We start from the raw sequence: 113,048 nt of genomic DNA, 5'->3' as shown, positions 1-113,048 counted from the left end.
CATATGAAAGAAACACTCCACATGTGAAGTGCCCCCCTTAAGTTGGACTAAAGAGTCCACTTAGGGGGTTTTTAGTTTGGTTAAGTTCTCAAGTGAATATAGAAAAAAGGTTGTAATGGATTATTTGAATGGAGGAGGAGGGAAAGATATAAGTGATGTAAAAGCAAAATCGAAGCAAATGGAAGAAGAGAGGGGGATATGAGCAACGCAAAAGCGGAAATCGAAGCAAATAGAAGAAGAGAGTAAGATATGAGCAACGCAAAAGTAGAAATCGTAGCAAATAGAAGAAGAAAGGGAGATATGAGCAATGCAAAAGTAGAAATCGAAGCAAATGGAAGAAGAGAGTAAGATATGAGCAACGCAAAAGCGGAAATCGAAGCAAATAGAAGAAGAGGGGAAGATATAAGCAACGCAAAAGCAGAAATCGAAGCAAATAAAAGAAGAGAGTAAGATATGAGCAACGCAAAAGCAGAAATCGAAGCAAATAGAAGAAGAGAGGGAGATATAAGCAACGCAAAAGCGTAAATCGAAGCAAATAGAAGAAGAGAGTAGGATATGAGCAACGCAAAAGTAGAAATCGAAGCAAATAGAAGAAGAGAGTAAGATATGAGCAACGCAAAAGTAGAAATCGAAGCAAATAGAAGGAGAGAGGAGGATATGAGCAACGCAAAAGCGTAAATCGAAGCAAATAGAAGAAGAGAGGAGGATATGAGCAACGCAAAAGTAGAAATCGAAGCAAATAGAAGAAGAGAGGGGGATATGAGCAACGCAAAAGCGTAAATCGAAGCAAATAGAAGGAGAGAAGAGGATATGAGCAACGCAAAAGTAGAAATCGAAGCAAATAGAAGAAGAGAGGGGGATATGAGCAAAGCAAAAAAGCGTAAATCGAAGCAAATAGAAGAAGAGAGTAAGATATGAGCAACGCAAAAGCAGAAATCGAAGCAAATAGAAGAAGAGAGTAAGATATGAGCAACGCAAAAGCGTAAATCGAAGCAAATAGAAGGAGAGGGTAAGATATGAGCAACGCAAAAGCGTAAATCGAAGCAAATAGAAGAAGAGAGTAAGATATAAGCAACGCAAAAGCGGAAAACAAAGCAAATAGAAGGAGAGGGTAAGATATGAGCAACGCAAAAGCGGAAAACAAAGCAAATAGAAGAAGAGAGTAAGATATGAGCAACGCAAAAGCGTAAATCGAAGCAAATAGAAGAAGAGAGGGAGATATGAGCAACGCAAAAGTAGAAAACAAAGCAAATAGAAGAAGGAAAGAAAATATAAGCAACGCAAGACCAGAAAACAAAGCAAATAAAAGAAGAGAAGAAGTTATAAGCAACGCAAAAAAACATAGATAAATAGTGGTCCCTTTGATAAGAACTACTAAATTTATTAAAATCTAGTTGATTAGCCGAACTAGAAAAAAACTCAAAGGTTTCTTAGGTCACTCTTGAGCCCGAGACGTTGTAAAAAGTGATTTCTCTGAAGAAAGAAAAGGAATCGAGCAAAGAACATCGCAAAAAAAATCGCCAGTCTCAAAAAAATCCCCAGCTCAGAAAACCGCAAAAGAAAAAATAACCAGCCTCAACCAAAGTACACGATCTGATACAGTCGTAAAGGTAAGAACCCCATCCCTCGAGTAAAACCCCTACCCAGCCCATTATAACAAAAATTAAAACCACACCCTGAGACCCTCACAAAACCAAACTCCGCAAACGAACGTCCACCCATCTCTATCCCGTTCCACAAAAAAGCGAGCACCGCCCCAAGCCCACGAAAGAAAAAGATTTCCCCTTAAACCTCTCTAAACTTAATGCATTTTTTTTTACTTTCATATAGAATGGTAACAGAACATATAGTAGAGAAAAAAGAGAAGGAGTTACTCTATTTATGAAAACGGCCGTAGTAACGGATAGTACATCTTATATCCCACAAGAATTGAGAGAAAAGCTGAATATACACATGATCCCGCTGAGTGTGATATTTGGCAATGAATCATATAAAGAAGAAATTGAAATCACAGCAGAAAGTTTTTATGAAGAAGTCAAACATAAGGATTTGCCGAAAACATCGCAGCCATCTGTAGGTGATTTTGTTACATTGTTTGAAACGTTAAAACAAGACTATGATGCCATCATCTCCATCCACTTATCAAGCGGGATTAGTGGCACCTATCAAGGGGCAGTCTCTGCCGGTAATATGGTTGAAGGCATTACCGTATACCCTTTTGACTCAGAGATTAGCGCACGAGTACAAGGTTTCTATGTCGTCAAAGCAGCTGAAATGGCAGCTGATGGGAAGTCACCAGCAGAAATTATGGACAAACTGAATGAAATGAAACAATCCATTCGTGCATATTTCATGGTTGATGATCTGTCACATCTACAAAGAGGTGGCCGCTTATCAAGTGCACAAGCAATTTTAGGTAGCCTTCTCCAAGTGAAGCCATTGCTTCATTTTGAAAATAAGCTCATCGTGCCATTCGAAAAAATCCGTACCCGTAAAAAAGCAATGAAACGGATCGTTGACTTGCTAGCGGAAGATGCGGCGGATGGAGAAGCTTATGAAGCCTCTATTATTCATGCAAACCGTTATGAAGAAGCGCAGAAATGGAAGGAAGAATTAGAAGCACAATTCCCGAATGTCACCTTTGGTATTAGCTATTTTGGGGCAGTTATTGGTACACATCTCGGCGAAGGCTCCATGGGTCTTGGCTGGGTAAAAAAATAATACATCTACTAAGGAGTTATTATCGCAGACAAAACCAAACCCTGCTGAAATAACTCCTTTTTGTAGCAAAGAAAGGAGTCCATATGCGAATACTCATGAAAGGTCACCTACTCACCCCCGCATTTCACCACGACTCAGCTTCTCACACGATTACAGAACTTCCGAACATTCCTCATCACAATCCCAACCCTACATTCCCTTTTAATCCACAAATCCAGACATTCCTATTCGGCAAACAATTACTGCTAGATGAAATCCCTCACCCTGTAGAAGAATTATTCACCCATGTGAACGCAGGTTATATTACGCTTCGACGACCCTTTATAAAAGACGGCAGAAAAATCAAATGTGCTCGCTGTGGCAGTAGTGATCATCTAGCCACATATCCTTGTGCTCGTTGTGGAAATGAGCAGTGCCATTATTGTCGCAACTGCTTGATGATGGGAAGAGTGTCTGCTTGTACACCACTTTTTCATTGGAGTGGACCAAGCCCGAGCACTCTAATAGTCGAACAACCGTTAAAATGGGATGGGACGCTTTCTACTGGACAGCAACAAGCATCCACAGCAGTAGTCGAAGCCATCAAAAACAAAAAGGAGTACCTTGTTTGGGCGGTATGAATAGCCCGTAATGAATACTAAAAAAATAATTTAATTAAAAACGCCAATCTATACTGACGTCATTTTCATTAACAGTAATGTTTTCTATCAAAGAGTTAACTATAGCTTGTTTATCGGAAAAGCTCATTTCGTCAAAATTAATAACCAGTTTATTAATTTTATCAAGCACTTTATTAGGTTCATTCTCTTTTGCTTGCTTCAACTTCTTTTCAAGTAATTTTTCTTTTTCTAGATTTATTTTTTCAACTTGTTTTTCTAAGATATCAGGACTTATGTTTGTATTAGTTGAATATAACTCTAAAATCCTTTCAAGTTTTAGATCAACTTCTTTTATTAGTTTATCGTAATTTATTTTATTAACTGGACCTTTATCATTATTTTTATTAACAATGATTTTTTTCATTTCGTTTAAAACCATTTGCTCTAGCTTTTGTCTATTCCAATTTTTATTGGCGCATTTTTCTTCGTACTCACTTGGGAAACGCCTAGCTCTACAAGTGTAATAATAATAAATTCTCCCATAACTTCGAGTTGCTCTTGAACTTGTAGAATACGATACATAATTTTCACCGCACTTATCACAAGTAATGAGACCCACAAGTAATGCTTTCTTTGCTTTATGTGCGTTATGACCTTTATGCCGTTCTAAAAGGTCTTGGACTCTATAAAATTGCTCTTCTTCTATAAAAGGAGTATGTTGTCCTTTGTAATGTTTTCCAGCGAAACTTACATATCCAATGTATAGTTTATTAGCTAATATATCTCGGTACCTTCTAAACCTCCATACTTTATATCCTTCTTCTTTTAACCGTTCTTGAATTTTCGTTATAGAATGATATTGTTCGTAAAGGTCAAAGGCTCTTTTAACATGTTTAGCTTCTTCTTCATTTACATGTAAAGCTCCATCTTTTCTAAAATAACCAGCTGGGTCATAATCGCCACCCATGCCCCTCAATCCATTTTCTGCTCTCTTTATATGCCCCATTCTCATACGCTCTGCGATTGTCTCTCTTTCTAGTTGAGCAAATACAGATAATATCCCAATCATTGCTTTACCAAAAGGAGTTGATGTGTCTAAAGTTTCTGTTATGGAGATGAAGTCGACTTTGTTCTTAAGAAAATATTCTTCAATTAATTCTAAAGTATCTTTTTGTGATCTAGATAAACGGTCAAGTTTGTAAACAATAACTGTATCTATTTCTTTAATGTCATTAAGCATACTTTTCAAAGCGGGTCTATTTAATGTTGCACCTGAGAAACCACCATCTATGTAGGTGTTATAAACATTTAGCCCTTTTGCTTTACAAAACGCTTCTAAGCGTTCTTTCTGTACTTCAATACTATAATTCTCTACTTGTTCTTGGGTACTGACTCTTATATATATCGCTGCATTTTTCAAAGTTCATCACCTTCTAGAGTTTTATATTTAAAGGAGCCATGTACCAAACAAGCCTTCCTTTAATATAAATAGGACTATGTTCTTGTTCTTCGGAACTATAGAACTGAGTAGTATTTTCAGGATTATAACTCTCAGGTTCCAATGCTATACCATCTTGGAACTTATAGAACCTTTTCAATGTTGCGTCATAACCGTTAACACTAACGGCAGCAATCTCACCATTCTTTACTTCAATTGTAGGGTCTATTAAAGCTAGTGCGCCTGAAGGAACGACCTTATTCATACTATCTCCAGTGACTTGTAACAAAAAAGCTTCAGGATATTGATCTGTTATTTCAATAGGGACATTAATCATTTCTTGAACTGGTATCATTTCAATTGGCAAACCAGCAGAAATCCTTCCTAAAAGAGGAACCTGTCTGCACCCATCAGAAATTTTATTTTTAGTAGTGTAAGGATATACCTTCTCATTGACAAATTTCCCTTTTATTTGTGGTCCTTCGATAATATCACTTTTTAAAATACCAAAATGGTCTGCGATTTTTTGAATAGCCCCCATACGAGGTTCTTTGGTTTCTTTTTCCCAACTAGATACAGCTTTATCAGAAACGCCTGCTATTTCGCCAAGTTCTCTTTGAGATAGGTCATGCTTCTCTCTTAATTTTTTTATATTCCTACCGATTGACATTTTTATCACCCGTTCACAAGATTTTATTAAATATATAATAAACTAAAAGTAGATTCTTTTCAATGTTTTGTCGAAAAATATCTACTTTGAGAGCGAAAATACTACTTTTAAGTACAATTTCCTATATGAACAGTTATTGACATTCTACTTTGAGTAGATTATTATATGCGTACAGGATAAAAAAAGTGAGGTGATGTAGATGAATTTAACATTAAGACAAGCTAGATTAATAAAAGGATTTACTCAAAAGGACATCGCTAAACGATTAGGTGTTCACGTGCACACTTATATGAAAATGGAAAAAGACCCTGAGGTGGTTACAATCAGAGATGCAAAAAAAATATGTAATATCCTAGAGTTAAGTTATGATTATATTTTTTTTAACCATGACTCTACTTTAAGTAGATATAGTGAAGAAGTTGTGAGACCTAATGACTAATTTTGAGATACTAAACCTTGAATTAGATGGACACAAGATTAATGTTTCACCACCTATAGCTGAATTATTCAATAGTATAGGCTCATGGGATATTGTGCAAAATGTCATTTCTGACGAGGGGTATGAAAGAAAAGTAATAAAAAGAAGTAATGGAAAGCTTAGAACACAGTTAACTTATATTGATAAAAATTGAGTGTAACTGTTTCCTTTTTATCTATCATGCAAAATTTGATGAACGAAATGAGTTCTAACTTAAAAGAGGTGAGCATAGTGAGTTTGGAAAATCAAAATTACCTAGTAAATATCAATCCCCAATCAGGAATGTTTAGCAAAGTAAGCTGCTTTGAGACTTTGGATGAAGCACAAGAATTTATTAAAGAACAAGTAAGCATTGGAGTTAAAGAAATTATTTTATCACAAATTATTCCATTGAAAGTGAAAATCGAAGTTGAATTTTAAGGAGGTGAGTATATGAAAATCAGTACTAAAGCATGGAATGAAATGAATCACGCGGACCGTTACATGGCAATCCATAGAGCATTTGTTAGAAATCAAAATAAAAGACCCGTTGCGCCAACAACAGGTCAAAAATAAGTTTAATAGTCATCTTCAGTTTATAAAAGGTTATTCAAAAAAGCAACTGGAGGTTTAGTAAATGCCTTACTTTGATTCAAAAAGTCGTACTGTTTTCAGTCCACAGGTTGATAAATTAGAGCCGTTTTATAAAATTCTTGAGCAATATCATCAAGCAATTGGCGGCAGCAATCTCTTTGATGACCTCGTGGAGACATATGAATATTTAGATTATGTATTTAGAGATAAGGAGGAAATGAATAATGAACCAATTACAACAAATCGAAATGATGGAAGTGGAAGAAATCCAATCACAAGAAACACCTTTTGAAATCAGTGATTTAAATAGCCTTAACTGGGCATTCCGTAAACTTGCAGCTCTTAAATCTAAGGAAAAGGAAATCAAGCAATTAGCAAATGTTGAACGTGATCGTATTGCACTATGGGAGCGCGGGGAGCTATCCACAATTGAAGGAAGTGTTGAGTTTTTCGAAAATATGATATCTGTTTATCATGCTAAGCAATTAGAAAGTGATCCTAAGGCAAAAACAATTACTACACCTTATGGGAAATCTAAGACTAGGAAGTCTAAGGAAGCTCCTGAGAAGGCTAATGAAGAAGAAATCCTGCAACATGTTATTGAAAATAACATGGACGATTATATCAAAAATAGCGTGAAATGGGCGGACCTCAAAAAGAACTTAAAGATTGTTGAAATCTCTGGGGAGAAAACAGTGGTTGATGAAAATGGACAACTTATTCCTGGAGTGACGGTTAAGCCTGAATCTATCTCGTATAGTGTGGAGGTCTAAAGATGGGCGCATACGATGAACCAACCAAAGAATGCCCTTATTGTAAGACGGAAATGGAAGCTGATTTTGTAGATGTAGGTGTAGGTATGGTGCAATGTGGTCCTTATCATTGTTATGAATGTGGAGCTAGTGAAATAGGTCCTGAACTAAATGATTGGTATTACAAGGATAGAGAAGGTAACGATATCTATCTTCAAGGTAAACGTATATATTGTAGCTGGGCGAAACGTGGTAAAGGAGCAAAACTGCAATTTAAAGATTTCCCAGTTTTAAGATATGATGCTCCTTTTTCAAAAACTGAATTGGAAACAGGTTTTTATGACCCATCTAAAAAGAAAATATCACCTTATGCAAATACTGTTGGGGGTCATTTAGTAGATCATAGAACAGCAAAAAAAGCATATAACATTGGATTATTGGATGAAAAGAAAGGTGTGAGCTAATTGGAAGTCACAAACGGTGCTCAAATTACCAAAAGCAAAAAGGCAAAAATCATTGTTTACTCAAAGCCAGGTGATGGCAAAACAACTGTAGCTGGTAAATTACCAGGCAAGACATTAGTACTAGATATCGATGGTACCAGCCAAGTGTTAGAAGGTTACGCAAATGTTGATGTTGCAAAAATCGATGTAGATGATCCGCATCAAAGCATTTTAAAATTTTTCGCATTAGCAAAAGCAAATATATCAAACTATGACAATATCTTTGTGGACAATCTTACACATTATCAAAAACTTTGGTTGATGAACAAAGGAGAAGACACAAAAAGTGGAATGCCGGAATTAAAGCACTACGCTTTATTCGATAACCATTTACTTAAAGTTGTTGAAACTTTCAATGGATTAGATGCAAATGTCATCTACACTGCTTGGGAAACTAGCAGAAGTATCACTCATGACGATGGACAACAATACAATCAATTCATACCAGATATTCGAGATAAAATAGTTAATCATGTAATGGGGATAGTCCATGTGGTTGCTCGACTAGTGAGAAAAGCAGATGGTGCGAGAGGATTTATTCTCGAAGGTAATCAAAGTATCTTTGCAAAAAATCATTTAGATCAGCGCAAAGGCTGCCTACAAGAGGAATTAATCGTTTTATCCACAAATCAAACAACAGGGGGAAATAAATAATGTCATTTTTTAAATTCGATGAAGAAAACGCAAGTGCAGGATTTGAGTTAGTTGCAGAAGGTAAATATGAAGCTGTTATTCAAAATGCTGAGGCAGGTACTACACAAGGTGGCAAACCTAAATTGCAAATAGATTTTGAGATTCGTAGTGATGTGCCGCAAAACCACCAAGGAGCAAAAATTTTATATAACACGTTTACATTTGAACATGAAGTTGCCGTTCGAATTGTCAATTCACTATTAAAAGCTTGTGGTTTTCCTAATGGGCATCCATTTAAATCAGCAGACGATATGGCGAATCAGTTGATCAATAAGAATTTAAAAATCACTGTGAAGCATGAAGAATATGAAAAAGTGGTTGATGGAGAAAAACAGAAACGTACAGCAGCTAAAGCGAAATATTATGACGTATCAGATGTAACTCCAGTAATGAGCCCAGGTGCTTTTACTATCAGCGATGAGGATATCCCGTTCTAATAAAATTTAATAGAGAGGTTGGTTTTACCGACTTCTCTTTTTTATACCCTAAAAAGCTAAATAGGAGGGCAAAATGAAAGAAAATCCATACAATTTCAATGAAATACCAGCTGAATTAAAAGCCCTTCCTCAATGGATTTTGTGGAAATCAGAAAAGAAAAACGGAAGATACACAAAGGTGCCTTGCCAAGTTAATGGTGAAATGGCCCAAGCCAATAATAGACGTACCTGGTCCACCTTTGCAACGGCAGTGAAGTTTTATCTCGAAGGCGACTATGATGGGATCGGTTTTGTTTTTAGCAGGCAAGACAACTACATAGGAATTGATATTGATAAATGTGTAGTTGATGGTAAGACGAATACCTTCTCTACAGAAATTATTGACACCTTAGATAGTTACACCGAATTTTCTCCATCTGGTAACGGAATCCACATCATTATCAAAGGTGGTCTTCCACAATCTGTTATGGGGACAGGGAGAAAGAATACAAAGCATGGTTTAGAAATTTACTCATATGGTCGTTACTTTACTTTTACCGGGAACCGAGAAAACTCAAATGATATATATGATCGTACAGACGAACTAGCTGAAGTATTCGAGAAATACTTTGACGATAGCGATATTCAAGGGCGAGTTAACTTAGCTGAATTTGAAAAAGATGAAATCAAAATTTCAAATGATGCTCTTTGGGAGAGGATTTTCCGAAGCAAAAATGGTGATGAGATACGCTCGTTATACAATGGCCAATTAATTAATGATGATCATTCAGCAAGTGACTTGGCACTTTGTAACCATCTAGCATTCTGGACTGGTAACTCTTCAACTCGAATGGATACGATGTTTCGCGAAACGGGTCTTATGCGAGATAAATGGGATGTCATCCACTATAGAGATACTAATGAAACATACGGTGAGCGCACTATTGCAACCGCAATTTCTTCCACTGCAACAACCATACTGGATAACAAAGAGCAATTCGCAGAGTTCTCTTTCGACTTCCTAGGAAAAGATAACGCAGCAGTAGATGAAGAGGAGAAACCAAAAAAGAAATTTCGCCTAACCGAGCTAGGGAATGCTGAAAGAATCGCCTATGAGTATGGCCATGTAATCAAATATGTTTCAGATATGGGTTGGCTTATATGGGATGGAAAGCGGTGGAAGATTGATACAAAGAAAGAGATTGAGAGAATTACAGCTAAAGTACTTAGGAGTCTTTACCAGTCAGAAGAAGAATCAGAAACAAAGTGGGCAAGAATGTGTGAACGAAGAAATATCCGTATGAATAGCATCAAGGATTTAATGCCCTTAGTTCCAGCAGAACGAGAGGATTTTAATCAACACAAATACTTATTCAATGTTGAAAATGGTGTTTTAGATCTTAAAACAGGAAACTTACAGCAACATGATCGCGAATTGAAAATCACAATGTTAGCCAATGTCGAGTTTGATCCCAAAGCTGAATGTCCTACGTGGCTAAAATTTCTTGAACAGATATTTCAAAAGGATAATGAATTAATCGATTTTATGCAACGGCTTGTAGGTTATTCCCTAACTGGAGATATCTCAGAGCAATCAATGTACTTTTTAGTTGGGGGAGGTTCAAATGGAAAATCAACCTTCGTCAACACAATTAAGAAGCTCATGTCTGACTACGGTTCACAGACTAAATCAGATACATTTATCAAGAAGAAGGATACGGGAGCAAATAACGATATTGCTCGTTTAGTAAATGCAAGATTTGTATCTGCTGTTGAATCGGAAGAAGGAGAGAAATTACAGGAATCACTTGTTAAAACAATTACAGGTGGAGAACCAATATTAGCCCGTTTCTTACGACAGGAATATTTCGAATTTATTCCAGAATTTAAAGTGTTCTTTACCACCAATCATAAACCGATTATCGGTGGTGTAGATGATGGGATATGGAGAAGGGTAAAAATCATTCCTTTCACCTTGAATTTAAAACCTCATGAGCGCGATAAGAAATTGGAAGAGAAGTTATCGTTTGAAATGCCAGGAATTTTAAACTGGGCGCTAGAAGGGTGTTTGAAATGGCAGCAGTCAGGGTTGCATGAACCCAAGGTTGTGAAAGATGCAACAGGGAATTACAAAGAGGAAATGGATATATTAGCTCCATTCCTCGGTGAAATTTGTTACATTGATGAACCCAAAAATGAAGCTATCAAAATTGAAGCAAAGGAATTATATAACGTATATGACAATTGGTGCTTTAAATCAGGTGAACGTTCTTTAGGAAACCGATCGTTTTATCGAATGTTAGAAACAAAAGGATTTGGAAAAATGAAGGGTGCTGGAAATAAGACGTATTTGACCGGAATCACCTTAAAAGAGCGTCGACCAGTTACTAAAAGGGTTACTGAAAATGAGGAAAATAGCTTTTTTAAGGTGGTTCAATAACTATTTTCCTTCTTCAATAACTTTTAATAACTTTTTAAAAATCCAGTAGTACCAAGGGTTTAAGTTAACTTTTATGGTTATTTAGTTACTTTAGTTATTGGGGTTTTATATAAATAAAAAAATAAAAAAAATATATAAGTATATTAGGAGCGGTAATACCCAAACCCCGATAATTTTAATAACTTTAGTCCTGAATCCGTTGGCGCTCTAAGGATAAGAGAGTTTTTCTTTAATAACTTTTGATGTTTTTAAAATAACTTCGTCGTTTTTTAATAACTCAAAGGGAGGAATTCCAGTAAATGCAAGTATTAATGATACTTAGTCAAATTTGGAAATCAGGTGCAGATATTTATTTAGATGCAAAAGATGATCGAATAGCTATAAAAAATCAAAAATTAATACCTAAACCAGTTATGGAAGCAGCTGAACAACATGGACAAGTCATTGATCAATGGTTTAAATCTTGGAAAAATGCAAATGGCGAAAAAGTCACTCTCATGAAAATGGTCCATCAAATGTGCGGATGGCAGCATAATCAAAAATTAAATGATTGGTTATGCAATGAAAAAGAATCTCTAACATTGTTTGATGATTGGATGGTTCTCCTTGCAAAGAATGGATGGACAGATATTTATGAAGACTTTCGCCAATACGAAAACAATCAATCTAATAAATTATCTCATGAATTATACAAACGTGCTGTTGCATACGCGAAGAAGGTGAATAAATGATTTCTTATCACTATACAGATAGTGAGTTAAATAAAATTCTCAAGACACTCACGGTTGTGATTGATACTCGTGAAAATGTAAATGGTCATATTCTTGATTACTTACGTCAAAAAGAAATACCACTTAAGAACAAAAAATTAGACACTGGCGACTACGGTTGTATGATTCCTAAAAATGAAGAGTTGGGAATTGCCCGGGATATCTACTTAGATAGTCGAGTAGAGCGAAAAGCACACATTGATGAGATCACAGGTAATCTTCAAAAAGATACACAAACGGCTTTTGAAAATGAATTGATTCGCTCAAAAGACATCCCATTTACTTTAATTGTGGAAGACCTCCATGGATATGAAAAAATACTAAGAGGTGATTACCGGTCAAAATATAGTCCCCTTGCATTGTTGGGTAGGTTGAATACTTTTAAAGCAAAATACAATTTTGAAATTGTCTATGTTGATCAAAAATTTAGTGGTAACTGGATTTATCACCACTTTTACTATCAAGCAAAGCATTTCTTAAAAACAGGTGCTTTTTAAAGGTAGGTGAGAATATTGGACAAAATGACAGAAATAAAAAGCAATGTGAAAAACGGCCGTATTAGATTACAAGATATGTGTTGGCTGTTTGATGAAATAGATCGTTTGCAACATGAAAATAAGTCATTAAAAGAGAGTAATAGATTTAAAAAATTCATGAAGATATCTGAAGAAAATCTGATTCTAGAAGAAAGCCTAAAACAGGTTCGTCAGCAAAGAGATTTTTATAAGAAAAAACGTTCCGAAGATAGTTTATTGAAACAAGCCCAATAAGGAGTGGAAATATGAGACGAGCTGGCATTGTTAGTAAAAGTAATGTTCCTAAGCACTTGAGAAAACAAATCTTATTAGAAGAATTGAAAGGGTACGGTGTTACTGAATCTCAAGAAGGCGCTCCTCTAGAAACACTATCTTATGACGACATAAAGCACGAAATTGTATTAGCAACTTTTCGCAGAAGAGATGTAGAAGCTGATGGAAATAGGTGGTTTTAATGAATATCAATTTTGAAGATTTACCCAAACACGAAGTCTCAATTAGATCTTTGAAAAACTTAGAAAAAGTTATGTTTGCTCAGGATGAATACGGCATTAAGAAATACAATAATCCCTTAAATTACACACAAAAATATGACTGGCTGGCAATGTTCACTGAGGAAATGGCTGATGCATTGAAATATATCCAATGTGAGATTGATCGTAAAGAAGAAGTAATCCAATTACTCAATGCGTCATTAAGAGTGAGTAATCCAAAAGATTATGTTGAAGCTGCACTGAATCTCTTAAATGTGGAGGGAACAGGCAAATGAGTGCAATAGATGAACTTAAAGAGATTATCCAGAATCAAAAATCCATTTCAACCAAGAAACTGGAATCCATAATTACGGAATTTGAAAGAATGTACATTGCCCAAGGTAAAAAGATTAGATCACAAAAGAACAATCTCTCAGTAATGAATACGAAGTATCAACGTGAAAGGGATAAAGCAAAAAAGCGTGAAGAGATGGCCAAACAATTAGAAGCCCTTAAATTACATCATCACAACCTGACAAGAGAGTTTAACTATTTGCTAGAAAAATATAAAAGGATGGCTAAAAAATGAATATGGAAAAATTGTTTGCTCAGCAACAGATTCTGAAAGATCGCATTGGCTATAACGGTGAAGATAGATTTGAAAAGTTAGTTCTAGCTTTATTGGTTGAATTAGGTGAATGCGCGAATGAGTGGAGAGGTTTTAAGTTTTGGAGTAAGAACCAGGAGCCTAGAAATCGAACCCTAGAGGAATATGTGGATGGTCTACATTTTGTATTAGAAATAGGGTTGGAACACGAATTTGATCCTGATGGGTTGGCAATTGAAGAATTAAAGTATCCCACTATTACACGACAATTCACTGCTTTATTTAAAACAGACTGGGAGATTTACGAAGAAGGTTGTGGTGGATATTTTCACGAGGGTTTGGAATTGTATATAGGTTTAGGAGGAATGCTCGGCTTTACCTGGGAACAAATCGAACAAGCCTATATGGATAAAAACGCAGTAAATCACGAACGTCAAAATAACGGATATTAATTAGGGGGAATTAACAATGGCAAAAGTACAACTTAATCAAAAGGAACAACATTACGCAGATACTCGTGAGGAAGCAGAAGAAATTGTAACAACAGCTAAAGAAAATGAAAATCTTCAAATGCACAAAATTACGGAGAAGTTTAATAAGTATGGTCAGTACTTTCTAATTGATCTAACTTACGCATATCAAACTCCTAAAGAAGTAATGGAGAGCAGACCACAGAATGATGGCCTTCCAGAAGGACAAATGAGTATTGATGATGCAGAAGAGGACGATTCACAGTTGAAAAGGGTTAAATAATGGCAAAGCATAAACGTCAAAGAAAATGGATGCTTCTCTTTCGAAAGGAAGAGGGGCAACCCGTTTACTTATATGAGCCGTTGCAAAAGCATGATTTGAATAGACGACTAAAAGATGGGTGGAGAATATGGGAATGAAATTAGTTAGTTGCAGCAATTGTTTTAATATTTTTCCCCTTAAGCAAACGGTAATTGTGGAGAAAAAACGTATTTGTGGGGAATGCCGAAGTAAATCGAAAGAATATGAGTTTATCGTCAATTGATCAACTGATTTTGTATTAAGTTTATTAAAAATAATCTCTAAGTATTATGGTTCCCCAATAAAGAAAGTTCATTATTACAAAGACACTCACAAAAGTAAGTAAGGGCTTAGGTAGTTTATTTTTTGTAGCGATTAAAATCAGTCCAATAAAAATATGAATCAGTACAAACATAAATAATGACATTGAATTACTTCCTTTTTTATTTAAATTGTATATGGGATATTTGGGAAATTCAAGAATTATTAAGTTAATTAATAATAAAAAATCCCTTCATTTAAAAGAAGAGATTAATTTTTATCCTTTTCAAGTAATTCAATAACTTTATCAAGTTTCTGTTCGATCCTATTATTTTCATTACTTTTTTTCTTGGAAAAAAGTGATTTAGAAGCACCAACAATGATAGAAATTATTCCTATAAGGAATAAGAACATTAATACTTGAAAGATAAAATCCCCCAGATTAAACATAGTTAACAATCCTTTTTTAAAATTATTATAACATTTGGAAGAACTTTATTGTAATTAACTTTACACAAGAGTAAAAACGTTAATTAGGGGTGAATTTATAAAATGGAAAATTTAGAAGAAATGAAAATGAAGTTCACAGTAATTAAAAATGACGATTTAGATACTTTGTATCTTACACAACCACAGGTTCATAGGGATTTTGAAAGAGGTTTAGAGTACGTTTCTAAAATAAGACAACAGGAAGGTAAGGATGATAATAAATATTTAGTTATTAATGCAGATGAACCATACGCAGGGGAAGTCATCGAGATATTAAAGCGCCACAATCATTGGGGTTAATTAACTGGATAAGCAATATGTAAATTAAGGAGGAAAGCAGATGAAACAACCAAACATTAAGATTTATGGCGTAGTCCATAAAGTGAAAGATATTAGGTTTAATGATAATGGGGAAATCGAGAAAATTTGTTACCAAATATCAGATGGTTCTTATCGTACAGTTTTTAAAGGTGATGAAATAATCACGAAATCCTTAACATCAACAAGAAAAATACAAAAGCCAACAGAACATCCTTATCATGATTTTTCTTATGCACCTAGCTTGGAAGGCTTACTGTGTTAACGAAACAAAATGATAGATCAGTTGATTAAAAGAAAGGTGGAAAAATTAATGGATTTATATAGAGCTAGATTAAAAACGGCAGGAAAAACTCCCGAGCAAATCCTTGCTGATTATGAGGGACCTAATCAAATTGGCCCGAAGCCAGATGAAAAAGAAGTAACTTTGTGGATTCAAGTTTATAACAATTTACATGGTATAGATGTAATTGTTGTGAAAGATTTTGTTGGTGATGACTATGTTGTGACATCTTGGAAAGATGAAGATGATTACAAGATTATGGAATACTTTTATCTAGCTGAACAAGACCCATTATTCGGCACCTATTTTGAAGAACGTGAAGAATTTTTGAAGGATTGGAAAAGCAATGAATATTGCCCATCCGCCACAGTTATTTTTGCTAATAATGATGTTGAAATTATAGAAAAATTAGAGAAAGCAAAGAATTGATAGATCAATTGATTAATTATTGTCTTTCTTTTTAGTTTTATAGGCGAGGAAATTACCTACTAATACACCTATAAGAATGGCAACTAAAGATTGCCAGTCAAAGTTATTACCAGAAAAAATGTAATAAAGTAATGATCCAGTTAGTGCACCTAGCATTGAGAATGATAAATGTTTAAAAAATTCCATATGTAACACCACCAAGAAATATTTAACAATAACAATGCTAATATAAAATGGTTTTTTTGTAAACAAAAGGTAGGATTAGTTGTTTTAAATAGTAAAGGGGGCAAATCATGGCTATTCCATGGGATAAGCGAATTTATGCGCTCTATAAGGGAGAAGAAAACATAACAGATGGCACTATTATAGAAATTGCTGAGAGGACAGGAAAGACAGTTAAGTCATTAAGATGGATGACTTATGATGCCTATAAAGAGCGTTGTAAGAAGAGTAAAAACATAATTGAATTGGTGCCTATAGATGATTAGAAAACAAAATAAAAGAACAGGATTGCTCCTGCCCTAACCAACTATCATTTTATCACAGGAGGGATCCTAACGGTGGGAAAACAATTATCATTATTGCTTCCAGAAATAGACCGTGAAGCAACGCAATTAAATGTTGAGAAGGAAATAGCAAAATATCGAGTATATTGTTTCAGCATTCCAGAAGAGAGACTTCCCAAAGTGACGGCATCATATTCGCTTGTTCCTCCTTCTAATACAAACGAATTTCATTCATCAACTGAAGAAATAGCAATTGATCGTGTGGATGACCAAAGGCGAAAAGAAAAATTTATCGAGCATTTTAGAAAAGCAGTGAATCGGTTGCCCTATAAAGAAAGACGAGCATGCATCATGAAATACTTAGGTGAAGAAGAATTATTTGATTATGAAGTATATAACGAATTGGGCATGAGTGAAACGTATTATCATAAAACATTTAAACCACGTATATTCTACAATCTAGCCTTTGCCTTACGTGTAGAAGTATACAAAGATAAAAAGGAGGAAACAATCTAATGGGATATTCTAAAGCTGAACAAGAAACAGTTCTAGCCTATGACAACGACAATCAATTGTGGAAGGTATACTCAACTGTTCCCAAACATATTCGTAAACTCCTTTCTATTGGAGAAATGAAAATTATAGAATCAGAGAATGATAAACCAATATGCGTTCAAGGTGAATTATCTACTAAACAAGTATCAATGAAAAAAGAGCGTGTATTAACGGAAGAAACGAAAGAGAAACTCCGATTAAGGGGATTAGCCCTGTCGGAGAAATCAAACTGAATTTTATAAGCAATTTCTTAAGAAAAACAGAAATAAAACCGATAATGGACATAATCTAAACCGAAAGAAGAACGAGCATTTCTTCTAAGAGCTGTTATTATGGTATTAATGAAATATAAAGCAACACTCATTCCATGGGTGTTGTCTTTTTTTTGAAAGGAAAGTTATTTCTTGAATATAAGTGAGAATATATATTAAGTTCTAAAAGATAAAACAAGTACCAATTAATTAAGCTATTAAATAACTTTAGATATTTCATTTATAACCCTGAAAATTTATCCATTAATGACATTTATCCTATTACTTATGGTATTATCTAGAAGAAAAAGAATACTTTTGGGGGAAATGTAATGATATCTAATAAACCGTCATATATAGCTAACTTTAACCTTACATTTGGGAAAAATGATCAACCCATGCTTTCAGAATTCGAATCAATTATTTTACCAGCTTTTACACAAGAAAATCCCGAATCTAAAAATATTAAACTAAATAAGAATTCACCTACTTTTTTCTTTGAAGAAGTTAGAGTAACTAATGTTAAAGGAGAGTATGTACTTGCTGGATTAATTGTAAAAAGTACAAAATTAGAAGTGAAGTCGAGAATTATAGATGGTAAGTTAACAAGAACAAACTTAGAATATCCGACAGACCCATATTCATATTTTATTATTAATTTAAAGAATCATAGAATGGTTTTGGTAAAAAATCAAAATGGTAGTCCTACATTAAAGAATTTTGCTTCTACAGCAAGTTTGCTCCTTAAAAACTTTATTAGAACAGAAAATGAATATAGGAATGAAGACAATAAGCTTCCCTATTCTAACTTGAATGTTGTAGCAATTCCTTTTAAAGGTAAGATTTTTGATGAGCTAAAGAAAGCAAAAAAAATTAATCAAATACAATTAAAGTTTTATCCGTTGAATGGAGATATTATTGATAATGAAACTGTAGATGATCTTACCGAGTCACTAAATAAATTAGGTAGCAAGACAGGACATGTACAATTTAATTCACCTGATAACGATGAGAATGTAGGCACACTAATTGAAGATACAAAAGGTTTATTAAAACCGACTGTCAGAGTTACTTATGAAAATGGAAGTAAGGCTACCTTGAAAGATGACTCATTTACAGAAGTAGTTTATATTCCTGTCAGTGAATCTGAAAGCTTCTATGAGAACATTGATAATATCTCAGGCAAGGTTATAAATAAACCTGAATTTAGCGATACTAGTGAAGAGAATAAAAGTATTTATGAAAGAGCTTATTCTAAAATAGAAAATATTTACAATAGATTATTTAAAAATATTTAGGTGGGGTTTATTTGGAAAAAAATCAAAAGCTAATAGAAAATGCTCGTGGATTGTTAGCTTTAAAGAAGAAGAAATCCTTTTCCTTATTTAGAAGCAGTTTATATTTATTTAAATTATCTTGGACAAGATTAATAACAATAGGCATAGTAGGCTTAATCCTTTTTAATTTTATTTTATTTGTTTTATTTAAACAAATAAGTGCAGTAAATTTAATTCTAGAGATTACGAATAAACTAAATGCAATAATTATCCCAATTTTTACTGTCTTAATTACTGGATATGCTATATTTCAAGCTTTAGCAAATGGGAATACATTAATTAGAATGATTTCAGTAAAACATGTTGATACTGATAATCAAAAACTTGAAAATCTTAGTAAGTTCGGTGTCTATAATTTATATTTTTATGGACTTTCAATTTTTTATCTCTCTTTAATTATTTTAAATTACTTATTATCTGTATCGCTTGTAATGGTTAATGAGGATTGGAGTTTTTCTTCTTTTAGTGCAACTCAGAATGAAATTATTTGTAGCTTAGCGATAACTATATATCTTATGGTTGTGCTAAATTTTCTAATTGAAATAAAGAGTTTTATCTTTAACCTGTTTCAAATATTTATTACTAATGGAGTTAATGAAATCACTAAGTATTTGGAAGAAAAAGATTCCGAAAAATAGTTTTATTGCATTTAAAGAGTATATTGGGCAGTTAGCAGAAAGTAAACAGGGCATTTTAAAGGTGACGAGAAGTTAAAAGAGATACAAAATAGCTGAGCATCCTTTCGAGGGTGCTTTTTATTATGAAAAAACATCCTAAAATACATAAATATAACAAAAAACTATTTACACGTGTTTTAATACGTGTTATAATAAGTATATAGAAAGGAGGAAGAAATGAAATCATACTCTTCAAGAGAATTAATCAAAATGATAGAGGATGATGGGTGGTACATAGTAAAAGTAGTGGGAAGCCATCACCAATACAAACATCCTACTAAAACAGGGAAGGTCACAATCCCACATCCTAAAAAGGACTTTCCATTAAAAACACAAAAGAATATTCTTAAGCAGTCAGGGTTATTATAACCCTGATTGCAAGGAGGTTTATATATATGGATTTAAAGAATAGCTACGTTTTCCCAGCAATATTTGATTATGCAGATGATGGTATTAGTGTTGAATTTCCTGATTTGCCAGGGTGTCTTACCTTTGGTAATACAGATGAAGAAGCTCTTGAAATGGCGAAAGAAGCAATGGGACTGCACTTATACAGTATGGAGAAAGATGGGGATTTAATTCCTAATCCAACTGGATTCAGAGATATTAGAGTAGAATCTAATCAAGTTGTTGTATTAGTTGAAGTGTGGATGCCGTTATTAAGGGATCAAGTTGATAATCAAGCTATAAAGAAAACATTAACCATTCCTCAATGGTTAGATGAAGCAGCAAAAGAAAAAAAGGTGAATTTTTCAAGAGTTCTACAAGACGCTCTGAAGGATTTACTTGGCATTAAGAATAAATAATTATTTGAAGTCATCTCTTAACGAGGTGGCTTTTTATTATGCTTAAGGGGTGTGAGCTGATGAAATTAATAAACATCATATTCCTGACGTTCATCATAGCTTTATTCAACACACAACCAGGAATAGAGAACGATCCAATAAGAACAAGAGACTGGAAGTACATATCTTAGAAAGGAGAATAACATGAATATCCAATGTGACAAATGCAATAAAGAGTTCTCAATATCCTCTATCGACACAGAGGACGAACAACTATTATCTAATAACGTAACGCGTTATTATATCTCTTGCCCATCATGTGGTGAGCAATACACTTCCTATTTCTTAGATGATTCAATGAGTGAAATCCAGCAGGAAATCAGGCGCTTAAAAAACAAGCAAGAATTAACAACTAAACAAAAGAACAAACTCATGCGACTTACTCAATCAATCACATCCATGAACATGGAGTACATGAATACCTATAAGGATATCCTCCAAGATAATGCCTAAGAAACCACTAAGACCATGTGCAGAAATATCCTGTGGTAATCTCACAGAGAAAGCCTACTGTAAAACGCATGAGAAAATAGGTGAGGAAAACCGTAGAGATTTCACACGTAAGTATAATCGATACGGTCGCAATCCTGAGATCAATAGCTTCTATCAATCATCAGCATGGAAGCAACTCAGGTCAATGGCATACAACCGAGACAATGGCTTATGTCAACGTTGCCTAAAGCAAGGAGTTATCCAACTAGCACACATTGTCCATCATATTGTGGAGGTAAAGGAGGACTGGAACAGGCGATTAGACATAGACAATCTCGAGTCTGTCTGCCACGTCTGCCACAACCGAGAGCACAAGGGTACCCCCCGGGGCTGATAATTTATTTTTCCTTCTGCCCAGAAGCGACCCGCCCTCTCGCGTGTACAAAAATCCGTTTATTCTCATTTTTAGGAGGTGATATTTATGGCAGGTAGACCAAAACAGCCTTTATCGGTGATTCAAGGGAAAGGGAAGTCTAATCATTTAACCAAAAATGTTATAAAAGAGCGTGAAAAACAGGAAAATATGATCCGAGGAAATACGGATAATATTGAAGCACCTAGTTATCTTACAAAGAAGCAGCAGGAAGAATTTTATAAAATTGCAGAAGAGCTTTTGAGGTTGAAAATATTCAGCAATTTGGATGTAGATGGTCTTGCAAGGTATATAGACAGCCGAGAAATGTATATTAGTCTTTTGAAAGAAATCAAAAAGGTAAAGGCGACTGAGGTTATAGAAAATGAAAAAGGAATGAAGAGGGTTATTCATAATGAATCTTATAACAAACTTCTTCGTTCAAAGAATATTCTTTTCAATGAATGTAAGGCAGCAGCGGGTGATCTTGGCCTGTCCATTACTTCACGCCTAAAACTGGTGATACCGCAGGATGATAAGAAAGAAGAAAAGTCAGAGTTTGATAAGAAGTTCGGTGATGTTTAATGAGCTTAAGAGAAAGATTAATTGAATATAGCAATCAAATCGTAAGCGGTGATACTATCGCTTGTATAAAACATAAGTGGGCATGTCAGCGCTTTTTGTATGATATTGAAAGAGAAAATACAGATGACTTCCCCTACATTTTTGATGAAGAAAGAGGGGAGCGGTTTCTTGATTGGCTAAGATTGTTTAAGCACCGTAAAGGGGTATTAGCTGGTCAAAATATTAAACCTCATATTATTCAAGAATTTAATTTTGGTAATATCTATGGGTGGATTCATAGAGATACAGAATATAGACGTTTTACAAAAGGGTATTGGCAAGTAGGGCGAAAGAATGCTAAATCTCAGTCCTTGGGTGGTGTAGGTAGTTATGAAGGTTCTGCATTTGGGGAACCATTTGCAGAAATTTATTGTGCTGCTACTAAAAAGGAACAAGCTAAGATTGTTTGGGATGAAATAGAAGGAATGATTATGGGCCATGCCGATTTAAGAGATCGATTTAAAGTTGCTTATGGCACCATTACTCATATAAAGAGCGGTTCAATCATTCGCCCATTAAGCAAAGAGGACAAGAAAAGCGGTGATGGCTATAACCCACAATGCGGAATTATCGATGAGTATCACGCCCACGAAACAGATGAAATGTATGAAATTATTGAATCTGGAATGGGGGCACGTCCACAGCCATTAATGATGATCATAACTACTGCAGGATTTAATTTGAATAATCCCTGCTACCGTGTGGAGTACCAATATGTCTCTCAGATACTTAATCCTGATAGTCCGATAGAAAATGAGAATTATTTTGTAATGATCAATGAATTGGATAAAGGGGACGACATAAAAGATGAAAAAGTGTGGGTAAAAGCGAATCCTATTCTTTGCTCGTATGAAAATGGTATTGAATATCTGAGAAAAAGGTTGAAAGCTGCACTGGATGTACCAGAAAAAATGGCGAAATACTTAACCAAAAATATGAATATATGGGTTGATGCAAAAGAAAATGGCTATATGGATATGTCTAAATGGAGCAAGTGTAAATCTAAAGTAGATGAAATCAAAACGGATTTAAGACAATATCCTGCGTGGTTAGGTAGTGATCTATCTACAACAACAGACTTAACAAGTTTAGGGCTAGTTTTCTCTCTACCTGATAACAAATTTTTAATTAAACAGCATTCATTTATTCCTGAAGATAAGCTACAAGAGCGAATTAAAACCGATAGAATGCCTTTTGACCTTTGGGAGCGACAGGGCCATTTAACGACAACACCAGGTAGCATTGTGGATTACTCTTATGTTGAACAACAAGCTGTAGAATGGCGGGAATATGGCTATCAAATTCAAGAAGTTGATTATGATAAATGGAATGCTTCGCATTTCGCTCAAAACCTAGATTCAGTTGGCTTTACAACTGTAGAAATCCCTCAGATGCTAAGACATCTATCCTTGCCAACAAAAGATTTTCGTAAGTTGGTTTATAGTGGTCGGATTATTCATCTCGATGATCCATTATTAACTTGGGCTGTAGGTAATGCCGTCATAAAAATGGATGCTCAAGAAAACATCATGCTAGATAAGGCAAAGTCAAAAGATCGTATTGACCCAATTGCTGCAATCATTAATGCCTTTTCAAGAGCAATGACAGGACAGTCTAACGATATGAGCAGTCATTTTTTAAACAACTGGAGGATGTAAAATGGCAAAGACAATCAAAAATTTTATAGTTTCATTTGTAACTGCATTCTTCACCAAATGGTTGGAGGATTTTTTTATTTTTGTCGGTGTTGCAGTGATTGTAATAAATACTTATTTGATAACAACTGTGGATGTAAACATAATTGCTGGTAATTACTTATTAGGTTTAATTTTAATCATTCTAGGTGTAGTGTTGGCCAAGCAATAGAAAGGAGGTGATAAAGTGATTTTTAAAAATGCACTATCTCCTAGAGCTGAAACAACTGATTTGAAAAACCCCGCCTCATGGTTCTTGAAAGCTTTTGGGCATCAGGCATCTAGTGGGGAGACAGTCACTGTTAATTCTGCTTTAGGAGTGCCTGCTGTCTATGCTTGTGTAAATATATTGGCCAATAGTATTGCGACACTTCCTTTTCAAGTATATAGAAAAACCGCAACTGGAAGAGAGAGGGATAAAAAACATTCGGTTTCTAAACTTTTAGAGAAAAGACCGAATCCCTATCAGAGTCCGTTCAAATTTAAGCATTTAATTGAAACTCATCGCAATTTATGGGGAAATGCTTATATCAATATAGAATGGGGAGCCGATGGCAGACCAAAGGGATATTGGTTGTTGAATCCTGCTAATACAGAACCAATCTTGGATGTTGATACAAATCAATTATGGTATCACACTGTTCTTCCCGATGGAAAGCAAGTGAAATTAGGGCATGGTGATATTATTCATATTCGATCGCTTTCTACTGATGGGATAAAAGGGAAACCTCCTATTGGTATAGCTAGAGAGATTATAGGAAGTTCACAGGCATCACAAAAATTCAAAGCAAGTTTCTTCAAAAATGGAGTCTCTACAAATGGATTTTTAAAAATTCCTGGCATGTTAAATCCAGAAGCTAAAGCAGTGATCCGTGAAGAGTGGGAAAAAGCAAATACTGGTATTAATAATGCTCAACGTATTGCTATTTTAGATGCAGGTTTGGATTATCAATCTGTCTCTATGCCCTTAAAAGATGCTCAATTTGTTGAGAGTATGCAGTTTGATAAAAAAGAAATAGCTACCTTTTTCAACATTCCGTTGCATATGGTTAATGAACTTGAAAGAGCTACACATACGAATATCGAGCAGCAGGCAATTGATTTTATCCGAAATACACTAAGTCCAATCTTTACACAGTACCAAGAAGAATTTACTTATCAATCTTTTTCTGAAAGAGAGCTTGAGAGGTATTACATCAAAGCAAATATCGAATCATTGCTAAGAGCAGATAAGAAAACTCAAGCGGAATTTTATGCAATCATGCTCGATAAAGGTGTTTATAGCATAAATGAGGTACGTGACTTAGAAGAAAAAGACGGGATAGAAGGTGGAGACAAGCACCGCGTAGATCTTAATCATGTATCTATTGATATTGCTGATGATTACCAGCTCGCAAAATCAGGATTGAAAGGAGGTGAGGGAAATGGAAACGAATAGTCAGTATCCAGTATATATGAGTGCAATCGCACCTCAATTAGCTAATAAAAATCAATTGATGACGGTGAAGAACCTCACCTCACAATCTGCTGACTTATATATTTATGGTGAGATTGTGGACAACACCGATTGGAAATGGGATGAATCTGATGTTATGCCTGATGACGTACTAAATGCCTTGCAACAAATAGAAGGACTTGATTCAGTTAATATCTACATCAATAGCCCAGGTGGATCAGTTTTTGCAGGTTTGGCAATTTACAATATGCTTACTCGTAATAAAGCTAAGAAAAAAGTATATGTTGATGGTGTAGCTGCTTCTATCGCTTCAATAATTGCGATGGCAGGCGATGAAATTTATATTCCATCCAACGCTTTTCTAATGATTCATAACCCATGGACATTCGCAATGGGAAATGCAAAAGAATTGCGGAAAGTTGCCGATGATTTAGATCAGATTAGCAAAGGTGCGATGGCTGTCTACAAGGACAATCTTGTGGAAGGTGTAGAAGAATCTACAATTCAAACTATGTTAGATAATGAAACCTGGTTGAATGCAGAAGAAGCGGCAAAGTATTTCAATATTAATATTGTGGAAGCAAAAGATTACGCTGCATCAGCAAAAGAATACTTAACAAAATATCAAAAAACACCACGAGCATTATTAGACAAAGAAGAACCTAAAGAACCGCAAATAGAGGAACCCAAATTTAATAAAATACAATTTCAAAATGAGCTGGACCTACTAACACTGTAAGGTCTATTTTTTATGCTCAAAATTAGGAGGATATCAATGAAAACATTACTATTTACTAACGCGTTATTTTCTTTAATGGCGAACAAAAATGTACTGGCTGTAAAAATGGATGGTTCACAAGGAATGACAAAGCGTGAACAAGCACTTCGTCAATCTGTAGCTGATTTAAAAGATGCTGCAAAATCTTTAATGGATGAAGGTAAGCAAGAAGAAGCGCAAAACAAATTGAATGAAGCGAAGGCTGCTAAGAAAGATTTAGATAATTTCCTTGCTTTACAGAAGGACTTTGAAGGACTGAACGTATCTTCTCCGCAAAATAGTGGAGCAGGATTGCAGCCACCTTCAACAAAAGACGAAGAAAAACCAGAATACAAAGCATTATTCTTCAAAGCCTTAAAGGGACAAAGCTTAACTTCTGAAGAATCGGAAGTGATTGGTGAATATTATGCTCGTCTTACTGCTGGTACAGGGGAAGATGGAGGCTACATCATACCAGAAGATATTTCAACGCAAATCAACGAGTTGGTACAAACTACTGATGATTTACGTCAATATGTAACGGTTGAGCCAGTTTCAACTAATAAAGGTGCTAGAACACTTGAAAGACGTGCGGACCATACACCATTAGCGCCTTTATCAGAATATGGTGATCCGAATGCTATGGCAGAGATTGCATCTCCGAAATTCGACCGATTATCGTACAATATTGATGATTACGCAGGGTTCTTACCAGTTGCTAACACTGTGTTAGCAGATACAGACCAAGCTTTATCATCCTATTTGGTGAAATGGATTGCCAAAAAGTCACGTGCTACTGGAAATCATTTAATTCTACAAGTGTTAGACACATTTAATAAAGTGGATTTAGGAGATTACACTGGAATTAAAACTACTCTCAATGTGACATTAGATCCTGCTTTTGCTGAGGGGGCAATCATCATTACGAACCAAGATGGTTTTAATTATCTTGATCAGCTTTACGACAAAAATGGACGTCCACTTCTTCAGCCGGACCCACAAGATGCAACGAAAAAGCTATTATTCGGTCGTAGAATTGTTGTGTTATCCAATAAAACAATTGCTACATCTAGTGGAAAAGCTCCATTTATCATTGGTGATTTGAAGGAAGCAATTGTGTATTGGGATCGTCAACAAATGTTATTAGATATGACTAAAGAAGGCGGACAAGCTTGGAGAACTAACACGACGGAATTCCGTGTTATCGAGCGTGAGGACGTTACTAAGTGGGATGAAGAAGCAGTTGTATATGGTCAAATTGATATCACAGTACAACCGGAAGAAATCCCAGAAGGGTAAGGTGATATAAATGAAAGCTAAAGTAATAAAGAAATTCAGAGATAAATATTCAAAAGAAGTATATAAGGTTGGCCAAATTTATGTAGGTGAAAATAAAAGAATTAAGGAACTTGAAGGGTTTGGTTGGGTAGAAAAATCAAAAGTCAATAAAACACCAGTTGGAGAGGGCGAGTAATCGTCCTCATTTTTTTGAGGTGATGAAATGGAAATTGCCGAATTAAAAAGGTATTTGAGGATGGATTATCCTATGGAGCCTGAAGAAGAACAGGATCTCATGAAGTTCTATTCGCGTGCTAAGATATACATTAAAAATCAAGGTGTATATCTTGATGAGGATAATTCAGATATGGTTGAACAATATAATCAGTCATGTGCTATGCTCACCCAACACTGGTTTGATAATCGTGAATCTTTTCGTATTGGTAATCAATCATATGAAATTCCCTACTCCTTAGATAGCATTGTTAGACAATTAAAATATTGCTATGGCGGTGCTAAAGAATGAACCCAGGTAAGTTTGACCAAAAATTATTGTTCCAAACCTCAGATGGAATTGACGATGATGGATTTCCGACTGATTCGCCCTCCACATTTACAATAGCGTGGGCAGAGTTAAAGACATTAAGAGGAAAAACTTTTTATTCTGCTGCTCAATCAAATATGGCCCATAATCGTATGTTTACTATTAGATATCAAAAAAGATTAATGGATGGTTTCCGCCCACACAATTTAATCGTGGTTTGGAGAGGTATCCAGCATGACATAGTCTCTATTGAAAATGATGATGGACAAAATGCGACTATGACTGTTGTAGTAAAGGCGGTGTCATAATGGATTTTCAGATGGATGGTTTATCGGAAATGATGAATCGATTAGCATCACTAGAAAACATGGACGAAATTAAGAGTGAAGCATTAAAAGAAGGTGCAAAGACTCTTAAGGAAGAGACTGAGAGGACAGTTGTCAAACGAACTGGAAATCTTTCTAGAAATATCTTAGTCTCGGACATAACCAACGATGAAATTTTTGTTCATGTGGATAATCAGGGAAAAGCATATTATGGCCATATGTTGGAGTTTGGTACATCTAAAATGTCTGCTCAACCATTCATGGGTCCTGCTTTTAACAGAAGTAAAACCAGTATTAATAATGCAATGGCTGAGAAAATAAGGCAGCATTTAAGGTGATAAATAATGAATTTAAACTCATTAATAATTGAATCCCTAAGTGATTTAAATGTACCTGTCGCATTTTTAAATTACACAGGAGACAAGAAAACCTATATTCGTTTTTTTGAGTATGATCAGGGCGCTGAACTGTCTGCTGATAACGAAGAATTATACACAGGACATTATATTCAAGTAGATGTTTTTTCTCCTTCTAACTACTTTGAGATTGTGGGAGGCGTAAAGCGAAATTTAAAAAATGTAGGATTTAAAAAGAATTTTGAAACAGAATTATATGAAGATGACACGAAGCTCTATCACAAGGTGCTTCGTTTTTATTTTATATCCGAAACGGAGGAAGATTAAATGGCAACTATTGGTTTAAGAGATGTATATTTTGCACCTATTATTGAAGATACAGAATCAGAGACAACATATGAAATTCCATTTAGAGTGGGGAAAGCAATTACTGCAAATGTCCAACCTCAATATAACACTGGAGAATTGAGAGCTGATGATGGGGTTTCTGAGACAGCTGAATCAAGAGGGGTAACAAATGTTGCTCTAAATACTGACGATTTATCACCTACTGTCCAATCTAAATTGCTTGGAAAAAAAATTAATAGTGATGGAGTTTTAATGGATAGTGAGGATGATAGACCACCTTATGGAGCATTAATGTTTAGGTCTGAAAAAGCAAATGGAGCGTATCGATATACAGTTTTATATAAAGGGAAGTTTACACCACCAGAAACAAATTATGAAACAAAACAAGAAACACCGACATTCCAAACACCAACTGTTAATGGTCGTTTCTTACGTAGACAATCTGATAATCAAATTGGTGGACAGGTAGATGAAGATGGAGAAGGTGTATCTGCAACTATAATCGATAATTGGTTTAAGTCAGTGTATGAAGAAACACCGGAGGGATAAAATATGAAGTTAGTTTTGCAAAGAATTACTGAAGAAAATGGGAGTCTAAAAGTTTCCGAGAGCGTTTATACTATTCCGCACGCAACTGCCCAACATTACAGGCAATTAGTTAAATTTGACGAGGTTATCAATTACACAGAAATGAGTGTGGAGGAATACGACAAAGTTGTTGGTTTTGTTTGTGAGGTATTCCGAAATCAGTTTACTGTTGATGATTTTTATGAAGGTATTCCTTCTCACAAACTCATAGACACGATTGTAGATGTATTTTCCTTTGTTCGTACTGGAAAAACTCCAGAAGAAATCAAATCATTGGAGAATAATGAGGGAAAGATATAACTCCTGAGGAAGCTTACCTTTCTCAGGTTAGACACGCAAGAAAACAGATGAATATGATCAAAAAAATGTATAAAAATTTATTAAAAAATGGATGGACACTCAATCAAATTGATGAGATGGACATCCATTTTTACTTTTCTTTAGAAGGTGCCGATCAAGAAGAAACGTTTATTGATGAAATTAAATTATTCTAGGAGGTGGTAGCATGGCTGATGTCGGTACTTTAAGAACGAGAATATCCCTGGATTCTGCTCAGTTTGAGCGAGGAATGGCAGGGATAAATCGTCAATTAAAATCACTACAATATGAACAAAGAGCTGCCACCTCATCTGGAACTGGCTTTGCTCGTGGAATTACTGAATTACGTGCTAAATCAGAGATATTGCAGAGAACTTTTGATGTGCAACAGGCGAAAGTTAGGGAACTTGCTAGGCGATATGAAGAAGCTAAACGATCAACATCTGAGAATTCTAGAGAAACTCAAAATGCTCAGATTGCATATCAACGAGCAGTTGCAGAAATGCGTAGTACTGAAAATGCATTACGAGGTGTAACTCAAGAGATTGAGAGACAAACAAACCCTTGGAATGTATTAAGTCAGAATATGAATAATGTCGGATCTCGAATGCAAGAGGTTGGTCGTTCCATGGCGAGTGCTGGTCGTACAATGACTATGTCAGTCACACTCCCAATCCTTGGTGTTGGAGGTGCAGCACTTAAGGCAGGCATGGATTTTGAAGCGGGTATGTCAAAGGTTGAAGCACTTACACAAGCTAGTACATCCGATATGAAATTACTAGAAGATCAAGCGAAAGAATTGGGTGCAACAACAAAATTTAGCGCTACTCAAGCAGCTGAAGGCATGGCCTTTCTTGGAATGGCGGGATGGAAGACAAATGAAATTTTAGCTGGTATGCCTGGGTTGTTAAGTTTAGCAGCAGCAGAAAATATGGAGTTAGGTAGAGCGGCAGATATCACATCGAATATCATGTCTGCGTTTAGTATTGAAGCAGAAAAAGCTGGTCATGTAGCAGATGTTCTTGCAATGGCCGCAACAAACTCTAATACCAATGTTGAACAGTTAGGGCAAGCCATGACTTATGTAGCTCCAGTTGCGAATACACTCGGATGGAATATTGAAGAGACGGCTGCAGCAATTATGGCGATGTCAGATGCAGGGATACAGGGTGAAAAAGCAGGTGCAGCATTTGCTACATCACTTCAACGTTTGGCTAATCCAACAGCAGAAATGTCTAGGGTTATGGATGATCTCAATATCAAATTTTTTGATGCAGAAGGTACTATTAAGCCTATGCCGAAATTAATCGGAGAACTAGAAAAAGCAACAAATGGAATGACATCTGAACAAAAAGCTGCTGCTTTATCCACACTCTTTGGAGCAGAGGCATACAAAAACTGGGCTGTAGTGTTAGAAGCTGGCTCCAAAACACTTGGCTCTAATACAAAAATGCTTGAGGAATCAGAAGGTGCGGCCAATAAAATGGCTGAAACAATGAATGATAATACAAAAGGTGCCATTGTAGAGTTTAAATCTGCCTTAGAAGGTATTGGAATAGCTTTATCAGAACATCTTATCCCAGCCACAACGGATATTATAAATAAAGGTACTGAAATGGTCCGTCAATTTGGTGAGTTAGATGAGAGTACCCAAAAAAATATCATCAAAATGGGTTTATTTGCTGCTGCTATTGGTCCTGCTGCTCTTGTTGCTGGTAATCTTACCACCGCGATTGGAGGACTAGTCAAAGTTGGTGGTACATTAACAGGATTACTTGGTAGAGCAGGCGGTACTGGATTATTAGGAAGAATAGGAATGATGGGAGTAGCTGGTGGTCCAGTAGGGTTAGCTGTTGCTGGTGTTGCAGCTTTAGCAGTGGGTGTTGCTGTTTTTACTAAGCGAATGAAAGAATCTAAAGAAGTTAATTTAGATCATGCTGAATCGTTGGTAAAACAACAGACAGATTTACAGAATCTAACTAATGAATTTGAAAAGTTAAGAGAAAAAAATAAGCTAACAACAGATGAAATGTTGAGATATCGTGATATCCAATCTGAAATGAAATTCGCTGAATCGGCAGAGCAAATGAAGGCTTTAACTGATGAACAGGAAAGACTCCTTAAAAAATCTGGTTTGACTAATGAAGAAATGGATAGATATCTTTCTCTTAATGACGATTTGATAAAAAAAGTTCCTGATGTTGATCTAGCCTTATCTAACCATGGACAAGCAATCATAGACAACACTGGGGCATTATCTGATGCAAATGCAAAATTAAGTGAACATATCAATTTGGAGTTAGAAAATCAGAGGATAAAGAATGAAGCTAAATTAGATACACATATTCGAAATTATATACAAGCAATTGAAGATTTAAATATAGTGGAAGCAGAAAGAGACGAAGCAGTTAAAAAAAGGGATGAACTAGAGAAGAAGGCAAATGAATTAAGGATTAAGGCCCAAAAAGAATTAAATGAGGGTAAAGAGCTTGCCTATCAATTAACTATTGATGAAATAGGAAAAACAGAATTTGAATTAATGCAACAAAACTCAAAGATTGAGAAGCTTTCTGAACAACATCAAAAGAAACAAGAGGCAATACAATTAGCAGATGAAGAAATTCAGAAGTCCCAAGAACTATATAATAAAATGATTAACCTCCGTCTTGCTCAAGTAGGGATTAACGAAGAGGGAGATAAAGGACTAAAAAAATTAAATGAATCTATCGAAAAGACGCAAAAAAGAATTTCTGAATTAAACAATTTAAAGAATGAGCAGGGTGGTCTAAACCAAAAACAACAAGAGGAATTAGATAACTTACTTGCAGCACTTGGGCTCTACAGAGAAACAAAAGGAGAAATAGAAAATTTACAAGTGAAGCAACAAGGAGTAAATAATAAGATCAATGAGGGTACCGGTAAAGCCAAAGACCTGAACCGTGAACTTGGCAAAGATGTAAATAAAGATGTCGATGTTGATGACCATGGCAGTGCTAAAAAGATTACGAATGAAGCCAAGAAAAAAGTAAATAAATCAGTTAAAGCTACAGATGGTGGAACAGTAGCAAGAATTGATAGAGATGCGAAAAAGTCCGTTTCCAAACGCGTTACTTTAAATGCTGTCTGGTCTGGTGTGCAATCAGGTTTAAGCGTTGCTTTAAGAACTTTAATTCCTGGGTTCGCAAAAGGTACTGACTACCACAAGGGTGGTCCTTTCATTGCGGGTGAAGAAGGATTCGAGTTAGGAAGGTTAGGCAATAGATGGGAAATACTTGATTATGGATTACACTCTCGCCCAGCGGGGTATGAAGTTTTTACCCACAATGAATCTAAAAGAATACTTTCATCTATGAGTAAATTGCCCGCCTACGCTAACGGTGCAACTTCTTTAGGTACTGCTGAAAGAACAATCCAAAGAATGAATAATCAAGATACATCACTATCTTCAAGAGTTGTGGAGGACTTATTAGGTCAATTAATAGTAGCTGTAAAAGAAGGCCAAACAATAGTTGTGGATGGAAAAGCACTTGGTGTTACTGTAGAACCTCATGTTACTCAAAGGCAATTACTGAAGCAAGGGAGGAAAAAACGATATGGTTAAAAGTATGACTTTTAATGGTATAAGGATGCCAGAAATTATCCTATTGGAAGGTAGAAGTAAACCTCCCTTTGCTCAACGTAAACATGAGTTTAGAAAACAAGATTATGGATACCGATTAAAAAAAACAACTACCGAACCTTTACCTATTTCCCAACCTATAGGCTTTGTTGTAGATGATGATTATAACGCACTTGAACTAAGAGATGAATTAACAAATTGGTTAATAACTGATGAACCAGCACCTTTACAATTTGATGATGAACCTGGTCGTACCTATTATGCTTTGATTGAAAATAGTATTGATGATTTTAGTCGTTTTGCATATCTAAGACAAGGCACTCTCCAATTTACTTGTCCTGATCCATATGCACATGGAGATACAAAAAAATTAGATGTTGAAATTCTAGAAAAGACTTTTCTCATTGGTGGACAAACCATAACGCCGTGGACTGTTAATGTCACTTTTTTAGAAGGAACTAATAGATTCGAATTAATCGGTAGTAACGGACTTTATCTTCTCCTTAACTATACATTTGTCGCAGGAGACAGATTGCAGATTGATTATGTTGGCCGCAAGGTATTTTTAAACGGTAACGATCTAAGGTCAGCAGTCAGTATGTCGTCTAATTACGTATTACTAAAACCAGGTGAAATTACATTAAAAGCAAGTCATGATTGTGATTTGATTTATGATGAAAGATATTATTAGGAGGGATAATGATGAGTGAAACAAAGTATGAGCCAGTAAGGGCAAAAGGTTATTACAGTTTTGAAGATGAACAAGGTGAAACTTTTTATATAGTACCTTCAGATGTGGCAGGTTTTACAGTAAAAAAAGAAACTCAGTTAGATAGAATCGAACAGAAAATGGACAGAGTCCTTAATCAGTTAGTAAGTAAAAAAGAATTATACCTTAGACCTAGGATTGATGGGAGAGTTCGACTAAAAGAGCAGGAGTAGTAATCCTGCTCTTTTCATAAAATTAATCAAAAATAATTTCTACTGATGATAAACTTCTTCCATCTTTTTGTATTTCTGTACCTGGGTTTCCTAGATGTAATGTCCCGTTTTTATCTTTAACATTTTGAAGGTCATCGATAAATTTAAAATCATACCCTTCCAATAAAGTATTCATTTCGACATTTTGTCCATTATCAAACTTGAAGACCATTTTCGGTTTAAAAGACATGTAATTCCACCCCCTTCAATAGACCTAATTCGACAAGGGATGACAATTTCCTGCTAGAAAGGATGTGAAAATTTGACAGAGTTATTCATTTTTAACCAAGATGACCAACCATTGACCATTATCTCTGAGGATAGTGGTCTTATTAGTTCTCCTTACCGTATCGAAGTTAATAAGATACCAGAAACTCCTTTTACTTTTACTGTAGAAGCTGACAGTGAAAACGCTAAATATGTACTTGAGGAAAATAAAGTAGTTTTCCGTGATCATGAAGGCGATTTAAGGCTGTTTGTTATTAAAGAGTTAGATGACTCGGACGGTATGGATGGACCATTAACTACAGCTACCTGTGAACCAGAGTTTTTAGAACTTGCAGAGCATATTATCTTAGATAAACGATTTTCTGATAAGACTGCACAAGTAGCATTAGATGCAGCTGTTGAAGGTACTGGTTGGATAGGCGAAGTAGAAGTAGATTTAGGGCTTGCCTCCACAAACTTTTACCACATGCGGGCAGTCGATGCTATTTGGGAGATTATCAAAGTTTGGGGCGGTGAAATTAAAGATGTCGTTGAGTTTGACGAGGAAAATAATATCGTCGCTCGTAAGATTAAAATCATTCAACGACTTGGCAAAGATACAGGTCAACGCTTTGAAATAGACCACAATACGACTGAGATTGGCAGACAAGTCTTAAGCTATCCTGTAACTGCTATGTACGGTTGGGGTGCTTCACTAGAGATTGAAGATGAAGAAGGAAATCATACTGGTGGTTATTCTCGATATATTGATTTCGGTGATATCGAAAAGTCGATTGCTAATGGTGATCCATTTGATAAACCCAAAGGGCAAAAATGGGTAGGAGATCCAGAAGCTTTTGCAAGTTATCGCCGCATTCGTGATGGTGTAGCTTTACATCGTTTTGGTCAGTTTAGCAACCAAGACTATGAGGACCCCGAGGAACTATTGTGGGCAACGTGGGATAATCTCCAAAATAATAATAAGCCAGTAGTTAATTATCGATTATCTGTTGATTTATTTGACGATAAAGTTAGTTTGGGTGATACCGCCATTGCAATAGACCGTAAGTTTGCTAGACCAATAGAAATACAATCTCGTATCATCGCCATGGAATATGACCTTTTAGACATTGATGGGACGATGGTTGTTGAGATGGGTCAATTTCTAGAATTAGATGATAATCGGCTTGAAGAATTAGAAAAAGAAGTTGAAAAAATCCGTGACCGCCCACAACAAGTAACTGAAGGTAGTTTCCCAGACATCAAGCCCACTACTCCAATCAATGTTGAAGCGGTAGGCGGAATAGGAGCTATACAATTATATTGGGATTACGGCAGTTCGATATATGTAAAACACTACGAAGTATATGGCTCACAGTTAAAAGACTTTGTGCCAGACACACAGCACTTATTGTGGAGGGGAAATACTAGTGGTTTCCTCCATTCGGTTGGTACTGATCAAGTTTGGTATTACCGTATTCGGGCAGTAAATCAGCATGGAACACCGAGTGATTGGTCAGAACAGGTAATGGGAGCTACTCATCGAGTAATTAGCGATGATATTTTATTTGGCCCCGATATAGCTGCAGAATTGCGAGAGCTATCAAAAACTGCTGACATACTGGCTGATGGCACTATTTACGCTGATATGATTCGCCAAGATGTATATGATCAAATCCAAGCTGATTCAAAGCAGTATACTGATGCTGAGATAACAGCAACAGAGGTTAGCCTGATGTCTGAGCTTGCAAATAAAGCAGGCTTTGATTATGTGGATGGAAAAATATATCTGGTCAATGAGGAATTATTTAATAAGGTAGACAACGGCGTTTATCAGAATAAAATTCTCCAAATTGATAACAGCCTAGATGGGTTGTCTTTACGAGCACAGAATGTGGAAGCTAATGTTAGTGAATTAACTGGTGAGGTTGGTAATGCTCTAAGTCAAATTGCTGCGGTTGATATTAAGGCGAACGGAATTTCTACTAGTGTGAATGAGCTAAGGTCTGATTTTAATAATTTGGAGATTGGTGGTAGGAACTTATACTACAACTCTCTATTTGATAGACCAGTAGGGATTTGGGGTTCTGTAACCCTAACAAAAGTGGATGGTAATCCTAATTCAATAATTGCAAAACGTTCCAATACATCGAGTCAAAATTTCGGATTTACCAACCATCCCGATGATAGAAACATCAATTTCAAGCAGGGTCAAGTTTATACTTTAAGCTTTGAAGTGCGTGGAACTGTTACTACATTGGACTATATTTTTCGGATGAGACCAACTGAGAGTAATGCGGTTTTACCACCACAGGCAGTCAATTCATCAACCGAATTTCAAAAGGTATCCATTACTTTTACTTCGACATGGAGTAGTGATTCGGGATATATATTGATTGGCTCTACTCAACCCGAAATTGGTAAATGGTTTGAGATACGGAGGGTAATGTTAGTAGAAGGTGAAAAAGAAACGGGTTGGAATCCTGCACCAGAAGATATAGATAGTCGCATCTCATCAGCAGAAACAAAAATTGACCAAACAGCATATGACTTAACATTTAAAGCATCTACTCAAGAAGTCAATTCATTAACCGGTAGAATGACTTCGGCAGAATCATCCATCAGGCTCTTATCTGATGATATTGAGTTGAAAGTAGACCGTGATGGCATTATTGGTGCGATTAATGTTCAGCCAGGTAATGTTCAGATTGAAGCAAGACTGATTGATCTCAAGGGCGACGTATATATCACTGATGGTAGAACTGTAATTTCTGATTTAGCTGTAAAAAATGCTGCAATTGCTAATGCTGCAATCTCAAGGGCCAAATTACAAGATGCCATTATCGGTACAGCACAAATTGATAATTTAGCAGTTACAGCTGCGAAAATTGCAAGCGTGAACGCTGATACCATTAATGCTGGTGCTATTCGAGGTATTGATATTTACGGGTCTCAATTTCGCTCAAGCGATGGTCTTACAAGGATGGACATTACAGGTGGTCATATTCGCTTAAGAGAAAACGATGGAACCTATGTTCATGTTAATCCTGATGGTTTATTCGGCTACAATTCGAGTGGTTCATTGCGTTTTAAAGCAGATAGAACATTAGTAATATCTGCAGCGCTCGGCACATCTAACGCAAATGTATACTTAGCTGCAATGACGAATGGAGAAGCAAGGGTGGTCAATTATGATGACATCCCTGGCGATGGATTAATTGGTAGTTATCGCTACTTACCTTTAAGGGCTAGTGGGTTTTACGGTAACTTCTGGAACATAAACCCTGCCATTTCAGCAACTCATCTTTATGCTCGACCACTTAGTAATGGTGAATTGAGGGTTACACTTAACGGTACTACGGATATCTATCAACCTATTAGAGTTGAGAGTGTTAAAACAAACCTCGTAGAAGTAAATTCATTATCTAGCTCATCCTCTCATTTGTATATCAAGTCATTATCAGGTGGAGAAATTAGAGCAACAGTAAGTGGAACCATAGATAATTATGTTGCAGTTAGAGGTAGTGGATTTTACGGTAGTTTTATTGACAGAGGTACAGCAGCAGGAGTGCATTTATACGCTAGACCTGCAGGTGGAGGGGAACTACAAGTTACTGTACGTGGGACAACTGATACTTATAGACCAGTAAGAGCTCTTTCTCATTACGGTAATTTACTTGAAGTGAATACATCTACACATCTTTATTTAAGACCTTCTTCTACTGGTTTAGTAAGAGTAACTGCAGCAGGAACCACTGATTCATGGAGAGGTGTAGAAGCCTCAACCTTTGAAAACAGATCATTAGAAAAATACAAACAAGATATCAAACCATGGGACGAACCTGCAATAGAAATCGTAAGGAAAAGCAAGGTTTATGAGTACTTTTTAAAAGATGATATTGAACAAGGAGTTTACAAGAAAAAGTATGGTTTTGTCATTGGTGAAGGCTACAATACACCAAATGAAATATTATCATCAAGTGCTGAATCTGTGGACTTGTATGTACGAGGTAACGTTAATTGGAAGGCTACTCAAGAGTTAATTTCAATTACTGATTCACATCAAGATGATATCAACTGGCTCAAAATCGATAATCAACACCTAAAGCAAACTGTGGAAAAACAAGGAAAACGAATCGCACATTTAGAAGGATTACTAAATGTAGCTTAGGAGGCAAATTAAAAATGAAATTAAAAATTCAACATAAACACTTAAACAATGTAGCAGATTTCTTACAAAATCAAGTTAGTGCCAAAGGAAAGAAAAACATACATCGAATGCGCATCGTAAATGTAATTGCAACTAAAAACAAATTAGTAGGGGAAGAAGAACTAGCCCTTCTGAAAGAATACGGGAAAACCGATGATGATAATGAATTGGTTTTAAATGAACAAGGTGGCATTCAGATGGAGGATGCCAAAGAATTCAAGAAGCAGCAAGAGGCGTTATATGATGAGTATTTTATTGTGGAAGATTCAAATTTAGAATCTGCATTAAAGACAGTTGAAAAATTAGTAAATGAATATGACAAAGAGCTTTCGGGGAAATCTGCGGAAGCTCATTTTGTTTTATGTGAAGCATTTGAAAATGAAGAGGAAAAAGGAGATGAAGAATGATGGATATGTATATAAGACCATTAACAGGTGGAGAAGTAAGAGTCACTGTTCCTGGTAAGGAATCTGATTATAAACCAGTTAGAGCATCTGAAATAACAAATCTTAAAGGAGATGAAGAATAATGTTTGATATTCAAATTACAGGTACAAATATTCGCTATGCTGATGATGGTATTTCAGTTGTGCATGTTCAATTTAGAGCCAATGATTCAGAGTCAACAGTCACCCTAAATGGTTATATTCCAATATCCGCAGAGGATTATCAAGGAAATGAATCTATTCCAGCATTGAAAAATGTAGTAAGAACTAAATTGATTGAACGATTAACACCAGAAGCCGAATAAGGCTTTTTTATTTTGCATAAGGGGGAGAAATTTTGACTTTCATCGGATTAACATTACAGGAATGGGCGGCGTTGCTTGCCATACTTGGTACTCTCTTTGGGGGTATCTCTTTTATTTTTAAAGGGATTATTGTAAAGCCATTAAGTGATGCCATTGCCAATCTACAAAAATCTATAGATGAGTTTCGCGAGCAAATGAAAGAAAGTGATGATGATCGTAAAGCCATCCACATGAGAATTAACAGATTAGATAAAAGGGTGCATGGTCTTGAAATTCAATTGAAGGGAGGTGATAGGCATGAATAAAGATGTTGTTGCTCAAGTAGTTGGTTTTTTATCAGCCATCATGATGTTTCTAGGCACTCTTAATGTTAAGTTTGAGTGGCTAACTGCCGAGAGCATTGACGCATTTGGCATTGTCCTTACAGCAGGAATTGCTCTAGGAATCACTTTATTTACAATTTATAAGAATCATTTTGGATTTACCAAAAAAGCTAAACAACAAAAGGCTTGGCTAGAAAAAGAAGATAAATTATAAGGCTGTCCAATCGGGCAGTCTTTGTTCTTTATAAAATATTAAAAGGGAGTGTTATATTAAATGGTTAAAATTTATATTGATCCAGGTCATGGTGGTACTGATCCAGGTGCAGTAGGTAATGGTTTACAAGAAAAGGCTTTGACTCTTCAAATTTCAACAAGAATACGTGATTTGTTAGCTGGGTATAGCAATGCTGAAGTTAGAATGAGTCGTACTGGTGATCAGACTCGTTCTCTATCTCAAAGAACTACAGATGCAAATAATTGGGGAGCTGACTTCTTCCTTTCAGTCCACATTAACGCTGGGGGTGGTACTGGCTATGAGGATTATGTCTATCCCGGAGTAGGTGCTCCAACAACGACATATCAAAGTCGTATTCATGAAGAAATTTTGAAGGTAGTAGACTTTCGTGATCGTGGTAAAAAGCAAGCCAATTTCCATGTGCTGAGAGAAACAAGAATGCCGGCACTTCTTACCGAGAATGGATTTATTGATATTGTGCCAGATGCGAATAAATTGAAACAATCTTCATTCTTGCAATCTATTGCTCAAGGACACGTAAACGGCTTAGTTCGGGCATTTAATTTAAGGCCATCGGGTGGGGCAGTTTATCATACTGTGGTTTCTGGTGATACCGTTTATGCATTATCACGCAGATATGGCAGTACGATTCAACAAATTCGTAGTTGGAATGGTTTAGATGCAAACTATACAATTCGTATTGGACAAGTTTTAAGAGTTAAATGATTTTAAAAAGCCCTTCATCTGAGGGGCTTTTCAACTAAAGGGGTCTTTAGTTGAAGAAGAAATATATGTAACACATTGAAATTACCTCCAACCTTCAATATTTGAGAATGATTCAATATCACAACCCGTGATATATTCAAACTCTTTTCCAGTTCTTCTTGTATATGCTTCGGATGCTAAAGACAGTAATGGTTCAAATGAATTATCTTGTGACATATTTTGGGGATTTTTAATAGTTATTTCAAAAAATTCTTTTCCCTCAGTAATCACTGAACATCTAAAATACAAGAATAAATCGGGAGAAAAATAGTTTTGATTTTCTTCGTCATATGAATATTCACCTATGTTTTTGGCGTGTTCTTTTGTATCTAATAAATAGAGCTTGTACGCCAGGGCTTCTTCAAATTCTTTTATATCCTTTACACTCATTTTTGCCAATGTGTGAACAGCAGGTTCTAATATCTCTTCTTCGTCGTTTTCGTCATTAAAATTAAGCAGGGAAATAATTGTCCAAAAGGTTTCATCCTTCATCATTTTCTTAGGTTCTTGTGATTTCTTATATTCTACATTAATTCTTTTTTCTTCTTCTTGAATTTCTTTCTCAAAGTTTTCCCTATCATATTCCCATAGCCACTCTAAAAAAACTGCTATCCCAACAGATTTGTCCCATTTCCCACCGAATGAGCTGCAAATAATTTTACCCGATACAGGAATATTCCCAATGTAAACAACCTCATTAGGTTTCTTTCCTTCAACCCAAATCAATGCCTTATCATTATTGTAAAAAAAGCGATTCTGAAGAAGAATATCGCCTAAAAGTTCATTTTCAATAGAAGGTATTTCTGTTCCAAGATATGGAGTTGTGATAATAAGATAGGAATTGTCTATCTGGTCAGCAACTCTTATTGCCCCATATCTACCATCTGGTAAACTTACAGCAAAAACATCTCCAATTGATACTGGATTTTTGGACTTTCCTTTAGTCATTTTGAATCCCCCTATGGAATAGATACTAACTTAATTCTTAATTATAATGGTGGATTGTTCTTCTTCAACTAAACTGCCGCTTCGTAAAATACCTTTCTTAATAAAGATGGGCTTTCATTCCTTCAAAAGCTTTCTGTAAGGTTTCTTTTATTGTGCTACCTTCAACCTTTATCCCTCTATTGCCAAATGTCGCAACAACAGTTACTGTCTGACTTTGCGCAAAAATATAGTATTTATAACCTTTTTTATCAGTAACAGAAACATACATATCCTCGGGTTTCATGACATCAGTCCTTTTTATATAATAATTCTCTTTGTGGGTCAATAGTCCTTTTTTTCAAAATAAGAATTTAACAATTCTTCACACTTATTCCTAATCCTTGGATTAAAATAATTATGCTGCTCATCATATCCTTTGTAATGAAACTCATACATAGTAAACGACTCATCATGTCCAATCTGTTTTACTCTCATATTCCCTTTTCTCATCTTATCTTTAACTTCTTTCAGATCAAGTTGAACTTTTTTAATTGTATTCTCCATTAAAGTAATATAAGGCTGTTTAATCTTAAATGGGGACTTCTCAATGATTTTTAAATCTCTTTCAAGGATGATAATAATCATCGGTAAGTATATAGCTTGCTCTAGCACATCGCGATCAGCTTCATTAATCCTAGTCATGTTCTAAACCCTTTCGACAGATATCACTTCATCAATGTGAAATTTTAAGATTTTTAAATCGTTCGTTTCCAAGTGAATGTACATATTAATATGATCAATTTTATTCACTATGCCCTCATAGGTTTTCTTGAACCCATCAACCCAAATGGTCATTTTGATTGTAAGGGTGTAGTTTAATGATTCCATTGTTATTATCTGTATTTCTTGAAGTTCTTGCTCATCTAATTCTGGCTTTTTTACTTTTTCATATTCGGCTGGTATCTGCTTAAGTAATTCAGTATGTTCGCTCATAAAGAACCCTTGCCATTTCATTTTTCCGCGGTCTCGTATCATATAGAATCACTCCTTATGCACTAATTTTATACAAACACTTGTTCGAAAACAAGTTGAAATAGAACGAATGTTCTTGTAAAATTATGCTTAAAGGAGCTGATAAGAATGAACCACTTGTTTAAATACTCATTAAACGAGCGTAAACCAATTGAACTGATTTATTTAAATAATTCTGGAGAAATTTCTTATAGGTTGGTCATCATACGGAGAATTAAATTAGATAATGTGTTGGTTTATGACTTGCAAAAGCAACAGATGAGGACATTTAGCATTGATGGAATCTTATCAGTAGCAAAACCAAAAAGACAAAGAGGGGTCAATTATGCGTAAACTAACAACTAGACAAAGAGAAGTGTTAGAAACATTAGAGGGGTATGTTGCAACTAATCACTATCCACCTACATATAGGGAATTAAGCGAAATAACGGGAATACCTTCTTCCTCCACAATAAGCAAGATATTGCACAGTTTAAGGGATTACGGATATGTTAGTTGGAATGAGGGGCAACCAAGAACGTTAAGAATAACAAAAACCGCCAGTTAATAGGCGGTTTTATTTGTGCTAAAACAAACTTAGTCTAACAATAACTGTGCGTTTTTATAGTTTTCATGGAAAAGTTCAAGAGAGTCTTCATCTGCAAATTCTTTGTCAGATATCATTGGATACATCATTACTAATTTATTTATAGTTAAGATAAGGCCGGCATTATTAGAATCTCTCTCTGATAATTTTTCCTCTTTTTCAGCATTCTCAACCCACTTATTAGCAAATTTCTCGAATTCTTTTAACTCCATTATTTCGTAATCTGTTAAATCTCTGTCCTCTTTATATGCTTCGTCCACAATATTAAATGCTTTCGCAGATTTTTCTTGCACATCTGAATCATATCCAAAGTAATAAGTCATAAATGTTGCAATTCCAATAAAAAGAATAACCCCAATAGCGATTGAGATTTTAATGTACTTATTCAATCCTTTTCCTCCTTAAGTTTGTAAAGATCATCTACTTTTACGTTTAATAATGAAGCAAGTTTCAAAATTTGTGGTATTGATGGATAAGTTTTTCCTGTTGACCAATTAGACAAGGTATTTTGAGATATCCCAAACATTTCACAAATCTGTTTTCGTGTGTAAGTAGATTGCTTTATATAAGCTCCTATTAGACAAATAACCATATTATATCACCCATTATATTCATTCGGTATTAATATCATAAATCCTTTCACAATTATTTTATGAAAATCACAATTATTTTGTGAAAATTATGTTCTATTTGTGTGATTCGCCCATACACTGTACTAGACACTGACGAAAGGGTGATGACGATGGAACCAGTTACATTTGGGTTAATAGCGATTGGAGTTGCTGGAGGTAGCTTGGTTGGAGTTTCAATCATGGAGGGATATGGCATTAAGATTAACCAGACAGCAATTAACTTGGCTTTAGAGGTGACTAAATACGGAGGAATGCTCTATCTATTGAAACATTTGTGGGCAATTTTCATTTGAACATCAACGAGAGAAACGAGGAAGAGGAAGAATACGATAAGTATTCTTAGTTGCTCTACCAATGAACTATTAAAAGTATCAATAAAGCCTGTTATGACGCAATAGGAACAGTTCACTGAATAGTTCAGCTGATGAACAAAACACTGATTATGGCACAGAATAGGAGAGTGAACAAAATGTTAGAGTGGTTTATACCGCCAGTACTGGTGACGGCAGCTGCACTGATTCCAAACAAAACTTTATCTAAATGGAATTATGATAAAAAGCATGTATATGAAAACTCATGGCTCGTACCAATAGGAAAAAAACGAAAAGTGATCTACCACCACTTCGACCATTATCCACATTTGCTAGTAGGTGGGGCAACTAGGATGGGAAAAACGATATTCCTCAAAGGCATTTTTTCGTCATTAATACTTGGGAATCCTGACAGAGTGAAAATAATTATATTGGATTTAAAAGGAGGATTAGAGTTTTACAAATACCGCAACCTTCCACAAGTTAAGACTGTGGCAACTAACTTAATTGATTCGTGTAAGGTACTGGATCATGTTTATAAACTTATCAAGATAGAGGAAGAACGCTATTTAAAGAATAACTGGACTAATGTCGCTGAGACACCAATTAAAGAACGTACATTTATTATTGTGGATGAATCAGCAGAACTTTCACCCAAATTAGTACCTAAAGAATTTAAAAAGCATGCCGAACTCGCGCAAATATATCTAAGTGAAATTGCTCGTATTGGTGGAGGATTAGGCTTTCGATTAATCTTGGCCACTCAATACCCTTCAAAGGAATCAGTCAGCATGAGCATAAAAATGAACATGATGGCACGAGTTGCGTTTCGGATGCCAGATATGGTAGGGAGTCGTGTAATTCTTGATGAAAAAGGAGCAGAAGAATTAGAACCGACACCAGGTAGAGCCATCTATAAATTAGCTCAATCACATGAGATTCAATGCCCTTATATCAATGACAAACAAATAGGAGGTTTTCTGCATGAACTTCAACAAGCAAGAAAAGATTTTGATGACAATTGATAAGTTAGGGGTAGTTACTGTTAAACAGTTGCATGAAATATTAAAATTAGGATCTTATCGATATACATGTAAAGTTATCCACGAACTAGAAGAGTTTCTGCATGTTGTACGATCTAATCAAAAGATTGTATATCTCAATAAAGATGGCCGTAATTTAATCGGATCAGATAAAGAAGTTAAAAAGTCTCTCTTGTTTGACCATATGCTATTGTGTAACCAAGCCTATGTATATTATAACTGTCCTTTAGATTGGAAAAGAGAATTTGCCATTGAGACATCACAGGAGCCCGAATATAGTTTTGGTATCCAAATAAAAGGTTTAACTGTGGTCAATAAAAAAACTCTTATTCCTGATGCTGTTTTTAGTCGTAATGGGTATGTTTACTTAATCGAGATTGATAACACTCGAGCTATGCCAGATAACCGCAAAAAGATAGCTAAGTATCGCGAAATGTGGCAAGAGATTGCTAAGTATTTCGGTATGATGCCTAAATTATGTATATTTACTCTTAGTGATCAACGTAAACGTGAATTTGAGCAATTATGTACTAAGATGCCAGTAGAGATATTGACCTTTAACGAGACATAAATGCATCATCAAAATAAAGCTTGTCCATAAGATTATTGACAATGCCATTAAAATAAGCAAATTCACCTTTAATGATTTTTGCACCAGACTTTATTTTCATTACAAATTCCTTAAATGCTTGAACACCAATTTCAAGCTCTTGATCTTCAGTAAAGGCTCTTAAACCGTTCATATGGTCTACTACTCTATTACATTGTTTAACTACTTTCCAAAATTCTTCAATAGCTTTTGCTTCAGAATAAAAGTACCTTGTTAACTCAGCGAAGCTTTTTGGTACCCAATGAGCAATATAATTTGCAGATGACAATTTAACGCTATTATTACGTTTATTTAATCTTTTAATATTTTGTTTTAAAGAACTAGAAGTTGTTTTAATGGTAGGACACTTCATGGACTTTTTAACAGATTGCTTGTTGGTCACTTCTTCTTTAACGGGCAAAATGATAACTGCATTAGCAGTTTGTAACATGTTCTTTTTACGCTTCATTTCCACCTGGCGGATCATGCGCAGGTCAACCAACTTCTTCATTAATCTTTGAACAGTTTTATAAGAAACTTCCAACTTAGCTGCAATAGTATTTTTACACATATAGCTCACGCCAATTTGCTTGCAGCTATGACGCTTTAGAATCTCTAATAATGCAATTAATCTCTTCTGTACGTCAGCTCGCTTAATAGACGCAGTTATGACGTCTCTGTATTTACGTACAGTCTTGTTCATTAGTTCGATATCATCAAATGAAGATAGGTTACTATATGATTCTTCTTGTGCAATTACATCAATACGGTTTTTCATTTCCCTGGCTCCTTTGAATACAAAAAAGCAACGGCTATCATCAGACAAACCGTTGCTATGGAACCTGTGATGTAATACAATACATCTAAAGGTACAGCAAATGTTTGCCTATCGTGAGTAGGCGGACGGTGTAAAAGTGTTGCGAGCACTTCTTACACACGCTGTGCTTTTTTTGTTTTTACGTATTCATTACCAGTAGCTTGTGGCGCAGGTAAAACCGAGGTGCTTTTTGCAGGAATCGCTCATGCACTAAAGCAGGGTCAGCGTGTTTGCCTTGCTACTCCAAGAACAGATGTTGTCTTAGAACTCGCACCCCGTCTAAAAAAAGTGTTTCCCCATACCACGATTGCTGCATTGTATGGTGGAAGTGAAGACCGGCAACTTTTTGCCAATCTAGTCATCAGCACAACACATCAGTTGTTTCGCTTTTATCATGCCTTTGATACAGTCATTGTTGATGAAGTGGATGCCTTTCCTTACACGATGGATGCCACACTTCAGTATGCTGTCCAACAAGCGAAAAAGGCTACAGCTGCGACGATTTATTTAACAGCTACTCCTTCAAGAAAGTGGCAAAAAGAGTGTCGGCAAAATAAAAGAGCGTATATAACCATCCCGGCTCGCTTCCATCGCTTTCCTTTACCGATTCCCCAATTTAAATGGATTGGACAATGGACAATCCCCCTGAAAAAAGCCCGTCTCCCTTTCGTATTAAAAAAATGGTTGCAGTATCGTATTGAAAAAGAGAAACAGGTTTTGCTGTTTATCCCGAAAATTAAGCTAATAGATGATATTCTCCCCCTCGTGCAAAAACTTCATCCTAAAGTGGACGCAGTGCATGCGGAAGATCCTTTAAGAAAAGAAAAAGTCCAGAAAATGAGAAAGAAAGAAACGCTCATTTTATTGACAACAACGATTTTAGAAAGAGGGGTCACTTTTCCTCATATAGATGTCGCGGTATTAGGAGCAGAAGATCGTATTTTCACAGAAAGTGCCCTTGTTCAAATAGCTGGAAGGGTTGGGAGAAGTGTTGAGGCACCAACAGGAGATATTATTTTTTTCCATTATGGTAAAACAACTGCAATGGTAAGGGCTAAAAAACAAATACTGCAAATGAATAAAGAAGCAAAAATAAGGGGTTTTCTTTATGAATAGCTGTCTCTTTTGTCAGAAAGAAATGCAACTTCCTGGTGGATGGCAAGCATTGTTTCAAAAAGCTGCGCAGTCATTTTGGTGTGAAGACTGCCTATCGAAATGGGCATTCATCAAAGGTCCCACTTGCCCTACATGTCATCGAGGGATGGAAACGACTGAATTCTGTCTCGATTGTAAGAAGTGGCAAGCGGACTCAACATATAAAGGTAGTCTAGACGAGAATATTTCCGTGTTAGCATACAACTCATTCTGTCAGCAAGTGCTCGCTCAATATAAGTATCGTGGCGATTATATTCTCGCATATGCTATTGCAGATTTGCTAAAGTCGAAATTAAAACAGATAAGCTTTGACCTGATTACCCCGATTCCGCTGAGTGAAGAAAGATACTATGAAAGAGGATTCAATCAGTCAGAAGCATTAATCACAGCATTAGGAAAAAAGCCCACCATTCTCCTCACCCGTATGCATACAGAAAAACAATCGAAGAAAACAAGAAAGGAAAGATTAGAGACACCACAAGTTTTTCGTTTCACGGGACAACAAGAAATGAGCGGGAAGAAAGTGTTAATAGTCGACGATATATATACGACAGGTACAACTCTTTATCATGCAGCTAAAGTGCTAAAAGAGGCCGGAGCAAGTGAGGTTCGGTCATTGACGATAGCAAGAAGTTAAAAAAGTTAGTTGAACCTGACGATATATAGAATAGAAGCAATCAGTAGAGGTGAAAAGAATGACGGAGATCGCAAACTGCCCTAGATGTAATGCTTTATTTATGAAAAATCAAATCAACACCATTTGCCAAGCATGTTTTAAAAAAGAAGAAGAAGCGTACGAAGTCGTATATGCCTTTCTAAGAAAAAGAGAAAATCGTGCCGCTACAATGCAAAGAATAACAGAAGTAACAGGCGTAGAGGAGTGGCTCCTGTATAAGTTTGTTCGATCAGGTCGACTAAAGGTGGCGCAATTTCCCCAGCTAGGCTATCCTTGCGATCACTGTGGCTCATTTATTCAAGAAGGAAGAATTTGTGAGAATTGTCGCAAAGCATTTCAAAAAGAATTAGAGCAATTTGAACGAGAACAGGATCGGATAAAGGAAAGAGAGAGAACCTACTATTCTTTTAAAGGTAAACAGTCTTAAAGAAGGAAGTCTAAAGGACTAATGATTTCTTTCGGAACCATCGTATGTATGTAAATTTTACTAAAAGTGTAATATCACTTTAAACTCATTCTATTTATACCGATAATAGGAGTAATAAAAGACGAAGAAAGCGGGGGATTTATAATGAAGGTTAATCATTTTAACGCGGCAAATCAGGTTAATCCCTACCAACGCCAAGCGAATATGACAAAACAAGTAGAGCAAGCGAAAACGAATCAAGCAGATAAACTTGAAATTTCTTCAAAAGCATTAGAAATGCAAAAAACATCACAATCAGATCCTGCTCGCCAAGCAAAGGTGGAGCAATTAAAAATGCAAGTGGAAAATGGTACGTATCATGTTGATGCGAATGAATTGGCGAAAAGTCTCGTTCAACATTTTCAACAAAAACGCTCTTAAGGAGGATGGGATATGTCTGCTGAAGCACTTCTCACTGTGATGGAACGACTAATATCTTATCATCAAAGCCTTTATGAGCTTGCAGGCAAGAAGACAGATATGATTAAAAAGGGCGATATGGCAGCATTAGATCAGATGCTAAAAGATGAACAAACCCATGTCGCAACAATTAAGAAGCTTGAACAAGCGCGTATCCAGATCGCAGTAACTCTTGTACCTAGTATAGAAAAGCCAACGATAGCAGACTGTATTCAAGGACTGGAACAACATGACCAACAAGCATTACTTGAAAAACGAGAGCAGTTAGCATCCGTTATTGCCAAACTAAAAGAAAAAAATCAATTGAACCAACAACTGATTTATCACTCCTTGCAATATGTGAATTTATCTATGAATCTCGTCAATCCGAAAGCAGCTGCGCAAAATATGAATTATATTCATCCGCAAAAAGCGAAATCTCAGGCAGCAACAGGAATGTTCCAGTCTAAAGTGTAGGATAGAGAAAAGAGAGGAAACGTTATGAAATCTACTTTTATGGGGTTAGAAACGGCGAAGAGAGCCATACATACACAACAAAGTGCACTCTATACAACCGGGCATAATATCGCCAATGCGAATACTGTAGGCTATACGAGACAACGGGTGAACTTTACACAAACAAATGCTTTTCCGTCTGTTGGAATGAATGCGCCATACATGCCAGGGCAAATTGGAACGGGTGTTCAGGCAGGCTCGGTTCAACGCATACGCGAAGACTATTTGGATGTACAGTATCGTAATGAGTACAATAAATTCGGTTATTGGAATACGAGAAGCAGTGAGCTTTCACGAATTGAAAGTGTCATGAATGAGCCGTCAGATACTGGCCTTGCGAATACATTGGATCAGTTTTGGAATGCTTTGCAAGACTTATCAACTAACCCTGAAGATTCAGGTGCTCGTTCGGTTGTTCGCCAGCGTGGGGTTGCCGTCAGTGACACTTTTAATTATTTAGCTGGCCAACTGAGTGCTCAGAAAGCTGATGTCGGTGAGCAAATTGATATGAATGTGCAAACAATCAATTCAATCCTCACACAAATTAACCAGATCAATGAACAAATTTCCAGCATAGAACCACATGGCTATTTGCCGAATGATTTATATGATAAAAGGGACGTACTTGTTGACCAACTCTCCGGCTTAGTCAACATTAAAGTGAGTGCTACTCCTAGTGGTGGAAATGCTAGCAGTCAAGCTGCAGGGAAATATTCGATTGAATTAGTCGATGCGAATGGTAAAAGTGTCGGTACGTTACTCGATGGGAAAAATGATATCGTCCAATCATTGAGTGTGAAAAAAGACCCTGAAACACAAGCCATTGCTAGTTTGCAAATCGGTAATAAATCATTGACTGCATCTGATTTCACTTCGAAAGGGAGTTTGCTTGCGAATATAGATATGTACGGCAAAATAGATGCCACTGGGAAGGAAACAGGCGTTTATTCTGATATGCTTGCGAATCTGGACTTAATGGCTTTCCGCTTTGCCACGGCCTTTAATGCTGTCCATCAAAGTGGTTGGAGTTTATCTGAAATTGAGAGCGGCGTAAAGAACGGTGTGGACTTCTTTGAAATAGGCGATAATGCAGCCGGGGCTGCAGCCAATATAAAAGTGTCTGATTCAATTATGAATAATTTAAATCATATTGCCGCTTCCTCAAGTGGTGAGTTATTTACGGGTTCTATTACGAAACATGCGGACAACCCATCGACTGGTTACCCAACGATTCTAGGTGCGTTCAGTGGTATTCAAACATATGATACCCCGCCGATCACGATTAGTGAGGCAAAAATTGAGTTGACTTATGATAATGGTTCATGGAAATACTCCGCTTATGATTTAGACGGCAACCCAATAGCCGACCATCAAAATCAAGCAGTGAAAGAAAATATGAATCTCTTTGGCCTTAAAATAGATGCTAGTACAATCTCTAATTTACAATCTGGTTCTACTTGGTCATTTGAGTTAACAGGTATTGGACAAAATCCTTCAAGCGAAAGCTTTGTTGGTGACGGTTCTAATGCGGTTGCTCTCGCAAATGTAAAAGACATGATGCTCGATTTTAATGGATCAGATACAAATATGATGAGCTTTTACCAAGGGATGATTGGTGAATTAGGAGTCACGACACAAGAAGCAAATCGAATGACGGAAAATGCTGCTACGCTAGCCGACACGGTTCAATTTAATCGTTCTTCTGTTAGTTCGGTCTCTCTTGATGAAGAAATGTCCAATATGATTATGTTTCAGCATGCTTATAGTGCAGCGGCTAGACAAATTACTGCAATAGACGAAATGCTTGATACCATTATTAATGGTATGGGCAGAGTCGGAAGATAAGGAGGTAATGACTGATGCGCGTAACACAATCCATGCTTTCACAAAATTCACTAAAACATATTCAAAACAACTATCAAAAGCTTGGTAAATTAGAAGAACAACTATATACAGGCAAAAAAGTGAATCGTCCGTCTGATGATCCTGTAGCAGCGATGAAAGGGGTCAATTACCGTTCCCAAGTAACGGCTGTATCCCAATATCAACGCAATCTAGGCGAGGTATATAACTGGATGGATAATACGGAATCGGCACTAGATGAAACGAATAAAATTATCCAGCGTATCCGCGATCTTACGGTACAGGCTTCCAATGATTCATATGATGCGGGTCAACGTAAGAACGTGGCTAGTGAAATTGAGCAGCTGCGAAATCAATTAGAATCGATTGCCAATACAAAAGTGAATAATAAGTATATTTTTAACGGCTCAGATACAACGAATAAGCCAGTCGATTTAAAGAAGATTGATCAAAATGTCGATATCACTACAATTGATGCGAATAATGCCAAGAATTATGTACTTTTCGATGATAAAGGTAGTCAGCTTGTTTGGAATGAAGCTTCGAATGCATTTAAAGCTCAAGATGGCACTGAAATCGGATTCCCGTTACCAGATTCTTTCGTCGCGAAAGAAAAAGGTGCGGTTGCTAGTAATACTGAAGGCGTGAAAATTGAAGTTTCTGCAGGTATTCACCTCGATGTGAATAGTAAGCCGCAAAATGTCTTTTCATTAGATTTATTTAAAGATATTGGCAACTTAATTGATAAGTTAAAATCACCTGATACAACAGCGGCTGATTTATCTGGAGAGCTGGATATTATTGATCATCATCATAATAATGTGATCTCGGAAATGGCAGAAATCGGGGCTAAATCTAATCGGGTAGAAATGGTTGAAAGTCGTTTAGGCAATCAAGAGATACTTGCCAAAACCATGATGTCTAATAATGAAGATATCGATGCAGAGAAGGTCATTATTGAGTTAACATCCCAAGAAGCCCTCCACCGTGCTTCTTTAGCAGTTGGAGCAAGCATTATTCAACCAACCTTAATGGACTTTTTACGATAAAAAACGTTGACGACGGTTCATCTTTATAGATGGGCCGCTCGTTCTATAAAGAGTGGTGAACTCTATGCATACCCCTTATTTAGAAATAACAACAAAACAAGCGCATCTTGGTATAGATTATTTTCAACCTGTGATGAAAATCAAACAGTCGCAAGCCGATGTTTCGATGCATCAGCCACCAGCAAAGCTTACAATTAGTCATGAAGCATCCCAGCTTTTTATTGATCAATCAGAGGCACGAGCTGATCTGGATAATAAAGGGGCAGGCCGGCGAGTCGCGGAGGCGGCAGAACAAGCAAAGATGACGGCAATAACAGGGATCTCTAGACGAGTCCGTGAAGGTGATGCGATGATGAAAATTGAAAACGGAGCAGGTGCCATCTCACAAATTGCGAAACAAAATAGTGAGCCTAACCAAAAGACACCAGGGATCGGCTATTTACCGAAAACCCATTTCCGGGTACAAATCGATTATGATCCAGGGAGCGTCGATGTGAACGTAACCCCGCAAAAGCCAGTCATTGATGTAAGTATCAATCGCCCACAAATCGCTCATGAAAACTGGCAAGCACAAATTTATTTACAGCAAAAAGAAGCGATTAACTTTGAACTAAGAGATTTTCAAGTGGATCAGCTTATATAAGGAAGTGTTACGATGAAAATTGAGACAAAATATCAAGGGACAGTTGAAGTGTCAGCAGAGCAACAATTTCATTTTCCTGCAGGCTTGCCAGGATTTCCAGAAGAGCAACAATATGTGCTCCTTCCTTTTTTAGAAGAACTCCCTTATTTCATTTTACAATCAATCAATACAGTCGAGTTAGCGTTTGTCGTCGTCGATCCGTATGCCTTTTTTGCTGATTACGAATATCAGCTCAATGAAGCATCCCAACATGCGCTGCAAATTGAACAAGCGCAAGACGTAGCTACCTTCGTCATTCTTACATTGAAGGAACCATTTAAGTCTTCAACCGCGAATTTGCAAGGTCCTTTAGTGATGAATATGAAAAAAAGAATGGGGAAACAGCTCGTATTAAATGATGCCCGCTATAAAACAAAGCATCCATTATTCCAAGCGAAGGAGGAGGATGCCACATGCTCGTACTAACCCGTCGCAAAAACGAATCGATTATCATTAATGAAAACATCGAAATCACTATCGTCGCCGTTGAAGGAGACCAAATCAAGCTTGGCATCCAAGCACCAAAAGACATCGACATCTACAGAAAAGAAGTCTACCTACAGATTCAGACAGAAAACAACGAAGCTGCGCAAAACCCTGTGGACTTAATGACATTATTAAAAGATAACCCTCTGAAATAAGCCGGTTGGGAGACATCGGTTTATTTTTTTCTAAGTATAAGCATACGCAACAAGTGATTTTTAAAATTATTCATTTAATTTATAAAAAGTATTAAACAAACTTTAGAGCACTCCGATAATAAATAAGAAGAAAGCAACAAGCTTTACTTCACTCCACAAGGATGTGGAAAAATAAAACTCATGGAGGAATTCAAATGATTATCAACAATAATATTTCAGCATTAAATACTTATCGTCAGCTTGGTGTTAACAACGCTGCTGGTGCAAAAGCAATGGAAAAATTATCTTCTGGTCTTCGTATCAACCGTGCTGGTGACGATGCGGCAGGTCTAGCAATCTCTGAAAAAATGCGCGCTCAAGTTCGTGGTTTAGACCAAGCTAGCCGTAACTCTCAAGATGGTATCTCAATGATCCAAACGGCTGAAGGTGCCCTTCAAGAAACACAAAATATCCTACAACGTATGCGTGAGCTAGCTACACAAGCTGCCAATGATACTAATGTAGGCGTTGACCGTGGAGAAATCCAAAAAGAAATTAATGCTCTAACTTCTGAAATTAATAGAATTGGTAATACTACAGAATTTAACCAACAAAGTCTACTAAATGGTGGAGAAACTAAAGCAGATGATGGCACAATTACACCTGGAACTGGATTCTCAGCTGCATTCCAAATTGGTGCAAACCAAGGTCAATCTATGACAATAGATATTAATGATATGCGTTCAGCAGCTTTAGGTATTTCAGGTACTGCTGCATATGATGGAGACGTTGATGGAGCTGCCTTCACTGCAACTAATGTTGTAACTAATGGTAGTACTAATACTGCTGAAGAAATGGCACTTGATGTTTCTTCACATGAGTCTGCATCAGCTGCAATTAAAGTAATTAACAATGCTATTGAAACAGTTTCTGCAGAACGTTCAAACCTTGGTGCATATCAAAACCGCCTAGAGCACACAATCTCTAACTTAAACAACTCTTCCGAAAACCTTCAAGCAGCTGAATCACGTATCCGTGACGTTGATATGGCGAAAGAAGTAATGGAAATGACACGTACGAACATTCTTTCTCAAGCTTCTCAAGCAATGCTTGCACAAGCAAATCAAAAACCACAAGCGGTTCTACAATTATTAGGTTAATTCGCCGCTTACTGGTATTTTCATCTAAGAAGTCTCAGCTTTGTCTGGGGCTTCTTTTTGTTTTTTTTAGGTAAAAAGACCTACTTCATAAGAAAAAGGTCGTTGTTTTCTCTCTAACAAAAACCGAACTTTTGGTTGATAGAGAGCCTTATGGTTATTTCCGATATAAAGAGAAAATAGGTGATTCGGTAAGGGGCGAATAGGGATGAGAGTAGAGTCGAATAGGGGAATGATGGTGGACTCACCTTTTGTTATTCAGCAGAAAGAAAAAAGTCAATCTGAGAGAAATAGTATAATACAAGATAAAGAAAAGGTGTCGGCTTCTGAAGTACAAAAGGACTTCTTGCAATCAAAGGTGGAGCAGGCGAATAATCATTTGCAGACGCATTATACTTCGGTACAGTTTCAATTACATGAAAAGCTCGATCGCTATTATGTAGAAGTCGTCGATGCGGATACCAAAGAAGTCGTTCGTGAAATCCCACCGAAGGATTTCCTTGATATGATTGCTGAAATGACGGAATTTCAAGGACTTATGGTGGATCAAAAAGTCTAGAAGCTACTGGTTTATGCCAGTGGCTTCTTAACCGTAAATAGGGCAATTAGTCATATTTTTACTGTAAACGATAGGACTATAGTCGATATAATAAATAGATAGAGAGAAAAGGGGACGGATGGTCATGGCGAATTTTCGAATAGGTGGTTTAGCATCTGGTTTAGATACAGAATCCTTAATTAATGATTTAATGAGAGTACAAAGAGTACCGATTGATAAATTGTCACAAAAGAAACAAACGCTCGAATGGCAGCGCGATTCTTATAGAGATATTAATTTAAAACTAGCATCTTTCCGCGATATGACATTAAATATGCGCTTGCAATCTTCATTTTTATCAAAAGTCACAACTTCTTCTAATAGCAACAAAGTCACAGCAACGGCTGATTCCACAGCAGGGAGCGGGTCTTATACATTGTCTGCCGTGAGTCGATTGGCGACTTCTGCTACGAATGCGAGTACAGCGGGAATTTCCGCCAATGGACAAAAGGTTGATACAACGAAAAGTATTTATAGCCAAATCAGTCAATTTGTTGGGCTAGATGAGGAGGAAATATTTAAAGATACTGCAGATGGTATGAACGAAGAGATTTTAGTAAAGAAAGCAGGCAAAGAGTTCTCTTTACAAAAGCTAGGCAAGCATAGTTTAGAAAAAATGGGTAGTGTGACTGTTGGTGCAGATAATTATCAAGTGGTAACGAGCCTAGATGACTTAGATGCGAATCAAAAGCAAGTGTTTGTAGATGAGAAAACAGGAAAAATGACTTTCAGCCAACAAATTCCCGCGGACAGTAAAATTGGAGTGGAATATGAGATGGTGCAAAAAGATACGATCTCTGTTGGCTCTTCAACAAAAGAAGTGCAACTTTCACAAATAGGAATCACAGAATTTGAGGAAAGCATTACTTTTACATGGGACAAAAAGGATACAGATGGTAACGTCATAAAAGACGAGAATGGGGACCCAATAAAAGAAACGAAAACATTTACTGCTGGTACGGATGTGAATAATTTAGCAGAAAACCAATTTTATTTAGATAAAGAAACAGGCAAAATCACTTTCGGCTCTGACCTACAAGCAGGTGCAAAAGCGGAAGTGAGCTATGACCACCAATACTTTGAATTTAACATGTCTACATACAATGAAACGGGAGAAGTGAACCAAACATTTACTTTCGATGCCCGTGATTCTTTAACGACAGTTATTGATAAAGTGAATAAATCTTCATTAGGTGTCAATATGTTTTATGACCAACATTCTGATAAAGTAACGATTGCCCGAACGTCAACAGGTGATTTTAATCAAAGTGGTGATGGGAAAGAGATCTCATTTAATGGGAGTCCGTTTTTAACTAATGTTTTAAAACTTGATAGCAATAATGAAAAAGGTGGAGAAAATGCGAAATTTACCTTAAATGGTTTAGAAACGGAGAGAACTTCTAATACGTTTACAGTAAACGGTGTTTCTTTTACTTTGAAGGATACCTTTGATGCTGTGAATGGTGATTCACCTGTTACGATTTCAATCAATAATGATACCGATAAAGCTATAGAAAATATCAAAGAATTCGTAGAAAAATACAATGAATTAATAGATAATATACAAGGACAGTTATCTGAAGAGAAATACCGTGATTATGCGCCGTTAACTAAGGATCAACGGGCGGCGTTGTCTGAAAAGGATATTGAGCTCTGGGAGGAAAAAGCCAAGAGCGGTTTACTCCGTTCAGATCAACAATTGAGTAGTTTACTAAGTAATATGCGTATGAACTTTTATACACCGCTAGAAGGTGCTACGAGTGAATATAACCAGCTGTCAGCTATTGGTATTACCACAACGAAAAATTATTTAGAGGGTGGTAAGCTCGAAATCAATGAAGATAAGCTGAAGGAAGCATTGGAAAATGACGCAGAAGGTGTATTTAATTTGTTCGCAGCGGACGGCGATACACTTGGTGAGCAAGGAATTTCTAGACGATTGCGAGATACTGTTACACAATCAATCGATGCGATTACGTTAAAAGCTGGTAATGGCATGAAGACGAATAGTCAATTTTCTATTGGAAAAAATTTGGATGATATCAATAAACGTATAACTGAACTAGAATCGAAGTTAGCAGATAAAGAGCAAAGGTATTGGTCACAATTTGCAGCGATGGAGACACAAATGCAAAAAATGAATGAGCAAATGAATTATATGCTCACACAATTCGGCTATAGCTCGCAATAAGGAGTGAAAAGATGGCAACCAATCCGTACCAAAAATATCAACAAACTTCTATTAATACAGCAACACCGGCAGAACTAACAATGATGCTTTACAATGGTTGTTTGAAGTTTATCAGCATTGCCAAGCAAGCAATAGAGCAAGGTGAAGTTGCGAAGCGCAATGAAAATATGCAAAAGGCGCAAAATATCATTCAAGAATTTATGGTAACACTCAATCAAGAGGTCGAATTATCTAGTGATTTGCTACGAATCTATGATTATGTTTGGAGAACCTTAGTTGACGCTAATACACGCAATGATCTCACAGCCTTAAAAGAAGCGGAATCAATTATCATGGATCTTCGCAACACATGGAAAGAAATGATGTTAGAGCAGAAAAAACCGCAAATGGTTGGCAGTGAACAATCATGACAGCGACGACAACTGATTTGATCGTTTGTACGCGTGAGTTATTGCTTCATCTAAACCAAGGATTACCTGAAAATGATCGGGAAGCTTACATAAAGAAGACGGATGATCTGCTTGATCAACGCTTTACTTTAATGAGACAAGTAGATTTTCAATCGGTAGAAGCTCAGAAGATGAAAGACGTTTTGCTGAAGCAGGATCGCGCGATTAAACAATTATTAGCTCAGCACCAGCAAATCATTAAGGATGATATGAAAAGATTGAAGGTGCAGAAAGTAAAGAGTAAGCAATATGCGAATCCGTATGAAGCCGTTGGGATGAGCGATGGTGTTTTTTATGATAAACGAAATTAGGTGATGATGTTGAAGGAGGAACAGTATATTCTCCTCAGAGAGTATTGTTCTGTGTTAAATACACTAGAAGAAAGCTTTACCTATATTGTAGATAGCTTCACAGATTTAGATAAAGATGATGGCGATGAGCTCCTATTTGAGGTCATTGATTCTTTTCCACAAATAAAAGCAGTGAATGAGCAATTACTGCATTTGTTTAAGGAAAACAGTGAAATGGTTCATATTATGCATGTGTTTGAAAAGGTACAGGAACAAGCTGATCGACTGGAGCAAACCATCGGTAATGCCCCAGAAAAACAAGAAATATTACGTGAGCAATTTTTCCCTTTGTTTGCAGCTTGGCACCGAATGATAGACTATGAATTGCAACCTTATTTAATTTCTTAATTTCGTTAAAAAGGTTTTAGCAGGACTTTTTACGGGTAATATAGAAATATAGAGTATAGTCTTATTTAAGACTAGCTGATAAGGATTGAAGGACAGGCTTCATCCTTATGACTCTTATAAAGAGAAGGAGGAGTTCACTTATGAATTTTAACATTCGGGGTGAAAACATTGAGGTAACTCCAGCAATCAGAGACTACGTCGAAAAGAAAATTATGAAGTTGGAAAGATATTTTTCTGAAACTCCTAACGTAAATGTAAACGTAAACCTGAAAACCAATAATGATAAAACGTCAAAAGTTGAAGTAACGATTCCGATGACGAATCTTGTACTTCGAGCAGAAGAGGCTCATGCTGATATGTATGCTGCCATCGACTTAATCAACGACAAGTTGGAAAGACAGATTCGTAAACATAAAACAAAAGTCAATCGTAAATTCCGTGAAAAAGGCGGGATTAACGAATTATTCACTAGCTTTGAAGAGCCAGATGAACATCCAGAAGAAGACAATGACTTAGAGGTCGTTCGCCAAAAGCATTTTGACCTTAAGCCAATGGACAGTGAAGAGGCCATTTTACAAATGAACATGCTCGGCCATAGCTTCTTCGTCTTTACCAACGCAGCCACAAGCTTAACGAATGTCGTATACAAACGAAAAGATGGGCGCTACGGACTCATCGAAGCGCAATAATATAAAAGCAAGCAGGTAGGTGCTATGGCACCGCCTGCTTTTTTCATGTGCGATAAGTTGATGCTACAGGAGATAAATAGGAGCAGGGCATGAATATGTATGCCTTATATAGCTCCCATTATTAAGATGCGTTCTCTAATTTGTGCTCGCCATTCTTTTAATAGTTCTTTTGTTTGTTCGTACTCCTTTGCTTCAATGGATTGGTAAAGTGCTTCATTGTAATGAGCACCAGAGAAAATCCGTTTTTCTGGGTAAAGTAAGTAATTGGATACAGAACCGATGATGATTTTGTCCATATGCTGATCCATAATTTGAAGCATGATTTGGTTTTGGCCGGCAGCGATGATTTGTCTTATGAATTGTAGTGAGTGCGTCGCATAAGAGAAATAACGATCGTTTTCTTTATCTAGTAGTTGTTGCTCTAGATGTTCATTTAAAAGTGATAAGTTAAATGAATAAAGCGGATTTGTTTCTACTTTTTCAAGCGCATACATTTGGTGGGTGAAGATGACTTCGAACATATCTAGTATCTCTTTTGATGATACCTCTTTTACCATAACACCTCTATTCTTTAAGGAGATCACTAACCCTTCTAGTTCAAGTTTAGCAACCGCATTTGAGATAGGTGTGCGACTCATAGCTAATTCCTCTGATAATTTATATATGGATAGTAAGCTTCCCGGTAGGTATTCACAAGTAAGAATTTTCGTTCGAATGGTGTGATAAGCGGTATCTATTAAAGATTTTGTCATTGTTCTAATTCCTCTCTATCTAAATCCATTAATTAACATCCTATGATTATACAATTATAGCGATGATTTCCTAAGAAAACATCTTGTAACCTTCTTATTTACACTAAATTTAAAAATTTCATTAAACTCATAAAATGATTCATGTTAGATTAACATCTGATTAACATGCTAGTTGTATACTTCAGTTGTATTTAAAAAAAGGAGGGACAATGGGATGCATGTAATAGATCAAAAAAAGGTTGGCCCGCAACATTATTTTAAAGAGGATTTTTCTGAGAATGGTAAGAGACCTTGGTTTGGAAACATGTCCACTAACCTTGAAAATGATTTTTCGTTTGCAGTTGTTGGTGATCGCTGTGGGATTACAACACCAGGCATTTTTGAGAAAGGTTTGCAAGTAGTGAAAGGCCTTAATCCTGATTTTGTCCTTTCGGTTGGTGATTTTATTGAAGGTTATTGGGATCAAGAAGAAGCGGCCCATGGAGAGTGGGACTATATTGATCAGTTAATTAAAGATGTAGACATTCCATTTTATTTAACGGTCGGCAACCATGACTATGGAAATGACACAATGGTTAAAGTTTGGCGTGAGCGAAAAGGTTTTGAGTATTACGCTTTTCGATTAAATGATTATTTATTTTTAGTGATGAATACAGAGGAAAATCCGATAGGTATGCCTGAAGCATTTGTAAAGAGTTTTAGGGAGATTACCAATCAAGTAGTTGAAAATCCAACTAAAGCAAGAGGGTACATTGAAGAATTCTTCGGACAAATGACTGAAGGGGCTTCGGAGGAAGATATTGAGAAGGGCAACTTACCCCATATTTCAGATGAGCAATTACAGTTTTTTGCAGATGTATTACATGAGAATCATGATGTTCAACATACTTTTGTATTTATGCATAAGCCAGCATGGAAAACGAAGGACCTTAAGTTCAGCCAATTCGAGAATATGCTTGAATCAAGACCGTATACGATGTTTGCAGGACATCTTCATCAATTGGAAGTAACGAAGAAGAACAATAGAAATTATATTCAAATGGGGCGAACGGGTGCATGTTGGCACGGTGATAGTGTTGGTTCGATCGATCATATCCTTTTAGTAACAGTAAAAAATGGCGAAGTTGGTTTTCAAGTTATTGAACTAGATGGTGTCAGTGATTTGGAAAAGTATAAGGTGAATACATGACACCAAATGGACTTTACTCCCGAACCGTTCCGCTAAAAGGGGCCTTGAACTTTCGTGATATGGGTGGTCTCGTTACTGTAGATGGACGAACAGTACGAAAAGGCATCCTATATCGAGCAGGTGATTTAAGTGGATTAACGGATGATGATATTTCTCAACTAACAAAACAAAAAATCAAATATATATTTGACTATCGTAGAGATGATGAAGCAAATGAAAAACCTGATCCGCAAATTGGTAGTGCCAAACTTTTACGAGTACCGGTAATCGCTGAGGATAATATAGCTGAGCAAGTGTCAAAAGTAGCGGAAAAAGATGATGGATTCAAACACTATACTAAGGAAATGTTTATAACACTCTATTCCACTTTTCCGGTTCGAAATGCTTCTTACCAAGCTTTGATGAATTTATTAAAAGAACCAGAAAAAAACTTGCCGCTAATCCATCATTGTGCTGGAGGAAGAGATCGCACAGGTATAGGTGCCATGATTATATTACTTACACTCGGTGTGCCATTTTCAACTGTGATGGAAGATTACCTTTATTCTAACGTTGCTTTAGCCACATTTCATGAGCAAATGTTTCTGCAAGCAGAAGCAGCACTTGTGGAAGAGGAGGTATTGCAATTAAAATCAGCTTTTTTATTACAAGAAGAATATTTACTTGCAACTAAATCTGCCATAGAGGAAATATACGGCGATTTTGACACTTATTTGTTGTTAGAGTTTGGAATAACAAATGAAATAAGAAATAAAATAAAAGATTTCTGCTTGCAAGAGTAATCTTCTAAAAGGAGAAATGAACATGGAGAAATTAAGGTTTGCTCATTTATCTGATACACATATTTTAAGAGAATACAAAGGCAGTTTAATTGAAACATTAACAGGTGTTGACAATAATCCAACTGAAACATTGAAAAAAATATTACAGGCAATCACACAAGATGAGAAGGCGCTAGATTTCATTTTAATTAGTGGAGATCTTGTTCACGAAGGGACAGTTGAAGATTATGTTTTTTTAAATAAGTTATTAGAAGAGCATATCACAGATATTCCTTATTATTTAGCTTTAGGGAATCATGACGTGACAGAAGCTTACTGGGAAGGTCTGGGGAAAGTAGAAAAAAAGAAACAGGAATTATTTTACGAAACAATCATTCAAAACTATCGCCTAATCGTGCTAGATTCTAGCTATGATCATAGTGGAAAAGGTGTAGTGAGTGAAGAGCAATTACATTGGTTAAAGAAGACATTAGCTCAGCCAACTCCTAATGGGTCGATTGTTGTTGTCCATCATCCATTAGAAGCAGGACATGTAGTTGATGGTCATAGCTTATCAAACTCAGCAGAGGTGTTGGCAATCATAAAAAATACGGATGTCAAACTAGTTCTGAGTGGTCATACTCACCAGAATAAAGTAACTACCTATGAAAATATTCTATTATCTACTGCGGGAGGGACTTCGTTTAGTATGGAAATTGGCCAAGAGTTAGCTTCATTTAATAATCGTACGGGCTATAGCATATGTACGTTAGATGAAAATGGAGCGAGCGTAGAACATGTTAGGTACCCAGACAAGTTTGATACGTTTTTATCAGTAGATTTGAAGCAGATGCTTCAGCATTCTTAAGTGTGGGGGAGAGAAGATGGTTAAACTGAAAAGTAAGAGGCTCTCGATTATGTTCATTCTGTTGTTAGGTATGACTCTAGTGTTAAGTGCATGTAGTTCTTCTAATGCCACAACCGTCTCACAAGAAATGGGAGAATTAGACCCTGAGAACCCTACAAAGGTAACTTTTTATTCTTATAGTTTAGCTGCTCCAACAATGAAAGAGGGGATGGAACACCTAATTAATGAGTTCAATGACACAATTGGAAAAGAAAAAGGTGTCATTGTTGAAGGGGTTGCGGATGCCTCTTATCAACAGTTTAAGGCAGATATTGCGGCTGGAAAAGCGGTTGATATTGTCCAGCATACTTTTTCCACACTAGATAACTCAAGAGAAACGCTCGGCTTCCAAGCCTATGAAGATGTGTTTCCAGCAGAAGAGTTAAACAATCATCTCAATGGCATTTCAGACAATGCATTGAGTTTAGGAAAAATTGATGGAAAGACATATGGTTTAGCGTTTACATTTAGCACACCTATTGTTTTTATGAATGGACAATTATTCGAAGAAGCGGGTTTAGATCCAACCAAGCCACCACAGACATGGGAAGAAATTAAAGAATATTCACTCAAAATAAACGAAGCGACAGGCAAAGATGGCTTTGCGTTAGCACCGGATAATGGTTGGACAACTGAAGGTGTGATATTAAGTAATGGAGGCAAAGTACTTTCTGATGATCGTAAGGAAGCGCAATTTGCTAATCAAGAAAGTATTGAAGCGATTGAAATGTGGAAGGATCTCTATCAAAACGGTGCTCATGCAGTTGGGAGTGACACGGAATTACCCGAGCAATTCATGGCTGGTAATTTAGGAATGTACATTACTTCTACTGCAATGCATAGCGGATTTAAAAACGCATCCGAAGCGGGTGGCTGGGAACTTTATGGCGCTGGTTTACCCTCATTTGGAAACAATCCGTCTGTTCCAGTGAACTCGGGAAGTGTATTAGCTGTTAGACCAGATAATGATGTGAAAAAGGCAGCGATTTGGGAGTTTATTAAATATGTTACTGGTAATGAAGGTTATACAATCATCACTTCTGAGGTAGGTTATTTACCTCTCAGAACAGAGTTAGCTGATGATCCTAACTATTTAAAAGGATTTATTGAAGAAAATCCATTATATAAAATCAACTTGGAGCAATTGAACAACATCCAACCAGCAGTAATTTGGCCAGCGGAATATGCAACGGAGATGTCCGATATATTTAGAGATGCGATTGTTCAATCGGTTTCAACGGATGCAGATGTAGAAAAAACTTTACAAGCAGCTGAAGAAGAAATTAACCAATTAATCCAATAGGTGTTCATGAGAGAAGGGAATCTTATGAGTGAGGTAAAAAGAATAATCGTATCAGAGCAAGAAAAAAAAGTGACCGAGCAGAAAAGCAGACGTGCTGCTCGTTCACTTATTAAATGGAAACCTTATTTATTTTTACTACCGGCTATCCTTTTATTAGGTGTTTGGATGTATAAACCGTTATTATCTACTTTTGTTTTAGCCTTTCAAAAGTGGAGTATGGTCCCAGGGACAGAACCTATTACCGTGGGATTAGATAATTTTATTCGTTTGTTCCAAACTAAGGACTTCATTCATTCAATCGAAAATACAATTTTTTATACGATAGGTATACTGCCGTTCTCGATCATTATTCCAATGCTTTTAGCGGTGGCAACAAATGGATTAAATGGCAGAGTGAAAAATGTGTACCGGGCAATGTTTTTTATCCCAATGATATTGGCACCAGTAACTGTAGGGGCAATTTGGAGATGGCTCTTTCATCCTGCCAATGGATTAGTCAATCTTACATTACAAAAACTTGGAATCACCGATGGAAACATCTCTTTCTTTACTGATCCTGTATATGCGAAATGGCTGATTCTTTTTATGACAGGATGGGGACTGATTGGATTTAGTACGATTATTTTCTCTGCCGCATTGACCAATATTAATCGAGATTATTTTGAAGCAGCGGCTTTAGATGGTGCAACGAAATGGAAGCAATTACTAACGATCACTATTCCTTTATTGTCACCAACAATATTATTTATGCTCACAATGAGTATTCTATTTTCCAGTCAATTTACTTTCGCTTATATTGATATTTTAACGGCAGGTGGGCCGTTCGGTTCGTCAACGAATATTTATTATGAGATGTATAAATATGGATTCAATAACTTGAATGCAGGATTAAGTTCTGCAGCAGCGACGTTATTTTTTATTGTATTTGCGATCATTGCGATTGGTCTAAACTTATTAACGAAAAAATTTGCATTCTATGATAATTAAGGGAGTAAAAGTGATGAAACGGATAAAATCAATAACAGTCCTTCAGCATTTTTTATTAATAATGATGAGTATCATCGCTATTTTCCCACTTTATTGGATGATTATCTCTTCATTTAAAAATGAATCTGAAATCTTTACAAGTTCTTTTATACCACAGGCACCAACATGGCAAAATTATCTATATGCATTCGCAGAAATGCCTATTATACAAATGTTATTCAACTCATTTGTAGTGGCAACTTTAATGACAATTTTGCAGTTGGCAACCAGTTTATTAGCCGGTTATGCATTAGTGAGATGGAATTTTAAAGGGAAACTTTTAATTTTTACATTACTTAGCTTAACTTGGTTGATTCCTTTCCAAGCGGTAATGATTCCAAACTATGTATTGATTAATCAAATCGGCTTAAATGAAAATCCATTAGGCATTGTCTTACCATTCGCTGCATCGACCTTTGCCATTTTATCAATCTATCAAAGTTTTAAGTCCTTTCCTACTGCATTAATTGATGCGGCAAGGTTAGATGGCGAGTCTGATCTCGGTATTTTATTCAGAATTATCCTACCCAATATCCGTTCAACGGTAGTCTCATTGGGCATCATTCTGTTCATTAATGCTTGGAATGAGTATTTATGGCCAATGTTAGTAACGAAGGAAATGGAAAATGCACCTATTCAAATTGGCTTGAAGTCATTTGTCAATTCGGATGTAAATATGTGGGGATCACTAATGGCAGCTACAACTATCTCATGTATACCGATACTACTTATCTATTTATTTTTACAGAAACATATCGTTGACTCTTTTGTTCGATTTGGCATCAAATAAATAAGCTGGGGGCGTAAAATATGGGGAGTATCAAAGTTGAACAAATAAAGAAATCTTTCGGTCAAAAAGAGATACTAAAAGGAATCGATGTTGATATACCAGATGGCTCCTTTGCCATTTTACTAGGTCCATCAGGATGCGGAAAGTCAACGCTGTTGCGTATGATAGCAGGCTTAGAAGAACCGACAAGTGGGTCTATTTTTATTAATGACCAAGATATTACCTATAGCGAACCTAAAGATCGTGATATCGGCATGGTTTTTCAAAATTATGCATTGTACCCACATATGACAGTATTTAAGAACATTGAATACGGGTTGAAAATAAAGAAAATAGACAAAAGCAAACGGCTTAACATGGTAAATAAAGTGATTGAGATGGTGGAGTTAACAGAGCATGCCAATAAGCGTCCAGGTGAGTTATCAGGGGGGCAGAGGCAACGAGTGGCGTTGGCAAGGGCTATTGTTAAAAGGCCGCACGCGTTTCTAATGGATGAGCCTTTGTCCAACTTGGATGCAAAATTAAGAAATCAAATGAGACAAGAACTGATTGAATTACAAAAAGAATTACAAACTACCTTTCTTTATGTCACTCATGACCAAATTGAAGCGATGTCGATGGGATCATACATCATTATTATGAACAATGGCCATATCATGCAAAAAGGCACACCGAAGGAGATCTATACAAATCCAGCCAATCTATTCGTAGCGCAATTTATCGGTTCACCCCCAACAAATATATTGTCTTATGGTGATTATTCCATTGGTATCCGACCAGAAAATATGAGTATGAAAGAAGATGGCCATAATGTGAATGCTGATTATATATTAACAGGTGCCGTTGTTTCTACTGAACATTTAGGTGGAGAATCTATCTATTGTCTTACAACGGATTGGGGGAAAGTTTTTGTAAAAGGTGAATCCACATGGCAAACACCTAATAAAGAGTCACAGATCGCATTTTCAAAAAAAGATGTCTTGGTATTTGACAAGAAGGGGGAAAGAGTAAGAGATGTTGATTTGATAGAAAACCTGTTAGCAGAAATGCAGGTAAGTAATCATAGAAGAGAAGCAGTAGTTTTATAGCAGGTAAGCGCAATTCCAGTTAGGAGATTGCGCTTTTTTTAAGTTTGGTAGGGTCACCGGGAATCATTCATTTGCCGAGCCCTTGGAATCGATTTTTTCTGGTGCTTCTTTTATTTGTGCCCCACACAGTCTTATCTGAGCGGAGAAGCAAATAGAAAAATCATTAACAAAAGCCCCTTCTAAAGTAGAAGAAAGGGCTGATTTAAAACTTTCATTAATCTTGCGGAAGAGCTGAAACTTGCCACTCTACTCCATATTTATCAGTTACTTGTCCATATGATGGGCTCCAAAACGTTTCTTGTAGAGGCATTGTCACTTTCCCCTCTTTAGCCAATTTCTCAAATATTTGTTTTGATGAATCCACTGAATCGATTTGAATCGCAATGGTTACTTGATTTCCAATCGTATAAGGAGCCCCAGGAAAATTATCGGAAAGCATCATAGTGGTATTCCCTACTTTAAATTGAGCATTCAATACACGGTCCTGTGCTTCACTTGGAAGTGGGTGATCCGGATCCTCTGGCATCTCTCCAAATGTTTGCAACGAAATAAGCTCTGCGTTAAAAACATCAACGTAAAATTGCACTGCTTCTTTTCCATTTCCATTTGTTACTACATAAGGATTCACTGCTACAATCATTTTTAGCACCTCATCGTCTCATTTTTTGACCACAGAATATTTATTTGTATATCTTGTATAAACTTTATTTCTATATTTCTACTAAAACAGATTTACACCTTCTTATTTCGTCAAAAAAAGAGAAGCATTTAATAACTTCATTTTTTAGATAATCCGAAAATAGTGTTAATAAGTACCCTCTACCATAGCCTTAACCTGCCTGGGAAAAATCAACAGGCATACGTTTCTTTAGATTCCCCTTCATATCTGGTTTACAAACTGGGAGATTACGCAAGGAATATTCTTGGAAAGTCACCTTAGCCTTGAGTAAATAAAAATCATTGCTTCAATAGCTTCCAAAGAGTAACATAACCAACATTGATTCATTGTCTTAATTAAACGCAAAAAAAGCCCTCAACAAGAACAGAGGACCATCCACATATAACATTTATTTCTTCACGGGTTTCTGGTTGTCATCCAAGAGCTTCGAGTACTTCAGTTTCAACCGGTCTGGTGCATATTTCACCATGCTTTGTAGGATAAAGGTTGTGAAGAGGACATCATCTGTGATACCGATGATATATAGAAAATCAGGGATTAAATCAACAGGTATAAAGATATAGGCAATCGAAACACCTACAGGGAGTAGTTTCTTCCATAAAGGAATATCTCTAGCTGCTAAGTATTCAAAGAAAAAAGGAATGAATCTCCAGAATGTTAGGACGAAGCCAACACGTTTAAAGAATTTTTTCATCTTCCTCTTCCTTTCCGATTGTTGTCTGTTATTTCCCTCATCATACCTGTTAAGACGGTTATTGACAAACTAAAGGCTGTTTTTATTGTTTAGTCCCTCATTGTCTTTTACTCGACCAAAAGAATGAAACTGAATCATTGGATAGTTTCTAATTTTCTATTAAATGACCTTGGCCCTAGATTAATGTTAGTATAGAATAGCGATAATTTTGTAGGTTAGCCGGGGGCACTTATTGTGAGTCGGCTTTTAGTTGAGTTGGAATATCCGTGATCAACGAAAGTAGATAACTAATCGTATATAATAGAACAAGCTGTTCCTAGGTGATGAGAGGAGAATGAAATATGCAAACAGCTGTGAAAATTAATCGAAATGACCCTTGTCCTTGTGGCAGTGGTAAAAAATACAAGAAATGCTGTGCAAAAAAAGAAACAATTACCATTACAGAACTCATTGATAATGAAGTGAGCGAATTACAAAAAGAATTACGTATTTTTGCGTATCAAAGATATGGTAATGCCATTAGAAGTGAGTATCAACAATTAATGGACAAACTGGAAGATACCGATAAAGATGACGCAGAATTTTTCGAATTTATGATGCCTTTTTGGTATATTCCGTTTAAAACGGTTGAAGACGGTGAAACGATTCTACATAAGTTTATTGAACATAAAGAATCAGCTGTCTTAAGACCAAGATTACAAGAAATTCTACAATCTTGGAAAGTGGCGATCCCAGTAGCTGGGAAAGTGACTGGACTTGATGATAGAGACCTACATTTTGTAGATACACTGACAAATGAATCGTATACAGTCGTATTAGATGAAGCGATGAATGATTTTTCTGAAGGTTGGTTTGCTTTCGGTGTATTATTCCCATATGAGGACAAATATACGGCTTTCCCTTGCTTATTCGAAGTATCAGAAGGAAAAGCAGCCGATTATGAAGGTTATCTGAAAGATGATTTCGTAGCAATCGGAAATAATAATGCTATCCAATATCTTGAAGATCACTTCTTGGAGCTCATGCATCGCCTTCCAGAAGCAGCTGCAAGTGTAGATATGGATGCTTACGAATGGCCAACTGAAGGGGCTAAACAAGTGGCAGAGCAATTTGAAAAAGATATGAATGCAGCAGGCGAACCACAATGGGTCATTAACTTCGGTGTAGGTGTGTGGGTAGAATACATTAAACAAACGAATAAACGTATTCAAAAAGCAGAAAATTATATTGCTGCACTACGTTATTTTGTTTATGAACAGTCAAGTGTCGAATCAAGTATGACACAAAAAGAACTTGGCGAAAAATACGGGCTAACAGCTGGCCGAGTATCTACTTACTATAGAGATATTCAAAGCCAAGTAGCTGCATTTATTGACGATATTTTTAATAAAACAAAGCAAGAGGCTTAAATAGAGGTTGGAACATAAGTATTCTAACTAACAATTTATCCGAATGATTAGGCGTATCTATCTAATCATTCGGTTTTTTTTATGTGGTTTGAACCCTTATTATGTAAAGAAGAGTGAAATGGAGCAGAAGACACTAGACTCCTTCGGGAAATAGAGGGAAAGCGGAGACCCACAGGCGCTCAGCCCCTCCCCGCGGAAAGTGAGTGTACGTGAGCGCAATGGAACGAACTTTTTTTTGCAAATCATGTTCAGCCTCTTATTCTTTCGCAACCCTAAATGACAAAAAATATTCCTTCACACCTGACAAAAGTTGTCTCTACCCATGCGAAGTGGTATCATTAATACCATATATCATTGTTTCAGGAAGACTCTTAAAATAGACATCTCCAATAGATAAAGGAGCGTTTGTATGCTTGGGATTTTAAATAAGGTTTTTGATGTGAATAAACGTGAATTAAAACGCCTAACGAAAACGGCTGAACAAATAGAAGCATTAGCTTCGAAAATGGAAGCACTTAGTGATGAACAGTTAAAAGCGAAAACGGATGAGTTCAAAGAGCGTCATCAAAAAGGTGAATCCCTTGATGATTTATTAGTGGAAGCATTTGCTGTGGTTAGAGAAGCGTCAAGACGTGTATTTGGCTTATACCCTTATTCTGTACAGTTAATGGGTGGGGCAGCACTTCATGATGGTAATATATCTGAAATGAAAACCGGTGAAGGTAAAACTTTAACTTCCACGATGCCGGTTTATTTAAATGCGATTTCAGGAAAAGGTGTACATGTTGTAACAGTCAATGAATACTTAGTGACACGTGATGCTACTGAAATGGGACAACTATATGATTATCTTGGACTTACTGTTGGTTTGAACTTAAATGGTATGTCTAAAGAAGAAAAACAAGCAGCCTATGCAGCTGATATTACTTATAGCACAAACAATGAATTAGGATTTGATTATTTACGAGACAATATGGTGTTATACAAAGAGCAAAAAGTGCAACGCCCATTAAATTTTGCAGTCATTGATGAGGTTGACTCAATTTTAATTGATGAAGCGCGTACACCATTGATTATTTCAGGGTCCGCCCAAAAATCAACGAAACTTTATTTACAAGCGAATGCATTTGTTAGTCGCTTAAAGGTAGAGGAAGACTTCACTTACGATGAAAAAACAAAAGGTGTGCAATTAACGGAAGAAGGGATGACAAAGGCCGAGAAAGCTTTTGGTATTGAAAATTTATTTGATGTCTCTCATGTTTCGTTAAATCACCATATTACGCAAGCGTTAAAGGCACATACAAGTATGCATAAAGATGTGGACTATGTTGTACAAGAAGGCGAAATAGTGATTGTCGACCAATTCACTGGCCGCCTCATGAAGGGCCGTCGTTATAGTGATGGTCTTCATCAATCGATTGAAGCGAAGGAAGGTTTAGAAATTCAAAATGAAAGTATGACCCTTGCTTCCATTACATTCCAGAACTATTTCCGTATGTATGAAAAATTATCAGGTATGACAGGGACAGCTAAAACAGAAGAAGAGGAATTCCGCAATATTTACAATATGAATGTCATTGCGATTCCGACAAACCGTCCTGTTGCCCGTGATGATCGTTCGGATTTAATTTATGCAACGGTTGATGGAAAATATCGTGCTTTAGTGGAAGACATAGCAGAACGTCATAAAAATGGGCAACCAGTCCTTGTTGGTACAGTAGCCATTGAAACGTCTGAAATTATCTCAAAATATTTAACGAAAAAAGGAATTCCGCATAATGTCTTGAATGCGAAAAACCATGGCCGTGAAGCAGATATCATTTTAGATGCTGGTAAGTCTGGCGCCGTTACGATTGCCACTAATATGGCTGGTCGTGGTACTGATATCAAACTTGGTGAAGGTGTCAAAGAAGTCGGCGGCTTAGCTGTTATCGGTACAGAGCGACATGAAAGTCGTCGAATTGATAACCAGCTCCGTGGTCGTTCTGGTCGTCAAGGTGACCCTGGGGTGACACAGTTCTATTTATCAATGGAAGATGAATTAATGCGTCGCTTTGGTTCGGATAATATGAAAAACATGATGTCGAAGCTCGGCATGGATGATTCGCAACCGATTCAAAGTAAAATGGTTTCCCGTGCAGTTGAATCCGCACAAAAACGTGTAGAAGGAAATAACTTCGACGCGCGTAAACAGTTACTTTCTTATGATGATGTTTTGCGTCAGCAACGTGAGATCATTTATACACAAAGAAATGAAGTGCTTGATTCAGAGAACTTAAGAGAAATTGTTGAGCGTATGGTTCATAGTGTCTTAACACGGAACGTTCATGCTTTTTCTTCACAAACAGAAGAAGATGGTGACGATGAATGGAACTATGAAGGATTAGTTGATTACGTTAAGGGAAATCTTCTTCCAGAAGGAACGGTTACTGTGGACGATATTCGCAGAAAAGAAGCGGATGAAGTAATCGATCATATTTGGGATAAAATCATTGCCTTCTATAATGAAAAAGAAGAAAAAATGCAAACTGAACAAATGCGTGAATTCGAAAAAGTGATTATGCTTCGTGCCGTTGATACAAAATGGATTGATCATATTGATGCCATGGATCAGCTTCGCCAAGGGATTCACCTGCGTGCGTATGGACAAATTGATCCACTACGCGAATATCAAAAAGAAGGTTTCCACATGTTTGAAATGATGATTGCTGCTATTGAAGAAGATGTAGCGAAGTATGTGATGAAAGCAGAAATTCGTGACAATCTTCAACGTCAGGAAGTAGCAAAAGGCCAAGCTGTCAACCCGAAAGAAAGTGAAGGCGGCAAACAGAAGAAGAAAAAACCTGTTGTCAAACAAATGGATGTTGGGCGTAATGATCCATGTATTTGCGGCAGTGGGAAAAAATATAAAAACTGCTGTGGTACAAAAGGTTAACAGTATCTCAATAAGAGCCGGCAAAAACCTGTTTATAACGGTCGCTGCCGGCTTTTTACACGAAGTGTTTCACTTTGTCTGGAGAAGTTATATAATATAAAGGTTAAAAATATGTGTAGAGGTGACCAAGATGGAATTAGCAGAGATTCGTCATGAGTTAGAAAAAACAGCTAAGATTTTAGCGGACTTTAGGGGGTCTCTTTGACTTAGAAAACAAAGAGGCACGTATTGCAGAACTTGATAACGAGATGCTTCATCCTAGTTTTTGGGATGATCAACAAGCAGCACAAGTAGTAATTAATGAGTCCAATGCATTAAAAGAACAAGTCAATGAGTTCAATGATTTAAATGAGACGTTCGAGAATCTCGAATTAACATATGAATTAGTAAAAGAAGAAGCAGATGTTGAACTGCAAGAAGAGCTTGAAACGGAAATCATTGCTTTATCAAAGCGTTTAGCTGATTTTGAGTTGCAATTGCTTCTAAGTGAAGAATACGATAAAAACAACGCGATTTTAGAACTTCATCCAGGTGCTGGTGGTACAGAGTCTCAGGACTGGGGTTCCATGTTATTACGTATGTACACACGATGGGCAGAGAAAAAAGGATTTAAAGTAGAAACATTAGATTACCTCCCAGGTGACGAAGCGGGAATTAAAAGCGTAACATTGTCTATTAAAGGACATAATGCTTATGGCTATTTAAAAGCGGAAAAAGGCGTTCATCGACTTGTACGTATTTCACCATTTGATTCTTCTGGCCGTCGCCATACTTCCTTTGTATCTTGTGAAGTAATGCCAGAATTTAACGATGAGATTGAAATTGATATCCGTACCGAGGATTTAAAAATCGATACGTACCGGGCAAGTGGAGCAGGTGGACAGCATATCAATACAACTGATTCAGCGGTAAGGATTACGCATTTACCAACAAATGTCGTTGTTACATGCCAATCAGAACGTTCCCAAATTAAAAACCGCGAACAAGCAATGAAAATGCTGAAAGCGAAACTTTACCAAAAGAAAATCGAAGAACAAGAGCAAGAATTACTAGAAATTCGTGGAGAACAAAAAGAAATTGGTTGGGGAAGCCAAATTCGTTCATACGTCTTCCATCCATACTCTATGGTAAAAGACCACCGTACAAGCACCGAATCAGGCAATGTACAAGGCGTTATGGACGGGGACCTAGACATCTTCATCAATGCTTACCTTCGTTCTAAATTGAGCTTAGGTGAATAAGGAGTAAAGCAGCGCCCGCAATAGTGGGCGCTGTTATTTTATGAGCGACATTTGAATCTGAAAGTGAGGGTGAGCGTACAAAAGGGAATCGCAAGTCACTCAGAAGGAAACTCGCGATGTAAGCACAGCTAGCACGGAAATTCTCACATTGAAAGTTGAGCAAAAAACATCCTTGCCACAATAGAACAAACTGGTGAAACCAAGTAGCTACCCTCAAAATGGTCTTCTGCTTGCACCACTATGTGCAGCGCCCGATTTTTAAAAATGTAAAAGGGAGAACGGAGAGTCTCCTCGCATAATCCCACCCACCACAACTCATAATAAACTTTATATCTTTGTTTATTTACCCCTTTAACACAGTAGTTTAATGTCATTTACATAGGATAAAAGGCATGCTATACTCACTCTCGGAAAAGACAAAGGTGATGAATAGATTGAATTATGCGCATTGACTCTTAATTGAGACGATTTCTTATTGCCTCGTGTCTCTTAGCAAATAACTATCATTTTAGACTGGCACTAAGGAGGCATTTTACGTAAATGAATGGTCAAAAGGAAAATAAAAAGAAGCGAAAGACAGTAACAGAGAACTCAAAGTTAGTGGAATACTTATTTGTATTGATTGGATCGGCACTTGTCGCTATTAGTTTTAACTTATTTTTACTACCAAATGAGGTGGCCTCAGGGGGAGTAAGTGGGATTAGTACGATCTTGAAGGCAGTTACAGGGTGGGAACCAGCTTATGTGCAGTGGGCGCTAAATATTCCCTTATTTATTGCTGGTGTCATATTATTAGGTGGATCATTCGGTATTAAGACATTAGTTGGAACCATATTCCTACCTTTCGTTGTTTTCTTAACAAAAGACTTGGAGCCTTGGACGATGGATCCGCTACTTGCCTCTTTGTTCGGTTGTATCGGTGTTGGTTTGGGTCTAGGAATTACCTTCCGCGGAAAGGCATCTACAGGTGGGACGGATTTAGCAGCCCAGATTATTCATAAATATACCGGTTTATCTCTAGGTATATGTGTGGCACTTATTGATGGATTGATCGTAATCGCAGCGGCAGTTGTGTTTGATATTGAAAAAGGTTTATATGCATTAATCGGTCTGTATGTAACGAGTAAAACCATTGATATCGTTCAGGTTGGTCTTGGTAGAAAAAAAATGGCACTCATTATTACGAACCGTCAAGATGAAGTTCGTGATGGAATTTTGAATAAAATTGATAGAGGTGTGACAAAACTATCAGCATACGGTGGATATACAGATCATGAACGTCCTGTTTTAATGTGTGTGGTTGATCAGACAGAGTTCACGAAATTGAAACAACTTGTTCAATCAATTGACCCATCTGCTTTTATCATTGTTAGCGATGCTTCTGAGGTACTTGGAGAGGGTTTTAAACGGGCGTAAGATTGGTATAATTTCACTGTAATCTGTAAATTTTCCTATAAGGGGAGGTAATTGTAATGAAGAAAAAGCTTTTATCAATTCTTTTCGGCTCAGCTCTTGTTTTTTCACTCGCTGCATGTGGCGGTAATGATGAAGCAGGCGAAGACACAGCAACAGATGATAATACGAGTGGTGAAGAGTCAACAGCGGATGCAGGAGATGCACAAAAGCTTTATGACAATAACTGTATGAGTTGTCATGGAGGAGACCTTTCAGGGGGTGCTGGACCTGCGCTAGATAAAATCGGTTCTAATTACTCTGCTGAAGAAATTCACGATATTATTATCAATGGTAAAGGTGCTATGCCTGGTGGTCTCTTAAATGAAGAAGAAGCGAATACCGTTGCCGAATGGCTTGCTGCAAAGAAATAATTAAAGGAAACGCGCTCAGAGCGCGTTTTTTCTTTGAGAAAAATAAAGAAAAATCGACAAATATCACGTGATCTCGTCAGTAAACAATGACACTAGCCTATCCTTTCAAATATTGAGCTACTTACATGACTTTAAACGGAAAATTGCGACAAAAGAAAGGTCTAATTATCTAATATTGGAAAATAATACTATTATAATTCCTTAAAAATAGACATATTCACCTAAAATATTACCGTCTTGAAAAGAAAATGTAATAATTTTATTCGTTATTTTGACAATATATGATGTTATAATGAGTGAAGTAAACTTAAGAAATGTTGTTTGATCCCTCGAGTCAATGGTTTTTAGAAGAAGATGTCAGTTTTTGTCGATTAAATGCATCTTTATCATTCACACACCGCAATTGCCCCGCCTAAGTAAAAAGAAACCCACTTTAACTGATGATTATTTTATAAAAAAATAATTGGGGTTAGGCTTGCGCAATTTTTAACTAAAAATAAACTCCGGATATAAGGTGATCTACATGTTAGAAATGAAAAATGTATATAAAAAATATAAAAATGGTGTTACTGCAACAAATGGCATTGACGTAAAGATCGACCAAGGTGAGTTTGTCTATATCGTTGGTCCAAGTGGTGCAGGTAAATCTACATTTATAAAAATGATGTATCGAGAAGAAAAGCCAACAAGCGGTACAATCACGCTAAATGGAATAGATATGGGCTCATTAAAAAATAGCAAAGTGCCACTCATTAGGCGTAATATCGGGGTAGTCTTCCAGGACTTTAAGTTGCTACCGAAGTTGAATGTTTATGAAAATGTAGCTTATACACTTGAAGTTATTGAAGAGAATCCGAAAAATATAAAGAAGAAAGTAATGGATACACTAGATTTAGTTGGTTTAAAACATAAGGTACGTATGTTTCCTGATGAGCTTTCAGGAGGAGAACAGCAGCGTGTTTCTATAGCTCGCTCGATCGTCAATCAGCCAAAGTTGGTCATTGCCGATGAACCAACAGGAAACTTAGACCCTGATACATCTTGGGAAATCATGAATATCTTTGAAGAAATCAACACGAGAGGTACAACGGTTATCATGGCTACCCACAATAAAACGATCGTTAACACGATGAAGCATCGTGTCATTGCGATTGAAAGTGGCAGAATTGTCCGTGATGAGCAAAGAGGTGATTACGGATATGAAATCTAATACTTTTTTAAGACATGTGAGAGAAAGTTTTAAGAGCTTAGGTCGTAACGGATGGATGACATTTGCTTCTGCAAGTGCAGTGACAGTTACATTGATTCTTGTTGGTGTATTCTTTGCCATTATGATGAACCTCAACCATATGGCAAGCAGCATTGAAAGTGATGTTGAAATAAGAGTCTACATTGACCGTACTGCTTCAGAAGAAGATGCGACAGCATTAGAAGAGAAAATTGCTGCACTTCCAAAAGTTGATTCTGTTACATTCTCTGGGAAAGATGAAGAACTAGATAGCTTAATTAGTAGCTTAGGTGAAGAGGGAGAAGCTTTTAAGCTTTTCCAACAGGACAACCCTTTAAATGATGTTTACGTTGTGCAAGCAAAAACACCAAGTGATACAATTCCATTAGCTGAGGAAATCGATGAAATGGAATTTACTGCTAACGTGAATTATGGACAAGGAACGGTTGAGAATTTATTTTCTACCATTAATTTTGGCCGTAATATAGGGATTATTTTAATTGTGGGCTTATTATTTACTGCTATGTTCTTAATCTCAAACACGATTAAAATTACTATCGTTTCAAGACGTCGCGAAATTGAGATTATGAGATTAGTTGGGGCAACAAATTCCTTTATACGCTGGCCATTCTTCTTAGAAGGTCTATGGCTAGGGTTGCTCGGATCAGTTATTCCAGTCATATCTGTAGGTACAGCGTATTATTACTTTTATGATTACGTATCACCAAAACTTCAAGGTCATTTTATTCAATTGCTAGAGGTGACACCATTTATTTACCAAGTGGGCGCGATCCTTATTATATTAGGTGCAATTATTGGCGTTTGGGGAAGTTTAATGTCTGTTCGTAAGTTTTTGAAAATATAAGGATGCTTGAGCTGGGTTGGCATGACATGCTGACTTAGCTCTTTATACATATTTGCCACGGGGAGAAACATACGAGAGGGGAAATAAAATTGAAGAAAAAGATTGTTACATTATCTTTAGCCGCAATGATGAGTGTTGGAACGGTTACGGCAACAATGCCAACGAATGTTTTCGCCGATAAGCTTGGGGATTTAGAAAGTCAAAGTGAAGAGCTTAAGAAGGAGAAATCTAATATTGATTCGCAAATTAATAAGTCTCAAAAAGAGATTGAGAGATTAGTAGGCGAGCAAGAGGATGCTAAAGCAGCTGTTGAAAGATTAACGAAAGAAATCTCTGATGCAGAAGCGCAAATAGATGAGAAAAACAAAGAGATTGAAGCTAAGAAAGCAGAAATTAAAAAGCTAGAACAAGAAATTGAAGATTTAAAAGAACGTATTAAACAAAGAAACGAACTTTTAAAAGACCGAGCCCGTTCGATGCAAGAATCAGGTGGAACTGTTAATTACATAGACGTATTACTTGGCGCACAAAGTTTCAGTGATTTTATTGGACGAGTTGGAGCAGTTGCGACAATTGTTGAAGCTGACCAAGAGATTGTAAGACAGCAAGAAGAAGATAAGAAATCTTTAGAACAAAAACAAGCAAAAGTAAAAGAAGATTTAGCTTCGCTTGAAGGTATGCGTAAAGAATTAGAAAAAATGAAAGCAAATCTGGATAACCAGAAAAAAGAGAAGGCTAATCTTATTACAATCTTAAAAGAAGAAGAAGATCATCATCATGCTGAGAAAATAAGTGGTGAAGAAGAAAAAGAATTATTAGCCGCTCAAGAGAAAGCGATTGAAAAAGCGATACAAGCAGAGAAAGACCGCCAAGCTGAAGAAGCACGAAAAGCTGAAGAAGCGAAACAAGCTGAACTCGCAAGACAGGCAGAAGCGAAAAAAGCAGCTGAAGCGCCAGCCAAATCAGCAAAACAAGAAACTGGAGCGACTAATAGTTCAGGCAACAGTGGTTCCGATAGTTCTTCAGAATCAAGTGGTGGACAAGAACAAGTACAAACACCACCTCCGTCAAGTGGAGATTGGATTCGTCCTTCAGCAGGTGTATTAACTTCAGGTTTAGGACAACGATGGGGCTCTTACCATGCTGGAATTGATTTAGCAGCAGCAGGAACAGTACCTATTTATGCCGCGGCTGATGGTGTTGTCATTCAATCTTACCATTCATCAAGCTATGGTGAAGTCGTATTTATTGCACATTCTATTAATGGGCAAACGTATACAACGGTTTATGCACATATGAGAAGTGGCTCAAGATCTGTAAGTAATGGCCAAACAGTTTCACAAGGTCAACAAATTGGCCTAATGGGTAACACAGGACAATCAACAGGACAACATTTACACTTTGAACTGCATAAAGGTGGTTGGAACCAATCGAAATCTAATGCAATTAACCCGGTTGGCGTTGTACCATTGTAAGAGAGGAGCTTTTAAAGCTTCTCTTTTTTTTTACCCATTGTACGATATATAAAACAATTTTAACATAAAATGACTCTTTTGATACCTTTATCGAGGTAGAAAAGAGTCATTTTTCACTATTTTGGATATTTGAAGACTCTTGTTGCTTTTTTAAGAACAGGAAAGACCTTTGTAGTGAAACAATTTCCTAATCATAACTCGTCCTATTCATTCATATATTGGTTAAAGAGCCACAGTTACATAAAGAAGGGACGGCGGTTAAGTGGGCAAAAAGAAAGTAGTTATATTAATGGTCATATCATTACTTGTAGGCGTGATAGGTTCCTATGCAGGCTTTCAATTAAAGTTCAATATATCGCAAACAAAACAGTTAGAAGAAGAAGAAGGTAGTCAACAGCTAGCATCTGATTTGGAGAAAATGAACGCTGCCTATCAGCTCATTTACAAAAATTATGTTGAAGAAGTAGATGCACATAAGTTAACAGAAGGCGCGATTCAAGGGATGCTATCCACATTAAACGATGATTATTCCGTTTATATGGATGAAAGTACAGCAAAACAATTTAGTGAAACACTCGATTCCTCATTTGAAGGGATTGGGGCCGAAGTTAGTTTAGTAGATGGTAAGATCATTATTGTCTCTCCAGTCAAAAATTCACCAGCAGAGCAAGCTGGTTTAAAACCAAATGACCAAATCATCAAAATTGATGATGAAAGTGTTGAAGGGTTTAATTTATTGCAAGCGACATTAAAGATAAAAGGAAAAAAAGGCACAAAAGTCAAACTGACCATTAAGAGAGAAGGCATGCAAAACCCGTTAGAAATAGAAATTGTCCGTGCGGAAATACCTCATATTACAGTCAATTCAGAGCTGTTAACGCATGACAATGAAAAAGTTGGCTATGTTGAAATTACTTCTTTTGCTACGGATACAGCTAAGGAGTTTAAGATTGCTCTCAAGGATCTAGAAGAAAAGGAAATGGATAGTTTGTTAATTGATGTACGAAATAACCCTGGTGGACTACTAAAAGTAGTTGACGAAATATTGGAAGAGTTGGTTACGAAGGAGAAACCATATGTGCAGATAGAACAAAGAAATGGTGAAAGAATCATGAGTTTTTCTCCATTAGAAGAGAAGAAGTCGTATCCAATCGGCGTCCTTATTGATAAGGGCAGTGCTTCAGCATCAGAAATTTTAGCAGCAGGCCTGAAAGAAGCAGGCGATTATCCGCTAATTGGTACCCAAACATTTGGTAAAGGAACCGTTCAGCAACCTGTTCCAATGGGGGATGGAAGTAATATTAAATTGACCTTATATAAATGGCTTACACCTGATGGGAATTGGATTCATAAAAAAGGGGTGGAACCTACCTATGAAGTAAAACAATCTGAACTGTATGAGACTCACCCCATCCAAGTCGAGAAAACGTTAAAAACGGACATGAATAATGATCAAGTGAAGAATGCGCAATTTATTTTAAAAACCTTAGGTTATGAACCTGGCCGAGAGGATGGCTATTTTAGTGCCGCTACGGCAACAGCAGTTAGAGCGTTTCAACATGCAGCGGGCCTAAAAGCAAACGGACAAATTGATGAAAAAACAGCCGAATCTCTTGAAAAAGAAGTCATTAAGCAAAGAAATGATCAGGACAATGATATGCAATTACAAACAGGCTTGCGTATTATGGCAAACCAATAACGATTGGTTTGATTGAAATCAAAACCGGACAAACTCAATGTTTGTTCGGTTTTTAATATGAGGTTGTTGTTTCGAAATGTTCCGACGGGTAAAGGGAGGGTTGGGGAGAATGCAAAAAAAGCCATAAAGATATCTTCGCTTTCGAAAAACGGTTTTGCACGTCACAAGGGAAATTGATAATGAAGCTATGCAAAAATGGTTACACATCATTCAAATCACAACCCGGAAATAAACGCAGAACCAAATGCCAGGCGAGAAATCTTTCTCCTTGCCTTTAGAATTTCCCCCTACTTCAAAAAAATTAAATAGAAGCACTAGAGGTTTTCTCACTTGTATTTTGGAAATGGTTTGTTACAAAAAGGAAGAAGACAATGGGTTGGCTATGTTTTTAGAGGGATATTTGGTAGAATATAGTCAGATTAATAGATTAGATTAATGGTAGAGGTTGGTGGGAAGCTTGGCTGAGGCTTGGGCAATAGAGTTATTGAAGGGGTTAGGAAGGTTATTTCTAAACCCGGTCTTTTATTTAGTATTTCTAGCAGCTGCTTATTACGGTATACAACGAGTCAACAGGGAAAGACAGCATTTTTTAGTCCGTGCTGAAAATGCCTATTTTGAGCTGAAGCAATTATTGCCTTTAGGACTCATTCTCGGTGTTTCTCTTTCACTAATTATCGTAATAGCTGGTTTAACTGTTCCTGTTGAGTTACTTGTTTTTGCAACCGCTGCAACAATCATCTTGATGCTGACTCCAAAAGCAAGATGGGCTACACCTGCTTATACGGTAAGCATTGGTTTTATTCTGACTTTCTTTGCATTAGAACAGAACTGGCCGCTGCCTGCTTTCATCTCATCACAAGTGGAGGGCGCAGTGTATTTTTTGCCAGCTGTCGCAATAATCATTGCCTTACTTGTAGTTGCTGAAGGAATAATGATCACAATCAATGGTCCAAAAGGGACGTCACCAAGACTTATGAAGAGTCGCCGTGGTCAGATTGTGGGCATGCATGAAGCAAAAAGAATGTGGCTTTTACCACTGTTTTTATTAATACCTGGTGATGCCCTTAGTTTGGATGCAACATGGTGGCCATTATTTTCAATTGGAGATCAATCGTATGCTTTAGTAGCTGTTCCTTTCGCTATTGGTTTTCAACAACAAATCCAAAGCAAATTTCCAGCTATAGCCGTCGCGGCTTATGGGAAAAAAGTCATTTTCTTTGGTGCGTTGTTGCTCTTTATTGCCAGTGGTGCATTTGTTTATCCAATAGTAAGCTTAGCGATACCGGTACTAGCAATCGTAGGGAGAGAGTGGTTAAATTATCGCCAACGCTCTGTGGATGCAAAGGCAGCGTTTTACTTTGCTAAAAAGAATGAAGGCCTAATGATCATTGGTGTTGTTCCTCATTCTCCAGCAGACAAAATGGGATTAAAAGTAGGAGAGACCGTTCTTAAAGTGAATGGTTTGCAAGTGAATGATGAAAAGGGATTTTATCAAGCATTGCAAAAAAATGCAGCTCATTGCAAACTTGAAGTCATTGATATCAATAATGAAAATCGCTTTGTCCAAAGAGCACTTTATAAAACAGATCATCATGAATTAGGAATTCTCTTTATTAAAGACGAATTTAAGAAAAATCACCAAGCAGTTTAACATCTTTACCGGTTGTCTCTATGGGGCAATCGGTTTTTTAAGGTTGAGAAAAGCATATGTCCTTTATCATGAGTACGAGTGGGACTAATTTTGAATTACTGAACGGCAATATTGGGGCGCGATGAGTATGAAATAATTAGACCGTTTATAATTTTGAAGTGGATCCATTATTGCAGATATAGTTAATCATAGATGATAAAGCAAGCGTCTTGAGTATGATCGACCGGTAAAGGGAGAAAACAAAGCAAATAGGTTGAGCCTCGGAAAGGTGAGCAACGTAAAAGGAGAAAGCAAAGCAAACAGATCGAGCCTCGGAAGAATGAGCAACGCAAAAGGAGAAAGCAAAGCAAATAGAGCAAGTCTCGGAAAAATGAGCAACGCAAAAGGAGAAAGCAAAGCAAACAAAGCAAGCCTCGGAAAAATGAGCAACGTAAAAAGAGAAAGCAATGCAAACAGAGCAAGCCTTGGAAAAATGAGCAACGCAAAAGGAGAAAACAAAGCAAACATAGCAAGCCTCGTAAAGATGAGCAACGCAAAAGGAGAAAGCAAAGCAAATAGAGCAAGCCTTGGAAAAATGAGCAACGTAAAAAGAGAAAGCAATGCAAACAGATCGAGCCTCGTAAAGATGAGCAACGTAAAAGGAGAAAGCAAAGCAAACAGATCGAGCCTCGGAAAAATGAGCAACGTAAAAAGAGAAAGTAAAGCAAATAGAGCAAGTCTTAGAAAGATGAGCAACTTAACAAGAGAAAACAAAGCAAACAGAGCAAGCCTTGGAAAAATGAGCAACGGAAAAAGAGAAAACAAGGCAAATAGATCAAGTATCGGAAAGATTAGCAACGTAAAAGGAGAAAGCAAAGCAAACAGATCGAGCCTCGTAAAAATGAGCAACGTAAAAGAAGAAAGCAAAGCAAACAGAGCAAGCCTCGGGAAAATGAGCAACGTAAAAGAAGAAAGCAAAGCAAATAGATCGAGCCTCATAAAAATGAGCAATGCAAAAGAAGAAACCAAAGCAAATAGAGCAAGCCTCGTAAAGATGAGCAACGTAACAAAAGAACCGAAGCAAACAGAGCAAACATCCAAAAAATAAGCAACGTAAACGAAATAAACAATACAAATAAAGATAACAAGCCAAATATATGCAACACAAAGTGAGCTAAATAACTCCCACCATTAAATTAAATACACCCTCTATCTCTTCTAATTAAAAGGGTTACAATCTACTGAAGCCCCTGAACGTGATGAAAAACATGCGGCCCTTAAATGAACGAGAAAATAAAAAAGTTCAAAATAGGATTGACATTAGTTTGAATTCGAGATATTATTATCTCATATTCAAGATAATTAAATTAAAGATAAAAAGTGAGGCGATGAAAATGGTTCATAAGACGACATTAGATTCATTCGCTTGCTTAATGCAAACTAACAGATATATGCAAGATCAGATGAAAGACTGGTTAAACAAATATAAGCTCACCTTAACAGAGTATTCTGTACTTCAAGTCCTGCATCAAAAGGGGCGACAATCCGTACAGCAAATTAGTAAAAGAGTTTGGTTAACGAGCGGCAGTATGACTTATGTGATTGACCGCCTGCAAGAAAAGGGTTATTTATCTAGAAGTGATTGCAAAGAGGATCGACGGGTTGTTTTTGTAACGATAACAAATGCAGGTAAGGAATTAATGGATGTGATCAGTCCATTCTTAAAAGAAGAGATTTCAACCTTATTTCAACAAACAACCGAAGAAGAACAACAATTAGTAATTGATATTCTTCATAAAATAACACAAAATAAATTAACTCACACCTAATATCTCAATTTCGAGATACTTGAAGGTTAGAGACATGAAAGGATGTTCAAAATGGAAAAACAAACAATGGGGATTCATCACATTACAGCGATTGTCGGCCATCCACAGGAAAATGTAGATTTTTATGCTGGAATTTTAGGTTTACGTCTTGTTAAAAAAACAGTTAACTTTGATGACCCGGGAACGTATCACCTTTATTTCGGTGATGAGAGAGGTAAACCAGGTACAATTATTACTTTCTTCCCTTGGGCAGATGCTTATCCTAGCATCATTGGTGACGGGCAAGTGGGTATTACTGCTTATGCTGTTCCATCTGGCGCACTTCCTTTTTGGGAGGAACGTTTAACGAGTAGAGGGATTTCTTTTGAAAAACAAATGCGCTTTGGTGAACAAGTACTAAGCTTCGATGACCCACATGGCTTACATTTAGAGCTTGTTGAAAGAGAAGCTGGGGAAGAGAATACTTGGACATTTAATGGAATTTCTAAAGAAGTGGCGATTAAAGGTTTTGCCGGGGCCGTTCTTTATTCTAGCAATGGTGGGAAAACAGGTGAGCTACTTGAAACAATGGGTTTAACAAAAGTGGCTGAAGAAGGAGCATTCGTCAGATATCAATCAAAAAGCGATATTGGCAATATTGTTGATGTGAAGTTAACAAGCTCAGGAAAAGGAAGAATGGGTGTCGGAACAGTCCACCACATTGCATGGCGTGCAGCAGATGATGCTGACCAATTAGATTGGAAAAAATATATTGAAAGCTTTGGTTATGGTGTCACACCGGTGCAAGACAGAAATTACTTTAACGCGATTTACTTCAGAGAATATGGCGATATTCTTTTTGAAATTGCTACTGATCCGCCAGGCTTTGCTCATGATGAAAGTCAGGAAACGATGGGAACAGAATTAATGCTTCCAGAGCAATATGAAAAATACCGTGGACAATTACAGAGAAGATTAATCCCGATTGATGTGAGAGAAGTGTGATTGAAAAGGAGGATGAAAGCAATGGTAAGTATTGATCCGGCCACGCAAACCGAGAGGGAGAATTACAAGTTATTGATCGGAAGTATTATCCCGAGACCGATTGCCTTTGTCACTTCACAATCAACTGCTTCTGTAATGAATGGTGCACCGTTCAGTTTCTTTAATATCGTATCTTCTAATCCGCCGATGATTGCTGTTTCTGTAGCAAGAAGAGCAGGTGAGATGAAAGATACTGCTAAAAATGTAAGTGATACGAAGGAGTTTGTCGTCCATCTTGTTGATGAGTCGAATGTTACGCACATTAATGAAACAGCGGCTACTCTCTCACCAGATGTGGATGAATTAGAGCTAAATGGATTAGAGACAACTTCGAGTACAGTTGTTAATGTACCAGGAATCGTGAAAGCAAAAGTGAGGATGGAATGTCAGCTTGCTCATCATATAGAACTTGAAGGGAATGCTGACCTACTTATCGGTAAAGTTGTCTACTTCCATTTTAATGATGAAATTTATGAAGCAGGCAAAATCAACGCTGAAAAATTAGGGGCAATCAGTCGCTTGGCTGGAAACGATTATGCGAAAGTAGGAGAAGTATTTACAATTGTTCGACCGAAATAATGGAGGGGATATACATGAAACATATTTTTGAAAAGGGTAGTGACGCATCAAAACAAACCCTATTATTACTTCATGGAACAGGAGGAAATGAGCTTGACCTTCTCCCGTTAGCTAGCAAAATTGACGAGGGTGCATCCGTGCTAAGCGTCCGAGGTAATGTTCTTGAAAATGGGATGCCACGCTTTTTTAGAAGGTTAGCAGAAGGGGTTTTTGATGAGGAGGACTTAATCTTCCGTACGAAAGAGCTTTATCAATTTTTAGATGAAGCAGCTGAAAAATATGGTTTTGACCGTCAGAATATCGTTGCATTAGGATATTCAAATGGTGCTAATATTGCGGCCAGCATGATGTTCCATTATAAAGACGCTGTGAAAGCAGCAATCTTGCATCATCCAATGGTACCGAGAAGAGGGATAGAATTGCCTGATTTAACAGGCAAAAAAGTATTCATTGGCGCAGGGACGAATGATCCAATTTGTTCACCAGAAGAATCCGAAGAGTTAAAGCGTTTATTAGAAAATGCGGGAGCCGATGTCCACCTTCATTGGGAACATATGGGGCATCAGCTTTCATTCAAAGAAGTTGAAGAAGCAGCACAATGGTATAAAGCCAGCATCTAAGAAATGGGGAGAGGCAACATGAGCTTTTTAAATAAATTATTCAAGAAAAATAAACAACATCCTGAGGAGGAAATGAAAATGGAAAAATTAAATATCGGTATTATTTTAGGAAGCACAAGAGAAGGTCGCGTAAGCCCACAAGTAGGCCAATGGGTGAAAGAAATAGCTGATGCACGTGGGGATGCAAATTACGAAATTATTGATATTGCTGACTTTCAACTACCGTTCCTTGGTACAACAGATGGCACAGAGCCTGGTATTGCAGCATGGGGAGATAAGCTAGATAGTATGGATGGCTTTGTGTTTATTGTACAGGAATACAACCATAGTATTAGTGGTGCTTTAAAAAATGCGATCGACTTTGCTCGCGATCAATGGGCGAATAAAGCAGCGGGTATTGTTAGTTATGGATCTACTGGTGGTGCTCGTGCGGCGGAACATCTTCGTGGCATTTTAGGCGAGTTACAAGTCGCAGATGTGCGCACACATCCAACACTTTCACTTTTTACTGATTTCGTAAATGGTAATGAATTTAAGCCTCAGGACTTGCACCAAGCAAATATGAAAATGATGCTTGATCAAGTGCTAGCATGGAGCGGTGCATTAAAAACATTAAGATAAGTTTAATGCATAGTGTTGGAAGGAATAGAAACAATATAGATGTATATGAGATATCAAGGAGGATTCTATTCAGATGAGTATTAAATTAGCAGTGATTTATTATAGTTCAACAGGTACGAACTACCAAATGGCACAGTGGGCAGAACAAGGGGCAAAAGAAGCCGGCGCTGAAGTGAAATTGTTAAAGATTCCTGAAACAGCGCCTGAGGCAGCCATCGATTCTAATCCTGCATGGCGTGCCAATGCGGATGCTACGAAAGATGTACCAGAAGTTACACTTGCCGACCTTGAATGGGCAGACGCGATTGTTTTTAGTTTCCCAACTCGTTTTGGTAACATTGCTTCACAAGTGCAAGCTTTTATTGATACTGCTGGTGGACTTTGGGCACAAGGCAAACTTGCGAATAAAGTAGTGAGTGCAATGAGCTCTGCTTCTAATCCTCACGGTGGTCAAGAAGCAACCCTTCTTTCATTCTATACAACCATGTTCCATTGGGGAGCAATTGTTGCCGCACCAGGCTTCACTGACCCAAGCATTTTTGCTGGTGGAGGAAATCCTTACGGCGCAAGTTCAACCCAAGGACAAGATGGCAAGATCGTTGAAGATAATGAAGCAGCAGTTAAACATCAAGCTAAACGTACTGCAACTGTTGCTGAATGGATTCAAAAAGGTCAACAATAACCATGCTTTAAAAAGGTATTTTAGGGAGACTCCTAAAATGCCTTTTTTTAGATATTGAGCAAAATATCAATATAAGCAGAATACCAAGCGATTTTGCGTCTAACTCAGGAGTAGAGTGCTGGGGGAAACCTGCAAAATAGACTGAGCAAAAGTGGATTGTACATCACAGTAAAAAACGACAAAGATAGCGGAGCAAATTAAGTTTGCGCGTGCATCTCAAAGTTCTAAATACCCTAATTCTAAAATCACTCCAACTCCCCCGAAAAGAAGCCTTTGGGAAGAACCGTTACAACGATTGACTAATTAATCAGAAGAAAATAATCCCAGTAGGACGTGGATAATCCTATTTAATGCTGATGCGGTGGTCTGAATGGATAATGAGATTTCCTTAACACGTGGCTGATTATATAAGTGATTGATGTTGGTTAAAATAACCAAAAGGAAATATTTGTCGAAAAATATTCACGGAAAATATCCTTATGAGGCGACATTTTGTGGGGGATGCATTACAATAATACATACAAATAAAGTTCTAGTGGTTTTCCTTTTTGTGAAAAAGGGAACTACAAATGAAAGTGTAGTCTATAGAGAAAAATTTATTTTTGGGAAAAGGTGAGAATGTGAACAAGAAGAAATTCCAGTACTGGTCTCTTCAAATTCTAATTATTTTGTCCGTCATTTTAGTAGCTTCAAAAATCTCTTTTTTATTTGAACCGATTGGAATCTTTTTTTCCACGTTGTTCTTCCCTATTATTATCTCAGGGTTTTTATTCTTCATTTTAAATCCATTTGTGCATTTAATTCAAAAAGCAAAAATACCTAAGATATTATCGATCATCTTATTATTTGCAATCGTTGCTGGGTTGCTCGTACTTGTCTTTAGTATTTTTGTACCAAAAATTTCAGCCCAATTGGCTGGTTTATTAAATCAACTACCTACTTATGTTAAACAAACAGAGCAGTTCTTTAACAACTTCTCGCAATCTGAGGGTTTTCGCTGGTTAATGAATCAAGATTATGTAACACAAGAAGAAATAATGGGTTATTTAATTGATTACGCCAATCAACTTCCGCAAAGGATAACGAATGGCCTCAGCGATTTAGTCGGATTAGTAGCAAATATTGCCATAACGATTATTACCGTACCATTCCTATTGTTCTTTATGCTAAAAGACGGGGAGAAGTTCCCCCCTGCACTAGGGAAATTCGTTCCAAAAAGCTATCGTGCCGAAGCAATTGATACTTTAAAAGAAACAGGTAAAACACTTTCTTCTTATATCCAAGGTCAGATTACTGTCGCATTATTCGTCGGGACGGCCTCTTTTATCGGTTTCTTAATCATTGACCTACCATACGCAATTGTATTGGCATTAATTATTTCAGTAACGAATATTATTCCTTATGTTGGACCATTTATTGGTGGTGCACCGGCGGTTATTGTTGGACTATTTGAATCACCTACGATGGCGATTTTAGCATTATTAGTCATTGTCGCTGCTCAACAATTAGAAGGTAATTTAATTTCTCCTTTAATTTTAGGAAAAACATTAAATACCCATCCAGCAACAATCATTATTATCTTATTGGTAGCAGGAAACTTAGCTGGTATATTAGGTATGTTACTTGCTGTACCAACATATGCCGTAGGTAAAACCATTGTATTAAGCGGTGTCCAATTTATAAAAGCAAGGAAAATGGCGAAAGAGATGGAAGCTCAAAAGGGTCCGCATCCAGCAGACATATAAATAAGTAAAGTAAGTAGAACCCCATCAGCGTGTATTGGGGTTCTACTTACTTTTTAGGGCAAAGTGTTTAGTTTTATAAGAAGAAAGGTACATAAATTGATTGTTGAGGACGTTGTTGAATTAGTAGGAGGGTTTAAGAGGACAGACATGATTTGCTCTTATAACTTTTGAATAAGTACAGTTCGTTAAATTATATGTTCATATTTACTAAATACACCTTAATACGGACTTAAAACTAATATGATTGCTCGTTTATGTAGAAGAAAATCGCAGTTAGCTAACCCAAATTACAATACTAATTACACCAATGGGGAATAGAAAATAAATAGGGATAAGCCATTTTCGATATTTATAACTAAATGTATAATCTTCTTTGTTACGGTCAAAGGTGTTTTTAGAAAAGAGTATTCTGTAGGTGAAAAAGGCGTAAATGACAATCAATACTAGTAGAAATGTAGAGAGAAACAGCCACTTCATCTCAGCGAAGCCTAAGTTTGCAAGGCGAAGTATTTCTGCTATAACGAAAAGCCCTGATAGGCATACGGCTCCAACTATTTTAATGACGAAGTCTTTTTCATACGCTTTTTCCTCATCATTACTGTTTATATAATCTTTAATGGTTTTTAGGGCATAAATAAAAACGGTTAGCCATGCAAATATAAAAATAAAGCCAAACAAATAATCACCTCGTCAATTTCACCATATAACAAAAGACGATTATATATAGGGTAAAGTTTCAAAATAATGAAAGTTCTTTTTACCTTCGTACCCTTTTATTTTCATCCTAGCCATCTTTCAATCTCTTTGTCGAACGATAATCGAATATTTGTTCGCTTTTTTGTGGTTTAGATAAGAGAATTTGTGGTAGAATGAGGATATAGAAAATCGGAATGTAATAATGATTAAACATGCTTTACTTTTTACATAGAGGAGGTTTCTGATGTGGAACAAACATTTGAGTTAGTTTCAAAATATTCCCCACAGGGTGATCAACCTGCAGCGATTAAAGAGCTTGTAAATGGGATTCAAGAAGGGAAAAAGCATCAAACATTACTAGGTGCAACTGGAACTGGGAAAACGTTCACGGTTTCTAATGTCATTAAAGAAGTGAATAAGCCCACTTTAGTGATTGCTCATAATAAGACGTTAGCAGGACAATTATATAGTGAATTTAAAGAGTTCTTTCCTAATAATGCGGTGGAGTATTTTGTTAGTTACTATGACTATTATCAACCGGAAGCATATGTTCCATCCACTGATACATTTATTGAGAAAGATGCAAGTATTAATGATGAAATTGATAAGCTCCGCCATTCAGCTACCTCCTCATTATTTGAAAGAAACGATGTAATCATCATCGCTAGTGTTTCTTGTATCTATGGTTTAGGATCCCCGGAGGAATATAGAGAACTTGTTTTAAGCTTGAGAACGGGATTGGAAATTGAGCGCAATCAATTATTAAGGAAACTAGTCGACATACAATACGAGCGCAATGATATGAACTTTATACGTGGGACATTTCGTGTACGTGGTGATGTTGTAGAGATATTCCCTGCTTCGAAAGATGAGCATTGTTTACGTGTAGAGTTTTTTGGAGATGAAATTGATCGGATTCGTGAAGTCGATGCTTTGACCGGTGAAATTTTAGGTGACCGTGATCATGTAGCCATATTCCCGGCATCTCACTTCGTTACGCGAGAAGAAAAAATGCGTGTAGCCGTCGAAAATATTGAAAAAGAATTAGAAGAAAGACTGGCTAACTTACATGAAGAAGGACATTTATTACAAGCGCAACGTTTAGAACAAAGAACACGATATGATCTAGAAATGATGAGAGAGATGGGTTTTTGTTCAGGGATTGAAAACTACTCCCGCCATTTAACTCTTCGTCCGGCTGGTTCGACTCCCTATACTTTACTTGACTACTTTCCAAAGGACTTCTTACTTGTTATTGATGAATCTCATGTGACATTGCCGCAAATAAGAGGGATGTATAATGGTGACCAAGCTCGTAAGAATGTGTTAGTAGAACATGGTTTTCGTCTTCCTTCGGCAATGGATAACCGTCCTCTTACTTTTTCTGAGTTTGAAGATCATATTAACCAGATCGTATATGTATCTGCAACTCCAGGTCCATATGAATTAGAACACACGCCTGAAATGATTGAACAAATCATTAGACCTACAGGACTGTTAGATCCGATTATTGATGTCCGACCGATAGAGGGTCAAATTGATGATTTAATTGGTGAAATTAATGACAGAATTGAGAAAAATGAACGTGTACTCATAACAACTTTAACGAAAAAAATGTCTGAGGATTTAACGGATTATTTAAAGGAAATTGGTATGAAGGTTCAATACCTACATTCCGAAGTAAAAACCCTTGAGCGAATTGAGATTATTAGGGAGCTTCGTATGGGTACCTATGATGTGTTAATAGGTATTAATTTATTGCGAGAAGGGCTTGATATTCCGGAAGTATCACTCGTAGCGATACTTGATGCCGACAAAGAAGGATTTTTACGTTCAGAACGTTCACTGATTCAAACGATTGGGCGGGCTGCTCGTAATGCGAATGGTCAAGTAATCATGTATGCGGACCGAATGACAGACTCGATGACAAAGGCTATAAGCGAAACGGAACGCCGTCGTAGCATCCAAGAAGACTACAACACAAAACATGGTATCACGCCACAGACAATACAAAAAGAAATTCGTGATGTGATTAGAGCGACACAAGCTGCGGAAACGCCAGAAGAGTATAATAGTGCTGATAAATTAAGTCAATTAAATAAAAAAGAACGTCAAAAATTAATAGCGGATATGGAGAAAGAGATGAAGACTGCAGCGAAGGATTTAAATTTCGAACGTGCGGCAGAGCTTCGTGATCTAATTCTTGAACTGAAGGCGGAAGGATGATGAACGGAAATGGCAATGGAGAAATTGATTGTTAAAGGTGCGAGGGCACATAATTTAAAAAATATCGATGTTTCAATCCCAAGGGATAAACTTGTTGTTCTAACGGGGTTATCAGGATCGGGAAAATCATCCTTAGCTTTTGATACGATTTATGCAGAAGGACAGCGCCGTTATGTTGAATCCCTCTCTGCCTATGCAAGACAGTTCTTAGGACAAATGGATAAGCCCGATGTGGATACGATTGAAGGTTTATCCCCTGCGATTTCTATCGACCAAAAGACAACAAGTAAAAACCCACGATCAACGGTAGGAACTGTGACAGAAATCTATGATTATTTGCGTCTGTTATTTGCGAGAGTAGGACACCCAACCTGCCCTAACCATAATATTGAAATTTCTTCTCAAACCGTTGAACAAATGGTAGATCGTATTATGGAATATCCGGAAAGAACACGCTTGCAAGTACTCGGACCTGTTGTGTCTGGTAGAAAAGGAACACATGTAAAGGTATTGGAAGAGGTAAAGAAACAAGGGTTTGTTCGTGTTCGGGTTGATGGCGAAATGCTCGATTTAGGAGAAGAAATCGAGCTTGAGAAAAATAAAAAACATTCTATTGAAGTCGTCATTGACAGAATTGTAGTGAAGGAGGGCGTGGAAGCCAGATTAGCTGACTCGCTCGAAACAGCACTGAAAATGGGCGAAGGAAAAGTCATAGTTGATGTGATTGGGGAAGAGGAATTATTATTTAGCGAAAACCATGCTTGTCCTATTTGTGGTTTTTCAATTGGAGAACTTGAGCCGAGAATGTTTTCGTTTAATAGTCCTTTCGGTGCCTGTCCCGATTGTGACGGCTTAGGGGTAAAGCTAGAAGTAGATCCAGATTTAGTAATCCCTAATAAAGATCTCACGTTGAAGCAGCATGCGATTGCACCTTGGGAACCGAATAGCTCACAATACTACCCCCAACTTTTGGAAGCAGTATGTACGCACTATGGCATTGATATGGATATCTCCGTATCAGCTATTCCAGATGAACAACTAGATAAGATCCTTTATGGTTCGGGTAGAGAAAAAATTTATTTTAAATATGAAAATGATTATGGTCAAGTGCGTGAATCCCATATTGTCTTTGAAGGTGTTATGAATAATATCAAGAGAAGATATAAGGAGACGAGCTCTGATTATATCCGTGAACAGATGGAGAAGTACATGGGGGAACATAAATGTCCTACTTGTAAAGGCTACCGTCTTAAGAAAGAAAGCTTGGCAGTCTTGATTGATGGTCATCATGTGGGGAAACTTACAGATTTATCTATTGAGGAAGCTTATGACTTTTTTGGCCAATTGCACTTATCAGAAAAAGAAATGAAAATCGCTACTTTGATCATGAGAGAAATTAAAGAACGTCTTGGATTTCTTATTAATGTTGGCTTGGATTATTTAACGCTCAGTCGGGCTGCTGGTACTCTCTCAGGTGGGGAAGCTCAACGTATTCGTTTAGCCACCCAAATTGGTTCACGGCTGACTGGAGTGTTGTATATTCTTGATGAACCTTCTATCGGATTACATCAAAGGGATAATGACCGCTTAATCGAAACATTAAAGAACATGCGTGATATCGGTAATACGTTAATTGTGGTCGAGCATGATGAAGATACGATGCTTGCTGCGGATTATTTAATTGATGTGGGTCCAGGTGCAGGGGTGCACGGTGGTGAAATTGTTTCCAAAGGTACACCAGAAGAAGTTATGAAAGATGATTACTCTTTAACCGGTCAATATTTATCAGGGAAAAAATTTATCCCTCTGCCGATAGAAAGAAGAAAAGGTGACGGTCGTTTTATTGAGATCAAAGGAGCTAAAGAGAATAACTTGAAGAATGTGAACGTCAAGTTCCCTCTTGGTACATTCACGGCTGTAACCGGTGTCTCAGGCTCAGGGAAGAGTACGTTAATCAATGAGATTCTCCATAAAAGCTTAGCGCAAAAACTACATCGAGCGAAAAGTAAGCCTGGTGCACATAAGGAAGTGAAAGGAATTGATCAATTAGACAAAGTTATTGATATTGATCAATCACCTATTGGAAGAACGCCACGTTCTAATCCAGCTACCTATACAGGCGTATTCGATGACATTCGTGATGTGTATGCCTCTACAAATGAAGCGAAAGTAAGAGGCTATAAAAAAGGGCGCTTTAGTTTTAACGTCAAAGGTGGCCGATGTGAAGCCTGTCGTGGAGATGGAATCATTAAAATTGAAATGCATTTTCTTCCTGATGTATATGTGCCATGTGAAGTCTGCCATGGAAAACGATATAATCGCGAGACGTTAGAAGTAAAATATAAAGGGAAGAGCATTGCAGAGATCTTAGAAATGACCGTGGAAGATGCACTTACTTTCTTTGAAAATATCCCTAAAATTCGTCGTAAGTTGCAAACAATCTATGATGTCGGATTGAGTTATGTTAAATTGGGCCAACCAGCGACAACCTTATCAGGTGGGGAAGCGCAAAGGGTAAAGCTTGCTTCTGAGCTACATCGTCGTTCTAATGGGAAATCATTTTACATTTTAGACGAACCGACAACGGGCTTGCATGTCGATGATATTGCTCGTTTACTTAATGTGTTACAGCGTCTTGTTGAAAATGGAGATACTGTACTCGTGATTGAACATAATTTAGATGTAATTAAAGCTGCTGACCATTTAATTGATTTAGGTCCTGAAGGTGGACTTAAAGGGGGAACAATCCTAGCTACAGGTACCCCTGAAGTGATTGCAGAAACGGCCGAGTCTTATACAGGGAAATATTTAAAACCGATTCTTGAACGTGATCGCAAGAGAATGAAAGTGCAAATTGAGGATAAAGAAGCAAGTGTAACTAATGCCTAAAGTTTTAATAGGAAATACCACGGGTCTATCGGCTCGTGGTATTTTCTATTAAAAAAGATAAAGTTTTGTAACTCTATAGCAAAAGGGATGTAACTATCCTTCGTTATAATCATAGTATTATATGGGGAGAGGGTGACTATACAGTTATGGAAGATTATTTAGCTAAATCATTAGAGGAATGGAAAGAAGATATCTCTGAAGTGCTTAGTCAAATTAATGAGGAATATGATCAAATTAAGCTTGAGCTAAAACTTTACTCCTATAAATATGGAATTACTAAACAAGTCATTCAATCTACAGTCAATGATGAGATTATTGAAAGTATAAGAGAACGTTATCACCGTCCGTTTGAAGAGAAGTATAATGACTTAAAAGAACATGCAAAAGATTTAGAAGAAAAAAGAAAAGTATTTCAAATGTTTGTTAACAAGATTGATGAGGTTAAGCGTAAGGAATCTCCTCGCACAACTGACTTGGCGGCCTATCAATAAATCATTATAGTTACATAGGTTAAAGCAGGTCCTAGGTCATAAATAGACAGGACCTGTTTGGATTTCGCAAATTTGTTAGGAACGATGATCATACGGAGTTATTAACTTAACGGCTTCAACCCTTCATTTTACCGATACCTCAGGAAACGAACCTTCATATCTAGACCTCATGACATAAATCCCAGTCAGACTTGAGACTGGTTTTTTTATTTAAGTGAAACTTTTGCCCCTTCCTATCGTACAATTGATTATAGAAAAATCGAAGTATAAGCGTAATTTTCGCTGATTGGGGGTAAAAATGAAATATAACCAACTTTCATTTTTCAATACTAATCATGCTGGAGATTGTCCTAAGCATACTTATTAGATATTAATACTTATTTAGCCTAAGATAAAAAGGATAATAGGGCATAGACAAAATGAACCTTATGGAGGGAATAGAATGAAGGAAGAAAGAAAACGCATTTTAAAAATGGTGGAGGATGGAAAATTATCGGTTGAAGAAGCTTTAACTTTATTAGAGAAACTAGAAAAAGCCGAAGATACGGCCGAGCAAAAGCAAGAAGAAATTATTAAAGAATTATCTACAGCAGTCAAATTTGAAGAAGAGAAAAAAGAAGAACCCTTTAATTATAAATTTAATTCAGCAAAAGATAAGATCATTGATTTTGTCGACTCTGCATTTAAAAAGATTAAAGATGTCGATTTAGACTTTAACTTCGGACAGTCACATAGTTTATCACATATTTTCCATCAATCTGACGGTGCCTTTAATGAAATTGAAGTAGATATTGCTAACGGAGCCATCAAAGTTGTACCGTGGTCACAGACTGATGTAAGGGCAGAGTGTGAAGTAAAAGTGTATCGTGCAGAATCTCAAGATGAGGCTCGAAAAAAGTTCTTGGAGGATACTGTATTTACCATTTCAGATGATAAGCTGAAGTTCTCTACGCAACAAAAGTGGATAAAGTTAGATGCGGTACTATATGTACCTGAGAAGGAGTATAATAAATTAAAACTTCGTACCTTCAATGGACCGATTGAAAGTGAAAAGCTACATGCGAAAAACTTTAAGGCGAAAACGGCAAACGGTAAAATTACAGCAAAACAATTACATGGTAAGCATGCAGAGTTAGAAACCGTTCATGGGAAAATTCATGTTGAAAATGGTACGGTGGATATAATTGAAGCAGAGACGATAAACGGTGCTGTTCATGTAGATGGAGATTATGAGAGAGTGAATGCACACTCATTTAATGGGAATGTGGCTTGCGCTGTTGAGGGTTCACGTTGCGAATCGATTGAAGCAAAAGCAACAACAGGAAATGTAGAAGTAACGCTTCCACCATTAGAAGTAAGTGGAGAACTAAAAACGAATTTAGGAAGTTTTGATATTCATATTGAGGGAATTGAGATATTAGAGGAAAAAAGTGATGTGATTCAGAAGGTTCTTCGTTTCCGCTCAATCAAAGAGCCTCAAGGCGGTCTAAGATTAAATGCGGATACAAAAACAGGGTCTGTCACAGTAAAAAAATCTAGCTCAGTTTTGTAATGGAAAGGTGTCTTATGTATGAAATGGTTAATTGGTATTGTCATTAATGCTGTATTATTTATTGCTTTATCAGGCTTTATAGGAGATTCTTTTTATTTATCAGGTTTTGGATCTGCTTTATTAGCTAGTTTTATTCTATCCATTCTCAATATAATTGTTAGACCGATATTTATTTTACTGACATTGCCAATTACGGTCATTTCGTTAGGGTTATTCTTATTTGTTATCAATGCAGTAACCTTGATGATTACGAGTGGATTAATGGGAGATACATTTGAGATTGCCGGCTTTGGCACAGCTATTCTGGTGGCAATTATTATGTCTGTAGCAAATTTGATTATACAAAAGGTTCTCTGGGATTAAGCAAAAACACACCACCTTTTTAAATGGGAGGTGTGTTTTTACTTTTAGTTGCAATTGAAAACTCTTTAGCAAATGAATGTAATATTTGAATCAAGCGTAGACTCATGTCATCAGGGCTGACATCATAACCATTTTCAATCCAATTGACAATTAGTCCAGCCGTACCGTGAGCCATATAGAGTTTATGGACTGAGTAGTTAATATCTAGTTGATTAATTGCTGATAAGATAAAGCTCTCTTCCAATACTTCATAAATTGCTTTCGGTAGATCTCGGTGCAATCCAGGGATGGTATCGTTTTTTAATAAGAGATTGAAATAAGCTTGCTCTGAGTATATGAAGTGTGTTAGTTCAAATGATTTTGGGTCCATCTCGGTAATACTGATGGCTTTGCCTTTTTCATATTTATTCATGCTTTTTTCTTTTACTTGTTCGAACATTTCCCTTTGTAATTCTTGCGCTAGGCATTGCTTATCTTGAAAATGAAGATAAAACGTCGTGCGATTATAATCGGCGCGTTTAATAATGTCCGTCACTGTTACATGGCTATAACCTTTTTCATGGATAAGCTCAATGAAAGCTTTTTTGAAAGATAGTTTAGTGCGCTCACTTTGCTTAGAAATAATATTTTTATACTCAACCAATGTATTTTTCCTCCTAAAATAAACACATTATAGTAATGTGTAGATTCTATCGACAGATTCAAAAAAATTACTGATTGTTGCTAAATATGAATCCGTTTACACTAAAAGAGAAGTTGTGAAAATAGTACCACAACGCATGTGAAAGGGGTAGTTTTATATGAATCGTTTTGAAGATAAAGTCGTTATTATTACAGGTGGGGGATCTGGACTTGGTAGAGCGGCAGCAAAACAAGTAGCGGTAGAAGGCGGTAAACTTGTTTTAGTAGATCTAAATGCAAAAGGCTTAGAGGAAAGTAAACAAGAATTACTTACAGTAGCACCTCAAGCAGAAATAGAAACAATCGAAGCGAACGTAGCGAATGAAGAAGATGTAAAAAAATACGTGGCGTTTACTGTTGAGAAATTCGGTAAAATCGATGGCTTCTTTAATAATGCAGGTATTGAAGGGAAACAAAACTTAACAGAAGACTTCGGTATCGAAGAATTCCAACGTGTAGTTGATATTAACTTAAACGGTGTATTCTATGGTATGAAGCATGTGTTAAAAGTAATGAAAGAACAAGGTCAAGGTTCAATTGTTAATACCGCATCTGTTGGGGGAATCCGTGGAGTTGGTAATCAATCAGGATATGCTGCAAGTAAACATGGTGTAGTAGGCTTAACAAGAAACTCTGGAATCGAATATGGCCAATTTGGTGTTAGTATTAAAGCGATCGCTCCTGGTGCGATTTTGACGCCAATGGTTGAAGGATCATTAAAACAAATGGGCGGAGATAATTGGGAAGAAGCTGGAAAAGAATTTGTTAGCGTCAATCCAATGAAACGCTTTGGTAAACCAGAGGAAGTCGGATACCTTGTCGCATTCTTATTATCAAACCAAGCAGACTTCATTAATGCAACGGTTGTACCAATCGATGGTGGACAATCTTACAAATATTAATATTAATGGTGATTGGAGCAGGGAGATGAGACATCTTCCTGCTTTTTTGAGTTTTTAATGTCATCACACGATTGTGTTTCACGATCAGTTTAAGTGTAGCCGTTCAAATATCTCGTTAATTACAAAAGAGGTGCACAGCCTAGCTATTAAAGCGATAATATGGTTTGCGGAAACAGAATAGACTCTCTTAACTAAACATCCTTTCACCTTTACAAAAGGTGTCTATTACATTTAATTCCCTGTCTAAAATCACTAAATCAGCTTCTTTGCCACGATCGATACTACCAATACAATGAAAGTGTCCGATTTTTTTTGCTGGGTTGACGGTAGCCATGTGGATGGCTTCGTGCAAGGCGATACCAGTGAAATGTCTGATATTTTTAATCGCGTCATTCATCTTTAGTATACTTCCGGCAAGCGTTCCATCTACTAATGTTGCCACACCTGATTGCAAATGAACCGTTTGCCCACCTAATTCATAATCCCCATCTTCCATATGCTTTGCCCTCATACTGTCAGTGATTAATATCAGGTTTTGATAGCCTTTAACCTTTAACAGCAGTTGAATCATTTCTGGGCTAATATGTCGACCATCAGCAATGATTTCGGCAGTAAAGGAATCAAGCAAAAGTGCGGCACCTGCTGTCCCAATTTCACGGTGATGTATGCCAAGCATACCATTGAATAGGTGAGTCATATGAGAGACGCCGTAAGAATGAACGGTTTCGACTTGTTCATAAGTAGCTTCTGAATGCCCAATTGATGGAATGGCTCCATCAGCAATTATTTGATGTAATAACTTTTGGTTAGGATCCATCTCGGGTGCATACGTAACAAGCTTGATTCGATTTTGGGCGAGAGATTGCCAGTAGGAAAATAATTCGGGATTGGGCTCTTGTATATCTCCTTTTGGCTGTGCACCTGCCTGATGACGATTGATAAAAGGTCCTTCTAGATGAATGCCAAGTATTTTTGCCCCTTTATAGGAATGGAAATGGGCGATATTTTCAATGGCCTGACTTATTTTTTTGGTTGGGGAAGTAATGGTAGTTGCTAAAAAACTTGTTGTTCCTTCTTTAGGTAATATTTGTGACAGGGTCTTTAAGGCAGTTGCTGTACCATCCATCACATCCGCACTAGCCACACCGTGTATATGGAGATCAATAAAACCAGGACTAATATATCTCCTGTTTTTTAAATCATAGATTTTATCGTAGCAAGTAGTCGGTGGACATGAAGCCATTTCACCGAAATCTTCAATCAGGTGTCCAGTCGTTGTCAGATAACAGTTTGATAATACGCAATGTGGAAAAATAATATCAGCATTTATAAAAAGGGTCTTCTTATCCATTCGCTTCATCCCTTCTTTTGTTCATTGTATTGATTAGTCATTCTCTCCATTTATTTCGTTTCAGTGTATAATAAACAACGAGAGTCGACAATGGTATGGAACTGTTTATTTTCGTATACAAGGGCAGTTTCAATATAAAGGCGTTTGGTTCTCGTGTAAAAAGTGCTAAAATAAAGAGCGTATCAGATGAGAATGGATGAAAGAAGAATAGATAACTACAGGATAAGGAGGGGACAAGAGTGGCAAAGGTTCGCACAAAGGATGTTATCGAAAAATTCGGGTTAGAATTACTAAGCGGTGAAGAAGGTATTAACCGTCCGATTGTTACGAGTGATATTTCTCGACCAGGTCTAGAATTGGCTGGCTATTTTGATTATTTTCCGGCAGAACGTATACAATTATTAGGAAAGACAGAACTATCATTTGCTGAAAAACTAAATGATGAAGAGAGAGAAGCAAGACTGGAGATGTTATGTTCAGACATCACTCCAGCAATCATTATTACGAGAGAGCTAGAAGTACCAGAAGAATTACTTGAAGCGGCTGAAAGAGAAGCTGTGCCGATTTTAAGAACTAAGCAAAAAACAACGCGTTTTTCTAGTCTTTTGACGAATTTCCTAGAAAGTAAGTTAGCCCCTACGACGGCCATTCATGGGGTGTTAGTCGATATATATGGTGTGGGAGTCCTGATTACTGGAAAGAGTGGTGTCGGTAAGAGTGAGACGGCATTAGAACTTGTCAAAAGAGGGCATCGCTTAGTGGCGGATGATTGTGTAGAAATTAGACAAGAGGATGAGGACACATTAGTCGGTAGTGCGCCAGAACTCATTGAGCATTTATTAGAAATTCGCGGACTCGGTATTATTAATGTCATGACCTTGTTTGGGGCAGGTGCCATTCGCCGATTTAAAAAGATTTCCCTCGTAATGGACTTAGAAATATGGGATGCGCAAAAGCAGTATGATCGTTTAGGGTTAGAAGAAGAAAAGATGAAGATTATTGATACGGAGTTAAATAAAATGACCATTCCTGTTCGCCCAGGTCGAAACTTAGCGGTCATTATTGAGGTAGCAGCAATGAACTTTAGATTAAAACGTATGGGTGTAAATGCAGCAGAGCAATTTACCAATCGTTTAACGGATGTAATTGAAGATGGCGATCATGAAGATCGTTAAGTTTTATTAATACATAATTAAAGGAGATATGACTATGTTGTTAACAGTGGCGCCAATTGACCCGGTTGCCTTTAGTTTAGGGCCATTGTCTGTAAGATGGTATGGCCTGATCATCGGTATCGGCATTGCACTCGGTCTTATTTTGGCGATGAGAGAGTCAGACAAAAGAGGACTCGGTAAGGATTTATTTGCTGATTTATTGTTGTGGGCTATTCCTATTTCAATTATTTGTGCAAGGATTTATTATGTGATTTTTGAGTGGGATTACTATTCTCAGTATCCAGGCGAAATCATTAAAATTTGGAACGGGGGCATCGCCATTCACGGTGCATTAATCGGAGCAGTGATCACTGCGATTATTTTTGCGAAGAAGCGTGGTGTATCCTTTTGGCAATTAGCGGATATTGCTGCACCAAGTATCATCCTAGGCCAAGCAATTGGACGTTGGGGGAACTTCGTCAATCAAGAGGCACACGGTAGTGAAGTAAGTCGACAATTCTTAGAAAACATGCATCTACCAGAATTTATTATTAATGGGATGTACATTAACGGGGCTTATTATCATCCGACATTTTTATATGAATCACTTTGGAATTTCGCTGGATTTGCACTTCTACTCCTACTAAGACGTGCAAATTTAAAAAGAGGGGAACTATTCCTTAGCTACGTTATTTGGTACTCTATCGGTAGATACTTTATCGAGGGGATGAGAACTGATAGTTTAATGGTGACTGAAATGTTAAGAGCAGCGCAAATGCTTTCGATTATATTAATTGTTGGAGCTATCGCCATTATTATATATAGAAGAGTAAGTGGGACGGCAAAAGAGAGGTATTTAGATCCACCACAGAAAAAAGCGAAAGCAAAGTAAGGGTCAACAGAGGGGGAGTAGCAGGTGATACATTCTGTAAAGGCAGGATTAAAGGTTGGTTTTAAAACGACTTGGACATTGGGGAAAATTATCTTTCCTGTTACGTTAATTGTTGCATTATTGCAGCATACGCCAGTTTTACCGTGGGTGATTGAATTAATTGCACCAATTATGGGGATATTTGGTCTATCGGGGGATGCGGCCATTCCTTTAGTTTTAGGAAACTTCTTAAATGTTTATGCTGGTATTGGTGCGATTCTCACGTTGGATTTAACGGTAAAAGAAGTATTTATACTAGCGGTCATGCTCTCGTTTTCTCATAACTTACTGATTGAAACAAGTGTAGCCATGAAAGTAGGCGTTAAACTATGGATTGTGCTCGCTGTTCGACTCGGTTTAGCTTTTCTATCGGGGATTATTATTAATCTCGTTTGGAATGGCGGTTCAGAGATGGCAGAGTATGGTTTTGTTGGAGCAAGCGAAGAAACGATTGAAGGCATATGGCCAATTGTATGGAATGCAGTAGAAAAAGCAGGTCTCGGTATTTTTCAATTGGCGATCATTGTAATTCCATTAATGGTAATCGTACAGATTATGAAAGACCGTAAATGGCTTGCAGTATTTTCTAAATGGATGGCTCCATTAACAAGAAAGCTAGGGATGAGAGAAAATACATCGACAACTTTAGCATCAGGATTATTGTTTGGCTTAGCATTTGGAGCCGGTGTGATGATTCAAGCAGTAGAAGAGGATGGCGTTAGTCAAAAAGATGTCACTTTAGCGTTTATTTTCTTAGTAGCTTGTCATGCGGTTGTTGAGGATACTCTTATCTTTATACCTTTAGGAATACCTGTGTTACCCCTTCTTCTTATTCGCGTCGTAGTCGCTGTGATTTTAACAATGATTGTCGGGATGATTTGGAGGAAGCTTGAAGCAACACCGAGAAAGGAAGAGTATTATGGCTAAAATTGATACAATATTATTCGATTTAGATGGAACGTTAATAGATACGAATGAACTAATTATCTCTTCATTTTTGCATACATTAAATCATTATTATCCAGATAGCTATCAGCGTCAGGATGTACTACCTTTTATGGGTCCAACATTAGTCGAGACATTTACATCAATTGATAGTGACCGTGCGGATGAGATGGTTCATATGTATCGTACATTTAATAAAGAAAACCATGATGCATTAGTGAAAGAGTTTTCAGGCGTGTATGAGACGGTCCGCACACTAAAGGAATCGGGTTATAAATTGGGCATCGTAACAACAAAGATGCTAGACGTTGTTGAAAAGGGTTTACGCTTAACAAAGCTGGATGAATTTTTTGAAGTGATTGTTGCCCTTGATCATGTAGAAAAGCCGAAACCGGATGCTGAGCCTGTTTTAAAAGCATTATCACTATTGGACTCAGAACCACATGAAGCCATCATGATTGGTGATAATCATCATGATATTATAGGTGGCAGAAATGCGGGGACGGTGACAGCAGGTGTTGCTTGGTCAAGTAAAGGAAGGGATCATCTTCTTCAATTCGATCCTGACTATATGTTAGAGACAATGCCGGATTTATTAACAATCTTAGAGGAATTGAACAGATGAGGAGAACCGAACGCTATCCTGTTGAAGGAGCGAACTCCCTTTGGCATGTGTATAAAACGGTCCCTTTTTTGAAAGTAGTAAAGAACTTTGTTGTGATTCAGCTGGCACGCTATACCCCGTTCTTAGGGATGAAAAGCTGGCTTTATCGTACCTTTTTACGGATGAAAATCGGTGAACAGACGTCATTTGCGCTTATGGTAATGCTCGATGTCATGTTCCCAGAGAAAATCAGTGTGGGGCGCAATAGTGTGATTGGATACAATACTACTATTTTAGCCCATGAATATTTGATTAAAGAATATCGCCTGGGAACTGTAGAAATCGGTAACGAAGTCATGATTGGTGCCAACTGCACGATACTTCCAGGAATAGTAATCGGAGATGGTGCGATTGTTTCCGCTGGTACACTTGTACATAAAGACGTACCCGCTGGTGCTTTCGTCGGTGGTAACCCAATGCAAATCATATTTACAAAAGAAGAAATGGAACAACGGTCATAAGCATCTGCTAACTTCGCTTTCGAAAAGAAAGTGGATAGCGGATGTTTTTTTGTTACGGATGATGGTAACAAGAAAAAAAGACTACAGTACGTAAAAAGATTTTTACGGAGAGATTCAGCACCAAGGTGCCATCCATCACATGACATGAAGATTCACCAGTTTCGTGAGGTCGATCGAAGCTGAGAGCAACGCAAAAGGGAAATTCCTACTGACCGTTTAGATTATCGTAAATAAGGACCTGATTCTCTCGTCCCCTTTTTTAGCAATGAAACGAGCTTTTGCACTCCTCCTGTTTTATTTTCTCACACCTGCCCCTCTAAAGATAAGGACGTCGAACAAAAGTAGAACCAGAACCCTCCATTATCGTAAACGCCCTAAAGTTGTGATATGCCAACAGGCGGAATCTTTACATCCCCCATTAGAATATTTTATATTACATCCCTTTGTTGTGGATTTCTTTCATTTTTCTCAAAATTAAGTGTTTAGGGTTGACGTTTAAAGGTGAGAAGCGTACACTACTAAGTAACTTCAATTTATTAGCATGGTAGCGAACTAAAGTAAAAATGAGGTGAACGGGTTGAGTCGGTTATTTATGTTTGAAAAGCCTTTAGGCATGAGGGATACATTGCCTAATCTATATATGATGAAAGAAGAAGTACGGTTGACAATGGCCAATGAAATGAAACGCTGGGGCTATCAATTTATTGAAACTCCTACGTTGGAATATTACGAGACAGTTGGTACAGCTTCAGCTATTCTCGATACACAATTGTTTAAACTGCTGGATCATGAGGGACATACACTTGTACTAAGACCAGATATGACAGCCCCTATTGCTCGTGTGGCTGCGTCTAAGTTATTAAAGGAAAAGTTGCCACAGCGTTTAGCTTATTCAGCTAATGTGTTTCGGGCACAACAGCGAGAAGGTGGACGGCCGGCAGAATTTGAGCAAATCGGTGTCGAATGTATTGGTGATCCAACAGTTAGTGCGGATGGAGAGTGCTTAGGATTAATATCCTCCGCTCTAATGAAAACAGGATTGGAGCAGTTCCAGATTTCCGTTGGTCATATTGCCTTTGTAAGGAGTTTTTTCCAAGAGATACTCGGTACAGATGAAAGAGTGGAGCAATTGATGCGATTCCTCTATGAGAAAAATTATGTTGGTTATCGTGTACATGTAGATCAGCTATCATTGTCATCTATTGATAAACAAAGGTTAAAACAGTTTCTAAAATTAAGAGGCGGACCAGAAGTCATTAAGGAAGCAGAAGACTTATTAGAGTGCAACGCAGGCGTTGAAGCGTTAAATGAATTGAAAACCTTATGGGGAATTATAGCTGACTATCAACAGGATGCCCTCATAAAATTAGACCTAACATTAGTCAGTCATATGAGTTATTACACAGGTATTGTTTATGAAGTGTATGCAGGTAATGTTGGTTTTCCAATTGGCAGCGGTGGGCGGTATGATTTATTACTAGAAAAGTTTGGGAAAGCCAAAAGTGCAACTGGCTTTGCCATTCGATTAGATCATTTACTTGAATCGTTAGACAAACCATTTGAACAACCACCTCTTTCCTGTATTGTGTTTAGTTTAGAAAGAAGGAAAGAAGCTTTTATGTTAGCTGAACAGCAACGACTTGAAGGGAAGAAAGTCGTTTTGCAAGATATTAATGGCGTAGAAGATATTGATGCTTGTTCAGCACTTTATGAAGATATCACTTATTTAGTTGGTAAACAGAAGGAGGGATCGCGATGAAGGATTGGTTAACAGTTGCGATGCCAAAAGGAAGAATTTTTACTGAGGCAGTGGAGATGTTGAGAATGGCTGGCTTCGAGTTGCCTCCTGAATTCGATGATTCGCGGAAATTAATTATCGATGTACCTGAAGAGTGTTTCCGCTTTATTTTAGCTAAACCGATGGATGTGCCCACATATGTGGAATATGGTGTTGCCGATCTTGGAATAGCCGGGAAAGATGTCATGCTTGAAGAAGAACGTGATGTATATGAATTGCTTGATCTACAGATTAGTGCTTGCTATTTAGCAGTTGCTGGCTTGCCTCATACGCAAATGAATGATGTCGCACCGAAAATCGCTACGAAATACCCGAATGTAGCAGCAGCGTATTTCCGTGAACAAGGCGAGCAAGTCGAGATTATTAAATTGAACGGTTCGATTGAATTGGCACCGCTTATTGGTTTAGCTGATCGGATTGTTGACATTGTTTCTACAGGAAGAACCTTAAAAGAAAATGGATTAATAGAATATGAAGACATCGTCAATATTACATCAAGGCTCATCGTCAATCCGGTTAGTTACCGCATGAAAGACGCACGTATAAGTGATGTGGTTGAGAGACTGACAGAAGTGATCGAGCAGGAAAAGGTGGTTAAGTAAAGGTGGACATATTAAAAGTAACAAACGACCTTTCTATTAAGCGCTCCATAGACGGTGGTACAGAAGAACAAAGGCAAACAGTAAAGGAAATCATAGCAGCTGTACGTCAAGAAGGTGATCAAGCGGTCATTCGTTATACAGAAAAATTTGATGGGATTCTATTAGATGATTATCAAGTGAAAGCAGCAGAAATAGACCAAGCTTATAAAGAATTATCTAAAGAAACCATTTCAATTATAAAAGAAGCAGCAGAAAATATAAGAAACTATCATATGAAGCAATTGCAAAATTCATGGATGACGACTGAAGTCGATGGCACCTTGCTCGGACAAAAAATAACGCCGCTAGATTCTGTTGGTGTATACGTGCCTGGTGGGAAAGCTGCTTATCCATCTTCTGTGTTAATGAATGTTTTGCCGGCAAAAGTAGCAGGAGTAGAAAGAATTGTGATGGTTTCTCCTGTAGAGCGCAAAACAGGAAAAATACCAGCTGCTGTCCTTGTTGCAGCGAATATTGCCGGGGTAACAGATATATATAAAGTAGGTGGAGCTCAAGCGGTAGCTGCACTTGCCTATGGTACAGAGACAATCGCACCAGTGGATAAAATAACAGGCCCAGGTAATATTTACGTCGCATTGGCGAAGAGAGAAGTGTATGGTGAGGTCGATATCGATATGATTGCTGGACCAAGTGAAATTGCTATTCTTGCTGATGACTCAGCAATTCCAACTGAAGTAGCAGCAGACTTATTATCACAAGCAGAACATGATGAAATGGCTTGTAGCATCCTTGTTACGAATAGCGAACAACTCGCTAACGAAGTTGCCATCGAGGTGGAAGAACAGTTAGCTACTCTACCAAAATACGATATTGCCAGCCACTCGATTCAACAATTTGGTCGTATTTATGTGACAGAGACGATAGAAGAATCGATAGCAGTGATTAATACAATTGCTCCTGAACATTTGGAGGTTTTAACAGTCAATCCATTATCACTTTTAGGAGCTATCCGCCATGCAGGTGCAATATTCTTAGGTAGATATAGCCCTGAGCCTGTTGGTGATTATTTTGCTGGTCCTAATCATGTCTTACCAACTAACGGTACAGCACGATTTTCAAGCCCACTGAATGTAGATGATTTTCGCAAAAAATCGAGCATTATTTACTACAGTGAAAGTAGATTTACAGCAAATGCGGGAAAAATCGCTTCATTTGCGAGACTAGAAGGTTTAGAGGCTCATGCAAGAGCGATTGAAAAAAGACTCCAAAGTGAAAGGAAAGAAGGGAAATGACGAGAACGGCTGAGTTGCTAAGAAAGACAAATGAAACTGAAATTCAACTATCCCTCAATATTGATGGAGAAGGAACAAGTGATTTGGAGACAGGCGTTCCTTTTATGACACATATGCTTGATTTATTTGCTAAGCATGGGCAATTTGATTTAACGATCGATGCAAAAGGTGATGTCGAAATTGATGATCACCATACGACGGAGGATATAGGGATTTGTCTCGGACAGGCATTGCGAGAGGGTCTCGGTGACAAAAGAGGGATTAAAAGATACGGCAATGCCTTTGTTCCGATGGATGAAGCACTAGCGCAAGTGGTTGTCGACTTAAGTAATCGACCACATTTAGAAATGCGGGCTACTTTCCCTAATCAAAAGGTAGGTACATTTGATACCGAACTAGTGCATGAATTCTTATGGAAATTCGCACTCGAGGCGAGAATGAATCTTCATGTAATCGTTCACTATGGTCAGAATACCCATCATATGATTGAAGCAGTATTTAAAGCACTTGGTCGAGCCTTGGATGAAGCAACAACGGTTGATCCAAGAATAAAAGGTATTCCTTCCACGAAAGGGATGTTATAAATGATTGCGATCATTGATTATGGTATGGGTAATTTATTCAGTGTGAGTAAAGCACTGGAAAGGTTAGGCGAACCTTATTGTATTACAAATAATAAGAATGAGATCCTTTCAGCCGATGGTGTGATTGTCCCTGGAGTTGGAGCAATCAGTGATGCCATGCGACTTTTAAATGAAACGGGTATGGCAGATGTTCTCAAAGACTATGCGGCTAGTGGTAAACCAATATTAGGTATTTGTCTAGGGATGCAATTACTGTTTGAAGCAAGTGAAGAAAACGGTGGATGCCGTGGACTAGGATTGCTTCCTGGAACGGTTGTGAAAATTCCTGGTGTAACAATTCAAGGTGAAAAATATAAAGTCCCACATATGGGCTGGAACTTATTACAGTTACGACGACAATCACCGATTTTAAAGAATGTCGAAGAGGGGTTTGCTTATTTTGTTCATTCTTATTATGTAACAACAGAAAACGAAGAAATTATTTTGGCAGATAGCTTATATGATGTTAGTGTCCCAGCAGTTGTAGGAAGAAATAATGTATTTGGTACTCAATTTCATCCGGAGAAAAGCAGTATGACTGGCATGGAAATATTAAAAAACTTTACAGTGCTTGTATCAGAAAGGGTGAGTGTAAAATGAGTCTAACCATCTATCCTGCGATTGATATGCGGGGAGGGAAATGTGTCCGGTTATTACAAGGCGACTACGATAAGGAAACGGTATACGGAGACTCTCCTTTTGATATGGCAAAAACCTTTGTAGAAGATGGGGCTAGCTGGGTGCATATGGTGGACCTCGACGGGGCGAAATCCGGTAAGCCGGTGAACGATCGTTATGTCATTCAAGCAGCAAAGAAGTTAAATGCGCATATCCAAATTGGTGGCGGTATTCGAACCGAGGAAGATATACATTTCTATCTAGATGCTGGGGTATCTAGAGTAATTATCGGCAGTGTAGCCATTTCAAACCCTCAATTTGCGATTGAAATGATTAGGAAGTATAAAGAGCGTATTGTCATTGGTTTAGATGCTAAAGACGGTTTTGTGGCAACAAATGGCTGGTTGAATACATCACAAGCAACAGCTGTTGTGGTAAGTAAACAATTCGCTGACGTCGGTTGCGAAACGTTTATTTTTACAGATATTGCAACAGATGGTACGTTATCTGGCCCGAATATTGACGCAACTGTTCAATTAGCACAAGCAACAGGAAAAGAGGTCATTGCTTCAGGTGGAGTCAGTTCTCTTGCTGATTTACAATGCATTGATCAAGCGGGGATTCCTGGTGCTATTGTAGGTAAAGCCATATATGAGAGACGTTTTACCGTGAAGGAAGCATTGGAAGGGGTGTCTTTTCGTGCTTACTAAACGAATTATTCCTTGTCTCGATGTAAAAGAAGGAAGGGTCGTAAAAGGTATCCAATTTGTTCAATTAAGAGATGCAGGTGACCCAGTGGAATTAGCACGTTTTTATGACGAGCAAGGAGCAGATGAGCTTGTATTTCTTGATATTTCTGCTTCACATGAGGGAAGAAAAACAATGGTTGATGTTGTTCAAGCAGTAGCGGCGGAACTAGCCATTCCATTTACAGTGGGTGGTGGTATTCATACACTTGATGATATGAAAAAGATTCTTCGTGCCGGTGCAGATAAAGTCTCACTAAATACAGCAGCTGTCAATCGGCCAGAGTTGATTACTGAAGGTGCAGATTTCTTTGGGGCACAGTGTATGGTTGTAGCTGTAGATGCCAAGTACGATGAAGATTGCGCTACATGGGTAGTGTATACACATGGTGGAAGAGTAAAAACAGATTGGAAAGTACTTGATTGGGTAAAAGAAGCCGTGCGAAGAGGTGCGGGTGAAATTCTTCTCACAAGCATGGACTGTGATGGTGAAAAGAAAGGCTTTGATATTGCCTTAACGAAAGCTGTAAGTACGGCAGTAACCGTTCCTGTCATTGCTTCAGGTGGAGCAGGTGGAGCTAGTCATTTTTCTGATATATTCCTTGATGGTAAAGCAGATGCTGCCCTCGCTGCTTCTATTTTTCATTATAAAGAAACTTCTGTCGCAGAAGTGAAGGCATATATAAAAGATAAGGGAGTGTATGTAAGATGATTGATCAAGTGCAATTCAATGATCAAGGCCTTGTGCCAGCAATTATTCAAGATAGTGAAACGAAAGAAGTCTTAACACTTGCGTACATGAATAAAGAATCTTTAGCAAAGACGATTGAAACAGGGGAAACTTGGTTGTTCAGCCGTTCACGTAATGAACTTTGGCATAAAGGTGAAACCAGTGGTCACACGCAAAAGGTAGTAGAAATGAAGTGGGATTGTGATCAGGATGCCATTTTAGTGCAAGTATTACCAAACGGTGTAGCTTGTCATAAAGGCGAAGTTAGCTGTTTTCATGAAACGATTTATACCGAGGAAGAAAAAAGCATTGCTGCAGATTATCAAATTCTTAAAAGGTTGGAAGAGGTAATAGCTGAGCGTGAACACGCCCGTCCCGATGGAGCTTATACGACCTATTTATTCGATAGTGGCATCGACAAAATATTGAAGAAAGTGGGCGAGGAATCAGCAGAAGTAATCATTGCTGCTAAAAATCGTGATCGAGAAGAACTTAAATGGGAATCTGCTGATTTACTCTATCATTTAATGGTGCTTTTACGTGAACAAGAACTGCCTTTTGCAGAAGTATTAAATGTCTTGAAGAAAAGACATGAAGAGAAAAAGCCAGTTTCATAAACGGTTGAATGGGACGATTTCTGTGGAATAGAAATCGTCTTTTGGTGCGCCTGCATAAGGTTAGTAGAAACGACTAGATGTGAAAAAGGGAATAGGTGGGCAAGAGTGTAGGAAGTGTATCGGTAAAGTGAGCAAATAGGTAATGCCCCCACAAGAGTGTAGGAAGAGAGCAGTAAGAGTGGGCAAATGGGTAATGCCCCCATAAGAGTGTAGGAAGTGAACCGGAAGAGTGGGCAAATGGGAAATGCCCCCACAAGAGTGTAGGAAGAGAGCAGGAAGTGTAGGCAAATAGGTAATGCCCCCACAAGAGTGTAGGAAGAGAGCAGTAAGAGTGGGCAAATGGGTAATGCCCCCATAAGAG

General features: G+C 37.2%; 142 protein-coding genes and 1 pseudogene. 125 read left to right on the top strand and 18 right to left on the bottom strand.

The genetic code is table 11. From position 1 onward, the window contains the following. Positions 1-76 precede the first annotated feature (76 nt). The 4 genes from H9655_RS22670 (at position 77) to H9655_RS09065 (ending at position 3,341) form a co-directional block, all read left to right on the top strand. Positions 77-202, top strand: a complete 126-nt coding sequence (locus H9655_RS22670; RefSeq protein WP_263600744.1) for a hypothetical protein — start codon at positions 77-79, stop codon at positions 200-202. Positions 203-1,220: 1,018 nt separating this feature from the next. After that, positions 1,221-1,349 carry a hypothetical protein gene (locus tag H9655_RS22665; protein ID WP_263600743.1) on the top strand — a complete coding sequence of 43 codons (129 nt, stop codon included), beginning with the start codon at positions 1,221-1,223 and terminating at the stop codon, positions 1,347-1,349. Positions 1,350-1,881: 532 nt separating this feature from the next. Then, positions 1,882-2,721, top strand: a complete 840-nt coding sequence (locus H9655_RS09070) for a DegV family protein (RefSeq protein ID WP_191813163.1) — start codon at positions 1,882-1,884, stop codon at positions 2,719-2,721. 83 nt (positions 2,722-2,804) lie between these two features. Continuing rightward, positions 2,805-3,341 carry a hypothetical protein gene (locus H9655_RS09065; protein ID WP_191813162.1) on the top strand — a complete coding sequence of 179 codons (537 nt, stop codon included), beginning with the start codon at positions 2,805-2,807 and terminating at the stop codon, positions 3,339-3,341. Positions 3,342-3,375: 34 nt separating this feature from the next. Here H9655_RS09065 and H9655_RS09060 read toward each other — a convergent pair whose 3' ends face one another. Together H9655_RS09060 and H9655_RS09055 are read right to left on the bottom strand one after the other, a co-directional pair. Next, positions 3,376-4,740 carry a recombinase family protein gene (locus H9655_RS09060; protein WP_191813161.1) on the bottom strand — a complete coding sequence of 455 codons (1,365 nt, stop codon included), beginning with the start codon at positions 4,738-4,740 and terminating at the stop codon, positions 3,376-3,378. A 13-nt stretch (positions 4,741-4,753) separates the two neighbouring features. Continuing rightward, on the bottom strand, positions 4,754-5,428 hold the full coding sequence (locus H9655_RS09055) for a LexA family protein (protein ID WP_191813160.1): 675 nt from the start codon (positions 5,426-5,428) through the stop codon (positions 4,754-4,756). Between the two features lie 199 nt (positions 5,429-5,627). On the opposite strand from H9655_RS09055, the gene H9655_RS09050 reads away from it, so the two are divergent. The 19 genes from H9655_RS09050 to H9655_RS08965 all read left to right on the top strand — a co-directional run bounded on the left by H9655_RS09050 (position 5,628) and on the right by H9655_RS08965 (position 14,559). Next, complete coding sequence (locus H9655_RS09050) at positions 5,628-5,867, top strand: helix-turn-helix transcriptional regulator (protein WP_191813159.1); 240 nt, start codon at positions 5,628-5,630, stop codon at positions 5,865-5,867. After that, the gene (locus H9655_RS09045; protein WP_191813158.1) at positions 5,860-6,060 is read left to right on the top strand and encodes a hypothetical protein; all 201 of its coding nucleotides are present in this window, start codon (positions 5,860-5,862) and stop codon (positions 6,058-6,060) included. Before H9655_RS09050 ends, H9655_RS09045 begins: the two co-directional genes overlap by 8 nt. Positions 6,061-6,086: 26 nt before the next feature. After that, positions 6,087-6,326, top strand: a complete 240-nt coding sequence (locus H9655_RS09040) for a hypothetical protein (protein WP_225230521.1) — start codon at positions 6,087-6,089, stop codon at positions 6,324-6,326. Positions 6,327-6,338: 12 nt separating this feature from the next. Beyond that, positions 6,339-6,461, top strand: a complete 123-nt coding sequence (locus tag H9655_RS22660) for a hypothetical protein (protein ID WP_263600742.1) — start codon at positions 6,339-6,341, stop codon at positions 6,459-6,461. A gap of 61 nt (positions 6,462-6,522) precedes the next feature. After that, positions 6,523-6,771: a hypothetical protein gene (locus H9655_RS09035; protein ID WP_191813154.1), complete on the top strand. Its 249-nt coding sequence runs from the start codon at positions 6,523-6,525 to the stop codon at positions 6,769-6,771. Then, positions 6,704-7,252 carry a host-nuclease inhibitor Gam family protein gene (locus tag H9655_RS09030; RefSeq protein ID WP_191813152.1) on the top strand — a complete coding sequence of 183 codons (549 nt, stop codon included), beginning with the start codon at positions 6,704-6,706 and terminating at the stop codon, positions 7,250-7,252. The genes H9655_RS09035 and H9655_RS09030 overlap by 68 nt, the downstream gene beginning before the upstream one ends. A 2-nt stretch (positions 7,253-7,254) precedes the next feature. Beyond that, positions 7,255-7,695: a hypothetical protein gene (locus H9655_RS09025; RefSeq protein ID WP_191813150.1), complete on the top strand. Its 441-nt coding sequence runs from the start codon at positions 7,255-7,257 to the stop codon at positions 7,693-7,695. Continuing rightward, entirely contained in the window at positions 7,696-8,388 is a 693-nt protein-coding gene (locus tag H9655_RS09020; RefSeq protein WP_191813148.1) for an AAA family ATPase, read from the top strand. Continuing rightward, a complete protein-coding gene (locus H9655_RS09015) occupies positions 8,388-8,864 on the top strand; it encodes a DUF669 domain-containing protein (RefSeq protein WP_191813146.1) in 477 nt (158 codons plus the stop codon). The genes H9655_RS09020 and H9655_RS09015 overlap by 1 nt, the downstream gene beginning before the upstream one ends. Positions 8,865-8,937: 73 nt before the next feature. Then, the gene (locus H9655_RS09010; RefSeq protein ID WP_191813144.1) at positions 8,938-11,283 is read left to right on the top strand and encodes a phage/plasmid primase, P4 family; all 2,346 of its coding nucleotides are present in this window, start codon (positions 8,938-8,940) and stop codon (positions 11,281-11,283) included. A 299-nt stretch (positions 11,284-11,582) separates the two neighbouring features. Then, positions 11,583-12,014, top strand: coding sequence for a hypothetical protein (locus H9655_RS09005; RefSeq protein WP_191813142.1), 432 nt, complete (start codon positions 11,583-11,585; stop codon positions 12,012-12,014). Next, on the top strand, positions 12,011-12,550 hold the full coding sequence (locus H9655_RS09000) for an ERCC4 domain-containing protein (RefSeq protein ID WP_191813140.1): 540 nt from the start codon (positions 12,011-12,013) through the stop codon (positions 12,548-12,550). The genes H9655_RS09005 and H9655_RS09000 overlap by 4 nt, the downstream gene beginning before the upstream one ends. Before the next feature lie 15 nt (positions 12,551-12,565). Further along, positions 12,566-12,823 (top strand): hypothetical protein, encoded by a 258-nt coding sequence (locus H9655_RS08995; protein WP_191813138.1) that lies wholly within the window; start codon positions 12,566-12,568, stop codon positions 12,821-12,823. Between the two features lie 11 nt (positions 12,824-12,834). Beyond that, positions 12,835-13,044, top strand: coding sequence for a hypothetical protein (locus tag H9655_RS08990; RefSeq protein WP_191813136.1), 210 nt, complete (start codon positions 12,835-12,837; stop codon positions 13,042-13,044). After that, positions 13,044-13,358, top strand: a complete 315-nt coding sequence (locus H9655_RS08985; RefSeq protein ID WP_191813134.1) for a hypothetical protein — start codon at positions 13,044-13,046, stop codon at positions 13,356-13,358. Before H9655_RS08990 ends, H9655_RS08985 begins: the two co-directional genes overlap by 1 nt. Continuing rightward, positions 13,355-13,651: a hypothetical protein gene (locus H9655_RS08980; RefSeq protein ID WP_191813132.1), complete on the top strand. Its 297-nt coding sequence runs from the start codon at positions 13,355-13,357 to the stop codon at positions 13,649-13,651. The genes H9655_RS08985 and H9655_RS08980 overlap by 4 nt, the downstream gene beginning before the upstream one ends. Next, positions 13,648-14,121, top strand: a complete 474-nt coding sequence (locus H9655_RS08975; protein WP_191813130.1) for a dUTP diphosphatase — start codon at positions 13,648-13,650, stop codon at positions 14,119-14,121. Before H9655_RS08980 ends, H9655_RS08975 begins: the two co-directional genes overlap by 4 nt. A 16-nt stretch (positions 14,122-14,137) precedes the next feature. Continuing rightward, a complete protein-coding gene (locus tag H9655_RS08970) occupies positions 14,138-14,422 on the top strand; it encodes a hypothetical protein (protein WP_191813128.1) in 285 nt (94 codons plus the stop codon). Further along, positions 14,422-14,559, top strand: coding sequence for a hypothetical protein (locus tag H9655_RS08965; protein WP_191813125.1), 138 nt, complete (start codon positions 14,422-14,424; stop codon positions 14,557-14,559). The genes H9655_RS08970 and H9655_RS08965 overlap by 1 nt, the downstream gene beginning before the upstream one ends. Positions 14,560-14,971: 412 nt before the next feature. Here H9655_RS08965 and H9655_RS08960 read toward each other — a convergent pair whose 3' ends face one another. Continuing rightward, the gene (locus tag H9655_RS08960; protein ID WP_191813123.1) at positions 14,972-15,151 is read right to left on the bottom strand and encodes a DUF4083 family protein; all 180 of its coding nucleotides are present in this window, start codon (positions 15,149-15,151) and stop codon (positions 14,972-14,974) included. A 102-nt stretch (positions 15,152-15,253) separates the two neighbouring features. On the opposite strand from H9655_RS08960, the gene H9655_RS08955 reads away from it, so the two are divergent. From H9655_RS08955 to H9655_RS08945, 3 genes are read left to right on the top strand one after another with little or no spacing between them, the layout of a single operon-like run. Beyond that, positions 15,254-15,490, top strand: coding sequence for a hypothetical protein (locus tag H9655_RS08955; protein WP_191813121.1), 237 nt, complete (start codon positions 15,254-15,256; stop codon positions 15,488-15,490). Positions 15,491-15,530: 40 nt separating this feature from the next. Further along, complete coding sequence (locus H9655_RS08950) at positions 15,531-15,773, top strand: hypothetical protein (RefSeq protein ID WP_191813120.1); 243 nt, start codon at positions 15,531-15,533, stop codon at positions 15,771-15,773. A gap of 48 nt (positions 15,774-15,821) precedes the next feature. Further along, positions 15,822-16,220 (top strand): hypothetical protein, encoded by a 399-nt coding sequence (locus H9655_RS08945; RefSeq protein WP_191813117.1) that lies wholly within the window; start codon positions 15,822-15,824, stop codon positions 16,218-16,220. Positions 16,221-16,232: 12 nt separating this feature from the next. Here H9655_RS08945 and H9655_RS08940 read toward each other — a convergent pair whose 3' ends face one another. Continuing rightward, positions 16,233-16,418: a hypothetical protein gene (locus H9655_RS08940; protein WP_225230520.1), complete on the bottom strand. Its 186-nt coding sequence runs from the start codon at positions 16,416-16,418 to the stop codon at positions 16,233-16,235. A 95-nt stretch (positions 16,419-16,513) separates the two neighbouring features. Here H9655_RS08940 and H9655_RS08935 point away from each other — a divergent pair, with 95 nt between their 5' ends. The 26 genes from H9655_RS08935 (at position 16,514) to H9655_RS08810 (ending at position 34,085) form a co-directional block, all read left to right on the top strand. After that, complete coding sequence (locus H9655_RS08935) at positions 16,514-16,708, top strand: hypothetical protein (RefSeq protein ID WP_191813113.1); 195 nt, start codon at positions 16,514-16,516, stop codon at positions 16,706-16,708. A gap of 72 nt (positions 16,709-16,780) precedes the next feature. Continuing rightward, positions 16,781-17,242 (top strand): ArpU family phage packaging/lysis transcriptional regulator, encoded by a 462-nt coding sequence (locus H9655_RS08930; RefSeq protein WP_191813110.1) that lies wholly within the window; start codon positions 16,781-16,783, stop codon positions 17,240-17,242. Then, positions 17,242-17,514, top strand: coding sequence for a hypothetical protein (locus tag H9655_RS08925; RefSeq protein ID WP_191813108.1), 273 nt, complete (start codon positions 17,242-17,244; stop codon positions 17,512-17,514). The genes H9655_RS08930 and H9655_RS08925 overlap by 1 nt, the downstream gene beginning before the upstream one ends. Before the next feature lie 350 nt (positions 17,515-17,864). Beyond that, positions 17,865-18,830, top strand: coding sequence for a hypothetical protein (locus H9655_RS08920; RefSeq protein ID WP_191813106.1), 966 nt, complete (start codon positions 17,865-17,867; stop codon positions 18,828-18,830). Positions 18,831-18,841: 11 nt separating this feature from the next. Continuing rightward, the gene (locus H9655_RS08915; RefSeq protein WP_191813103.1) at positions 18,842-19,507 is read left to right on the top strand and encodes a hypothetical protein; all 666 of its coding nucleotides are present in this window, start codon (positions 18,842-18,844) and stop codon (positions 19,505-19,507) included. Between the two features lie 216 nt (positions 19,508-19,723). Next, positions 19,724-19,915, top strand: coding sequence for a type II toxin-antitoxin system HicA family toxin (locus H9655_RS08910; RefSeq protein ID WP_191813101.1), 192 nt, complete (start codon positions 19,724-19,726; stop codon positions 19,913-19,915). Positions 19,916-19,941: 26 nt separating this feature from the next. Then, positions 19,942-20,352 (top strand): type II toxin-antitoxin system HicB family antitoxin, encoded by a 411-nt coding sequence (locus tag H9655_RS08905; protein ID WP_191813099.1) that lies wholly within the window; start codon positions 19,942-19,944, stop codon positions 20,350-20,352. Between the two features lie 183 nt (positions 20,353-20,535). Then, positions 20,536-20,844: a CpXC domain-containing protein gene (locus H9655_RS08900; protein WP_191813097.1), complete on the top strand. Its 309-nt coding sequence runs from the start codon at positions 20,536-20,538 to the stop codon at positions 20,842-20,844. Next, on the top strand, positions 20,837-21,217 hold the full coding sequence (locus H9655_RS22825) for an HNH endonuclease signature motif containing protein (protein WP_191813095.1): 381 nt from the start codon (positions 20,837-20,839) through the stop codon (positions 21,215-21,217). The genes H9655_RS08900 and H9655_RS22825 overlap by 8 nt, the downstream gene beginning before the upstream one ends. An 87-nt stretch (positions 21,218-21,304) precedes the next feature. Next, positions 21,305-21,820 carry a phage terminase small subunit P27 family gene (locus tag H9655_RS08890; RefSeq protein WP_191813093.1) on the top strand — a complete coding sequence of 172 codons (516 nt, stop codon included), beginning with the start codon at positions 21,305-21,307 and terminating at the stop codon, positions 21,818-21,820. Further along, entirely contained in the window at positions 21,820-23,517 is a 1,698-nt protein-coding gene (locus H9655_RS08885; protein ID WP_191813091.1) for a terminase large subunit, read from the top strand. The genes H9655_RS08890 and H9655_RS08885 overlap by 1 nt, the downstream gene beginning before the upstream one ends. 1 nt (position 23,518) lies before the next feature. Beyond that, on the top strand, positions 23,519-23,725 hold the full coding sequence (locus H9655_RS08880; RefSeq protein WP_191813089.1) for a hypothetical protein: 207 nt from the start codon (positions 23,519-23,521) through the stop codon (positions 23,723-23,725). A 15-nt stretch (positions 23,726-23,740) separates the two neighbouring features. Continuing rightward, the gene (locus H9655_RS08875; RefSeq protein WP_191813087.1) at positions 23,741-24,991 is read left to right on the top strand and encodes a phage portal protein; all 1,251 of its coding nucleotides are present in this window, start codon (positions 23,741-23,743) and stop codon (positions 24,989-24,991) included. Positions 24,992-25,007: 16 nt separating this feature from the next. Further along, positions 25,008-25,748 carry a head maturation protease, ClpP-related gene (locus tag H9655_RS08870; RefSeq protein WP_191813470.1) on the top strand — a complete coding sequence of 247 codons (741 nt, stop codon included), beginning with the start codon at positions 25,008-25,010 and terminating at the stop codon, positions 25,746-25,748. A 123-nt stretch (positions 25,749-25,871) separates the two neighbouring features. Further along, positions 25,872-27,065: a phage major capsid protein gene (locus H9655_RS08865; RefSeq protein WP_191813468.1), complete on the top strand. Its 1,194-nt coding sequence runs from the start codon at positions 25,872-25,874 to the stop codon at positions 27,063-27,065. Between the two features lie 10 nt (positions 27,066-27,075). After that, complete coding sequence (locus H9655_RS08860) at positions 27,076-27,240, top strand: hypothetical protein (protein ID WP_191813085.1); 165 nt, start codon at positions 27,076-27,078, stop codon at positions 27,238-27,240. 27 nt (positions 27,241-27,267) lie between these two features. After that, positions 27,268-27,570 (top strand): head-tail connector protein, encoded by a 303-nt coding sequence (locus H9655_RS08855; RefSeq protein ID WP_191813083.1) that lies wholly within the window; start codon positions 27,268-27,270, stop codon positions 27,568-27,570. Beyond that, complete coding sequence (locus H9655_RS08850) at positions 27,567-27,896, top strand: phage head closure protein (protein ID WP_191813081.1); 330 nt, start codon at positions 27,567-27,569, stop codon at positions 27,894-27,896. Before H9655_RS08855 ends, H9655_RS08850 begins: the two co-directional genes overlap by 4 nt. Further along, a complete protein-coding gene (locus tag H9655_RS08845; RefSeq protein WP_191813079.1) occupies positions 27,896-28,252 on the top strand; it encodes an HK97-gp10 family putative phage morphogenesis protein in 357 nt (118 codons plus the stop codon). Before H9655_RS08850 ends, H9655_RS08845 begins: the two co-directional genes overlap by 1 nt. Before the next feature lie 6 nt (positions 28,253-28,258). After that, positions 28,259-28,597 carry a hypothetical protein gene (locus tag H9655_RS08840; protein WP_191813077.1) on the top strand — a complete coding sequence of 113 codons (339 nt, stop codon included), beginning with the start codon at positions 28,259-28,261 and terminating at the stop codon, positions 28,595-28,597. Then, positions 28,598-29,167 carry a major tail protein gene (locus H9655_RS08835; protein ID WP_191813075.1) on the top strand — a complete coding sequence of 190 codons (570 nt, stop codon included), beginning with the start codon at positions 28,598-28,600 and terminating at the stop codon, positions 29,165-29,167. A gap of 3 nt (positions 29,168-29,170) precedes the next feature. Further along, complete coding sequence (gpG, locus tag H9655_RS08830; RefSeq protein WP_191813073.1) at positions 29,171-29,506, top strand: phage tail assembly chaperone G; 336 nt, start codon at positions 29,171-29,173, stop codon at positions 29,504-29,506. Between the two features lie 47 nt (positions 29,507-29,553). Next, positions 29,554-29,700: a hypothetical protein gene (locus tag H9655_RS08825; protein ID WP_191813071.1), complete on the top strand. Its 147-nt coding sequence runs from the start codon at positions 29,554-29,556 to the stop codon at positions 29,698-29,700. Positions 29,701-29,711: 11 nt separating this feature from the next. Next, complete coding sequence (locus H9655_RS08820) at positions 29,712-33,125, top strand: phage tail tape measure protein (RefSeq protein ID WP_191813069.1); 3,414 nt, start codon at positions 29,712-29,714, stop codon at positions 33,123-33,125. Next, positions 33,118-33,834 (top strand): distal tail protein Dit, encoded by a 717-nt coding sequence (locus tag H9655_RS08815; protein ID WP_191813067.1) that lies wholly within the window; start codon positions 33,118-33,120, stop codon positions 33,832-33,834. Before H9655_RS08820 ends, H9655_RS08815 begins: the two co-directional genes overlap by 8 nt. Before the next feature lie 11 nt (positions 33,835-33,845). After that, the gene (locus tag H9655_RS08810) at positions 33,846-34,085 is read left to right on the top strand and encodes a hypothetical protein (RefSeq protein WP_191813066.1); all 240 of its coding nucleotides are present in this window, start codon (positions 33,846-33,848) and stop codon (positions 34,083-34,085) included. Positions 34,086-34,107: 22 nt separating this feature from the next. Here the strand turns inward: H9655_RS08810 and H9655_RS08805 are convergent, their stop codons facing one another. Continuing rightward, positions 34,108-34,314 carry a hypothetical protein gene (locus H9655_RS08805; protein WP_191813064.1) on the bottom strand — a complete coding sequence of 69 codons (207 nt, stop codon included), beginning with the start codon at positions 34,312-34,314 and terminating at the stop codon, positions 34,108-34,110. 72 nt (positions 34,315-34,386) lie between these two features. Here H9655_RS08805 and H9655_RS22380 point away from each other — a divergent pair, with 72 nt between their 5' ends. From H9655_RS22380 to H9655_RS08775, 7 genes are read left to right on the top strand one after another with little or no spacing between them, the layout of a single operon-like run. Next, complete coding sequence (locus tag H9655_RS22380; RefSeq protein ID WP_225230518.1) at positions 34,387-38,502, top strand: prophage endopeptidase tail family protein; 4,116 nt, start codon at positions 34,387-34,389, stop codon at positions 38,500-38,502. 14 nt (positions 38,503-38,516) lie between these two features. Then, positions 38,517-38,948 carry a hypothetical protein gene (locus H9655_RS08795; RefSeq protein ID WP_191813062.1) on the top strand — a complete coding sequence of 144 codons (432 nt, stop codon included), beginning with the start codon at positions 38,517-38,519 and terminating at the stop codon, positions 38,946-38,948. Beyond that, the gene (locus tag H9655_RS22655) at positions 38,948-39,070 is read left to right on the top strand and encodes a hypothetical protein (protein ID WP_263600741.1); all 123 of its coding nucleotides are present in this window, start codon (positions 38,948-38,950) and stop codon (positions 39,068-39,070) included. Before H9655_RS08795 ends, H9655_RS22655 begins: the two co-directional genes overlap by 1 nt. Beyond that, the gene (locus tag H9655_RS08790) at positions 39,070-39,291 is read left to right on the top strand and encodes a hypothetical protein (protein WP_191813060.1); all 222 of its coding nucleotides are present in this window, start codon (positions 39,070-39,072) and stop codon (positions 39,289-39,291) included. The genes H9655_RS22655 and H9655_RS08790 overlap by 1 nt, the downstream gene beginning before the upstream one ends. 32 nt (positions 39,292-39,323) lie before the next feature. Then, positions 39,324-39,596, top strand: a complete 273-nt coding sequence (locus H9655_RS08785) for a hypothetical protein (RefSeq protein WP_191813058.1) — start codon at positions 39,324-39,326, stop codon at positions 39,594-39,596. Further along, complete coding sequence (locus H9655_RS08780; protein ID WP_191813056.1) at positions 39,589-39,828, top strand: phage holin; 240 nt, start codon at positions 39,589-39,591, stop codon at positions 39,826-39,828. Before H9655_RS08785 ends, H9655_RS08780 begins: the two co-directional genes overlap by 8 nt. 60 nt (positions 39,829-39,888) lie before the next feature. Beyond that, positions 39,889-40,575: an N-acetylmuramoyl-L-alanine amidase gene (locus H9655_RS08775; protein WP_191813054.1), complete on the top strand. Its 687-nt coding sequence runs from the start codon at positions 39,889-39,891 to the stop codon at positions 40,573-40,575. Between the two features lie 81 nt (positions 40,576-40,656). Here H9655_RS08775 and H9655_RS08770 read toward each other — a convergent pair whose 3' ends face one another. From H9655_RS08770 to H9655_RS08755, 4 genes are all read right to left on the bottom strand, one after another. Beyond that, positions 40,657-41,562 carry a DUF4240 domain-containing protein gene (locus tag H9655_RS08770; RefSeq protein WP_191813052.1) on the bottom strand — a complete coding sequence of 302 codons (906 nt, stop codon included), beginning with the start codon at positions 41,560-41,562 and terminating at the stop codon, positions 40,657-40,659. Between the two features lie 97 nt (positions 41,563-41,659). Continuing rightward, a complete protein-coding gene (locus H9655_RS08765; protein WP_191813050.1) occupies positions 41,660-41,845 on the bottom strand; it encodes a hypothetical protein in 186 nt (61 codons plus the stop codon). Positions 41,846-41,883: 38 nt separating this feature from the next. Then, on the bottom strand, positions 41,884-42,243 hold the full coding sequence (locus H9655_RS08760) for a hypothetical protein (protein ID WP_191813047.1): 360 nt from the start codon (positions 42,241-42,243) through the stop codon (positions 41,884-41,886). Between the two features lie 3 nt (positions 42,244-42,246). Next, positions 42,247-42,576 (bottom strand): YolD-like family protein, encoded by a 330-nt coding sequence (locus H9655_RS08755; RefSeq protein WP_191813045.1) that lies wholly within the window; start codon positions 42,574-42,576, stop codon positions 42,247-42,249. A gap of 105 nt (positions 42,577-42,681) precedes the next feature. On the opposite strand from H9655_RS08755, the gene H9655_RS08750 reads away from it, so the two are divergent. Together H9655_RS08750 and H9655_RS08745 are read left to right on the top strand one after the other, a co-directional pair. After that, positions 42,682-42,906, top strand: a complete 225-nt coding sequence (locus H9655_RS08750; RefSeq protein WP_191813043.1) for a hypothetical protein — start codon at positions 42,682-42,684, stop codon at positions 42,904-42,906. Next, entirely contained in the window at positions 42,899-43,120 is a 222-nt protein-coding gene (locus H9655_RS08745; RefSeq protein WP_191813041.1) for a LexA family protein, read from the top strand. The genes H9655_RS08750 and H9655_RS08745 overlap by 8 nt, the downstream gene beginning before the upstream one ends. A gap of 29 nt (positions 43,121-43,149) precedes the next feature. Here H9655_RS08745 and H9655_RS08740 read toward each other — a convergent pair whose 3' ends face one another. Both H9655_RS08740 and H9655_RS08735 read right to left on the bottom strand, forming a co-directional pair. Then, positions 43,150-43,548: a hypothetical protein gene (locus tag H9655_RS08740; RefSeq protein ID WP_191813039.1), complete on the bottom strand. Its 399-nt coding sequence runs from the start codon at positions 43,546-43,548 to the stop codon at positions 43,150-43,152. Continuing rightward, complete coding sequence (locus tag H9655_RS08735) at positions 43,545-43,751, bottom strand: helix-turn-helix transcriptional regulator (RefSeq protein ID WP_191813036.1); 207 nt, start codon at positions 43,749-43,751, stop codon at positions 43,545-43,547. The genes H9655_RS08740 and H9655_RS08735 overlap by 4 nt, the downstream gene beginning before the upstream one ends. A gap of 102 nt (positions 43,752-43,853) precedes the next feature. Between H9655_RS08735 and H9655_RS08730 the strand changes: the two genes are divergently transcribed. The 3 genes from H9655_RS08730 to H9655_RS08720 all read left to right on the top strand — a co-directional run bounded on the left by H9655_RS08730 (position 43,854) and on the right by H9655_RS08720 (position 45,716). After that, a complete protein-coding gene (locus H9655_RS08730) occupies positions 43,854-44,084 on the top strand; it encodes a hypothetical protein (RefSeq protein WP_225230517.1) in 231 nt (76 codons plus the stop codon). A gap of 176 nt (positions 44,085-44,260) precedes the next feature. Then, on the top strand, positions 44,261-45,127 hold the full coding sequence (locus tag H9655_RS08725; RefSeq protein ID WP_191813032.1) for an FtsK/SpoIIIE domain-containing protein: 867 nt from the start codon (positions 44,261-44,263) through the stop codon (positions 45,125-45,127). After that, a complete protein-coding gene (locus H9655_RS08720) occupies positions 45,087-45,716 on the top strand; it encodes a replication-relaxation family protein (protein WP_191813031.1) in 630 nt (209 codons plus the stop codon). Before H9655_RS08725 ends, H9655_RS08720 begins: the two co-directional genes overlap by 41 nt. On the opposite strand, the gene H9655_RS08715 is transcribed toward H9655_RS08720, so the two are convergent. Continuing rightward, positions 45,703-46,512, bottom strand: a complete 810-nt coding sequence (locus H9655_RS08715; RefSeq protein WP_191813020.1) for a helix-turn-helix domain-containing protein — start codon at positions 46,510-46,512, stop codon at positions 45,703-45,705. The genes H9655_RS08720 and H9655_RS08715 overlap by 14 nt on opposite strands. Positions 46,513-46,713: 201 nt before the next feature. Between H9655_RS08715 and H9655_RS08710 the strand changes: the two are divergent. The 17 genes and pseudogenes from H9655_RS08710 to hpf all read left to right on the top strand — a co-directional run. Continuing rightward, positions 46,714-47,667 (top strand): annotated as a pseudogene (locus H9655_RS08710) (helicase-related protein); the annotation flags it as partial. Then, positions 47,660-48,343: a ComF family protein gene (locus tag H9655_RS08705; RefSeq protein WP_191813016.1), complete on the top strand. Its 684-nt coding sequence runs from the start codon at positions 47,660-47,662 to the stop codon at positions 48,341-48,343. The pseudogene H9655_RS08710 and the gene H9655_RS08705, both read left to right, overlap by 8 nt. A 58-nt stretch (positions 48,344-48,401) precedes the next feature. Next, positions 48,402-48,809 carry a TIGR03826 family flagellar region protein gene (locus H9655_RS08700; protein WP_191813014.1) on the top strand — a complete coding sequence of 136 codons (408 nt, stop codon included), beginning with the start codon at positions 48,402-48,404 and terminating at the stop codon, positions 48,807-48,809. Positions 48,810-48,953: 144 nt separating this feature from the next. After that, complete coding sequence (gene flgM / locus H9655_RS08695) at positions 48,954-49,229, top strand: flagellar biosynthesis anti-sigma factor FlgM (RefSeq protein WP_095371825.1); 276 nt, start codon at positions 48,954-48,956, stop codon at positions 49,227-49,229. Between the two features lie 12 nt (positions 49,230-49,241). Further along, positions 49,242-49,724 (top strand): flagellar protein FlgN, encoded by a 483-nt coding sequence (locus H9655_RS08690; protein ID WP_191813013.1) that lies wholly within the window; start codon positions 49,242-49,244, stop codon positions 49,722-49,724. Positions 49,725-49,748: 24 nt separating this feature from the next. Next, entirely contained in the window at positions 49,749-51,608 is a 1,860-nt protein-coding gene (gene flgK / locus H9655_RS08685) for a flagellar hook-associated protein FlgK (protein WP_191813011.1), read from the top strand. Between the two features lie 14 nt (positions 51,609-51,622). After that, positions 51,623-52,675 (top strand): flagellar hook-associated protein FlgL, encoded by a 1,053-nt coding sequence (flgL, locus tag H9655_RS08680; RefSeq protein ID WP_191813009.1) that lies wholly within the window; start codon positions 51,623-51,625, stop codon positions 52,673-52,675. Between the two features lie 64 nt (positions 52,676-52,739). Further along, positions 52,740-53,318: a DUF6470 family protein gene (locus H9655_RS08675; RefSeq protein ID WP_191813007.1), complete on the top strand. Its 579-nt coding sequence runs from the start codon at positions 52,740-52,742 to the stop codon at positions 53,316-53,318. A 12-nt stretch (positions 53,319-53,330) separates the two neighbouring features. Then, the gene (gene fliW, locus H9655_RS08670; protein WP_191813005.1) at positions 53,331-53,783 is read left to right on the top strand and encodes a flagellar assembly protein FliW; all 453 of its coding nucleotides are present in this window, start codon (positions 53,331-53,333) and stop codon (positions 53,781-53,783) included. Continuing rightward, positions 53,771-53,998 carry a carbon storage regulator CsrA gene (gene csrA, locus H9655_RS08665; protein ID WP_191813003.1) on the top strand — a complete coding sequence of 76 codons (228 nt, stop codon included), beginning with the start codon at positions 53,771-53,773 and terminating at the stop codon, positions 53,996-53,998. The genes fliW and csrA overlap by 13 nt, the downstream gene beginning before the upstream one ends. A gap of 194 nt (positions 53,999-54,192) precedes the next feature. Beyond that, on the top strand, positions 54,193-55,137 hold the full coding sequence (gene hag, locus H9655_RS08660; RefSeq protein ID WP_191813001.1) for a flagellin Hag: 945 nt from the start codon (positions 54,193-54,195) through the stop codon (positions 55,135-55,137). A gap of 205 nt (positions 55,138-55,342) precedes the next feature. Beyond that, positions 55,343-55,693 (top strand): flagellar protein FlaG, encoded by a 351-nt coding sequence (flaG, locus tag H9655_RS08655; RefSeq protein WP_225230516.1) that lies wholly within the window; start codon positions 55,343-55,345, stop codon positions 55,691-55,693. A gap of 124 nt (positions 55,694-55,817) precedes the next feature. Further along, the gene (fliD, locus tag H9655_RS08650) at positions 55,818-57,923 is read left to right on the top strand and encodes a flagellar filament capping protein FliD (protein ID WP_191812999.1); all 2,106 of its coding nucleotides are present in this window, start codon (positions 55,818-55,820) and stop codon (positions 57,921-57,923) included. 11 nt (positions 57,924-57,934) lie between these two features. Next, the gene (fliS, locus tag H9655_RS08645; RefSeq protein ID WP_191812996.1) at positions 57,935-58,333 is read left to right on the top strand and encodes a flagellar export chaperone FliS; all 399 of its coding nucleotides are present in this window, start codon (positions 57,935-57,937) and stop codon (positions 58,331-58,333) included. Continuing rightward, complete coding sequence (locus H9655_RS08640) at positions 58,330-58,683, top strand: hypothetical protein (RefSeq protein ID WP_191812994.1); 354 nt, start codon at positions 58,330-58,332, stop codon at positions 58,681-58,683. The genes fliS and H9655_RS08640 overlap by 4 nt, the downstream gene beginning before the upstream one ends. A gap of 3 nt (positions 58,684-58,686) precedes the next feature. Then, positions 58,687-59,070: a hypothetical protein gene (locus H9655_RS08635; protein ID WP_225230515.1), complete on the top strand. Its 384-nt coding sequence runs from the start codon at positions 58,687-58,689 to the stop codon at positions 59,068-59,070. A 140-nt stretch (positions 59,071-59,210) separates the two neighbouring features. After that, positions 59,211-59,759, top strand: coding sequence for a ribosome hibernation-promoting factor, HPF/YfiA family (gene hpf / locus H9655_RS08630; protein ID WP_191812990.1), 549 nt, complete (start codon positions 59,211-59,213; stop codon positions 59,757-59,759). A 104-nt stretch (positions 59,760-59,863) separates the two neighbouring features. On the opposite strand, the gene H9655_RS08625 is transcribed toward hpf, so the two are convergent. Next, the gene (locus tag H9655_RS08625; protein WP_191812988.1) at positions 59,864-60,511 is read right to left on the bottom strand and encodes a GntR family transcriptional regulator; all 648 of its coding nucleotides are present in this window, start codon (positions 60,509-60,511) and stop codon (positions 59,864-59,866) included. Positions 60,512-60,725: 214 nt separating this feature from the next. Between H9655_RS08625 and H9655_RS08620 the strand changes: the two genes are divergently transcribed. Genes H9655_RS08620 through H9655_RS08590 form a run of 7 tightly spaced genes read left to right on the top strand, consistent with a single transcriptional unit; the run spans position 60,726 to position 67,575 of the window. Beyond that, positions 60,726-61,700 (top strand): metallophosphoesterase family protein, encoded by a 975-nt coding sequence (locus tag H9655_RS08620; RefSeq protein ID WP_191812986.1) that lies wholly within the window; start codon positions 60,726-60,728, stop codon positions 61,698-61,700. Beyond that, complete coding sequence (locus H9655_RS08615; protein ID WP_191812974.1) at positions 61,697-62,482, top strand: tyrosine-protein phosphatase; 786 nt, start codon at positions 61,697-61,699, stop codon at positions 62,480-62,482. The genes H9655_RS08620 and H9655_RS08615 overlap by 4 nt, the downstream gene beginning before the upstream one ends. A 22-nt stretch (positions 62,483-62,504) precedes the next feature. Next, complete coding sequence (locus H9655_RS08610) at positions 62,505-63,329, top strand: metallophosphoesterase family protein (RefSeq protein ID WP_191812971.1); 825 nt, start codon at positions 62,505-62,507, stop codon at positions 63,327-63,329. 16 nt (positions 63,330-63,345) lie between these two features. Next, positions 63,346-64,671: an ABC transporter substrate-binding protein gene (locus H9655_RS08605; protein ID WP_191812969.1), complete on the top strand. Its 1,326-nt coding sequence runs from the start codon at positions 63,346-63,348 to the stop codon at positions 64,669-64,671. A gap of 24 nt (positions 64,672-64,695) precedes the next feature. Then, a complete protein-coding gene (locus tag H9655_RS08600; RefSeq protein WP_191812966.1) occupies positions 64,696-65,658 on the top strand; it encodes a carbohydrate ABC transporter permease in 963 nt (320 codons plus the stop codon). A gap of 13 nt (positions 65,659-65,671) precedes the next feature. After that, positions 65,672-66,487: a carbohydrate ABC transporter permease gene (locus H9655_RS08595; RefSeq protein ID WP_191812964.1), complete on the top strand. Its 816-nt coding sequence runs from the start codon at positions 65,672-65,674 to the stop codon at positions 66,485-66,487. 20 nt (positions 66,488-66,507) lie between these two features. Beyond that, positions 66,508-67,575 carry an ABC transporter ATP-binding protein gene (locus H9655_RS08590; RefSeq protein ID WP_191812962.1) on the top strand — a complete coding sequence of 356 codons (1,068 nt, stop codon included), beginning with the start codon at positions 66,508-66,510 and terminating at the stop codon, positions 67,573-67,575. 214 nt (positions 67,576-67,789) lie between these two features. On the opposite strand, the gene H9655_RS08585 is transcribed toward H9655_RS08590, so the two are convergent. After that, a complete protein-coding gene (locus tag H9655_RS08585; RefSeq protein ID WP_191812960.1) occupies positions 67,790-68,215 on the bottom strand; it encodes a VOC family protein in 426 nt (141 codons plus the stop codon). 427 nt (positions 68,216-68,642) lie between these two features. Further along, a complete protein-coding gene (locus H9655_RS08580; RefSeq protein ID WP_191812958.1) occupies positions 68,643-68,948 on the bottom strand; it encodes a YkvA family protein in 306 nt (101 codons plus the stop codon). Between the two features lie 341 nt (positions 68,949-69,289). Between H9655_RS08580 and H9655_RS08575 the strand changes: the two genes are divergently transcribed. From H9655_RS08575 to H9655_RS08490, 18 genes are all read left to right on the top strand, one after another. After that, on the top strand, positions 69,290-70,357 hold the full coding sequence (locus tag H9655_RS08575; RefSeq protein ID WP_191812956.1) for a YecA family protein: 1,068 nt from the start codon (positions 69,290-69,292) through the stop codon (positions 70,355-70,357). A gap of 409 nt (positions 70,358-70,766) precedes the next feature. After that, entirely contained in the window at positions 70,767-73,292 is a 2,526-nt protein-coding gene (secA, locus tag H9655_RS08570; RefSeq protein ID WP_191812954.1) for a preprotein translocase subunit SecA, read from the top strand. Between the two features lie 130 nt (positions 73,293-73,422). Continuing rightward, a protein-coding gene (prfB, locus tag H9655_RS08565; protein ID WP_191812952.1) for a peptide chain release factor 2 occupies positions 73,423-74,533 on the top strand; the annotation gives its coding sequence in 2 pieces (ribosomal slippage) (positions 73,423-73,494 and positions 73,496-74,533; 1,110 coding nt in all). A gap of 540 nt (positions 74,534-75,073) precedes the next feature. After that, positions 75,074-75,949 (top strand): YitT family protein, encoded by an 876-nt coding sequence (locus tag H9655_RS08560; RefSeq protein ID WP_191812950.1) that lies wholly within the window; start codon positions 75,074-75,076, stop codon positions 75,947-75,949. 56 nt (positions 75,950-76,005) lie between these two features. After that, positions 76,006-76,359 carry a cytochrome c551 gene (cccB, locus tag H9655_RS08555; protein WP_191812948.1) on the top strand — a complete coding sequence of 118 codons (354 nt, stop codon included), beginning with the start codon at positions 76,006-76,008 and terminating at the stop codon, positions 76,357-76,359. 523 nt (positions 76,360-76,882) lie between these two features. After that, on the top strand, positions 76,883-77,569 hold the full coding sequence (gene ftsE / locus H9655_RS08550) for a cell division ATP-binding protein FtsE (protein WP_191812946.1): 687 nt from the start codon (positions 76,883-76,885) through the stop codon (positions 77,567-77,569). Continuing rightward, positions 77,559-78,452 (top strand): permease-like cell division protein FtsX, encoded by an 894-nt coding sequence (ftsX, locus tag H9655_RS08545; protein WP_191812944.1) that lies wholly within the window; start codon positions 77,559-77,561, stop codon positions 78,450-78,452. The genes ftsE and ftsX overlap by 11 nt, the downstream gene beginning before the upstream one ends. An 89-nt stretch (positions 78,453-78,541) precedes the next feature. Next, positions 78,542-79,927 (top strand): murein hydrolase activator EnvC family protein, encoded by a 1,386-nt coding sequence (locus H9655_RS08540; protein WP_191812942.1) that lies wholly within the window; start codon positions 78,542-78,544, stop codon positions 79,925-79,927. A gap of 262 nt (positions 79,928-80,189) precedes the next feature. Then, on the top strand, positions 80,190-81,626 hold the full coding sequence (locus tag H9655_RS08535; protein WP_191812940.1) for a S41 family peptidase: 1,437 nt from the start codon (positions 80,190-80,192) through the stop codon (positions 81,624-81,626). 448 nt (positions 81,627-82,074) lie between these two features. After that, on the top strand, positions 82,075-83,277 hold the full coding sequence (locus H9655_RS08530) for a PDZ domain-containing protein (protein ID WP_404826082.1): 1,203 nt from the start codon (positions 82,075-82,077) through the stop codon (positions 83,275-83,277). A 268-nt stretch (positions 83,278-83,545) separates the two neighbouring features. Then, a complete protein-coding gene (locus H9655_RS08525; RefSeq protein WP_191812936.1) occupies positions 83,546-84,364 on the top strand; it encodes a hypothetical protein in 819 nt (272 codons plus the stop codon). 286 nt (positions 84,365-84,650) lie between these two features. Continuing rightward, a complete protein-coding gene (locus H9655_RS08520; RefSeq protein WP_191812934.1) occupies positions 84,651-85,085 on the top strand; it encodes a MarR family winged helix-turn-helix transcriptional regulator in 435 nt (144 codons plus the stop codon). 42 nt (positions 85,086-85,127) lie between these two features. Beyond that, positions 85,128-86,069 carry a ring-cleaving dioxygenase gene (locus H9655_RS08515; protein ID WP_191812932.1) on the top strand — a complete coding sequence of 314 codons (942 nt, stop codon included), beginning with the start codon at positions 85,128-85,130 and terminating at the stop codon, positions 86,067-86,069. Positions 86,070-86,090: 21 nt separating this feature from the next. After that, positions 86,091-86,687, top strand: coding sequence for a flavin reductase family protein (locus H9655_RS08510; protein ID WP_191812930.1), 597 nt, complete (start codon positions 86,091-86,093; stop codon positions 86,685-86,687). 14 nt (positions 86,688-86,701) lie between these two features. Then, positions 86,702-87,307, top strand: a complete 606-nt coding sequence (locus H9655_RS08505) for an alpha/beta hydrolase (RefSeq protein WP_191812928.1) — start codon at positions 86,702-86,704, stop codon at positions 87,305-87,307. Positions 87,308-87,325: 18 nt separating this feature from the next. Further along, positions 87,326-87,928, top strand: coding sequence for an NADPH-dependent FMN reductase (locus H9655_RS08500; RefSeq protein WP_191812926.1), 603 nt, complete (start codon positions 87,326-87,328; stop codon positions 87,926-87,928). Between the two features lie 73 nt (positions 87,929-88,001). Then, a complete protein-coding gene (gene wrbA, locus H9655_RS08495) occupies positions 88,002-88,610 on the top strand; it encodes an NAD(P)H:quinone oxidoreductase (RefSeq protein WP_191812923.1) in 609 nt (202 codons plus the stop codon). A 620-nt stretch (positions 88,611-89,230) separates the two neighbouring features. Continuing rightward, on the top strand, positions 89,231-90,355 hold the full coding sequence (locus tag H9655_RS08490; protein WP_191812921.1) for an AI-2E family transporter: 1,125 nt from the start codon (positions 89,231-89,233) through the stop codon (positions 90,353-90,355). Positions 90,356-90,628: 273 nt separating this feature from the next. Here the strand turns inward: H9655_RS08490 and H9655_RS08485 are convergent, their stop codons facing one another. Beyond that, positions 90,629-91,033: a hypothetical protein gene (locus tag H9655_RS08485; protein ID WP_191812919.1), complete on the bottom strand. Its 405-nt coding sequence runs from the start codon at positions 91,031-91,033 to the stop codon at positions 90,629-90,631. A 264-nt stretch (positions 91,034-91,297) separates the two neighbouring features. Here H9655_RS08485 and uvrB point away from each other — a divergent pair, with 264 nt between their 5' ends. The 5 genes from uvrB to H9655_RS08460 all read left to right on the top strand — a co-directional run bounded on the left by uvrB (position 91,298) and on the right by H9655_RS08460 (position 98,572). Continuing rightward, a complete protein-coding gene (uvrB, locus tag H9655_RS08480; protein WP_191812917.1) occupies positions 91,298-93,277 on the top strand; it encodes an excinuclease ABC subunit UvrB in 1,980 nt (659 codons plus the stop codon). A 9-nt stretch (positions 93,278-93,286) separates the two neighbouring features. Then, positions 93,287-96,166, top strand: coding sequence for an excinuclease ABC subunit UvrA (uvrA, locus tag H9655_RS08475; protein WP_191812915.1), 2,880 nt, complete (start codon positions 93,287-93,289; stop codon positions 96,164-96,166). Positions 96,167-96,312: 146 nt separating this feature from the next. After that, complete coding sequence (locus tag H9655_RS08470; protein WP_095371868.1) at positions 96,313-96,657, top strand: hypothetical protein; 345 nt, start codon at positions 96,313-96,315, stop codon at positions 96,655-96,657. A gap of 442 nt (positions 96,658-97,099) precedes the next feature. Continuing rightward, positions 97,100-98,209 carry a DUF4097 family beta strand repeat-containing protein gene (locus H9655_RS08465; protein WP_191812913.1) on the top strand — a complete coding sequence of 370 codons (1,110 nt, stop codon included), beginning with the start codon at positions 97,100-97,102 and terminating at the stop codon, positions 98,207-98,209. Positions 98,210-98,227: 18 nt separating this feature from the next. After that, positions 98,228-98,572: a phage holin family protein gene (locus H9655_RS08460; protein ID WP_191812911.1), complete on the top strand. Its 345-nt coding sequence runs from the start codon at positions 98,228-98,230 to the stop codon at positions 98,570-98,572. Between the two features lie 19 nt (positions 98,573-98,591). On the opposite strand, the gene H9655_RS08455 is transcribed toward H9655_RS08460, so the two are convergent. After that, positions 98,592-99,215 carry a TetR/AcrR family transcriptional regulator gene (locus H9655_RS08455; protein WP_191812909.1) on the bottom strand — a complete coding sequence of 208 codons (624 nt, stop codon included), beginning with the start codon at positions 99,213-99,215 and terminating at the stop codon, positions 98,592-98,594. Positions 99,216-99,372: 157 nt separating this feature from the next. On the opposite strand from H9655_RS08455, the gene H9655_RS08450 reads away from it, so the two are divergent. Continuing rightward, a complete protein-coding gene (locus H9655_RS08450; protein WP_191812907.1) occupies positions 99,373-100,155 on the top strand; it encodes an SDR family oxidoreductase in 783 nt (260 codons plus the stop codon). Between the two features lie 187 nt (positions 100,156-100,342). On the opposite strand, the gene nagA is transcribed toward H9655_RS08450, so the two are convergent. After that, entirely contained in the window at positions 100,343-101,506 is a 1,164-nt protein-coding gene (gene nagA, locus H9655_RS08445) for an N-acetylglucosamine-6-phosphate deacetylase (RefSeq protein ID WP_191812904.1), read from the bottom strand. A 239-nt stretch (positions 101,507-101,745) separates the two neighbouring features. Here nagA and hprK point away from each other — a divergent pair, with 239 nt between their 5' ends. The 13 genes from hprK (at position 101,746) to hisIE (ending at position 112,687) form a co-directional block, all read left to right on the top strand. Next, positions 101,746-102,681, top strand: a complete 936-nt coding sequence (hprK, locus tag H9655_RS08440) for an HPr(Ser) kinase/phosphatase (protein WP_191812901.1) — start codon at positions 101,746-101,748, stop codon at positions 102,679-102,681. Positions 102,682-102,715: 34 nt separating this feature from the next. Further along, positions 102,716-103,552: a prolipoprotein diacylglyceryl transferase gene (gene lgt, locus H9655_RS08435; RefSeq protein WP_191812899.1), complete on the top strand. Its 837-nt coding sequence runs from the start codon at positions 102,716-102,718 to the stop codon at positions 103,550-103,552. Positions 103,553-103,579: 27 nt separating this feature from the next. After that, positions 103,580-104,518, top strand: coding sequence for a nucleoside recognition domain-containing protein (locus H9655_RS08430; protein WP_191813464.1), 939 nt, complete (start codon positions 103,580-103,582; stop codon positions 104,516-104,518). Then, on the top strand, positions 104,511-105,161 hold the full coding sequence (gene ppaX, locus H9655_RS08425) for a pyrophosphatase PpaX (protein ID WP_191812896.1): 651 nt from the start codon (positions 104,511-104,513) through the stop codon (positions 105,159-105,161). The genes H9655_RS08430 and ppaX overlap by 8 nt, the downstream gene beginning before the upstream one ends. Continuing rightward, positions 105,158-105,661: an acyltransferase gene (locus H9655_RS08420; protein WP_095371877.1), complete on the top strand. Its 504-nt coding sequence runs from the start codon at positions 105,158-105,160 to the stop codon at positions 105,659-105,661. The genes ppaX and H9655_RS08420 overlap by 4 nt, the downstream gene beginning before the upstream one ends. Positions 105,662-106,238: 577 nt before the next feature. Beyond that, a complete protein-coding gene (locus H9655_RS08415) occupies positions 106,239-107,420 on the top strand; it encodes an ATP phosphoribosyltransferase regulatory subunit (RefSeq protein ID WP_225230513.1) in 1,182 nt (393 codons plus the stop codon). After that, entirely contained in the window at positions 107,417-108,061 is a 645-nt protein-coding gene (gene hisG, locus H9655_RS08410) for an ATP phosphoribosyltransferase (protein ID WP_095371879.1), read from the top strand. The genes H9655_RS08415 and hisG overlap by 4 nt, the downstream gene beginning before the upstream one ends. A 2-nt stretch (positions 108,062-108,063) precedes the next feature. Further along, positions 108,064-109,353: a histidinol dehydrogenase gene (gene hisD / locus H9655_RS08405; RefSeq protein ID WP_191812894.1), complete on the top strand. Its 1,290-nt coding sequence runs from the start codon at positions 108,064-108,066 to the stop codon at positions 109,351-109,353. Beyond that, complete coding sequence (gene hisB / locus H9655_RS08400) at positions 109,350-109,937, top strand: imidazoleglycerol-phosphate dehydratase HisB (protein WP_191812891.1); 588 nt, start codon at positions 109,350-109,352, stop codon at positions 109,935-109,937. The genes hisD and hisB overlap by 4 nt, the downstream gene beginning before the upstream one ends. Next, positions 109,938-110,576, top strand: a complete 639-nt coding sequence (gene hisH, locus H9655_RS08395) for an imidazole glycerol phosphate synthase subunit HisH (protein WP_191812889.1) — start codon at positions 109,938-109,940, stop codon at positions 110,574-110,576. Next, positions 110,573-111,304, top strand: coding sequence for a 1-(5-phosphoribosyl)-5-[(5-phosphoribosylamino)methylideneamino]imidazole-4-carboxamide isomerase (hisA, locus tag H9655_RS08390; RefSeq protein ID WP_191812887.1), 732 nt, complete (start codon positions 110,573-110,575; stop codon positions 111,302-111,304). The genes hisH and hisA overlap by 4 nt, the downstream gene beginning before the upstream one ends. Next, positions 111,294-112,052, top strand: a complete 759-nt coding sequence (gene hisF / locus H9655_RS08385) for an imidazole glycerol phosphate synthase subunit HisF (RefSeq protein ID WP_191812885.1) — start codon at positions 111,294-111,296, stop codon at positions 112,050-112,052. Before hisA ends, hisF begins: the two co-directional genes overlap by 11 nt. Further along, a complete protein-coding gene (gene hisIE, locus H9655_RS08380; RefSeq protein WP_191812884.1) occupies positions 112,049-112,687 on the top strand; it encodes a bifunctional phosphoribosyl-AMP cyclohydrolase/phosphoribosyl-ATP diphosphatase HisIE in 639 nt (212 codons plus the stop codon). Before hisF ends, hisIE begins: the two co-directional genes overlap by 4 nt. Positions 112,688-113,048: the final 361 nt, after the last annotated feature.

It is taken from the genome of Cytobacillus stercorigallinarum, from assembly GCF_014836495.1.
GTDB lineage: Bacteria > Bacillota > Bacilli > Bacillales > Cytobacillaceae > Cytobacillus > Cytobacillus stercorigallinarum.
The sequence above is the reverse complement of the archived record's forward strand: the minus strand, read 5'-3'. Positions and strand labels throughout refer to the sequence as shown.

What these genes read in the sequence shown, in the direction of transcription:
- H9655_RS22665 (WP_263600743.1), top strand. Translation starts at nt 1,221, where the DNA reads ATGAGCAACGCAAAAGTAGAAAACAAAGCAAATAGAAGAAGGAAAGAA.
- H9655_RS09070 (WP_191813163.1), top strand. Translation starts at nt 1,882, where the DNA reads ATGAAAACGGCCGTAGTAACGGATAGTACATCTTATATCCCACAAGAA.
- H9655_RS09065 (WP_191813162.1), top strand. Translation starts at nt 2,805, where the DNA reads ATGCGAATACTCATGAAAGGTCACCTACTCACCCCCGCATTTCACCAC.
- H9655_RS09055 (WP_191813160.1), bottom strand. Translation starts at nt 5,428, where the DNA reads ATGTCAATCGGTAGGAATATAAAAAAATTAAGAGAGAAGCATGACCTA.
- H9655_RS09050 (WP_191813159.1), top strand. Translation starts at nt 5,628, where the DNA reads ATGAATTTAACATTAAGACAAGCTAGATTAATAAAAGGATTTACTCAA.
- H9655_RS09045 (WP_191813158.1), top strand. Translation starts at nt 5,860, where the DNA reads ATGACTAATTTTGAGATACTAAACCTTGAATTAGATGGACACAAGATT.
- H9655_RS09040 (WP_225230521.1), top strand. Translation starts at nt 6,087, where the DNA reads ATGCAAAATTTGATGAACGAAATGAGTTCTAACTTAAAAGAGGTGAGC.
- H9655_RS22660 (WP_263600742.1), top strand. Translation starts at nt 6,339, where the DNA reads ATGAAAATCAGTACTAAAGCATGGAATGAAATGAATCACGCGGACCGT.
- H9655_RS09035 (WP_191813154.1), top strand. Translation starts at nt 6,523, where the DNA reads ATGCCTTACTTTGATTCAAAAAGTCGTACTGTTTTCAGTCCACAGGTT.
- H9655_RS09030 (WP_191813152.1), top strand. Translation starts at nt 6,704, where the DNA reads ATGAACCAATTACAACAAATCGAAATGATGGAAGTGGAAGAAATCCAA.
- H9655_RS09025 (WP_191813150.1), top strand. Translation starts at nt 7,255, where the DNA reads ATGGGCGCATACGATGAACCAACCAAAGAATGCCCTTATTGTAAGACG.
- H9655_RS09015 (WP_191813146.1), top strand. Translation starts at nt 8,388, where the DNA reads ATGTCATTTTTTAAATTCGATGAAGAAAACGCAAGTGCAGGATTTGAG.
- H9655_RS09010 (WP_191813144.1), top strand. Translation starts at nt 8,938, where the DNA reads ATGAAAGAAAATCCATACAATTTCAATGAAATACCAGCTGAATTAAAA.
- H9655_RS09005 (WP_191813142.1), top strand. Translation starts at nt 11,583, where the DNA reads ATGCAAGTATTAATGATACTTAGTCAAATTTGGAAATCAGGTGCAGAT.
- H9655_RS09000 (WP_191813140.1), top strand. Translation starts at nt 12,011, where the DNA reads ATGATTTCTTATCACTATACAGATAGTGAGTTAAATAAAATTCTCAAG.
- H9655_RS08990 (WP_191813136.1), top strand. Translation starts at nt 12,835, where the DNA reads ATGAGACGAGCTGGCATTGTTAGTAAAAGTAATGTTCCTAAGCACTTG.
- H9655_RS08985 (WP_191813134.1), top strand. Translation starts at nt 13,044, where the DNA reads ATGAATATCAATTTTGAAGATTTACCCAAACACGAAGTCTCAATTAGA.
- H9655_RS08980 (WP_191813132.1), top strand. Translation starts at nt 13,355, where the DNA reads ATGAGTGCAATAGATGAACTTAAAGAGATTATCCAGAATCAAAAATCC.
- H9655_RS08975 (WP_191813130.1), top strand. Translation starts at nt 13,648, where the DNA reads ATGAATATGGAAAAATTGTTTGCTCAGCAACAGATTCTGAAAGATCGC.
- H9655_RS08970 (WP_191813128.1), top strand. Translation starts at nt 14,138, where the DNA reads ATGGCAAAAGTACAACTTAATCAAAAGGAACAACATTACGCAGATACT.
- H9655_RS08965 (WP_191813125.1), top strand. Translation starts at nt 14,422, where the DNA reads ATGGCAAAGCATAAACGTCAAAGAAAATGGATGCTTCTCTTTCGAAAG.
- H9655_RS08960 (WP_191813123.1), bottom strand. Translation starts at nt 15,151, where the DNA reads ATGTTTAATCTGGGGGATTTTATCTTTCAAGTATTAATGTTCTTATTC.
- H9655_RS08955 (WP_191813121.1), top strand. Translation starts at nt 15,254, where the DNA reads ATGGAAAATTTAGAAGAAATGAAAATGAAGTTCACAGTAATTAAAAAT.
- H9655_RS08950 (WP_191813120.1), top strand. Translation starts at nt 15,531, where the DNA reads ATGAAACAACCAAACATTAAGATTTATGGCGTAGTCCATAAAGTGAAA.
- H9655_RS08945 (WP_191813117.1), top strand. Translation starts at nt 15,822, where the DNA reads ATGGATTTATATAGAGCTAGATTAAAAACGGCAGGAAAAACTCCCGAG.
- H9655_RS08935 (WP_191813113.1), top strand. Translation starts at nt 16,514, where the DNA reads ATGGCTATTCCATGGGATAAGCGAATTTATGCGCTCTATAAGGGAGAA.
- H9655_RS08925 (WP_191813108.1), top strand. Translation starts at nt 17,242, where the DNA reads ATGGGATATTCTAAAGCTGAACAAGAAACAGTTCTAGCCTATGACAAC.
- H9655_RS08920 (WP_191813106.1), top strand. Translation starts at nt 17,865, where the DNA reads ATGATATCTAATAAACCGTCATATATAGCTAACTTTAACCTTACATTT.
- H9655_RS08910 (WP_191813101.1), top strand. Translation starts at nt 19,724, where the DNA reads ATGAAATCATACTCTTCAAGAGAATTAATCAAAATGATAGAGGATGAT.
- H9655_RS08905 (WP_191813099.1), top strand. Translation starts at nt 19,942, where the DNA reads ATGGATTTAAAGAATAGCTACGTTTTCCCAGCAATATTTGATTATGCA.
- H9655_RS08900 (WP_191813097.1), top strand. Translation starts at nt 20,536, where the DNA reads ATGAATATCCAATGTGACAAATGCAATAAAGAGTTCTCAATATCCTCT.
- H9655_RS22825 (WP_191813095.1), top strand. Translation starts at nt 20,837, where the DNA reads ATGCCTAAGAAACCACTAAGACCATGTGCAGAAATATCCTGTGGTAAT.
- H9655_RS08890 (WP_191813093.1), top strand. Translation starts at nt 21,305, where the DNA reads ATGGCAGGTAGACCAAAACAGCCTTTATCGGTGATTCAAGGGAAAGGG.
- H9655_RS08885 (WP_191813091.1), top strand. Translation starts at nt 21,820, where the DNA reads ATGAGCTTAAGAGAAAGATTAATTGAATATAGCAATCAAATCGTAAGC.
- H9655_RS08880 (WP_191813089.1), top strand. Translation starts at nt 23,519, where the DNA reads ATGGCAAAGACAATCAAAAATTTTATAGTTTCATTTGTAACTGCATTC.
- H9655_RS08870 (WP_191813470.1), top strand. Translation starts at nt 25,008, where the DNA reads ATGAGTGCAATCGCACCTCAATTAGCTAATAAAAATCAATTGATGACG.
- H9655_RS08865 (WP_191813468.1), top strand. Translation starts at nt 25,872, where the DNA reads ATGACAAAGCGTGAACAAGCACTTCGTCAATCTGTAGCTGATTTAAAA.
- H9655_RS08860 (WP_191813085.1), top strand. Translation starts at nt 27,076, where the DNA reads ATGAAAGCTAAAGTAATAAAGAAATTCAGAGATAAATATTCAAAAGAA.
- H9655_RS08855 (WP_191813083.1), top strand. Translation starts at nt 27,268, where the DNA reads ATGGAAATTGCCGAATTAAAAAGGTATTTGAGGATGGATTATCCTATG.
- H9655_RS08850 (WP_191813081.1), top strand. Translation starts at nt 27,567, where the DNA reads ATGAACCCAGGTAAGTTTGACCAAAAATTATTGTTCCAAACCTCAGAT.
- H9655_RS08845 (WP_191813079.1), top strand. Translation starts at nt 27,896, where the DNA reads ATGGATTTTCAGATGGATGGTTTATCGGAAATGATGAATCGATTAGCA.
- H9655_RS08840 (WP_191813077.1), top strand. Translation starts at nt 28,259, where the DNA reads ATGAATTTAAACTCATTAATAATTGAATCCCTAAGTGATTTAAATGTA.
- H9655_RS08835 (WP_191813075.1), top strand. Translation starts at nt 28,598, where the DNA reads ATGGCAACTATTGGTTTAAGAGATGTATATTTTGCACCTATTATTGAA.
- gpG (WP_191813073.1), top strand. Translation starts at nt 29,171, where the DNA reads ATGAAGTTAGTTTTGCAAAGAATTACTGAAGAAAATGGGAGTCTAAAA.
- H9655_RS08825 (WP_191813071.1), top strand. Translation starts at nt 29,554, where the DNA reads ATGAATATGATCAAAAAAATGTATAAAAATTTATTAAAAAATGGATGG.
- H9655_RS08820 (WP_191813069.1), top strand. Translation starts at nt 29,712, where the DNA reads ATGGCTGATGTCGGTACTTTAAGAACGAGAATATCCCTGGATTCTGCT.
- H9655_RS08815 (WP_191813067.1), top strand. Translation starts at nt 33,118, where the DNA reads ATGGTTAAAAGTATGACTTTTAATGGTATAAGGATGCCAGAAATTATC.
- H9655_RS08810 (WP_191813066.1), top strand. Translation starts at nt 33,846, where the DNA reads ATGAGTGAAACAAAGTATGAGCCAGTAAGGGCAAAAGGTTATTACAGT.
- H9655_RS08805 (WP_191813064.1), bottom strand. Translation starts at nt 34,314, where the DNA reads ATGTCTTTTAAACCGAAAATGGTCTTCAAGTTTGATAATGGACAAAAT.
- H9655_RS08795 (WP_191813062.1), top strand. Translation starts at nt 38,517, where the DNA reads ATGAAATTAAAAATTCAACATAAACACTTAAACAATGTAGCAGATTTC.
- H9655_RS22655 (WP_263600741.1), top strand. Translation starts at nt 38,948, where the DNA reads ATGGATATGTATATAAGACCATTAACAGGTGGAGAAGTAAGAGTCACT.
- H9655_RS08790 (WP_191813060.1), top strand. Translation starts at nt 39,070, where the DNA reads ATGTTTGATATTCAAATTACAGGTACAAATATTCGCTATGCTGATGAT.
- H9655_RS08780 (WP_191813056.1), top strand. Translation starts at nt 39,589, where the DNA reads ATGAATAAAGATGTTGTTGCTCAAGTAGTTGGTTTTTTATCAGCCATC.
- H9655_RS08775 (WP_191813054.1), top strand. Translation starts at nt 39,889, where the DNA reads ATGGTTAAAATTTATATTGATCCAGGTCATGGTGGTACTGATCCAGGT.
- H9655_RS08770 (WP_191813052.1), bottom strand. Translation starts at nt 41,562, where the DNA reads ATGACTAAAGGAAAGTCCAAAAATCCAGTATCAATTGGAGATGTTTTT.
- H9655_RS08765 (WP_191813050.1), bottom strand. Translation starts at nt 41,845, where the DNA reads ATGAAACCCGAGGATATGTATGTTTCTGTTACTGATAAAAAAGGTTAT.
- H9655_RS08760 (WP_191813047.1), bottom strand. Translation starts at nt 42,243, where the DNA reads ATGACTAGGATTAATGAAGCTGATCGCGATGTGCTAGAGCAAGCTATA.
- H9655_RS08755 (WP_191813045.1), bottom strand. Translation starts at nt 42,576, where the DNA reads ATGATACGAGACCGCGGAAAAATGAAATGGCAAGGGTTCTTTATGAGC.
- H9655_RS08750 (WP_191813043.1), top strand. Translation starts at nt 42,682, where the DNA reads ATGAACCACTTGTTTAAATACTCATTAAACGAGCGTAAACCAATTGAA.
- H9655_RS08745 (WP_191813041.1), top strand. Translation starts at nt 42,899, where the DNA reads ATGCGTAAACTAACAACTAGACAAAGAGAAGTGTTAGAAACATTAGAG.
- H9655_RS08735 (WP_191813036.1), bottom strand. Translation starts at nt 43,751, where the DNA reads ATGGTTATTTGTCTAATAGGAGCTTATATAAAGCAATCTACTTACACA.
- H9655_RS08725 (WP_191813032.1), top strand. Translation starts at nt 44,261, where the DNA reads ATGTTAGAGTGGTTTATACCGCCAGTACTGGTGACGGCAGCTGCACTG.
- H9655_RS08720 (WP_191813031.1), top strand. Translation starts at nt 45,087, where the DNA reads ATGAACTTCAACAAGCAAGAAAAGATTTTGATGACAATTGATAAGTTA.
- H9655_RS08715 (WP_191813020.1), bottom strand. Translation starts at nt 46,512, where the DNA reads ATGAAAAACCGTATTGATGTAATTGCACAAGAAGAATCATATAGTAAC.
- H9655_RS08705 (WP_191813016.1), top strand. Translation starts at nt 47,660, where the DNA reads ATGAATAGCTGTCTCTTTTGTCAGAAAGAAATGCAACTTCCTGGTGGA.
- H9655_RS08700 (WP_191813014.1), top strand. Translation starts at nt 48,402, where the DNA reads ATGACGGAGATCGCAAACTGCCCTAGATGTAATGCTTTATTTATGAAA.
- flgM (WP_095371825.1), top strand. Translation starts at nt 48,954, where the DNA reads ATGAAGGTTAATCATTTTAACGCGGCAAATCAGGTTAATCCCTACCAA.
- H9655_RS08690 (WP_191813013.1), top strand. Translation starts at nt 49,242, where the DNA reads ATGTCTGCTGAAGCACTTCTCACTGTGATGGAACGACTAATATCTTAT.
- flgK (WP_191813011.1), top strand. Translation starts at nt 49,749, where the DNA reads ATGAAATCTACTTTTATGGGGTTAGAAACGGCGAAGAGAGCCATACAT.
- flgL (WP_191813009.1), top strand. Translation starts at nt 51,623, where the DNA reads ATGCGCGTAACACAATCCATGCTTTCACAAAATTCACTAAAACATATT.
- H9655_RS08675 (WP_191813007.1), top strand. Translation starts at nt 52,740, where the DNA reads ATGCATACCCCTTATTTAGAAATAACAACAAAACAAGCGCATCTTGGT.
- fliW (WP_191813005.1), top strand. Translation starts at nt 53,331, where the DNA reads ATGAAAATTGAGACAAAATATCAAGGGACAGTTGAAGTGTCAGCAGAG.
- csrA (WP_191813003.1), top strand. Translation starts at nt 53,771, where the DNA reads ATGCTCGTACTAACCCGTCGCAAAAACGAATCGATTATCATTAATGAA.
- hag (WP_191813001.1), top strand. Translation starts at nt 54,193, where the DNA reads ATGATTATCAACAATAATATTTCAGCATTAAATACTTATCGTCAGCTT.
- flaG (WP_225230516.1), top strand. Translation starts at nt 55,343, where the DNA reads ATGAGAGTAGAGTCGAATAGGGGAATGATGGTGGACTCACCTTTTGTT.
- fliD (WP_191812999.1), top strand. Translation starts at nt 55,818, where the DNA reads ATGGCGAATTTTCGAATAGGTGGTTTAGCATCTGGTTTAGATACAGAA.
- fliS (WP_191812996.1), top strand. Translation starts at nt 57,935, where the DNA reads ATGGCAACCAATCCGTACCAAAAATATCAACAAACTTCTATTAATACA.
- H9655_RS08640 (WP_191812994.1), top strand. Translation starts at nt 58,330, where the DNA reads ATGACAGCGACGACAACTGATTTGATCGTTTGTACGCGTGAGTTATTG.
- H9655_RS08635 (WP_225230515.1), top strand. Translation starts at nt 58,687, where the DNA reads ATGATGTTGAAGGAGGAACAGTATATTCTCCTCAGAGAGTATTGTTCT.
- hpf (WP_191812990.1), top strand. Translation starts at nt 59,211, where the DNA reads ATGAATTTTAACATTCGGGGTGAAAACATTGAGGTAACTCCAGCAATC.
- H9655_RS08625 (WP_191812988.1), bottom strand. Translation starts at nt 60,511, where the DNA reads ATGACAAAATCTTTAATAGATACCGCTTATCACACCATTCGAACGAAA.
- H9655_RS08620 (WP_191812986.1), top strand. Translation starts at nt 60,726, where the DNA reads ATGCATGTAATAGATCAAAAAAAGGTTGGCCCGCAACATTATTTTAAA.
- H9655_RS08615 (WP_191812974.1), top strand. Translation starts at nt 61,697, where the DNA reads ATGACACCAAATGGACTTTACTCCCGAACCGTTCCGCTAAAAGGGGCC.
- H9655_RS08610 (WP_191812971.1), top strand. Translation starts at nt 62,505, where the DNA reads ATGGAGAAATTAAGGTTTGCTCATTTATCTGATACACATATTTTAAGA.
- H9655_RS08605 (WP_191812969.1), top strand. Translation starts at nt 63,346, where the DNA reads ATGGTTAAACTGAAAAGTAAGAGGCTCTCGATTATGTTCATTCTGTTG.
- H9655_RS08600 (WP_191812966.1), top strand. Translation starts at nt 64,696, where the DNA reads ATGAGTGAGGTAAAAAGAATAATCGTATCAGAGCAAGAAAAAAAAGTG.
- H9655_RS08595 (WP_191812964.1), top strand. Translation starts at nt 65,672, where the DNA reads ATGAAACGGATAAAATCAATAACAGTCCTTCAGCATTTTTTATTAATA.
- H9655_RS08590 (WP_191812962.1), top strand. Translation starts at nt 66,508, where the DNA reads ATGGGGAGTATCAAAGTTGAACAAATAAAGAAATCTTTCGGTCAAAAA.
- H9655_RS08585 (WP_191812960.1), bottom strand. Translation starts at nt 68,215, where the DNA reads ATGATTGTAGCAGTGAATCCTTATGTAGTAACAAATGGAAATGGAAAA.
- H9655_RS08580 (WP_191812958.1), bottom strand. Translation starts at nt 68,948, where the DNA reads ATGAAAAAATTCTTTAAACGTGTTGGCTTCGTCCTAACATTCTGGAGA.
- H9655_RS08575 (WP_191812956.1), top strand. Translation starts at nt 69,290, where the DNA reads ATGCAAACAGCTGTGAAAATTAATCGAAATGACCCTTGTCCTTGTGGC.
- secA (WP_191812954.1), top strand. Translation starts at nt 70,767, where the DNA reads ATGCTTGGGATTTTAAATAAGGTTTTTGATGTGAATAAACGTGAATTA.
- H9655_RS08560 (WP_191812950.1), top strand. Translation starts at nt 75,074, where the DNA reads ATGAATGGTCAAAAGGAAAATAAAAAGAAGCGAAAGACAGTAACAGAG.
- cccB (WP_191812948.1), top strand. Translation starts at nt 76,006, where the DNA reads ATGAAGAAAAAGCTTTTATCAATTCTTTTCGGCTCAGCTCTTGTTTTT.
- ftsE (WP_191812946.1), top strand. Translation starts at nt 76,883, where the DNA reads ATGTTAGAAATGAAAAATGTATATAAAAAATATAAAAATGGTGTTACT.
- ftsX (WP_191812944.1), top strand. Translation starts at nt 77,559, where the DNA reads ATGAAATCTAATACTTTTTTAAGACATGTGAGAGAAAGTTTTAAGAGC.
- H9655_RS08520 (WP_191812934.1), top strand. Translation starts at nt 84,651, where the DNA reads ATGGTTCATAAGACGACATTAGATTCATTCGCTTGCTTAATGCAAACT.
- H9655_RS08515 (WP_191812932.1), top strand. Translation starts at nt 85,128, where the DNA reads ATGTTCAAAATGGAAAAACAAACAATGGGGATTCATCACATTACAGCG.
- H9655_RS08510 (WP_191812930.1), top strand. Translation starts at nt 86,091, where the DNA reads ATGGTAAGTATTGATCCGGCCACGCAAACCGAGAGGGAGAATTACAAG.
- H9655_RS08505 (WP_191812928.1), top strand. Translation starts at nt 86,702, where the DNA reads ATGAAACATATTTTTGAAAAGGGTAGTGACGCATCAAAACAAACCCTA.
- H9655_RS08500 (WP_191812926.1), top strand. Translation starts at nt 87,326, where the DNA reads ATGAGCTTTTTAAATAAATTATTCAAGAAAAATAAACAACATCCTGAG.
- wrbA (WP_191812923.1), top strand. Translation starts at nt 88,002, where the DNA reads ATGAGTATTAAATTAGCAGTGATTTATTATAGTTCAACAGGTACGAAC.
- uvrA (WP_191812915.1), top strand. Translation starts at nt 93,287, where the DNA reads ATGGCAATGGAGAAATTGATTGTTAAAGGTGCGAGGGCACATAATTTA.
- H9655_RS08470 (WP_095371868.1), top strand. Translation starts at nt 96,313, where the DNA reads ATGGAAGATTATTTAGCTAAATCATTAGAGGAATGGAAAGAAGATATC.
- H9655_RS08465 (WP_191812913.1), top strand. Translation starts at nt 97,100, where the DNA reads ATGAAGGAAGAAAGAAAACGCATTTTAAAAATGGTGGAGGATGGAAAA.
- H9655_RS08460 (WP_191812911.1), top strand. Translation starts at nt 98,228, where the DNA reads ATGAAATGGTTAATTGGTATTGTCATTAATGCTGTATTATTTATTGCT.
- H9655_RS08450 (WP_191812907.1), top strand. Translation starts at nt 99,373, where the DNA reads ATGAATCGTTTTGAAGATAAAGTCGTTATTATTACAGGTGGGGGATCT.
- nagA (WP_191812904.1), bottom strand. Translation starts at nt 101,506, where the DNA reads ATGGATAAGAAGACCCTTTTTATAAATGCTGATATTATTTTTCCACAT.
- lgt (WP_191812899.1), top strand. Translation starts at nt 102,716, where the DNA reads ATGTTGTTAACAGTGGCGCCAATTGACCCGGTTGCCTTTAGTTTAGGG.
- ppaX (WP_191812896.1), top strand. Translation starts at nt 104,511, where the DNA reads ATGGCTAAAATTGATACAATATTATTCGATTTAGATGGAACGTTAATA.
- H9655_RS08420 (WP_095371877.1), top strand. Translation starts at nt 105,158, where the DNA reads ATGAGGAGAACCGAACGCTATCCTGTTGAAGGAGCGAACTCCCTTTGG.
- hisG (WP_095371879.1), top strand. Translation starts at nt 107,417, where the DNA reads ATGAAGGATTGGTTAACAGTTGCGATGCCAAAAGGAAGAATTTTTACT.
- hisB (WP_191812891.1), top strand. Translation starts at nt 109,350, where the DNA reads ATGACGAGAACGGCTGAGTTGCTAAGAAAGACAAATGAAACTGAAATT.
- hisH (WP_191812889.1), top strand. Translation starts at nt 109,938, where the DNA reads ATGATTGCGATCATTGATTATGGTATGGGTAATTTATTCAGTGTGAGT.
- hisA (WP_191812887.1), top strand. Translation starts at nt 110,573, where the DNA reads ATGAGTCTAACCATCTATCCTGCGATTGATATGCGGGGAGGGAAATGT.
- hisIE (WP_191812884.1), top strand. Translation starts at nt 112,049, where the DNA reads ATGATTGATCAAGTGCAATTCAATGATCAAGGCCTTGTGCCAGCAATT.